The organism is Paenibacillus sp. FSL E2-8871 (assembly GCF_038000345.1).
Lineage (GTDB): Bacteria > Bacillota > Bacilli > Paenibacillales > Paenibacillaceae > Paenibacillus_AQ.
The window spans coordinates 403,699-519,041 of sequence record NZ_JBBOBV010000001.1 but is presented as its reverse complement, the minus strand read 5'-3'; the positions used below and the strand labels follow the sequence as shown (position 1 = coordinate 519,041).

Sequence of the window (115,343 nt, the reverse complement as noted above, 5' to 3'; positions counted from 1 at the left end):
AACAAATGGAACAACCTTCTTTGCGATACTGCTGTTCTTCATGCTTACTTTCATCATTCATCATCTCGCTTTCTAGTTGTAATTTGGAGACTTTGAAAACGAATCCAGTGTTATTATAATTTTCCGAAAACATAATAACAATAACCTAAAGAACCAGACGACAATGGATAAAAGACCCATGACAATTGAACGGATTAGTAGTTCTCCCCGCTAATAATGTCCCATCGAAGCGATTCATTCTACTCAAATAAAAAGCCAGCCACCGATAAATATATCGGTGGCTGGCTGCAAAAAAACAACTTGTTATGACTTCTGATTCATAAATGGGGTATAGTCCCAGTTACATATTTAAATCCTGCTTGTTAGCTTCTCCGCTCTGTTTAACCGTAAATGGCCACCAAGTTCCTCGGCCGAAGATCCGTACCATTACAGGGACAAAGAACGGCAGGAAGATTAAAGCATACAAGGCCAATCCTACGAGCACCACTGTAGCAATCTGCATCATCGACAATACCCCAGAAGGATACATCGAAGCGAAGGTACCACCCAGAATAACTACAGCTGAAAGGATAACTGTACCCATATTGCGCATAGCGTGTAGAATCGCTTCTTTTACGTCCCATGTTTTATTTTCGTTAAACCGGGCCATTAAGAAAATGCTATAATCCACACCTAGTGCAATCAGCATAACAAAACTAAAGAATGGCGTCGTCCAGGTGATCCCTTCATAGTGCAGAAGATTAACGAAAATTGCCTCTGTAACGCCCAACGCTGAAAAGTAAGTGATCAAAAGTGAAATGATAAGGTAAATCGGCATTACGATTGAACGAAGCAGCAACACTAATATGATGAAAATACCGCTCAGCATCAAGATTACTGTACGCGTATAGTCTTCATTGGAAATATTCCGCAAATCGCTTTGACTACTTGTAACCCCGCTAATAGCTGTTTCAGCATTTTCAAGCTTCGTGCCTTTAACTGCACGATCTACTGCTGCTTGAATATCACCCACACTATCTATAGCCTCTGAGCTGTAAGGATTCTCGGTGAATACCACGTCCAATGTCATCACCTTACGGTCATCAGATAAGTACGTGTCAAATACCTGCTTTATACCTTCAGCTTTAAGTGCCTCAGCCGGTACGAAGAATCCGCTCAGCTCTTCATCCTTAGCCGCTTGAATCTGATTCAAGTATTCTTGTGCCGAGCCCAGACCGCTTGTAATTTGCTTCAATCCATCAGCACTATCGCTCAGTCCAGTGGTTAAGGCTCCAATCTGACCTGTCAATTCACCAAAACCATCTGCAAGCTGCTTCTGTCCGCCTTGCAATTGATCAAGACCACTTGTGATAGATGGAATCTTTTCTACGATCTGTCCTTGACCTGCTGCCGCCTGATCGAGTCCAGATTGCAGTTGACCGATTCCAGCTACAAGCTTAGCTAAACCTTGCGCGAGCGCGGTTTGCCCAGCCGCAGCTTTGGCATAACCGGCATTCGCCTCATTTAAGCCAGTAGCTGCACCTTTAAGCTGTTCTGAAACCTGACCAAGTCCGGCTGCTAGTTGCGCTGCACCCGTACCACTTTGTGCTACTGTACCTTTGATCGTCAAATAATTTACATCCTGAACAATTTCCGGATAACTGCTCTCTAGGCCAGCGAAGGAACCGTCCAGTCCTTTTAATGCCTCTGCAACACCTTGTAGCTGCTTCGGAAGCTGCCCGAGTCCTTCTTTCAGTTGGGTTAAGCCTCCACCGATTTTTTTATAGCCCTCAAGTAACTTCGCATTTGCATCTGCTAACTGTTTAGCACTTGTTGCTGCCTGCTGAAGACCGGATTTGATCTCTCCTGCACCCGCTGAGCCACTCTTAATCCCGCTCTCAATCTGGGTGAGCCCAGCACCTAAAGCAACAATTCCGTCTTTGAGATCCGCTGTGCCCTCTGTCAGCTTAGCACTCCCTGCAACAGCTTCTGTAAGTTTAGGAGCATTATCGCTAAGCTGTTTACTAGCTTCAGACAAGCCGGTCTGAATCTTGGTCAGACCTTCGTTACTTTGGTCCAGTCCATCAGAAAGTGTACCGACCTGATTCGGAATCAAGAAATCGCTAATCAGCTCACCTGTAGGACGTGACATGCTGCGAACGGATTTTACGCTATCCACTTTTTCCAGCTCGCGGCTAATTTTCTCCGCAAGTCCCAGATATTCTGAATTGTCCATACGATCATCATTCTTGATAACGATCTTGCCAGGCATCGATTCACCTGGTCCGAAGCTCTCCGAAATAATATTAAAGCCTTTTACGGAAGCATATTCCGAGCCAATTTCCTCCAAGCTGTTAAAGGACAGCTTACCGCTATAGGTAACTAGGAATGGGGACACGATTACTGCAACGATTAGAAGTGCGGCCCACGGTCTTTTTAAAGAAAAAGAACCTGCCCATCCCCAAATACGGCTCTCACTATGCTCCAGCTTGCCACGGGAGGGCCAGAATAGCTTTTTGCCTAGAACAGCCATAAAGAATGGAACAATCGTCACAAGTGCCAAAAGCATAACTGCAATACCAACTGCAACAGCTACTGCTGAACGATAGAGAATAAATTTCGATAACCCAATCGCTACAAAACCTACAAACACCGCTAAGCCCGAATAGAACACCGTTCCTCCAGCTTTTCGATAAGTTGCAATGATTGCACTTTTAGTATTTTCTGCGGTCATCAATTCTTCTTTAAAGCGACTGATCAGCAGAATACAATAATCCGTACCGATCCCGAACATGACCGCAACCATAAAGATTTGAGTAAACGTTGATAAAGGAAAATCATAACGATCCACCAAAAAAGCCACGACAGATTGGGATACAATATAGCTGATACCCACGGTCAGCAGCGGTACAAAAGGCGCTACGAACGAACGAAACACGACGAATAGAATAAGTAGGATAAAGACAACTGTAATATACTCCGACTTCTTTAGCCCTGCTTCTGAGCTTGCAATCATATCCTCTGTAATCATACCTTCACTGGTCAAATAATGATCTGCTTTAACACCTGAGAGCATCTCATCCACTTTATCTGGCAGCGCAGTAACAGCCTCTCCTTCACCTTTTACGGACAACGCCACCATAATAGTCTTGCCATCTTTGGCAATCAGTGTATCTTTAAGCTCACTTTGTGAAAAAGGATCGGTGATGGAATCTAACTGCAAAGCTTCCTTATTCGCAGCCAGCTTCTCAACGCCTTGTTGAATACTTGCTGTTTCTTCCGCTCCGATTCCCTTCGGGTTATTGAACACAAGGGCTACTTGATGGAGTGATTCGCCTCCCTTGTCACTTGACGCTTCCTTCATGATTTCTGCTGCTCTTGATGAAGGGTATCCCTCTGGAACGGTAACCTGCCCCTTCTCACGGACAAGATCAGAGAAAGACGGGGCCGTCATCACTAGCACCACCGCTACAGCGAGCCAGATTGCGATAACCGCCCATCTTGCTTTTAGAATCGTCTTCATTGGCTCTTCCCTCCATTATCATTCTGAATTAGACTTGCCAGTTTCTCAAACATCATGATGAACGTCTCAATATCCTTCTTTTCAAAATGAAACAAATACGGGGCCACTACTTCATGTACTTGCGACTCAGCTGCTTCAAATACTCTTCTACCATGCTCTGACATCGATAAATACACCTGACGACGATCATTCTCGTCACGAGTGCGCTCAATAATGCCCGCTTGCACCAGTCTGTTGATTATTGCTGTAATGGAGCTTTTACCCACGCAAAAAGTTTCTGCTAGATATGTAGATGTACATTGTTCCTGAGCATTAATCAGACGCAGAATTTGATACTGATCATTCGTTGTATCTGCAGCAATGCTATCTTTAATTCTTGCGGCTACTTGTCGAGTCACCATCATATAAGCATCCATATAACGGTTAATCCAATGCTGAACTTCATCTTCCAAAGCTTCCTACCTCCAAATATAGTTCAACTGTAGAACAGTTTCATTGTCAAACTATAATCCCATTTATTTCAAAAGTCAACTTTACAATTCTAAGGAACAATTTAAGGTGACCCAACAAAAAAACAGGCCGAGATTTCATCTCGACCTGCCATTGTATGTCTTTTAAAAACTGTTTATTCCTCATCCTCGATCTCTTCTACTTCATAAACACATCTCAGCGTTTCAATGCCTGCTGCATTTTCGCCGAGGCTGTACACCATGAACCCAAGACTACGGTAGAAATCTGCAGCAATCTCATCCTCTGTTTCAGCTACCAGATAACGCGGCTGACGCGTAGTAAGCAGCTCCAGAATCATCCCCCGTGCATAGCCTTTTCCTCTGTTCTCTGGCAATACAGCAATATGCCGAATATCCAAGGAACCATCTTCTGTTTCTTCAAATCCTACAAGACCAAGCAGTAATTCTTCCTCTTCCCAGCCATATAACTTTAGCCCGGCTTGTTCGCTATACTCAGACGAAGTCTGCTGTAGAGCATTCGGATCATCTATGACCGCATAGGTCAGCAGCTCATTCACCTCAGATGTACCAATGAGGGGTTTAAGATCAATCAACATTCTTCACATTTCTCCTTCTTTGTTCCTTTTACAGCTAATCACTCGAAACAATCCGTAGCCTGTCCACACACCCAGCATGTTTAATAGTAAATCATCAATATCGAAGCTTCCCACATGCAGCAGCATTTGCAAGCACTCCAAAAGCAGAATACAAGGGACAGCATATAGCGAGATTCTAAGCCAAGAAACAGGACGTATCTTTACTATTGGCGAAAGAAAACCAAATGGAATAAAAACTACAACATTTCCTAGCAGATTTACTAGCCGATTGATAAGTGATAAACCATTATCCAAGTTGAAATAAAGTGACACCGTGCGAAATGGAACCAGATTATACTGAAGAGGACCTCCGGTATGTACCTCACGTCCAAATCCGATAAACATCCAATAGATAACAGTAGCACTATACAGAGTTAGCACTACCCGTGTCAATCCTTTTAGCGGCCATGAACGGTAAGTTTCTTTATGTCTGCGGTTAATCAATTCTTAGGTTGAGCTTCAATAATTTCGATAGTTCCATCAAGTTTACCTACGATCGCCATCGCTGCAATCCCAATAAATAGGCCGTGATCTACAACACCCGGGATGTTTTGGATGGTCAGTGCAAGCTTCGGTGCAGCTTCTATCGCTTCAAATCGGCAGTCCGCAATGTAATTGCCATTATCCGTCTTGTACAGCTCTTCTCCGCTGCGACGCAATTCAGGCTGGCAACCCAGTTTGGCAAGCTCTGCCACAGTCCATTCCCACGCGAAAGGAACGATTTCCACCGGCAACGGAAATTTGCCTAGCGTGTTTACAACTTTACCTTCATCGGCAATCACAATCATTCGGGTACTATTACTAGCTACAATCTTCTCACGAAGCAAAGCGCCGCCGCCGCCTTTAATTAGTTGCAGACTGCTGTCTAGCTCGTCCGCTCCGTCAATGGTTAAGTCCAGACTATCAATATCACCAAAAGCTACTAGTGGAATTCCCAGCTCTCGTGCTTGCTCTTCGGAAGCGCGTGAAGTAGCTACTGCGGTAATTTTCAAGCCTTCACTGACGCGTTCACCGAGCTTGCGGATTGCCCAGTAGGCAGTTGATCCCGTACCCAGACCTACCTTCATTCCATCTTCTACATATTCCACTGCTTTTTCAGCTGCTAGTTGTTTAACGTTGATACTCATTTTAATACCCCCATGTTATCCATTATAAAAAATGTATATTAATCTTGAATTCACCTATTAATCAGGAGGACTCCGATAGAACATCGACATCCAAGTTTTTGCCGTAACAGAGACTATCCGGATCACCTATGTAGGGTCCAAATAAATCAATCGGTTGGTAGCCATGCTTGACGTAAAGCGCAATCGCTTCTGGCTGCTTAATTCCGGTCTCCAATCGGATCTCCTTAAACCCCGCCGCTAATGCTTGTTCTTCAAGGAATAACAGCATATTTGTAGCTATGCCCATTTTACGATAACTAGAATCTACATAAAAGCGCTTCAACTCCATCGTTACGATCTCTATTCCGAGATAATCCAGTGGACGAAGCCCACCACAGCCCACTGGTTTTCCGTTTAAGTAGGCTACTACGAAAGTCATTTCTTTTACTTTGGGATCCTCGAAATCAACAACATAGATCGTCTCATGCGGATAACGCATCTTCAGTTCTTCATCCAGAAACGTAATAAGTTCTCTTAAATCAGCGTTCTCTGGATCAACTACTTCAAAATTCACTTCTGTTCCGGGCGACACTCTATTTCCCTCTTTTCTTGTATCCAAATTCGTATTATCCTTCTTGCAGCCAAAAAAATCAATATTCTTCATTCTGTCTTATGTATATTGTAATTTCACTACATCCTCTAAGTTTAGGATCATCTCTTTTTCAGCGTGGTTAGCAGCCCTATGTAAGTAAGCTTTATGCTCAATGAAAGCATCTGAGGGGGCTGCCAATTTAATGTGCTCCAGCACACTGCGTTCGACATCAGCGAGAACTAGATTTCCTCTACCCGCACTTACTCTACATAGATTAATGATTGCTAAAGGCTTATTCACAACTGCCTGACCGCTGGACTCCACAAAAACTGTGTATTGAACTAAAGGTATTACGTCTGGATCTTCCACGCTAGCAGCGCAAGATTGGTCAAAGATAGAATACATTAGTGAAGGATTGCGTGATAAAGTCCCTAATTTTTTCTGATTAGATACCAATTTGCTGTTCTGGTAGGCCAAGAATCCGGCAACTGACAACACGAGTACAAGCAAAATAACTAATATCGAGTACATTTCATCACGTCCCACCCAATACTCCATAATAACAATACCGATTATATATTATCATGGATAACTGCATAGACCAATCCTATATTATCAACACTATAACAAGTGTAAGCGATATTCAATCTATAAAGTTATTTTGAAATATTCAAAATAACAGTTGAAACTTCGTTTGACATGTCTCATAATGAAAATATGAATATTGTTTGTCAATCCATATGGAAATCAAGGGAGGAAACTTAAAATGAAGTTTTTCTTGGACACCGGAAATATTGAAGAGATCAAACGTATTACTCGCCTCGGATTAGTGGATGGCGTAACGACTAACCCTTCGCTCATCGCTAAAGAAGGAAGATTGTTTAAAGATGTTATCAAAGAAATCGTAGCAATCGTTCCAGGTCCTGTAAGCGCAGAAGTAATCGGACTTACAGCAGAAGAAATGCTTAAAGAAGCATACGAAATTGCTGAATGGGCTCCAAACGTTGTCATTAAACTCCCTATGACTGAAGATGGCTTGGAAGCTTGTTATGAGCTTACTAAAAAAGGTATCAAAACTAACGTAACGCTTGTCTTCTCTGCGGCTCAAGGCTTGATGGCTGCAAAAGCAGGTGCAACTTATATTTCTCCTTTCGTAGGACGTCTGGATGATATCGGTGTTGACGGAATGAAGCTGATCAAGGATCTGAAGACCATCCTAACTAACTACGGTATGACTTCCGAAATTATTGCAGCATCCATCCGTAACATTGCGCATGTTGAGCAAGCCGCTCTTGCTGGTGCTCACATTGCTACCATCCCAGGTTCGCTCCTGCCTACCCTCTGGAAGCATCCGCTGACAGATAACGGTATCGAACGCTTCCTGAAGGATTGGGAATCCGTACCACAAGCATAATATTGTCTTTCATTCTTTTATCAAAGGGCTATCCCGCAAGCTACGGCAACGCAGCTTAAGGATAGCTCTTTTTTCCATCTAAAGTCCTTGCAGAAGTCTGACGAACACGCTTTGATAAGAGGCGCGGATTTACCTGCTCCGTTTCTTTCACACCAGATTCTCCCTTGCTCCCCTTGCTTGGCGTTACTGCAAATAAGGTCAGCAATCCACCAATTGCGCCGACTGTAGCCATCAAAGCGAATAATACCCAATGACCACTGCTTAACAGCAGCGATACCACTGGCGGCCCTGCGGCTACCCCAATAAACCTCATACTGCTATAGAGAGCGGTTATCGTGCCGCTATTCTCTTTCTCAATTCCCTCCGTGATTAATGCATCCATACAAGGAAGCACAATCCCGATTCCAACACAACCTAAGCCCATAAACCCGACTAAGAAATAAATACCTTTATTGAACCCCGCAAAGATCATTGCTGCAGTTAGTAACACCATACCTCCAAAGCCCAGCCATTTCATTAGCGTTTTGTTCTGACCAATGATCTTTCCTGTTCCATATGAAGACAGACATAACAAGGCTAATGGTATTGCCAGCACAAACCCCTTCATTGCCCCATGCATATTAAATTTAGATTCCAGCATTTCCGATAAATAGAATTGAACGCCAAAGGTTACAAACATACAGATACCGCCTATGGCAAAAATAGCATACAACCATCGTCCCTTTTCTCGCAAAATGCTCACAATTCCGGATAAAAATTCTCTTATACCCTGTTTCTCAGGTTGTTCCTTCGCTTCCGGCTTTCGAACCAGAAAAAGAACTAAAGCAAATGAAATTAGACATAGAACAGGAATAGCGATAAAAGGTGCAAACCAAAGCCATATTCCAAGATAAGCTCCAAGAATCGGACTGAGTACTTTACCAAAGGTATTTGAGGTTTCAATAATTCCCAGACTTTTGCTTACATCCTCTTCTTCCTTGAATAAATCACCAACGAAGGGCAGCACAATAGGAAAAGCACCAGCCGCACCTATCCCTTGTAATAAACGTCCGGCCAGAATGACCCAATAGGCGCTAACGCCCTTCATAAACCAAGCCGCCACCACGCAGACAGCTCCACCAATAGCAGCAATGATCAGACTCGGAAGAATCACCTTTTTACGTCCATAAGCATCAGACAGGTACCCTGCAATTGGGATCATCACGATAGCCATCAATCCATAAACAGTAATCAGCATACTCACCTGAAAAGAGCTAATGCCTAGTTCTTTAGAAATCTGCGGCAAAATAGGGAGCAGCATGGAGTTACCGAGGGTCATAATTAGTGGAATGGATGCCAGTGCAAGCAGATCCCATTTTCTTTCCTTCATGAACTGACCACCTTTGTCATTGTTTGCGACGACTCTCTATATTGTGGTTTGTTCATCCCTCTTTATTCATACATATAAAAAGACCGTCCCCCCGCCAATGCGAAAGGACGATCTTATGATCAGAAGATGGGGCTTTACAGCGAATTTGTAATCATGGTCTTCGCTTTTACAGAAGGAAGAAACCGGTTTGGTTCTCCTAGGCTAAAAATATGCAGCAAGTGCATCGCTCGAGTGCAAGCTGTATAAAACAATTTACGCTCACTTTCTCTGCCATATCGTTCAGCTGAACCATCGTATATGATGACAGCATCAAACTCCACACCTTTAGCTAAGTAAGCAGGTAACACCAATGTTCCCTTCTGGAAATTCGGCGTTTCTTTCGTAACGAGCCTTACTGGCAGCCTACTATGTAGTTCATCATGAACTCTTGCGCTTTCTTCTGCTGTTTTACAAATGACAGCCACATAATGATACCCCTTGGATTGCAAATTCCGGATATCCATTTCAACAGCATTCAGAAGCTCATCCTCGCTAGACACCACACTTAGCTGAGGTTCTTCTCCTCGTCGATTAAACGGAACAATTCTTTCCCCTCCAGGAATCATTGAACGCGTAAATTCTACAATTTCAAAAGTGGAGCGATAGCTTCGGGTTAACGAGATCACTTCTGTATTCTCTTCCCCATAAATGCTTACCAAACTAGACAAATCACCGAGCACCTCACCTTGTGCATAGATCGCCTGATTCAAATCACCCAATACGGTCATTTTCGCCCTTGGAAACAAACGGCGCATGAACTCTAATTGGAAAGGTGAGTAGTCTTGTACTTCATCCACAATCACATGACGAATCAGCGTATTGGTACGGAAGCCTTGGCTTAACTCCTTCAAATAAAGGAATGGTGTAGCATCTTCGTAGGCAAGTTCGTTCACTGCGATAGATTTTAGTGTTTGTTCACAGATCTCATCCCAGATTTCCGGCAGAGAATTAACACCATTTAGGCGTTCCATAAGCTCACGATCCGTAAACAGCGTACTGTACAACCCCTTAACATCCACAAAACGACCTCGTTTAGTCCATCCGCGCAGTGGTTTTAAGCGTTGGCTGACTACATACCGGGATAACACTTCTTTTTCAGTATCAAAATCATCAAAACTATCCTGTGTAGCTTTCTTCTTACGTCGTAACATCTGATATGCACGATGGTAATCACTGGAGTCCAATAGCTCAATTTGATCTTCAACCCATGAAGCATTTCTTTCCTCATGGCTAAAATCAGCGATCTTCTTCAGTAACCAGCGTGTCATTAAGTCTACACGGTTCGCAAGCTTAATGGCGGGATCATAGGCATAGAAATGACGTTCCATTTCTTCTTTACTGACTACCGCTCTACCTTGAAACATTAAAGGCTTGAACAGCATGCCCTCATGTTCCAGCATCGTAGCATACCGACGAATCACATCGAGAAAAGGTACGGATGATTTATAAGCGATGCCTTCTCTGCGTATACCCACTTCAGGGCCATCAGGGGCATTCAATAGGTTTTCCGTCTGACTAAAGACATCTTCCAGCTGGAATTCATGTCCTAAACGATGCTCAAGATACATCTGAAAAGTGGTTTGTTGCATATTTTCTTCACCTAGCTCTGGGAGCACAGTTGAAACATAGCTATTAAACAGCGGGTTCGGCGAGAACAACAACATCTGGTCTGCTTGCAGAACTTCACGGTATTTATACAAAAGATAAGCTACTCGCTGCAATGCTGCAGAGGTTTTCCCGCTTCCTGCGGCACCCTGAACAACCAGCATTCGGCTTTTGTCGTTGCGGATAATCGCATTTTGCTCTTTCTGGATGGTAGCTACAATACTCTTCATTCGATCATCGGCACTATGGCTAAGCACTTGCTGCAAAAGCTCGTCGCCGATCGTTACCCCAGTATCAAACATAACTTCAATAACACCATCAGAAATCACAAACTGACGTTTAAGATTCATTGTACCGGAAACAAGTCCACCAGGTGTCTCATAAGCTGTTGGGCCAGGAGCTCCGTCATAATATAAGCTCGATATAGGCGCCCGCCAGTCATAGATCAAGAAGTTGCCATCATCCTCCATCAAGGATCCAATCCCCAGATAAATCTTTTCCGTTTCTCCATTTGGTGCTTCTGTAAAGTCAATACGCCCAAAGTAAGGAGAGACGAGTAGCTTTTTATATTTTTTTAGAGCCTTGCTCGACTGTAAATGATGGCGTTCACGTTCATTCAAGATTTGGGATTGTTGGCGCAGACTTGTTGAAGTTTCCCCTAAATCATCTGGACTACTGAAGTTTACCGTTACCTCTTCCCAGAAGTCTTTCCGCATATCCACTACATCACTGCGATGGAGTCCGAGCTCCTCAGATAATCGCCGGATATGGGCAGACAAAAGCTTAGTCACTCCGTCAACCCGCTGCTGTTCCTCTTTCCATTCAGTTTCATGATTCTCCACTACATTTCATCCCCTTTTGGGTTTCACCCTGAACATAATCCTTAAGCTTATATGTTGCACATCACAAGGTTATGTTTAAGCTTCGCGATCCGTTTCTTTTTCCTCAGTCGCTATACGGTTCATCTGATCTGCCACTTTATCAAGCCGTTCTAATTGATATCCGTAATCGTAAATAGCTGCGGCTACAACATACAATCGTAGTTGACCTATTTTCTCCGCATTATACCCCAGGATCGTTGAATTCAAAAATCCATCATTCTCGTCTCCCAAGGGTTCCGATTCATTAGTGTTTGGTTTTAGTTTATCTTCAAATTTCAGCAAGATCAGTTGATGATATTTGATTAACTGCTCCAAATGACTGTCAAACAATGCATCTGTCTCTTCACTTCGATCCGCTTGAAAATAATGCCGGTCCACAGCCTCAAGAACATCGAAGCCCTTTTGCAAAGAAGATAACAGGTTCTTATAGACAACCATTTGTCTAGTCTGACTGTACTTCGCCCTCTTTAGCTGTTTCTGCTCTTCCTCAAACAAAGCGTACTTATCCGCTAAAGATTTAATAGATGACTCCAGTGCAAGTTTTTCATCACGAAACACACTTTCCTTCATCTCATGAGATACAGCCGTTCTTAGCAGCAAGGAAAGACTGGCAAAGACGTTCTCGATTTGCTTGATGTACTGTTTCCGTGGTTTCGGAGGAACTACTATAATATTGATTAGAAATGCAGAAACAATCCCTGTCAATGTTAATAAGAAACGATTCAGCGCAAACTGCCATTCACCAGAAGCCTCCATCACTGTTATAACGGTGACGAGTGTCAGGCTAATAGTATCCGCTCGGTTAATTTTCATACTGATCATAATGACAAGAATGCAGACCAACCCAACCGCAATTGGACTATTGGATAACAGCATTCCTCCCAGAAGAGCGAGTACCGCGCCCATTGTAGTCGTTGTCAGCTGATCAAGAAAATAACGCCAAGAGCGATAAATAGATGGCTGCATCGCGAAAATTGCTGCAATCGCAGCGCCCACAGAAGATGGAAAATGTAGCAGTTCGGCTAAATACAAGGCAAGCGTGACTGCCATTCCTGTTTTAAATATGCGAGCTCCAAAAGCCAAAAATATCCCCCCTAAAAATTGGCCCACTCTGCAATATGGACATCTACGAATCCCTCATTCCTCTAATTACCCAAGCCTAGAGTTGATGAATTTTATGATCATTTAAGCTCTCACTTATGATTCTTTCAGCTTTCAGGGAATACTAATTCAAGTAAGTACCTATCACATATAACATACGAGGTGAGTGAATGAATAACAACATCAAAAAATTAGTGACCATCACAGCTGTTCTTTTCCTCAGTCTGTCTCCAGCACTTGCTCCTACTCGGAGCGTGTCAGCTGAGAATGTAACTTCCACTGTACCTGATTCTGGGCCTTCGGAAAAAGGTCATAGACCCCCACCAGGGAAAGATGGGAAATTCAGAGCCGGCGGACATTTTATTATTTTCGAAACAGCCAAGCTGCTTGAGATGGATCGTACGGAGCTAATCAATAGCCTTAAAACAGGCAAAACCCTCCCCGAGCTTGCCCTTGAAAAGAAAGGCTGGACAGAAGATCAATATATTCAAAAGCTCAGCGAATCCGCAAGTAAGCGGCTGGATCAAGCCATCAGCGAGGGACGTCTAACAAAAGACGAAGCTCAAAAGCTAAAGGCTGGACTTCCTTCTATGCTGAAGAAAAAAATAAGTAAAATGGGTCATTTCCAAGATCATAAATCTTCGGAACATCATGTGATGAACCCTCAAGCAAAAACGCCTTCGGTGTCCTATTTAGGACGGTAAGCGTTTATGCGAGAAATATAAGGATAATGTATAGCGTGAAACATATATAATCTTATATTTTAAAATATCCCCACAAAAACGGATATCTTCATTTCTTATGAGGATATCCGTTTTTTATAGGCTTCAAATAGACTGATGGATAACATCAGCCACGCGCCACTTGCAGCATAACCACCAATTACGTCGCTAGGATAATGAACTCCCAGGTAAATACGACTCCAGCCAATGCCCACAGTCATGAATACCGCAAACATTATTAACAGGATCCTTTCACTTCTTCGCGGTAAATGACGCCACAGTAAATAGGCAATTACCCCATAGAGGGAGAAGGCTGCCATTGAATGTCCACTTGGGAAACTATAACCTAGCTCTTGGACAATACGATTGAAATTTGGACGCTCCCTTTGAAACCATAACTTCATAAGTGTATTCAATAGCTGTGAGCCTAGTCCAACCCATAGGAACAGAATTAGCTCAAGCCGATGTTTCAGCAGAAAATACAGCAGTGCCATCGTGCCGATCGATATGCCAATCGCTACCTTGGAGGAACCAATCAGAGATAGTCCTTTGGCGAATGTGGTCAGTCCAGGTGATTCAGCGGATTGAACAAAATGAATCATATAATTATCAAATGATGATACCTTGTTCATATGAACTAGGATCGCAATAACGACGAAACAAGCAGCAAACCCTATAAAATAACGAAAACCTCTAGACCAGTTCTGATAATAAAGCATAAATACCTCCGTGTCTAATTTTGTGCCTGTCGATCACATTTCCTGAGAAGCTATAACCCGTGCTATAATTATAGAGAAATAAATATACAAAAAGATGGAGTGCTGCCAAAGTGGAGAGTCTAAAATTGCAGGAACGTTTGTTGAATCAGTTTATTTCCACAAAGGTGCCCGTGACGATTTTTACAACAAATGGTGTAAAAATGCAAGGCGTCGTAACCTCGTATGATGCATTCACAATCACTTTACAGGGTCAAGGTGATGGCAGACAGAATGTGCTCTTCAAATCTGCAGTATCCACTATTGTACCTCTTAAGCCCGTCTCACTCAAATAGTTCACACATTCATTAAACTTCTTCATCCTATTTTCAATAATAAAGGGAACACCGGACTACATCTCCGGTGTTCCCTTTATTATTTTCTTAAATTGTCTTATTCACTCTTCAAAACGAGTTTCTTTTATAATGGGAAAATCACAGGCTTCACACACACCGGCTTGGATACCTCGGCAGTATTTCCAGTAAAGACGAGACGACCACTGGTCTCTTCAATAGAGAACACAACCAGGTTATTAGCATCACGATTTGCAACAATAAGATAAGCCCCATCCGGAGTTAATGAGAAGTGTCGTGGATGCCCTCCACGAGTAGATACATATTCAATTAGTGTAAGCTTGGCAGTAGCGTTATCCACTGCAAACACTGCGATGTTATCCGCTCCACGATTAGAAGCGTAAAGATATCTTCCATCTACTGAAGTGGAAATTTCAGCGCAAGTATTCTCTTCCTTAAAATCCTCAGGCAAAGTTGAAACTGTATCTACCGTGTGAAGTGTCCCTGTAGCACTGTCATATGTAAACGATGTTATCGTGGAATCCACCTCGTTTATAACATAAGCAGACTTTCCATCTGGATGAAAAGTAAAATGACGAGGTCCCGCCCCTGGATGAAGCGCAGTATCTCCGTGAACTTCTAGTTTGTTCAAGTCTCTATTGATTCTATAGGACCGAATAATATCAAGCCCAAGATCAGAAACAAACAGATACTGTCCGTCCGGACTGAAAATAGCCGAATGGGGATGCGGGCGATCCTGTCGTTCAGGATGGTGACCATGACCGGAATGAATCGCGACATCCGCCAGTTGATTAGCAACTTTTTCTTCATCTAATGTGATCAAGCCTACACTGCCACCATGATAACTACATACAACAATGTATTCATCGCTTAGATCTCTTGAAATATGGCATGTGGTCGTTTGACCATTACCTGAAGCAGGCATTGAGGCTATACGGTTCAATTCGCTCAATTTCCCACGCTTAGCATCGATAGCAAAGGTAACGACTGCTCCCTCTTTTCCACCTTCACCATTTGGCTTTTCTCCTATGGCATATAAACGCAGGGCTGAAGCATCTACATTAACAAAGGTGGGGTTAGTTAGACCCTGAACCGAGTCGATTAATTTTAACGTACCTCCTGCTTCGCCATCGAATTCAAATACCTGCACACCGCTTTCCGTGGCACTTGCATAGGAACCCGTAAACAGCAATAACTTAGTCTGCTTTTCCATCTCTACATCCTCCTCCAAAGTATTGCTATTATATAATTTACAATTTTTAAACGTTAAAGACAAACTATAAAGTAAAAAGTGTGACAAATAGTTCAAAAATAAGGCTTTCCAATGAATAGGGTTTGTGCTATAATGAAAGCGCTAACATTAGTCTTTTATTAAGTATAAAGGGGGAACATGAATGAGTAGCATCCTGCTGGAAGCCAGAAATGTATACGAGGACTTCGAGGTGGAAACAGACATTCTGTTCTTTAAGGTCGGGGACCATGATTTGGTCATTTTTCACGGCAGAAACTACAACATAAAAAAGAGAATGACTGCCGAGCAATTAAAACGATTGTTATCCAATTCTACTTACTATCATGTGTACGGTGGCTGTTATGTCAATCTAAACAAGATCAGTTCTATCGAAGACGACTGCATTTATTTCGGAGAAAAGGGCCTATTCGCTAAAAACGTACGGGTCCCAAGACGGAAACAAGAAAGTATTCGTCATCTATTGAAAGGACTGAAGTAAACATCTTATTCCCATAAGCCGGAAGGGCATGTTACCGATGCCATTTCCGGCTTTTTGCTTTTTATTAATAGAAACTTAAAAAGATCCTATCTTTTTTTATACTTTCTTAAGGTTTAGGATCTGGATTTCTGTTAAAGTTGTAAATAGACAAGCAACACCTATATTGAAGGGAGTCATTACTAATAATGGACAAAAAAGATCTGAATGGAAATGAGAACTTAGAAAACAACGGTACTCCGGAAGAAGAATTGAACACTACCGAGAGTACCAATGAAGTAAATGAAGTGGAGGTCGTAGCTGCTGAAGAACCTGTGAATACAACAAAAGAGGAAGGTATTCCAGTAATGAACAAAGTCGGCAGTAACAATAATACGACACCACCTGCTCCACCAGTTTCTCCTAAAGGGAATAAGGGCTGGATGATTGCCTCTGTGGTTCTGGCTGCGGCACTCATCATTGTACTGATAAAGCCTCCATTCCAAAGTGGCGGCGACAACACAGCTGTTGCAAGCGTTAACGGAACTAACATTACTAAAGAACAACTTTATGATAAATTGATCGAAGCAGGCGGAGAAAGCACGCTGCAAGCTATGATTACTACTGAACTCGTTGATCAAGAAGCTAAAAAAGCTAACGTAACTGTTACTGATGAAGACATTAATGCTGAATTAGAAGACCTAAAAGCACAATTCGGCGGAGAAACTGCATTTAATACTGCATTGCAACAAAGCTCAATGACCGTTGATGATTTGAAGAAGCAAATGCCGCTGCAAGTAAAAATGCGTAAGATTCTTGAGCCGCAAGTAACTGTAACGGATCAAGAAATTAAAGACTACTATGAAGCAAATAAAGCTACTTTCAATGAAGAAGAACAAGTTCGTGCTTCCCACATTCTCGTTGAGACTAAAGAAGAAGCGGATGCAATTCTGAAGCAATTGAAAGATGGAGCAGATTTCGCTGAACTAGCAAAAGAAAAATCTTCAGACACTGGTTCCAAAGCTAATGGCGGAGATCTAGACTTCTTCAAACGTGGAGATATGGTAGCTGAATTCTCCGATGTAGCCTTTAAACTTAAAGTTGGGGAAACAAGCGGTGCTGTGAAATCCGATTACGGTTATCACATCATTAAAGTAACCGACCACAAAGACGCTAAAAACTACACCTTGGAAGAAAAGAAAGATGAAATCAAAAAGACGCTTGTGTCTCAAAAGGTTTCCACTCTTTCCACTACTTGGTTGTCAGATACAACTGCAAAAGCAAAAATCACAAATTCACTTACGGATGCCAAAAAAGAAGCAACAGCTTCTCCTGAGCCATCTGCAAGCGCAGAAGCAGGAACTGAATCTGCTAAATAATATGACTGCAAAAAGCAGGACAAGCGTTAAGAGACGCTGTCCTGCTTTTTTTGTACCTCTATTTTCGAACTTTTAATTAATGTCCTTTTTTACGGACCTGCTTATCACGATTCTCTCCCCACTCTTTCGCTTGTGCGGTAGCAATAGAGATCGCCCTTCCCTCTTCATATCCTTCTTCTAGCAGTGCATTAGCAATATCAATTGCCTTATTACGAACAGGTGCTGTGAAGTTTTTCAGTGAATCAGGATAATCGTCTTTATTCCACGGCATACAAAAACCTCCTTGACCAGACTATATAATTAATTAGCCTGGTCTAGGAGGTTTCAAACACTCTCTTAAGCTTATTTAAAGACTTTAACGCGATCTTCAACCGGTTGGAATTGTTTCTCACCTGCTGGAGTTACTGTCTTACCAAATGGCAATTGAGCAATTAGTTTCCAGTCTTGCGGGATGCCCCAAGCTTCTTTCACTTCGTCATCAATCAGTGGGTTATAGTGCTGCAAGGATGCACCTAAACCTGCTTCAGAAAGTGCAGTCCATACTACGAATTGCAGAATGCCTGAAGATTGGTTAGACCAAACTGGGAAGTTCTCGGCATACAAGGCGAAGTTTTCTTGAAGGTTCTTCACTACCGCTTGATCTTCAAAGAACAATACGGAACCGTATCCTGCTTTGAAAGATGCTAATTTTTGAGCTGTTCCTTCAAATTGTTCAGCTGGAACGATTTTGCGCAAAGTTTCTGTCGTGATATCCCATAATTTATCATGCTGTTCACCTAAAAGAACAACCGCTCTAGAGCTTTGGGAGTTGAATGAGGTTGGGCTATGCAAAACCGCTTGCTCAACGATTTCAATAATTTGAGCATCGGCTACAGTGGATTCTTTACTGATGGCATAGATGGAACGTCTTCCTTTAACTGCTTCAAGAAAATTGTTAGACATAAAATAACTACCTCCATTTATTTAAGTAACTTACTTTTGTACATCTTATCACCTTTTTTCTAAAAATACAACATCTATTCACAACTTATTTTGTCGGATATACAATTAGCCTCGATTAGTAACATCTCCCCTTCACTTTTCCGATATACATTTCGGCTAAAAATAAGCTACAATAGTGCAGCAAAAGTGCAGAAGGAAGGTTATATAAATGAATTTTTCAACAGATAAAGTTCTTATTCTACATAAAAAAACAGTCATATTCTCTTGTGTAGTGCTCTTTTTCCTTAGCTTGGCACTTACTGGCTGTAAAGACACAAAATCGTCTAATTTAAACGCTATGGAACTTGATCAAGCTGAGCTTAAACCTGTATCTTTCTGGGTCGCCACAGACACTCACTTTTTGGATAAAGATCTTCAGGATGGTGGGCAGGCTTTTCAGACCTATGTCACTGGAGGCGATGGAAAAATGTTGCCCTACAGTGATGAAATGGCTGAAGCTTTGGTCTATGACGCTGAACAGAAAAAACCTGCGTTTATCATCCTCAGTGGCGATTTAACTAATAATGGAGAACGCAGCAGCCATCAAAAGTTAACCGAAAATTTAAAACGAATCGAACAACAAGGAACCTCTGTTTATGTCATTCCAGGCAATCACGACTTATTTAATCCTTGGGCTAGATCCTTCAGTGGCGATAAACAGCTCCTTACGGATTCAATTACAGATAAGGATTTCGTCAAAATGTATGCGGATTTCGGCTACAAAGAAGCTGCATCACGTGATAAGGAATCACTAAGCTATATCGTCAAGGCTGCCCCCAACTTATGGATTCTGATGATAGACAGTAGCCAATACCTTAATAATAAAAAATACGGTTTCCCTCAGACCGATGGGCGTATTGCTTCTTCTACGCTTTCATGGATCGATGAATCCGTTAAGCTTGCAGCCAAAGAGCATGCTTCTGTGATCACGGTGATGCATCATAATTTATTAAATCACACTTCTATGTCTGTTTCAGGCTTCAAGCTTAATAACAGCCAGGAAGCTATAAAATCCTTACGAAAGAATGGACTTAATCTAGTTCTCTCAGGACATATTCATATGCAGGACATTCAAGTAGATCCAGCAGACGCGAATCAAGATACAGTATCCTCTGAACCAATGCCAATCTATGATATCGCTACGAGTGCGATGGCCGTCAATCCGCATCAATATGGAGCCATGACCTTCGATCCCGTCTCGCGAACCGTAAATTATAAAGCAACGTCTTTGAACGTAGAAGGTTGGGCTGAAGCTAACCAGATTACAGATCACAATCTCTTAAACTTCAAGGCTTATGCCGAAGAAGCCTTTGCTACTAACTCCTATGACAAAGCTATGGATAGTCTTAAGGAAAGTCCTTTAACGGAGTCTGAAAAAGAATCCATGGCGAAGGTAATGTCCAAGCTGAATGTACGATACTTCGCAGGAACTGCGGGTACTTTTGCTAAGGATATTAAATCGTTGCCTGGCTACAAGCTTTGGGAGGAACAGCAGGACGGTTTCTTAGGAGGCTATGTCCAAAGTATGGCTGAAGAAAAAGCGCTAAGTAACGTCGACCTGGAGGTGGTTTTAACGAAGCAATAAAAAGATGATATATTTCATATAAAAAACCCAGCTCCACCCGCAATACTGCGAAGTTAGAAGCTGGGTTTATTTGTGTTATTTAGCCAATGAGGATCGAACTAACTATTTACGTGTAATAGTAATCCAACCATCTTCATCTACATACACAGTAGCATGAAGTGCTTCAGCAAGCAGACGCAGCGATACATAGGCATCACCATATTCGTCAACAAATACAGGCTCTGCAAGCTTCACTTTTTCACCGTTAATCACTGCTTCGGAAGAACCGATTTTGAATACCAGTTTATCACCGTACACACCATCAGTTACGATAATAGCACGATTGACTGTATCCCATTCCACAATAGCATCTAAATCTTCTGCAAAATACCGCAGAGGAATGTACGTCGTATTATTGTCAACGATCGGATAATAATATTCGTCGTCTGGTTCGATGACAATCGTTCTCTTGGTGATACCAAGATCATCTTTCAATATACGATATACGTTAGAATTTGGATCAAAATTGTTCAAAGTCTCTCCAGGAGTCAGGTCACCGGAAGAAACATCAAGTGCTCCTTCAGTACTGATTGGATCTGCCGTTACAGCACCACCAATGTTCCAAATCTGACTGGAAGCCTTAAGAGAGAAGCTCTTTAATGGCATATCTTCAGTACCTGGAAGCGCCACTTTCAGATCAACATTCTGTTTACGAACATGTAGTCCACTGTCTACAAAAATGTCGACAGCAAGCTTCGTATCCTTACTCAGAACCGTCTTAAGCTCAGGGGTAGCTTTGTAAAGACTGTCTAGTTGATTGTCATAAACCAGCAGTAACGCATCCACAGCCAATTTTGCTGCATCATGCAGTACAGTTACTACAGCTTCTTTATCACCCAGAGGAATTACTCCAATACCTGGAATTTCATAATCACCGGAGGCTTTTTCGTCCATTTCTTTGATCACAGGATATAGATAGTCATATAGACCACCAACCAATTCTGTAAAGCCTTCCGTATCTTTAGAGATCGATTTCAGGAATCCTTTTAACAATGCCGGAAGCTCATCACCCGTCACTTCGGTATGTAACTTCGTCATATTCACCTGCTGGCCATACACAGCCTCACTAACGGGTGTTACGCTAATTGCGCTTGGATTAGGAAGATTCTTCACCACAAACTTCGTTAGCAGCTTACTAAGATCTTCAGCTTTAGTCAGATCCAATCCAACTTCAGCAAAGACCTCATCATAGCCTTGAACCGGGAAGTAAAACGGTTGTTTTGCTCCTTCAACCGTAAAGACTAAAGTTTTTTTGTCCATAAACAATGAGAATGGAATATTCAATTGTTTATAGCCGATCGTTCCATTGGCAGATACATTACCATTCTCTTGTAACTTTGCATTGCTAATACTCAGGGAAAAAGAATTTATGAGATCGACCATTTCCTTATCTTCTGCGCTAATTCCTTCTGAAGGTTCAGCGTTCATAGAAAAAGTCATACTGGATTCTGATGATTTAACATCGACATCCCCGATCAATGCCTTATTAACATCGAAACCTCCAACCGATTGACAACCGGCCAGAACAAGCAGCAGTGCGACAAAAGGAATAAACCATTTTGCCCTAGCTTTCATTCTCCTCATAGCAAGTCTCCTTTTTTTAAGATTTTTTGAAATCAATCCATTATCTCAGCAAAGGCAACATTTGTAAATCAAAGTATTACTTATTGTAAAAATACTATAGATTCAACAAAGTTCGCCATTCGATAGAAACCCATTCATTGTATATTACGCCTTTAAATAACGCTAAAATCAGTAGATGCGCAGGATAAAAAGACCACCACACCCAGCGTGGTACCCGGTGACGCTCTAAATATCCCCAAAGTGCAGGCGCCAAAGCAATCAACAGCGTTGGTAAAATACTAAGCATTTGCACAACCCAATAATTATAAAACATGTAGAACAGATTAAGTGCCAAATGTGCTACAACAAGCCAATATGACTTCGTATAACGGAATATCAATACTAGCAGCAGGCCGTACGCATTATAATCTATCGGGAAATAATCCATTAACGTGATAGCTGCAATGACGACTGGTATTCCAAGCCATGGAGTAGGCAGTTTATCTAAAATAACCAATACGGTTGCGGATAACAAAAGCGTAAACACCACGTTCCATCCACCAGGATTAATCGCTAAATTGTATGGGATCTGAGCAATAATAGCGATAATGAGCAGTCGGAACAAGTATTTCGGTCTGGATGATGTATGGATATGCCCCTGCACAAGCCCGTAACAGTAGATTGGAAAGGCTATTCTTCCTACATATCTCCAAGCAATATCCTCTGGAAAAAAGATATAGCCAATATGGTCGATTAGCATCGTCAGCATGGCGAGAATCTGCATATCAAACCTCCTTAAAATAAGTTGATATCATACATTCGCCAATGAGTACTTCATCTCCTTCGCCTGTACACAAATGATGACTGCAATAAAAGAGAACTGAATTTCTGATTTCTTGCCTCTTGACTTTATGGGGTGCAATTGAGTACTATGAACGAGCAACATCATATGGCAATGATCAAAGACATGATTTCCTATACGAACTGTCCAGAGAGAGAGGTCTAGGCTGAAAGCTTCTCCAGTACACGATTGTGAAGTTACCCCTTTGTAGCCGTGACGCTGAATCCGCAGATCTAAATTTTGCGGTAGTATGTGGCACCGACTTATCCACGTTAAAGGATACCAATGAGGTCCTATCCTTGTGATAGGTCGAATTAGGGTGGAACCACGAGCTGAACGCACTCGTCCCTTTCTGGGAGAGATGCGTTTTTTTGCGTTCACCACTAACAATTTTTGAGAAATGGAGGCTAACAATCATGGAGATCAAGGTAACACTGCAAAACGGAACAATTAGAGAGGTACTGCAAGGAACGACGATTAAAGAAGCAGCAGGTGCCATAAGTACCAGTCTGAAAAAAAATGCTGTAGCTGGAATAATCGATGGAAGATCCGTTGATCTAAACCAAACGATCGAACATGATTGCCAGCTCGAAATTGTTACGTTGGATAGCAAAGAAGGCCTGGAAATTTATAGACACAGTACAGCACATATCATGGCGCAGGCCATAAAACGTATATATGGAGATAAGGGTGTCCAGCTCGGCATAGGTCCAGTAATCGAAGATGGCTTCTATTACGACATTGATATTGAGACACCTCTATCCACGGCTGATCTTGTAGCAATCGAACAAGAGATGGCGAGAATTATTCAAGAGAATCACCCGATTGTCCGCCGTGTCGTTCCCCGCGCTGAAGCAATCAAGCTTTTTGAAGCGATGAATGAGCCCTTAAAGCTGGAGCTTATCCGTGATCTACCGGAAGACACAGTATTATCTATTTATGATGAAGGGGAATTCTCGGATCTCTGTCGAGGCCCACATCTTCCCTCAACTGGCTTGGTCAAGGCTTTTAAGCTGTTGAATGTAGCAGGTGCCTACTGGCGTGGAGATTCGAATAATAAAATGCTGCAACGTATTTACGGAACTGCTTTTCCTAAGAAAGCTCAACTTGAAGAGCACTTACTCTTTCTTGAAGAAGCTAAAAAACGTGATCACCGTAAGCTCGGCAAGGAACTGGAATTGTTTATGTTCTCTGAAGAAGCTCCAGGTATGCCCTTCTATCTTCCCAAGGGGATGACTATCCGCACAGAGCTTGAGAATTTCGCACGTGAATTACAAAGACAGAGAGATTACGATGAAGTTCGTACACCACTGATGATGAACAATCGGCTTTGGGAGCAATCCGGACACTGGGATCACTACAAAGACAATATGTATTTCACCAATGTAGACGAAACAAAATTCGCACTCAAACCGATGAACTGCCCAGGTCATATGATGATCTACAAAAATAATCTACATTCTTACCGAGAGTTGCCTATCCGAATTGCCGAATTTGGTCAAGTACATCGCCATGAGTTCTCTGGGGCACTTAACGGGATGATGCGTGTTCGTACTTTTTGTCAGGATGATGCCCATCTCTTCGTATTACCAGAGCAGATTGAGGATGAAATAAGCCGGGTAATCTCACTGATTGACCATATTTATCAAGTGTTTGGCTTTGAGTACAAGATTGAATTATCTACTCGCCCGGCAGATTATATGGGATCAGAAGAACTATGGGATCTAGCTGAACAATCATTACAAAGTGTATTAGACAATCTCGGGATCGAGTATCGTGTGAATGAAGGTGATGGCGCATTCTACGGACCAAAGATTGATTTCCATATTTTAGATGCGCTAAAACGAAGCTGGCAATGTGGAACCATCCAACTAGATTGGCAAATGCCAGAGAAATTCGATCTTACTTATATCGGGGAAGATAACCTTAAGCACCGCCCGGTCGTAATCCATCGCGCTGTTTATGGGTCGATTGATCGTTTTATGGGGATTATTACGGAGCATTATGCCGGAGCATTCCCGCTATGGCTAGCACCCGTTCAAGCGAAGTTATTGCCCGTCTCTGAGAACTACGTTGCTTATGCATTTCAGGTGAAACAATCCTTAGAACAAGCTGGCATTCGTGTCGAGGTTGATATCCGAAATGAGAAGCTAGGTTACAAAATTCGTGAAGCCCAACTTGAAAAATCACCTTACATGCTCGTTCTCGGTGAGAATGAGAAAAACTCTGGCAGTGTTTCTGTAAGAAAACGTGGTGAGGGTGATCTTGGTTCAAAGAGTATCCAAGAGATTATTGAGCAGATTAGTGAAGAAATAGTTAGTAAAAAATAAAGTTCTGCTTCAAATTAAACGTTAAAGGGCTGTCTATCGTAGAAATCTACGAACAAGACAGCCCTTTCTTTGATCACATATTAATATTCACAGGACACTATTTCACGTACAGACGACTGCTTTCATCCCAATACTCGCCTGGTTTGAGACTGAATAAGCCGATCTCATCTGCTGGCAGATCTACAATTGGTGCATTAACCAAGTTGATTTGCGGCTCTGGGCAGAAGAACTGCTCAGAAGCACCATTATTCCAGATCATCCACTGCTTGTATGAAGTCCCAACGTCATAAACTAAAGTGACTCCAGCTTTGCTGTCGGTAAGCTCCATCCGGTTACGTCCATTCTGAGCTACAGCTGTGTAATGGTTGTCCATCGAAGCGAAATAAGGATTCACACCTTCATCACGAAGCTGTGCTTCACCTGGCTCCAGCTCTTGGAATTTACCAGTCGGGAGCATACGGTCATTCAATTCCCAGCGATTACCAATGGTCGCTTTTACAAGGTAGTCTTGTGGTGTGCTACCTGGTGCGAATGGTGCATTAATCGCGGTATGGAATGCCAACAAGCAAGGCATCTCTTCATCACCATCATTATGGACTTGTACCTGTTGAGATAAGCCACCTTCACCAAGGGTATAACGTAGTTTCATTGTGTATTTAAACGGCAAGTATTGATAAGAAGGATGGTTCTCATCCACTTTGATGAATATGGTTACGAAGCTTTCGGTCTTACCGCTACCGAACTCTTCCACTTCCCAAGCTGCCGTATGTAAAAATCCATGTAAATGGTTGCCTGTTGCGACTTCATTTACTGGGAGTTGATAAGTTTGACCATTCCAAGGAAATTTGCCATCTTCATAACGATTCGGAGGAAATAATACAGGAATACCATGGATGCCTGGACTTGCTTTGAAAGCTTCCATTTCCTCAGCTCCCGGTTCATGCAAGAAACGGTAACCGTTTTCGGTATCACGGAAACAGATCAAGTTGCCACCGATGCCTGGTAAGATAGCTGCCTCATAACGGCCAGCTTTCAACCAGATGGCTGCTTCTCCTTCATATTGTCCTTCATAGGCTGTGATAGACATAATAATGTGTTCTCCCTTCCAGTGTCTGATAATTGTCTCTACTTGATAGATTACCACATCTGGTCATGACGTGACATGCCCTTTTTTAGAGCTGTTCCACTTCAACGCTCATGACATGATCAATTTTCTTCACATCATAATAGATCTCTGTAGCGTAATCTTTATCCGGCGCTGAGATCACCATATCGATCATTTGTCTTCCATCTTCCAAATCCTTAATTTTCATTCTGCGGATCGCCCGGGATGGACTTCTAGTACTTCGTTGGGTACTAACCTGAGGTCTCTCAATTTTTTGGATCACTTCAGTAAGGACAAAATTAGCTTCCATGATGATTCTCACCGAAACTTCATGCTTGTTAAGCACTTCAGGACCAATCGAACGAATTAAATGAGGAACTAAATTCACCGCAAACATTAGAAGAATAACCGCATATGCTGCTTCAATATAGAATCCTGCTCCCACAGCTATACCAATCCCCGAAGCTGTCCAGATGAGTGCTGCCGAGGTCAAACCTGATATCGCATCACCGCCTCTACGCAGGATAACACCAGCCCCCAAGAAGCCTATCCCACTGACAATTTGAGCAGCGAGGCGCATCGGATCCATATTTGGATGCTCAGGACCTGCAAACTTATCAAAGGCATGAATAGACACTACAGTTACAAGACAAGAGGCAATACTAATGACCATACTGGTCCGAATCCCCAGCGGTTTCTGCTTGATCTGTCGGTCAATCCCGATGAACAGCCCGAACAGCATGGCCACTAGCAGCTTAATTAATGATTCAATATGAAAATCCATAGTTCATTCTCCTTTCTCCACAGATACTCCATTATAACGGAAAACGGAGATTATGATTAGCTTTATTTTACAGCAAAAAAACGGCACTCCTATCCTCCATGTATATGCGCAGACAGCTTATATAATCCGCATAACGAAGAGGATAGAATCCGTTTTGGTGAAAGATTATCTAACCATGGAGCAACGATTCTGCACCGTCACAATAAATCTCAGTTCCTGTAATATGATCGGAATCCTCGGAGGCCAGAAAAAGTGCCAGCTTTGCAACTTGATCAGGACGCCCAGGACCTTCCTCTAGCGGTTGATCCCCTTCCGGAAATTCGACAGGGATCTTTACCTCTTTGAGATCCTCGGATGGAAAAGTGTTGTCATCTATATTGGTCTTAATAGCCCCAGGACAGATTGCATTTACGCGAATTTGAAATTGAGCCAGTTCTAATGCTGCCATTTTCATAAAAGCAACCTGACCTGCCTTTGTCGTACTGTAAGCAGAAAAACCGATGTTAGAAAATACACGATTTCCGTTAATGGAGCTGTTAATCAGGATGCTGCCACCGCTTTCTTTTAGATGCGGTATCGCATATTTAACAGTCGCGAAGGTTCCACGAAGGTTGATGTGAATCGTCTGGTCCCAAGACTCAATATCCATCGTTTCAATGGGCGTCATGGCTCCATTAATCCCTGCGTTTGCAAAAACAACATCAAGACGACCCCATTTCGCGGCCGCCTTGTTTATGGCAGCTTCCACTTGTGGGGGTTCAGCAACATCGCATTCAATTACGAGAGCTTCTCCGCCTTCTTTCTCCACTTGTTTTCTAACCTTTTCTGCGTTCTCAACAGTTCTATCCAGCAACACAACTTTGGCTCCGTTACGAGCGAACTCAAGCACAGTTGCTCTTCCAATGCCGGAACCACCTCCTGTTACAATCGCTACCTTACCTTCCAGCTTCTTATCTGCCATGTTTAAGTATCCTCCTTCTTGTCATGCATGCCTTCCAGTTAAGTTCTTTCCTTAACCTTAACCTCGCATACAGAAGTTGAATCGATAGATCTTTAATACCCCAAAGGATTATTTTTATTCACCCTGCCGAAGATGGATAATGAGATCATTTAAACCGGCTTCACGGATGCCCTCTACAATAAGATCAGCAAGCAGACGTGCTCCTAAAATCTGAAAATGTGTATTGTCTTGTACGCCAACTGGATGCAAGATATATTCTCCCGGATAGGACCACATGAACAGATCCTTCGTTCCTTCCACACCATAGGCTTCAAAAAGCTTACGACTCTTCTCCGCCAAATCGATTAGGGGGATCTGCTCAGTCTCAGCCAACTCTTTCATTGCCGTTAAATACTCTCCATGACTGTCTACTATAGCTTCTGCAGGATCAAATCTCCGCCTATGTACAGCGGTCACCAGTACCGGGTAGGCTCCTGCTTTCCTAGCAACTGTAATCATCCGCAGCAAATATTCTTTATATGTAGTGAAAGGTTCGGTGTGTCTATGTTCATCCCCTTTTGAATCGTTATGACCAAACTGTATGAACATATAATCTCTGGGACGAAGCACAGTAGAAATATTGTCCAAATGCCCTTCCTCAATAAAGCTCTTGGAGCTACGTCCTGAAATGGCTCGATTATCCACTACAAGACCTGTTTTGAAGCAGCGAGGCAGCAACTGGCCCCAACCAGCATAGGGATAACCAGCTTCTCCTTGATCGGTCACCGTAGAATCACCAGCCAAATATAAGACGAGCGCTTCGTTGTCAGGCTCAATGTCGAGAGCATTTATTCGAGGCGCAATACCTGAGAAGGAGAGCTTTAGCTGACCACCCATGATTCGCATCGCAAATGATTCTCGTATATACTGACCTGCCGGGACGTTCAATGTATCTAATACGTACTTACCATCACCTGCTCGAATTATTGTACTCGTATCTGCTAAGGAGTCACCAAGTAACAAAGAAATCCGGTAAATCCCATCAGGAATATCTAACAGGAAGACTGCCTTCTGCGGAATGCAGAAATCACTTCTTAATGTATCTTCTCCTCCCCTGGAACGCCCGAATACTGTCGAGTCTGAAGTAAAACCAAATCGCTCATCCGGAGAGTATCGTGAGTCCGGCCGAATTTTGGTGTAGCCGGACGCTGTATCTTTAATCCCAAAGTCAAAATGATAGCTATCCAAATTCAGCCGCACCTTTCTTCATTAGATATTTTATCCTTTCAAACCACTGGTGCTGATTCCTTCCACAATCTGCTTTTGAAAGATAAAGAAAATAATCATGACGGGTGCCAAGCTAAGAACGGACATGGCGAACATGGGTCCCCAGTTGGACACGGACTCACTGTCGAGGAACATTTTCAGCCCCATAGAAACTGTATATTTAGATGGAGAGTTCAGGTACAACACTGGCCCAAGCAGGTCTTCCCAGCGCCAATAGAAGGAAAAGATCGCTGCAGTAGCCATAGATGGACGGATGAGTGGGAGAATGATTCTGAAGTACAGACCAAATTTCCCGCACCCATCAATCGTAGCCGCTTCGTCAAGTTCAACAGGTATTGTCCGAATAAACTGCAGCATTAGGAAAATAAAGAACGGAACACCGAAGAACTGTGGAACCACGATCGGCTTGATACTATCGAGCCATTCCAATTTCGCATAGATGATATATTGCGGGACTAGCACTACATCTGAAGGAAGCATAAGCGTCATCATCATGATACCGAACCATAAGCCATGCCCTACAAACTTATTACGTGCAAATCCGAAGGCTACCAGTGAAGAAGAAACCACCGCTCCTAGAGTGGCTACAACGACAATAATTAATGAATTCTTTATGAAGACACCAAAGGAATATCCGGCAATCCCTTCCCAGCCTTTAGCATAATTCCCCCATACCCATGGATCGGGAAGAAGCTGCTGAGCGGTAACGAATACAAGCCGGCTCTCTTTAAAAGAGCTCATGATCATCCACAAAATCGGATACAGCATAATGATAGCGAGGCCACCGATAAGAATGTGATACAGCGGCCATTTCAGTTTCATTTTCGCCATGGATTATTTTCCTCCTTCCGATTCGTAGAAGACCCACGATTTGGATGTCTTGAACAAAATTCCGGTCATGATGCCGACTAGCAACAACATCACCCACGCCATAGCTGAAGCGTAACCCATGTTATTAAACATAAAGGCCTGACGGAATAGATATAGAGAATACAACATCGTACCGTCCATTGGTCCGCCTTCACCTTTAGAGATAATATAAGCTGGAACAAAGGTCATAAATGCACTGATCGTCTGCATGACTAGATTGAACAGAATAACTGAGCTTAGGAGGGGCATTGTAATCTTAAAGAACTTTCTGAAAAAGCCTGCTCCATCTACACTAGCTGCCTCGTACATTTCACCAGGAATATTCTTTAGACCTGCCAGAAAGATCAACATGGATGAACCAAATTGCCACACGGATAAAGTGATCAACATAATAAGCGCAGCGCTCGGATTACCAAACCAACTTACTGGACCAAGGCCTAAAAAACCGAGCATGCCATTAATAATTCCAGTATCACTAAAAATATTACGCCACATGATGGATACCGCCACACTGCCACCTATAATAGAAGGTAAATAATAAGTTGTACGATAGGCTCCGATCATGCGCGATTTAGTATTTAGAATCATAGCCACAAATAATGCAAAGGTGAGACGTAAAGGCACACCAATAAATACGTAAAGCAGCGTCACCTTTAGTGAATGTAAATATTTCGGGTCATTCGAGAACATTTTGATGTAATTATCAAATCCGATCCATTTAGGTGGAGCGAACAAATTGTATTTGGTAAAAGAAAGATAAAGAGAAATGATCATCGGGATCAACGTGAAGCAAAGGAAGCCAATGACGAATGGACTGATAAAGGCATATCCTGTAAGGTTGCTTCGTAAACTCCGGCCTGTTAGCTTCTTTTTCTTAAAAGCCAGCGGATTCGAAGGAAGGGGATTCGTGGATGCCAAGGGTCTCCAACTCCTTTTTATGTGAATAATAAGGGAAACGGACTGCCGCCTAACCAAATGGCATGCCGTTTCCCATGTTAGACGCAGTATAGTTATCTGTTACCTTCTATTACCGGCTGGAGAGAATAGCGTTCGCTTCTTTTCGGAACTGTGCGGCGGCGGCGGCTGGGTCAATCTTGCCGAAGTTCATTTGTTCAGCAAGGTCTGTAAGGAGTGCTACTACCTCTGGCGATCCAACTGGCGGACTCATTGGAGAAGTAGTAGGCTCCATGTCAGCTACGAATTTAAATACTTGCTTACCGGAATCCGTTAATTGTGAAGCTACAGATTCTTTGATTTTGCTTGAAATTGGCACACCACGTTCGCCTTTGATTAAATTGTTGGCTTCGGGATCATTAATCCAGAAATCAACGAACTTCGCTGCTTCTTCCTTCACTTTTGAGTTAGAAGTAACCGACCAATACATACTTGGCTGCATGTAGAGTCCTTTTTCCATATCCGGACCAGGCATTTGTGCCAGTGCCATAGGGCGATTTACAGCGATTTGCAAAGCAACATATTGGTTCGACCATTGCCATACGCCGATGCCTGTTCCTTTAACAATATCAGACTCTTCGATAACGCCTTTGTTTTGGCTCAGTTTGTCTTGGGATGGAACCGCTCCATCTTTAATTAAACCAGACAACATTCCGAAAAAGTCAGTGAACAAGGCATCATCCTCATATCCAAGCGCTGAACCATCATTGTTATAAAGTGCCAGCCCTTTTGTACGCAGATAATAGTTGAAGAATACGTCAGCTGCCATAGAACCGTCGATATACAGTCCAGCTGATTTAGCTTTCGCAGCAATTTCTTTGTATTGATCCCAAGTCCAGTTCTCAGGAATGGAATCCACCCCTGCCTTCTTTAGCAATTCTGGGTCATATTGAAAACCAAGTACGTTAACGCCTAATGGAATTCCGAATTGCTTCTCATTGATTACCCCAGTACTAAGGACGTTCTCATTCACATCGCCGACTTGTATCTGAGAGTTCAAATAAGGCTTCAAATCTTCGAGCTGTCCGTTAGACCCATATTGATTAATATAAGAAATATCCATTTGAACGATATCAGGAAGTCGATTCGCTGCTGCTTGAGGGGCAAGCTTCTTCCAATAATCATCGAATGAAGCATATTCAGGTTCAATCGTTACATTCGGGTATTTGGCTTCATACATATCAATCACTTGTTGTGTATAAGAATGCCGTGTATCTCCACCCCACCAAGCTATACGCAGAGTTACGGGTTCTGCTGAAGTTGTAGCTGCGGGTTTCGTTTCTGAAGGCGTGTTTGTAGCGGAATCCGTAGCGGCAGCACTATTATTGTTATTACCTCCACCACAACCAGCTAACATCGATGACAACAACAATGGTACGGCTAGTAAAGCGAATCTCTTTTTCAAATTCATGTCCCCTTTTCCTATAATAGTATAAAGGCTCTGATCCCTTTAGGTAGCGCTTTCATGTATAAATCTTCTCAAATATTCAGTAATTGTTGAATACAAAAAACCGTCTTGTTTGTTCAATAATCAGTTCCCTTGAGAGGGTTTCATAAATTCTGTGGGTGTCTGCCCAGTTACTTTTTTGAACACTTGACTAAAATACTGTGCATTCCCACCGAAGCCGAACATTTCAGCGAGCTCAAATACTCTTACATCACCACTATGCATAATGTGTTCTGATGCTTTAGTAATCCGGTAATTGGTAACGTAATTAGAGAATTTCTCCCCCGTGATTTTCTTGAATATTTTCCCGAGATAATCAGGATTCATATATAACATCTCAGCAGCGACTGAGCTAAGTGACAGTTCCGCATTCTTATAATCATCCGCAATAATTTTGAACATTTTATCTACGATTAAGGATTGGCGACAGCGAAAATGACGATCATACATCGCTGTCAAACGAGCAGCAGCATCTTTTACATAGGCTTTAAGACCACTTAAAGTCCTGATCTCAGCCAGTTCCACCATACTTGAAGTAAAGGTATTTCTTTCATCAGGGACGGCTAGACGTATCATCGCAGAATACAATTGTAAAACATAAGATCGCGTTACATTAATATCCACACGCTGTTCAGCTAGCAGATTAAATAACCGCTCTAATTCAAATTCTACTGCACTTTGTTCGCCCGCCTTAATCAGCAGACAGATTTGCTCTTCATCTAGTTCAATGTCATTTCTTCCGCTTAGTTCATCACTAGGAATATCACTTCCTGTGATCAAACCTCCCTCTTCCATATAAAAACAGTGGTTAAGGCATTGCAGAGTCTGACGATACAATCTCCGTGAATGTATCATGAAGTCCGCATCACTAATCGCAATGGTTACATCCACTTTATAAAATTTGTAGAACATTTTCCTTACATCAGAAATTCGTTCAAGCAGTGTACTATTCAGCGCAGCCTCTCCTTCGACTTCCATTAGTGTCAGAATAAATCCGCCTATCCTTGTACTAAGCAGCGTTTCTTGCAGCATATCCTGTGCAATATTTTGCAAAGCAAATAGTTGCTCATATTCATAAGAACCTTCCAGTCTGAACAAGATCAAACGCACCACTTTGTCATTTAATTCGATGCCTAGCAGCTCCTGATAATACTCTAAATCTTGACTCCCGTACGTTTTGTTAGAGATCCATTCCTTCAAAAATTGTTCCTTTACATGCGGTAGAACTTTAGTAAAACGTTGCTTCATATCATTTACAAATTCCATCCGGCCCTTAAGTTCATCGAGCTCTGCTACCAGTTCAACTAACGCATCATGAATTTGATTCTCGTTGCACGGCTTAAGCAGATAATGTTTCACTCCATGCTGCATAGCGATACAGGCGTAGTCAAAATCCTTATACCCCGTCAACATAACGAACTTTACCTCAGGAAACCGTTCACTGCATTTCTGCACCAAGCCTAGTCCATCCAATCCGGGCATGGAAATATCAGTAATCACTATTTCAGGGCGAAGCTCCTCTATTTTCTCTAAGGCTTCTATCCCGTTTCGCGCAGTACCCACAAGTTCCGTTCCTGCCTGTGCCCAGTCCACTACCTGAGATATGCCTTCTAGTATCAACCGTTCATCATCAACCAGCAGTAACTTATACATTCTCTTGCACTCCTTTTAAATAAGGTATACGTACATGTATTGTCGTTCCTTGACCTGGCTCACTTTCAATCACTGTACCCCATTCTGGGCCAAATACGATTTGAATACGCTCTGCGATGTTCGCTAACCCAATGCCTTCGCCACGTGTCTTAACTCTTCCCTGCTGTAAATCTTTGATGAACTCGGCACTCATCCCCGGCCCATTATCACTAACAAGAATATCAAGGCCCTGTTCTTCCTCACTTACGGTTATAGAAATCGTGCAAGGCTCGATATTAGGCTCCAATGCATATCGGATCGCATTCTCGATCAACGGCTGAAGCGTCAGCTTCGGAATTAAAGCGTCATGCAAATGCTCTGGAAAATCCATGCGGAAATCAAGTCTCTCGTCAAATCGTGTCTTCTGGATAATGACATAATTGCGCACAATGGTGAGCTCTTTTTCAATCGTAATCAACGGGTCTTTAAGACCAATCGAACTGCGAAACAAATAGCCAAGCGCTTCTACCATTTCAGAGATTTTAGCTTGCTTGTTCATCTTCGCTAACCAATTGATCGATTCAAGTGTATTGTACAAAAAATGCGGATTGATCTGTGCCTGCAGTGCTTTAAGCTCGGTCTCTCTAATAATGAGCTGCTTCGCATAATTCTCATCGATAAGTTCTCTGATTCTGCGGATCATCATTTTAAAGGTTCTGTTAAGCTGACTTACCTCGTCCTGCGCAGTTTGTGAAACGACACCTAGCGACTGTTCCTCCAGATTATCCAGATCTCCCTTTTCGATTTGTTTCATTTTTTTGGTCAGCTTTGAAATCGGGCGTACAATACTTCGGGCTAATCGATAGCCTAAGAGCAATCCAATTAGTAATATGAGCGCGAATATGATGACGACCAATTTTTTTACAAAAGTAATATGTTTGAACATCTCATTGAAGGGGGTCGCATTGATATACATCCATTCCATATAAGATGATTTAGTCTTCGTTATAAAATATGTTCCTTCTTCATACTTAGCCGTACGATAAAGTTCGGAACGTTCCGTTTCCGCTTTAAGCTCATTTGGCAGCAACATTGGAGTTTGGGGATAAACCGCTAGCCCTGAAGCCGCATCTGCAACAATCAACTGATCGCCATCCGAAGTGTTACTAGTGCTATCTGCAATAATACGATCAATCCGAATTCGAATGACTAACGTTCCTAAATCGTCCAGCGTAAAGGTTGATCCGGTGTAAGATTTAATCTGCCGAACAGCCAGGAGTGAATTCTTATTCCCTTGGGGATACCACACAATACTACCGCTAGCTTCCTTAGCCAGAGGCTTTAATTGATCCTGGAGATCCTGTGATACACCTTCCCGATTACCCGCAGTCATAGCGCCGCCATTCGTATCCAACAACATCATGGAATAAACGTATTTCTCTGCTCCTGCAAAGGCAACTAACCTGTTAATGATTTTATTATGTAGGACCTGCCGCTCATATGGTTGAGGATCATCCTGCAACTGGCGAAGACATTCCTGAATTTGCTCATCAGAGACCACTGTAAAAGAAAGTTGTTCCAGCTCTCTCAAAGTACTCTCTATACTGATAGATGACATTCCCAGCACTTCAGATGCCTTTTCATAGATTTGCTTGTCATAAATTCGATAAACATACTGCAGGACGGTTAAAGAGAACAGAAAGGACAGCAGCAGCAAAAATGAAATGATCAATATCATTTTATTAAAAATTCCTGAACTCCTGTAAGCGCTAACATTCTTCCAAAACATAAGCATCCTCCAATTCACTCCAAACCCTTATTATGGGAAGTAATATTTATCATCACTATATCCTATCATAAATGATATTGAAGCATTTGGGAAAACTTACAACAAAAAGGACTTAAAGCGAAATCCAGAGTCAGAATTCACTTTAAGCCCCTATCCTGAGCCTAAGATACTCCTATAAAAGACTAACCAAGCATCATTCGATCATCCGCCAGTTTATGACCACTGATGGTCTCAAATTCTCCCAGCAGGCGTTCTACCGTAAGATCCTTTTTCCTTGTTTCATCAATATCAAGGATAATACGGCCTTTATCCATCATGATAAGACGATTGCCAAGACGTATAGCCTGCTCCATGTTATGGGTAACCATAAGCGTAGTCAGCTTCATCTCACGGACGATAGACTCTGTCAGTTTAGTAATCAGCTCCGCTCGTGAAGGATCAAGTGCCGCTGTATGTTCGTCTAATAACAAGATTTGCGGCTGGGTAAAGGTTGCCATTAGCAAACTCAGTGCTTGTCTCTCCCCACCAGATAATAACCCTACCTTTGCTCGCAGACGATTCTCCAATCCAATCCCGAGACGACTTAACTCCTCACGAAACATCGTCCGTCTCGCTGCATTTACACCAAACGATAGTCCTCTACTCTTCCCTCTTTTGTAAGCCATCGCTAAATTTTCTTCAATCGTCATCCGTGGAGCCGTACCTGCCATCGGGTCCTGAAAAACCCGTCCGATCCAGCGACTGCGCTGATATTCTGCTAAATGGCTGATCGAATTCCCTTCAATACTTGCTGAACCAAGATCCGGCTTCATCACACCAGAAATAATGTTCATTAGCGTTGATTTACCAGCACCGTTGCTTCCAATAATGGTAACAAAGTCACCGGGAAGAAGCTCCAAATCAATGCCAAGTAGCGCGATCTTCTCATCCGGTGTTCCAGGATTAAACAGCTTAGATACGTTATCCAGTTTAAGCATCGATGGTGCCTCCTCTCTTGCTGCTAAACGCTTGTTCAGCTAATTCAAGCGAACGTTTACGCGCCATATTCTTCTGCTTCAAGAAACGCTGAATCGATGGGAATACAAGTGCGAAAATAACGATAATCGCCGTAATCAGCTTAAGATCCGAAGGTCTCAACCATGGTACATACAAGGCTAGTGCAACTACGATTCGGTAAACAATAGATCCCAGAACAACTGCCAACGTCGCACGGAATACATTTCCAGCACCGAAAATGGCTTCACCAATGATTACCGAAGCTAATCCGATAACAATCATCCCTATTCCCATTGAGGAATCCGCAAAAGTGGAATACTGAGTGATCAATGCACCTGAAAGTGCCACCATTCCGTTGGATAAACTGACTCCGAGAATTGTCGTATTATCTGTGTTTACACCCAGACTACGGATCATTCTTGCATTATCTCCGGTAGCCCTTAAAGCAAGCCCAAGATCAGTACGCAAGAATAAATCCATTAGAATTTTCACGAATAAAACAATAAAAGGAAGAACAAGAAGTGGATTGATGGACGAGAACAACGTGGTATCACCCATTAGTGACCAGTTAGGTTTACCGCCAAAAATTCTCAGATTGATGGAATAAAGTGCGATCATCATTAGAATCCCGGATAACAATCCATTAATCTTGCCCTTCGTATGTAGTAGACCCGTACACATTCCTGCCAGCATCCCACCTGCAATAGCAGCAAGCGTGGCTAACCAGGGTGCATAACCATTGGTAATCATAACGGCAGCAATAGCGCCGCCAGTAGTAAAGCTTCCATCTACAGTCAAATCAGGAAAATCCAAAATGCGAAAAGTAATATACACCCCTAAAGCCATAAATGCATAGAGCAACCCCATTTCCACAGCCCCGAGCATTGAATCATACATAGAAGTCTTCTCCTTTCAAGCATCAAGGGGCGCCCTCATGGAATCGCCCCTATAGAATGTCTTATTGAATAATATTGTTAGCTTGATCGGTAACTTCTTTTTTCATCGCATCCGTCACTTCTATACCTTGTGCGGCAGCGGCTTTAAGGTTAAGGATAAGATCGAGCTTTTCTTGCATCGTTACTTTCATATCTGCTGGCTTTTTACCATTCTTCAGAATGTCCACTGCCATTTGTCCAACTTGGTAACCATGGTCGAAATATTTGAAGCCAACGGTTGCAAATGCGCCTTTTTCAACGGTATCCCGGTCGCTGGAGAAGAACGGAATTTTCTTATCATTAGCTGTTTGAATAATCGTATCAACAGCACTCACTACTGTGTTATCCAAAGTAATGTAGAATGCATCTACACGACCAGCGAGTGATTCAGCAGCTTGCTTCACTTCAGAAGTATTTGTGATGGCTGCCTTCACAAGCTCAATGCCATGTTTATCCAGCTCTTTCTTAGCAATATCCGCCATAATTACAGCATTTGGTTCACCCTCATTGATAACAATGCCCAGCTTCTTCACATTAGGAAATTGAGTAGCAATGAATTGCATTAATCTATTAATAGCTTCAGGATTCGTATCTGATACACCAGAAACATTTCCACCTGGGTGCTCCAGATCAGTTACGATCTTTGCATCGAGTGGATCAGTCACTGCTGCGAACAGTATCGGAGTGTCCTTACTTGATTTACTAAGCGCTTGAACAACCGATTGAGCAGAAGGTGTCGCAATAGCCAATACCAAATCATTAGTGTCAGCAGCAATCTTCTGAGCAATGGTCAAGTTATTCGCAGGGTCAGCTTGAGCATTCTCAAGGTCAACCTTCAGGTTCTCTCCTTCAACAAGCCCGGCATCCTTCAAAGCAGCAAGAATACCTTCGCGTGTAGCATCAAGTGATGGATGTTCAACGTATTGCGAAATTGCGATTTTGTACGTTTTGGAATCAGCGGTTCCGGCATTCGTTGGCGCATTACCAGTGTTTGTTGCGTTTCCTGAATTTACAGCGGCATTATTGTTGCCACAGCCAGCAGCTACTAGCATGAAGCATAAGCTTAAACCTGCAAAAATGTTTCTCTTTTTCATTAAAGTACCCCATTTCATTAGATTATTAACGCGTGCATCAAAGTGAGCGACTCAGCATTATCACTTTTATCGATAAAAGCATTAAAGCATAAGCTTACACGTACCTCACAATAATGATGGAAATCTATTAAACCTATATTATATGGAGGTTGTTTATCCGTCAATCACTTATCCTACTTCCATAGATTACAAATTTTATAGCGCATAACTCACCAATATAGGAAGGACTTGGTTATGTCTTACAGTGATTGCCTTCGGCCTCATTACATAAAAAAAAGCCCCCTGCACAAACTTAAACTACAGTTTGAACATGGAGCGTGTCATATGCCTAATAACCACAAAAAATTACTATCCACTGCTACTGTATTGCTCGCTGCCGTTTTATCAAGTACCGCATGCGGTTACTCTTCACAATCACAAAAACCCAAGGTAAACGCCGTAACTCCCGATGGCATGCAAGCCTCAAGTTATTATGAAAAGTCCGCCATCACCGATGCTCAAGGAAAGTACTGGATTCCACTCAAACCTGCGATTACTTCACTTGGCTATCGAATGAAAGATGATGCTACTCATGGTGGATACACCAAAATTGGCTACAGTGATGTTATGTATATGCTGCGCCCTGGCTCTACTCAAGTCTTCTCCCTAGGTGAGAAAATCACATTACCGCAGGCACCTAGACGACAAGAAGGTCAAATCTATATCACACCGCTAGCTCTATCCAAATTTCTTCAAACGGAGGTGGGTTGGAATCCTCAGTCTGGTGAAATCAACATAGCCACACCGACCGACCATGAAGCTATTATAAAAACACCATCTACTAAGTCATTAAATGAAGCTAAACCATTTCACATTCAAAGTATTTCTGAAGCAGACAAGAAGGAATTAGTTACTTATGCCAAAAAATTCTTAGGTGTGCCTTATGAATTCGGTACCGGGCCTTATGAAGAGACTAAGAAATTTGATTGCTCTTCTTTTACAAGGCATGTATTCAAACAATTCAGTGTAAACTTACCGCGTTTAGCCAAGGATCAAGATAATATAGGTTCTCGCGTGCAACGCAGTGCACTAGATGTCGGCGATCTTATATTCTTCACTGTCCCAGGTCGGTTTGAAAGTGACGCTATACCCGGGCATGTCGGTATTTACATTGGGGATGGAAAGTTCATTCACACCTGGGGTGATCCCGGGGTTCAGATCAGTGAGCTTGACTCAGGGTATTGGAGCAACGTAATCCTGCATATGCAGCGCATTCTGTAACCCACATTCACTGGCTAAAGGCACCTATTAAGAAAGCCTGAATCCTCCACTATGGAAGGGTTCAGGCTTCTTTGTTGCAGCATAAATTGGTATTCTTAATCCCAGTTCTTGCCCTTGCCACTTAAACGTACAAACAGCTTTACAAACTCTACAATCACTATAATCGCCAGTGCTGCAGCAATTACAATTCCCCACTGTAACCCGCTTAAATGTGAGACACCAAACCAGTCATTCAGTCCTGGGATGATGATCACCAGCACCAGCATAAGTGTAGAGATCAGTGATGCCCACAGCATATACCGGTTGCTGAACCAGCCAATCTGGAACAACGATTTCGTATTGGATCTGACGTTAAATGCATGAGAAATTTGCAGCAATCCTAATGTGGCGAATGCCATCGTAACCGCAATTCCCTCATTGTAATGGGTATGTGCCCACTGGTATACAAACAACGTAAGCGCCGCCTCTAATATCCCCTGGTAGATGATCCCGATTCCCACGCCACCAGCAAAGATACTGCTGCTGGCTTTGCGTGGTTTCTTCGACATCAAATCATCCCCCGCCTTCTCAAGCCCAAGAGCTAATGCCGGTAGGGTATCGGTAACAAGATTAATCCACAGAATATGAATTGGCTCGAGTATACGCCAGCCGATCATGGTTGCAATGAATAGCGTAAGCACTTCCCCAAGATTGGCTGAGAGTAGGAACTGGATGGCCTTACGGATATTGCTGTAAACCTTCCGTCCTTCTTCAACAGCAACAACTATGGTCGTAAAGTTATCATCAGCTAGCACCATATCTGAGACGCCCTTAGCTACATCCGTTCCTGTGATCCCCATCCCGACGCCGATATCTGATGATTTAAGCGCAGGAGCATCATTCACACCGTCACCAGTCATGGCAACAATCTTCCCTTTTTTCCTCCATGCCTTAACGATCCGAACTTTATGTTCAGGAGATACACGTGCATAAACCGAATAATTAGTGACTTTCTCAGCAAATTCCTCTTCACTGAATTTATCCAGCTCACTGCCGGTCAATACGCCCGTCTCATCTTCGATAATACCTAATCTTTTAGCAATGGCCGCTGCGGTATCTCGATGATCTCCTGTAATCATTACAGGTCTAATCCCTGCTTTACGGCAGATAGCTACCGCATCCCGTACTTCCTCTCGTGGAGGATCAATCATACCGACTAAACCGATAAATACAAGTTCTTTCTCCGTAGCTTCCGGGGAGAGGTTAGTCGGTAGCTGCTGTTCATCTCTGAAAGCAAATGCCAGCACCCTCAGTGCATCATTCGCAAGCATTGTATTACTTTCCATGATATGTCGTGAATGTTCATCATTAAAAGGAACGATCTCTCCATCCACGAAGATATGGCTGCATTTGGACAAAAGCACATCTGGTGCACCTTTCGTTAATACACGATAACGTCCGTTCTCAACTTCATGAATCGTCGTCATCAGCTTGCGATCGGAGTCAAATGGCAGTTCATTTTTACGTGGGAATTTCTTTTCTAAATCCCTTTTGTCAGTACCTATACTGAGCGCATAGTCCACTAACGCTGTTTCCGTAGGATCCCCGATAATCGCTTTACCACTCTTTGTTTGCGGGTCCTTAGCTCCTTCATTCCCTCCAGGTACTTCAGAGGAATTTCCTTCGTCAATGCTGGAATCATTACAAAGCGTCATAGCCTGAAGCAATAGTTCACCACCCGGTGTCCCTTCAACACCTTCAGCAGCTTCTTTCGTAGTTCCATTGACATGCACTTTTTCGACAGTCATCTTGTTTAGAGTCAAAGTACCTGTCTTGTCAGAGCAAATAATTTCGGTGCTTCCGAGCGTCTCTACAGCGGGGAGTTTGCGAATGATCGCTTTACGTTTAGCCATCCGCTGCACTCCGAGTGCCAAGATAATCGTCACAATTGCTGGCAGTCCTTCAGGAATCGCTGCTACTGCAAGTGAGATCGAGGTGAGAAGCATATCCAGCAGCTCTCTACCCTCAAATATACCGACGGCAAAAATGACTACACAGACACCAAGAATAATAAAGGTGAAATATTTTCCTAGTTCATCCAGTTTCTTTTGCAGCGGTGTTACATCATTCTCTTCCTCCGAGATAAACCCAGCAATCCTGCCGACTTCAGTCTGCATTCCTGTAGCTGTGACGACACCAACCGCTCTACCGTAAGTTACATTGCTGCTCATATATGCCATATTGGTGCGATCCCCGATAACAATATCGCTTCCTTCAAGCACACCTACCTTCTTTTCTGAAGGTAATGATTCTCCGGTTAATGCGGCTTCCTCTGTTTTCAAAGAAGCAGCTTCTAACAGTCTAATATCCGCCGGAACTACATTTCCAGCTTCCAGCAATACGATATCCCCTGGTACGAGATCTTCACTTTTAATCTCTGAGACCTGACCTCCACGTCGCACTCTGGCATGCGGAGAGGACATACTTTTCAGGGCATCTAGCGCCTGCTCTGCCTTATTTTCCTGAATAACGCCAAGTACCGCATTCAGGATGACTACCAACAAAATAATGACTGTATCTGTCCATTCTCCCAAAACCCCAGACAATACTGCCGCCACTAGCAAAATAAAGATCATTACATTTTTAAATTGTTCAATAAATTTTCCTAGCAGAGATTTGGTTTTTGCTTCTTGAAGTACGTTCTTCCCATACTGCTCCAGAAGTTTAGCGGCTTCACCGGAAGACAAACCATCTTTCCTTGTTTCCAGCCTTTTGAGCACTTCTTCCTCACTTAGTGTATGAAAAGGTACCTGCCCCTGCGATTTTGGATCATTTGAGTTCAAGACAATAGCCTCCTTCCGGGATTGAGATTCTGGTAAAACCTCTCATATGAGTCTTACCCAAAAAAGGCATGGTGATTCTAGAACGTTATGTACAATTTTAGAAATTAAGCTGTTCCGTCTGCTTGACTCGATCAAAGCTCTTGAATCTAGTCCCTTGATAAAGGAGTTCTCCTCGATCCCCTTCTACAATCAGACCAAAATCCTGATCTCGAACCTGCAATTCCAAGCGTCCACCATCCTCAAACTCAAACGTCACATAATAACTAGTATGTGCGCTCGATTCACCCGAACCCCCCCATACCTCAGTCCGTTTCGTCACAGCTTTAGAGCTAGCTTTTATCAAGGGGCTTGCGTTGTTGGCTATCCAGCTTCTCACTGATTTATAAATTATAAAAACGAAAACACCTAGAATAAACAAAGCAAATAATTTAAAAAATAGGGGCATCTCATGAATGAAACTTCCGAAAAAGCTTCGTTTATCAAAACCGTTAAAATCCTGCCATTCGCTCAAATTTATTCCTCCTGACTGATACAAGATAATAAAAGTCTTCTTTTCTACGAAATACGTCATTTTTCCCGTTCGGTTTCTTGTTTTCATCGTTTTCAAATGAATTTTTTTCACAAAACAATTTGGAAACAAATGAAAAGGTATGGTATGCTTTTTATACTACATACAGTTGGGAGGTGTTATTTCGGTGCAATATATAGCGCGCTTGTCACTACTTTGGTTTCTTCGTATAGTCCTAATTCTAGGAATGATGTTTTCTTTTCCACCGGTTTGGTCTGGCGGATTATTCACTACGGAGCAAGAATCAACGACAACCGAAATTGAACGCTACGAGCGAAAGTTTATAGCTCCCGTAAGGACGGTACCCCAAATAACTCCTCAAATAGGAGCCATCAAAATAATTGAACAGTGGGGAACTAAATCTGTTGCGGTAGCCGCGATACTCCCTGTGCTTTCTTTTGTATTCCGTCCTGTGATCTATAAATTCTTGCTTCGACTGCGACTGTACCTGTTAAAATTCACTTCTCACTTTCTAATATCACGCAATGCGAATTTCATCTCTACCTTAAATGATTGTTACTGAAGGTCATTTAGAACTTCCATTGATAAAAATTCGAAGAAAACGAAATAATTATAAGACACCTAAATGCAGGGTAGACTTTCGTGGATTATAGAGAATCGGATTTACCGGGAATCGGTAAAATTTGTTATGCAAACTTACTTCTAGCATAGGAATCAAAATGGATCTATAAACTATTGGATACAGTATATAAATTAAAGAAGTGACATGCTGCTAAAATTATCCCAAAAAGCTGTCGCTTCCTACGAAAATGAATAAAGTTGTTTCCCCTGCTAAAGGAGGAAAAACATTGCAGACTAAGACAACACAACATAAACAATTACGTAAAAATTCAGTATTACGAGTTCTAACCGTTATTGCAGGAGCACTACTTGCCGCAGTAGGATTAGAGTTATTTCTCATACCACATGGGCTTGTAGTTGGTGGAATCACAGGTTTATCGGCATTATTCGCTCATACCACTGAAATGCGGTTGGGATTGTTTCTTTTTCTATTCAATCTACCTTTTATATTCATGTCTCGAAAGCAAGTGAATCTTCGCTTTGCTCTGTATACCGTTCTAGGATTAGCTTGCTTGACCATCGCTTCTCTTGCTCTACACCGTTTTCCTGCAGTGATTAGTGATCCTTTACCTGCTGCTATGGCAGGTGGCATCTGTTTAGGACTCGGTATCGGTATATCTGTCCGATTTGGTGGTGTGAACAAACATGCAAGTGATCAAGGATATTCACTTCTGAGTGGTGGACCGCCAAAGTCAACCGAAGTCGTCATCATGATTCTGAACTGTGCTATTTTGCTTATAGCAGGCACACTATTTGGCTGGGAGCAAGCCATGTACTCCATTATTGCTTACTTATTGGCCTTCGAAGGTGTGAGATTCTCACTCCGAGGGTTATCCGATTCACGCGCTGCATGGATTACCAGCAATTGTTGCATGGATATCCAGGAAGCTCTCGAAAACTCATTAAATCGAGAAGTTGGGCTTGCTGAAGGCTCCGGGCAAAATGGAGAGCTGAGCACATTGTTTTGTCTCATCAACAAAATGGAAGAACATCAATTGCGGACCATCGTCCTTAATTGTGATCCTGACAGCCAAATTGTGCTCAAATCAGCTGCCAGTGATCAAAGATTGAGTAACCTGCCATCCTAACTAATAGGGCAGAATGATGAGCATGGTGAGTAGGATGATTACGTCTTCTTTGTTTGAAGGTACACTTTATTATTCCACGTAAGATAAATAGCGTTTCTCCCGTGTATGGGGGAGCGCTACTTTTGCGTTATCAACCGAGGTTCTTTCGCTGGAATTGCGAAATCCTGCAAAAATACATCTTTTTGCACAGATTTCCGCTCTATTAAGTCCAAATACTGCAAATGTACAGGAATATCCTCATTTATAGCTCAAAAGCTTCTTCTGACGCAAGAATTCCTGCTGATTTGCAGGAATCAATACTTTAACCCTCCTCGTATCATCTAAAGATGTACTATTGCAGGATTTTCGCCGGAAAATTATTGGTTAGTCTACATTCGTCAGTCGGCGTTCATTAATCAACGTTAATGAGCCAGTGTTTGTTTGTCTGCTTTTCCCTAGAATTCATCCTTGGTTCACACAAAAAAAAGCTGTCTCAAAAGCAGCATTCACTACTTTTGAGACAGCCTCTACTCCTTTAGCTAGCTGAGAATTAGACCTAAGATCTAGCCTATACTCGCTAGCAAACTTTCCTAACGGAACATTCCCCACAAACGGATCAAGTGGAAGGTGTTGTTTGGATCAATTTTCTGAGCGATAATAAATTTCACAATTTGGTCTTCCTGCGTCGAGGTCAGTTTCTCGTTCAGTACACCTGACGCATTCCGTACCAACCTGCGAACAACTGCCGTGTCCTGTAGCTCTTGTTTCGAGACGCCGTTAATCATATTTTTAATACGATCTTTGACAGTCGCGTTTTTCATCTTCAGCTTGATGCGTTCCACGAGCTGAGGGCTAATTCCGAATTGTTGATAACCCAAGTGTAGCACCTCCCGTCATATCCAATCTTTCACAGTATATGAGGCTTAGGAGCTAGATGTGCCTACTTAGTCAATTAATTCCCCTTGGAAAATTTGCTCGCCTTGTAAATAATGCCGAAGAGGTGCATATTCAGGAGATGTCCAGAACTTCTCATCCTTAAGCAGCTCTGCCACATCATCACGCGCCTGCTCCAGCACTTCAAAGTCAGCCGTCATATCCGCCAAGCGAAACTCCGGTAATCCACTCTGCTTGGTTCCAAAAAAATCACCTGGACCACGCAGCTCCAAATCTCTCCGCGAAATCTCAAATCCATCATCGGTGTCCGTCATAGCAGTCATTCGTTCACGCCCGATTTCAGATTTCGGATCAGCCACTAGTACACAATAAGAGGCATGCTGACCTCTACCAACCCGTCCACGAAGCTGGTGCAGCTGTGATAATCCGAACCGGTCTGCATCCATAATAATCATCAACGTGGCATTAGGAACGTCTACACCCACCTCTACAACCGTTGTGGATACTAAGAGTTGCAGTTCATTGTTGTAAAATGCTCGCATCACTTCATCTTTTTCAGCTGGAGACATCTTTCCATGCAAAAGCCCAACTTTATAGTTAGGAAAAGCTTGGCTCATCTGAATATGTAAATCTATAGCATTCTGTACATCCAGTTTCTCCGATTCTTCAATGAGCGGACAGATCAGATAAGCCTGACGTCCCAGCTCTATTTCACGCTTAATCAGATTCAGGACACGATCCATGAGATCATGCTTGACCCAATAACTAGTTATTGGCACTCGGCCTTTCGGTCTTTCCGACAGCGTGGATACATCCATATCTCCAAAAACAGAGATCGCAAGCGTACGTGGAATAGGCGTTGCAGTCATCGTAAGTACATCCGGATTATATCCTTTACGCCGCAATACACCTCGCTGGTTTACACCAAACCGATGCTGCTCGTCCGTAACTACAAGACCCAGATCACGGAAAAATACATCCTCCTGAATCAATGCATGCGTCCCTACAACAATATCGAGCATCCCCATTTGTAGTGAAGCTAACAATTCTTTACGTTTCCGTCCAGTTACGCTCCCTGTTAACAGACCAACCGTAATTCCAAACGGCTCAAACATCTTCGTAAGTGAACGCATATGCTGCTCTGCTAAAATCTCAGTGGGCACCATAAGCGCACCCTGAAAACCAGATCGCACGGTGGCAAAAAGCGCGACGGCAGCTAGTACCGTTTTGCCGGAACCCACATCACCTTGAAGCAGTCGATTCATGCAATATGGTGATCGCAGATCATGTAAGATCTCCAGCTCCACTCGTTTCTGAGCATCTGTAAGCTCAAAAGGTAAGCTGCGAACAAACTGGCGCACGGTTGCGTTATCTACAGTATGGACTACACCATCCATCCTACCGCGATTAAGTACCCGGAATGCCTGCATCTTCAACTGGAACAGAAACAACTCCTCATACACCATCCTGCGGCGTCCCTGCTGCCCTTCACGCGTATCCTCTGGCCTATGAATGGTAGCAATCGCCCGTTTACGGGGCATAAAATCATATTGCCGCATAATAGAATGTGGTAGTATCTCAGGAATTAGATCTCCATACTGCTGAAGCGCCTGATTAATACTTTTCCTGATCCACGACTGCGTGATCTTACCACCGACGGAATATACCGGCTGTAGGGTCCCTGTCTTCCCTTCCCCACGATCGGGGAATTCAAAATCCGTCACTGTAATTTGATTTCGCTTCTGATCCCATTTACCTGTGAGTACAATTTCTCTTCCCACAGTAAGTTGCTCACGCACGTAATGACGATTAAACCATGTAGCTGTGAACATCCAAGGCTCCGCAACCATTTTACAACTAAGTCGTGACTTGCCTCCAAAACGTTGCAGTACAGGGATACCGATCACTTTAGCCTCTGTAGTCACTTTATCCCCATGTTTGGTTTCACTCAGCGAGCGCGGGCGATAATCCTCATAACGGAACGGATAATACTCTAACAAATCCTTTACTGTAAAGACGCCAAAGGCGTGAAGCTCGCTTTGCTTTTGAGCACTCACGCCAGTTATGTTTTTTACTTCAATTTGATTTAATGACAGTGTCATATTCATCCCTCATTTTGCAGGCCAAATGAATACAGCTAACGTACCGTTTCCGACATGGCTGCCCACGACAGGGCCGACGTTCGTCAGCACTTTCTCTTCTAGTGTAAAATGTCCTGACAGCTCTTTCAGGAACTCTTCACCGGAAGCCGGTTCAGCCGTATGACCCACGGCCACATTGATTTTGTCTACACCTTGAATATCCTTCTTAAATAATTCAATCATACGGGCAATAGCCTTCTTACGGCCTCTAACTTTCTCTACCGCATATATTATTCCTTCTGCATCAATAGACAGGATCGGCTTAATATTAAGAAGCGTTCCCAGAATGGCCGAGGCCTTTCCGATTCTCCCGCCTTTTTGTAAATATTCAAGTGTATCTACCAAGAAGTAAAGCTTACGAGATTGGCGCAGACTTTCTACAGCTTCAAGAATCGCTTCGGGACTCTTATCTTCAGCAGCCAATCTGGCGGCTTCCACCACCATAAATCCAAAACCGTAAGAAGCGGAGAGAGAATCTACTACAGTGATCCCTTCTCCCTCTTCCTCCAACATCGATTTAGCCAATAGTGCTGATTGGTACGTACCGCTTAGTCCAGAAGAAATATGAAACGAAAGGATAGGACTTCCCGGGTAACGTTCCAAAATATCTCGATACACATTCATGTATTCAACCGGTGAGGGTTGAGAAGTAGTCGGCAACTGTGACGAGCGGGGAAGTCGCTCATAGAACTGCTCCGGCGTCATATCCAGATTGTCCCGGAAAGCCTCTTCGCCGAACATCAAGGTCAAAGGGACGACCTCAATGCCATACGCTTCCGCCATTGCTGGCGGGATATCAGATGTGCTGTCGGTGACGATAATGGTACGATTCATGGATTATCTCCCCCATACTATAATTTTGCCAACTACGTAATTAGCAAGTTGCTCCTGAATTGTTATAGAACCCTCAGCATCTACCTATGGCTCTACGGAGAAAAGATAATAATAAAGGGGTTGGCCACCCTCATGAATCTCTACTTCCACATTCGGGTAAGTCTCTTCCAGCCACTCGCTTAAGGAATCTGTGACCTCAGAATCAGTTTCTGCTCCAATAAGGATCGTAACGATTTCATCGCCATTCTCAAGCATGTTGGACAGCAACGCCTGACTTGCAGCTAACAGATCATCTGCGGCAGCGACAATTTTGGAGTTCGAAATTCCGATAAATTGCCCGGATTTAATCTCCAGATCATCAAAGCTTGTATCACGGACAGCATTTGTTACTTGTCCCGACTTGACCTGTGAGATTGCTTCTAGCATGTTCCCAGAATTAGTCTCCACAGAATCCTCTTCTTGGAACGCAAAGGCTGCAGCGATTCCTTGAGGAATGCTTTTGCTTGGAATAACCGTAATCTCACGTTCGCCTTCCAAGAGCTCCTTAGCTTGCTGAGCGGCAAGAACAATATTAGAGTTATTCGGCAGAATGTAAACATGCTTCGCAGAGATGGAAGAAATCGCGTTCACGAAATCCTCTGTGCTAGGGTTCATAGTCTGACCTCCAGCTAGGACTACGTCCACACCGAGGCTTTTGAAAATATCTGCAATCCCAGCGCCTGATGATACTGCGATGAAGCCGTAAGGTGCCAAATCATCTGCTGGTGGTTCGGCTGGAGCTGATTGTACCCGGCTCTGTTCATCCGGCATATCGGCGAAAACATCTGGCATAGGTGCAATATCCATCCCTGCAGTTAACAAGTCACGGTGTTGCTCACGCATATTGAGAATATGAATCTGCGTAATTTCCCCATAGAGAAGTGCCAGATTCAAAACTTCACCTGGAGCCTTGGAATGCACATGCACTTTAATGGTTTCATCATCCGAAATTACAATAATGGAATCACCATTTACTGACAACGCTTTCCTAAAGGTTTCCTCATCAAAATCCGTTCTCACGTTACCACCTAACTGGCGATTAATGAAGAACTCCATATCATATAGAAATTCTATGTCCTCTGTAGAAAGCTGTGATTGTGCAGAAGACTGTACAGAAGACAGTTCGCTTTCAGGTTTCTTTAACACCGGTACCGGTGTTGGCACGACTGGTGCCTGAGGTTGTCCTTTTACAGGTTCAGACACACCGGAGCTTCCGCTCGTCAGATGCTGGTGAAACCCTTCATAAATATAGACCAGTCCTTGACCGCCAGAGTCTACGACACCGACTTGCTTCAAGACAGGCAATTGTTCCGGTGTATAGGCTAAGGCTTCCTTTGCTTTGGCCAATACCTCTGTCATGAGCTCTGTAACATCTGTAGTTCGGCGAGCATAGTAGACAGCATGTCTTGCAGCCTCTTTAGCCACTGTAAGAATAGTTCCTTCTACAGGCTTTACAACTGCTTTATAGGCTGCGTCAACTCCGCTTTGCAATGCAGCAGCAAATTGCTGTGTGTTTAGCTCATCATGTTGAGCTGCAGATCTGCTAAAGCCTCTGAACAATTGAGATAAAATAACTCCGGAGTTCCCCCGTGCGCCCATTAACAAGCCCTTAGAGAGTACACCTGCACATTGACCGACAGACGTTGTATTATTTTTCTTCAATTCATTCGAACCTGCGGTCATCGTCAAATTCATGTTAGTTCCGGTATCTCCGTCTGGAACCGGAAAAACATTTAGGGAATTGACGTGTTCTGCATGCTGTTGCAGCTTATCCGCTCCAGCCAATACCATAGCGGTAAAATCTGTTCCGTTTATAGAACGCTTACTCAATTGAGAATTCCCCTTCCTAACTTCATGCCTAATCATTCTATGATTAACAGGACATAATGCACTAATTTACATTGTACTATAAGTATTAAAAGAAATAAATGTTTTTGAATCGGTTGACGTAGCAAAATTTGCTGTGATATTATAGATAAGTATTGTTTTATGCAGGTGTTAGGAATAAGGAGGTGTAATCTATGTCCCGCAAATGTGCAGTAACAGGCAAGAAACCGAGCAGCGGCAACCACGTGTCTCACGCCAATAACCGCAACCGTCGTTCTTGGGGAGTTAACGTTCAGAAGGTCCGTATCCTCGTGAACGGTAAACCAAAACGCGTGTACGTCAGCACCCGTGCTTTGAAAGCCGGTAAAGTTGAACGCGTTTAGTCTTTTGCAATTTTAAAGACCGAGCGATCACTCATATGAAGCAAAAAGCACCCTTTACATTTGTAAGGTGCTTTTTTTCATGTTTTCTTTTCTGTTCCAAGCCCAAGATCAACTCTTCTGAAATGTGTTCAAAATCGCTTTAACAAAACCTCCCAAAAACCTTGGCAGCTTAAACGTGTAAAATTTCATGGTTTACCCTCCCATCAATTCATGCCGTACGCAGGAGACTTTCTTCTTGTTCTAACGGTAACGTACTGCAGTCCTCCCTGCCAAAACAAAAAAGGCTACATGAGATTTCTGCTCATGTAACCATATTTATGCGTCGAGGACTTGGCCTATACCTTTAGTCGTAATAGCCTATTTTTTTAACGAAGTGCCGCTTCCGCTGCTTCTCGAATCTCAAGGATCGCTGCAGCACGATCACTCCGGCCAAAAACTGCATTTCCTGCAACCAAAACATCCGCTCCTGCACTGACAACCAATGGCGCTGTAGCTTCCGAAACACCACCATCGACTTCAATAAGTAGATCTGGATTGACTTCATTCGCCCATTCTCTAATTTGAGTAATTTTGCGCAACGTGTTAGGAATGAATGCTTGACCTCCAAAGCCAGGATTGACAGTCATCACGAGAATCATATCCACATCCTCAAGCACCTCACGCACCGCTGATGCCGGTGTGCCAGGATTAATAGCTACTCCTGCCTTAAGACCCAATTCCTTGATCTGATGCACCACACGGTGTAAATGAACGCAAGCCTCTGCGTGGACAGTAATCACACTAGCGCCTGCGGCAGCAAAATCAGAAATATAACGTTCTGGAGACTCAATCATTAAGTGAACGTCTAGTGGAAGCTTGGTATGTAACGAGACCGCTTTTACGATTGGTGGACCAAGCGTTATATTCGGCACAAAATGCCCGTCCATTACATCCACATGGATCCAATCCCCGCCACTGACCTCAGCTTCTGCAACCTCTGAACCTAAACTTGCGAAATCGGCAGACAATATAGATGGTGCAATTCGTATCATGACTTAGTACCTCCGCTTTTTATCTTTCATTTCATTAAAAAATAATTTGTAATGTTCATACCGGCTATCAGCGATATTCCCAGCTTTCCATGCCTCGATAACTCGGCAGCCTGGTTCATGCTGATGACTACAACCACGGAATTTACAATCCCCAGCATAGTTAGCAAATTCACGGAAACAAGTAGAGAGCTCTTCAACCCCAAGCTCAAGAAAATCAAGCTGACTAAAACCAGGGGTATCCGCTACAAATCCGCCCCCGCCAATATCCATCAATTCTACATGGCGGGTAGTATGACGACCACGGCCCAGACGTAAGCTGATCTCACCTGTCTCCAGTTTAAGTCCTGGCACAATACGATTCAATAAGGTCGACTTTCCTACCCCAGATTGTCCGGCAAATACACTAATACCACCAGTAAGCCGCTCTCTTAGTTCATCACTGCCAGCTCCTGTAATTGAGCTTGTAACCATCACTTCATAACCAATATCCTCATAGAGCTCTTTAACATACTTAGTGGCTTCACCATTATCATTAGCCAAATCCTGTTTGGTCAGAACGATTAAGGGTTCCAGTCCCGAGTGCTCAATATGAACTAGGAACTTGTCCAATAGATTCAGGTTCATATCAGGCTCCCGCACAGAAAATAATAGAACGGCAAGGCTTACATTCGCTACAGGTGGACGAATTAACTCAGATTCTCTAGGGAGAAGCTCATCCACCATCCCTTCACCATGCTCAGTCAGCATATAGATCACGCGGTCACCTACAAGAGGAGCGATCCCCTTTTTCTTAAGTATGCCTCGGCCTCTGCATTGAACTGAAACTTCCTCTGTTGCAATTAATCCTTCACGAAGCGGTTTTACGTAATAATATCCGCTTAACGCCTTTACTATTATTCCTTCAGGCATACATAGTGAGCCTTCCTCTCCTGATTTTGCGAAAATGACCCAAGTTTGAAAATCCCCGGGTCACTTCGCTGCCACAACTATTCAAGCACTTCTGCCCTGATTAGTTATCGCTTTTATCTTTAGATTTGTCTTTGTTTTTATTATTATGCTTGTCATCATTTTTATTACTGTTCTTGTTGTTACCACTATTGGTCGATTCATTATTCACCGAATTGTTAGTAAGGAATCCCGTCTGATTGACTGATCCAGTATTAGTAGACCCTTCGTTGTCTGAACTTGGAGGCAGGATCTCAGGCTCAATGGTTGGTTCAGCAGTAGGTGTAGGATCTATCGGTGTCTGAGTCGGCTGCGGAGTCGGAACCGTCGGTGGTTCAGGTTCTTGCACCGTGCCATTCTTGGCATCAATATATGGAATCACATAAGTGTCTAAAAGCACACCATCTCGGGTAACAATAACAGAGCCATCTTTATTCGGAGCAAGCACTAGATTAACGGACAGCACTTGGCTCTTTCCAATGGTACGCGTTCCCCAATCTTGTTTTTCACCATTATTGCGCGCATCAACGAATTCAATTCGAATCTTGCTCTTCTTTCCATCCTGTGCAGGAGCTACTGGTACATTAAAGGTATAATTCAGGGCTTCAGGTGGATAACCTGTACTTAAGTAAATCGTAATCGCTGTTCCAGGTGGAACAGAGGTACCTTTCTCATAAGCCCAAGTTTTCGTTACCTTACCTTCATCAACTGTGAAGCTGGATTCTTCCTTTACATCTCCGAGGACCAGTTTGGATTCTTCCAAAAGCGCCTTAGCTTCACTCTCCGTCTTACCGATGAGGTCTGGCATCGTGACACTTTCTTCTCCTTTGCTAACGTAGAGGGTGATTGAAACCGTCTCTGGATCAAACTCGCTGTCAATGGCTGGGTCTGATTTCACAACCTTACCCACCTCCATATTTTCATCGAAGAGAGGTTCATTCTTAATTTGATTCTGGGGTACACCCTTTGCTATTAGCGCTTTAACCGCTTCGTCAAAGCTTAAATTTGTAACATCTGGCATCTTAGTTAATGGTTTCGCCGTATTCACAGTTAGTATTAGGGAGGCTCCCTTTTTCACTTTGGCGTCCTTTTCCCTACTTTGCTTCATGACCACATTCTCTTCGAAATTCGGACTGTAGTCATACAGTATAGGATCAGCAACCTCAAGCCCCAAATCCTCAAGTTCAGTCTTCGCTTGTTCCAGCTGTTTACCGACCACGTAAGGAACCGATACCTCAGGAACAACTAATTGGGATTTAACGTACCACACGAGACTGGCCATAGCCAGCAGTAACACTAAAGTTAAGCCAATCCATAATGCAGGTTTAGTCCATTGTTTTTTACCTTTTTTCACAGGTACCGGATCGTCATCATCATCTTCATCATTATCCATCCGGTCGTGGCGATGATTACGAATTCCATTGCTTCTTTGGATCGGTTTAATCGCTGGTATGACCCGCGTTCGATCCTCGTCTTCCTCATCGTTAAAAAGAACTTTTGCTTCACTACGGCGTTCCGGCAACAAGCAGGTTTCTAAATCCTGCAGCATTTGCTTTGCAGACTGATAACGCTCTTCCGGATTTTTACGCATCGATCTTAGAATTACATTCTCAACGCTTTGCGGAATAAGTGGATTTATGAGCCTTGGCTCTTCAAACTCTTCTTGCAGATGCTTTAGAGCTACGCTAATCGGACTCTCCCCTAAGAATGGAAGACTTCCGGTAAGCATTTGATAGAGTACAATCCCTAATGAATACAGGTCGGATTTCTCTCCTGTTGATACACCTTTAGCATGCTCTGGTGAGAAATAATGAACGGAACCTACTACAGAGCCTGTCTGAGTAATGGTAGTAGATGTTACCGCACGAGCAATACCGAAATCTGTTACCTTCACCCGGCCATTGCGCCCGATCAATATATTATGTGGTTTAATATCCCGATGAATAATTTGATTCTGATGAGCGTGATCAAGTGCATCACAGATTTGTGAAGCGATCCTTACGGACTCGTCAACCTGTAATGGCGCTCGTTCTTTTATAATTTCATTAAGATTCTTGCCCTCAATATATTCCATGACAATATAATGAATTTCGTCTTCTTGTCCTACATCGTAAATACTAACCACATTCGGATGAGACAAAGATGCAGCTGATTGCGCCTCACGCCTAAAACGGCGGATAAATTCCTCGTCATGAACAAATTGATTACGCAATACTTTAATGGCGACGTTTCGGTTTAAAAGAATGTCATGTGCTCTATAGACGAGCGCCATTCCACCTCCGCCGATCCGTTCGATGACTTGGTAACGGCCGCCCAGTTCGTGACCGATCATCAATCCCACTCCTTTGTTTCGGGCACAGCGGCCTCTCCATGATGTTCTAACAAAGCGACGCTAATATTATCGCCGCCGCCAGCAAGCAGTGCCAACTGAAGTAAGCGGTCCGCTCTTTCCTCTAACGGTATCTCATGTATTCCCGCTACCTTGCCCAAATGCTCATTGTTAACAAAATTACTTAAACCATCACTGCAGAGAAGCAAAAGTTCCCCAGGTAGCAGGGTAACAGGGGCTAAATCAACCAGCACCTCAGCATCTGTTCCAAGTGCTCTCGTCAGCACATTCCGTCTCGGATGATTATCTAATTCCTCCACACTGATCTGACCGTTCTTGAACAGCTCATTGACTAGCGTGTGATCTTCGGTTAATTGAACTGCTGCACTGTCCTTTATTAAATAGGCTCTGCTGTCTCCGATATGGCCAATATATCCGTTTGAACCATTCATCAGGGCAGCAACGACAGTAGTACCCATATTGTGGTACTTCTCGTCGCTGGAAGCCTCCTTGAAGACAGTGCTGTTAGCTTCCAAAATAGCAGCTGATAACGCATCACGCAGTGCTTCGTCCTGAAGCTCAGGCAGGAGCCCGTCTAGGGTATTCCTCATCGTCTCCAAAGCAAGCCTGCTCGCGGTTTCACCAGCCTGATGTCCACCCATCCCATCGGCAATTATGCCGAGTGTATAACCGTGGCGCGTCGCGCCGATCCAGACCGAATCCTCATTGACAGAGCGCACTCGGCCAATATCGCTGGCATGAACTGTTCTGATCAAATATCCTCACCCCAACTCCATATGTTTGGCACGCAGCTGTCCGCATGCGGCCGCGATATCATGGCCTTGCTCACGGCGAATGGTAACATTCACGCCGTTGTCAGCCAAAATACGTTGAAACTCAAAGATATCATTGCGTGAAGTACGTACATATTTCCGCTCTGGCACGTGGTTTACTGGAATCAAATTGACGTGGCATAGCATGTTCTTAAGCACACCTGCTAATTCCTCAGCATGCTCCGGCTGATCATTCACCCCGCCGATCAATGCATACTCAAAGCTGACCCGTCGCCCCGTCTTAGCTTGATAATAACGTAAAGATTCAATCACATCATCAAACGGAAAGCGACGGTTAACTGGCATTAGCTTCGAACGCAGTTTGTCGTTAGGTGCATGAATCGAAATCGCCAAATTTATTTGTGTATCTTCTTCTGCAAATTTATAAATGCTCGGCACAATCCCGCTAGTGGAAACAGTAATATGCCGTTGTCCGATATTTAGACCTTTCTCATGAATCATAAGACGCAGGAATCTCATTGTTGCATCATAGTTCTCAAACGGCTCACCAGTACCCATGATAACAATACTGCTGACACGTTCACCCCGCTCATCCAAGATCTGTTGAGAGCGTACAACCTGAGCTACAATTTCACCCGCTGTCAAATCACGTTTCAATCCACCAAGCGTAGAGGCGCAGAAGGTACAGCCGATTCGGCAGCCTACTTGAGTTGTTACACAAACGCTATTTCCATAATTATGTTTCATGATAACTGTCTCGATCGCATGATCATCATGCAATCCAAACAGGAATTTTACTGTTCCATCTTTCGATTCCATTTTAGTAATCTCAGTGAGCGCTGCAATGGAGAATTGCTCGTTCAGTTTCTGACGAAGTCCTTTAGACAAATTGCTCATGGATTCGAAGTCACTTACACGTTTTACATACAACCAGTCAAAAATCTGTCCACCACGAAAAGCAGGCTCACCGTTATCTTTCGCCCACTGCTGTAACTCTTCTAAAGAAAAATCATATATTAAAGGTTTCATTATTATTAGCACCTGTTCTTTCATAAGGATATGCGTATTATTTCTCATTCTTCCTATTTTAACACAAATTTCAGAGACGGTAAAAGAAATAGCCCGCCGTACGTTAGCCCGGCGGGCGGAAGATACAACGATTGTCAGTAAATTTGCTATATTACAAGACTCTTTGAAGCTTGGAGATATAGAACCCATCACTGCCATAATGATGTGGCAATAACTGAATCCCCTCACCTACAGCCAGCGCAGTACCTTCCAATCTCCCCCACAGCGGGGAAGCAAATGTTATAGAAGTGAAATCAGGATTTTGCTCCAAAAAGGCAGCTACAACCTCACTATTTTCCGTTTGTTCAGTCGTACAGGTACTATAAACCAGAACACCACCCGGTTTCAACAGTTTAGAAACCGACTGCAGCAGCTGACCCTGCAGTGATGCTACACTTACAACATCCTCAGGCTGCTTACGCCATTTGAGATCTGGCTTACGGCGGATTACACCAAGCCCAGAGCAAGGCGCGTCCAAAAGAATTCTATCGAAGGAATGATGCTCTAAGGTAAGCTCCAGCTCCAGTGCATCTGTACTGCCTGTTACTACGCTTTCGAGACCTAACCGTGCAGCTTGATCCGAGATAAGCTTAGCTTTATGTGGATGCAGATCGTTAGCGAAAATAGATCCTTCATCTTTCATCAGCTCGCCCATATGGGCCGTTTTGCCCCCAGGCGCGGCGCAGCAATCAAGCACTCTCATTCCAGGCTCAGGTGCAACAGCTTCAGCTACAAGCATGGAGCTTTCATCCTGAACAGATAGATATCCATCCCGGTACCAGGATGAAAGAGCCAGATTACCGCCGCCTTTTATAACAATACCATAAGGACTTACTTCAGAAGCAGAAGCTTGCAGCCCTTGTTCAATCATCTGACTCAACAGGGCTTCACGGCTAATCATCGTAGTATTTACGCGTACACTTACAGCGGGTGGCTCATTGTTAGCAGCACAAATAGCTTCCGCAGTGTCAACACCATACTCCGTAATCCAGCGTTTCACTAACCATATAGGATGGGAATACTGAATAGATATCCGTTTCGCAGGACCCAATCCATCAGGTATTACCGGCAGATTTCCAGCGCGCAGCACACTACGAAGCACGCCATTAACCATACCCGAAATTCCTTGATGGCCCTTTTTCTTAGCTATATTAACAGCCTCATTTACAGCTGCATGAGATGGTATGCGATCCAGGTACATAATTTGATATAAGCTTAGACGCAGTAAATTACGCACCCAGGGCTGCAATTTAGCGATCCCTTTGCTAACAAATTCCTCGAGCACATAATCAAGTGTATTCATCCGAGAGATGGTACCATAGACAAGCTCTGTAACTAGTCCAGCATCTTCTCTGCTAAGTGCAGACTTCTGCAGACTGCTGTTCAGCAATAAGTTGCTGTAAGCCCCTTGTTGTTCGACCTTAACCAGGATATCGAGAGCGATATCGCGGGCAGAAGCTGTAGCAGCTTTACCTTTATTTCCGCTACCGCCCTTTTTACCACTCACTGCTTTATGATCTTTACTATTTTTATTGCCAGAGTTATGACTTACTCCTGATCGGCCCGCACCGTTACCGCCCGCGCTCAACCTAGCACCGTCCCTGGTTTCATGACACCGCCACGGCTAAAATCCGCAGCACTCATCGCTTTCTTACCAGCAGGTTGAACGGTAGTTAGCAGCAGACTTCCGTCCCCAGTCTTAACCTCGACACCATATTCAGTGACCGAAAGTACCGTTCCTGGCGCACTATCAGTTGATTTCTGCTCAGCAGGAATTTTTGAAGCCCATACTTTGAAGGTCTCTCCATTCCAAAGCGTAAACGCACCGGAAAAAGGTACTAATCCACGAATTCGATTATAGTTATCACGTGAGCCAGCGTTCCAATCCAAACGCTCATCCTCACGATTTAGGTTAGGAGCAAAGGTCGCTTGACTGTCGTCTTGCGGAGTCGCTTGAACAAGGCCGTTTACTAATCGCGGCATTTCAGACTTCAAAAGATCACGTCCAGCAAGGCTAAGCTTCTCGAACATCGTGCCGGAAGTATCCTCATCCTCGATAGCCACCTCGACGCGCGAGATCATATCTCCAGTGTCAAGTCCTTCAGCCATATACATCAAAGTAACGCCGGTAACCTTCTCACCGTTAATGATACTACGTTGAATCGGTGCGCCACCCCGGTATTTAGGAAGTAGTGAACCATGAACATTCACACAACCATTACGCGGCAAATCCAATACAGCTTTAGGCAAAATTTGACCATAAGCCGCTGTAACAATCAGGTCAGGCTCATATGCAGCTAGCTCTGCGACAGCCTCAGGTTTGCGCATCCGTTCAGGCTGGAGCACAGGTAAACCGAGAGATAATGCGGCTTCTTTAACTGGTGAAGGAGCCAAGATCTTTTTACGTCCTTGCGGTCGATCTGGTTGGGTGACGACTGCTACAACTTCATAGCCTTCATCCATCAGCATTTGCAAGCTTGGTACCGCAAAGGCTGGGGTTCCCATGAATACAATCTTCATATCCTCACTCCTCAGTCTCATTGCGTTCAGCTGTCATCTCGTATACTTTTTCAGCGATATCGGTAAACAGTACTCCGTTTAGATGGTCAATCTCATGTTGAAAAGCCCGAGCAAGTAAACCACTGCCGGTAATGGTAATTTCTTTTCCCTCACGGTTAAGACCACGTACGGTTACTGTCTCTGCACGGCGTACATCACCATTTAATCCGGGAATACTAAGACATCCTTCAGGTCCTAGCTGCTCCCCTTCTGTACCGATGATTTCCGGATTAATCATTTTGATCAGCCCGTGCTCTTCATCTGCATCCACCACAATTAGGCGCTTCAAAATGCCAACTTGTGGAGCTGCCAGCCCTACACCTTCAGCGTCATACATCGTATCAGCCATATCATCTAACAATTTTTTAACATTAGGTGTAACTACAGTTACTTCTTTTGCTATTTTGTGCAACACTTCATCCGGTTCCTTAACGATCATACGTATCGCCATTAAAAACACCTTCCCGTTCTGTACATCTCTATATTTAGAGTTTATTGATCTAGCTCTTTTTTTACATTGTAACATGATAACGATTTACATCAACATTTGCGGATCAACATCAATGCTGATCTGAAGCCCTGTATCCCGTACAGAATCCTCCAACTCCTCAGCCACTTGTCGAACAAGCCCTATCACATCGATGGCGCCGCGCCATTTTATCATACATTGGAATCTATATCTACCCTTTAAGCGAGGGATTGGAGAAGCTACGGGACCTAACAGATCTAGTACATCCGTGGTTAGCTTATCTAGACTCCCATACCATCTTAGATTTCTGGCCTTCCCCTGCAGATTCATAGCGTAATTCTCTGCCATCCGGAGTAGTAGCGGTAACTGCTCATGGGATAATGTAACGAGTATCAGTCTGCAATAAGGCGGATAATGTAGCCCTCTGCGATGCTTCAGCTCTTCCCTTACAAAAGAGAGATAGTCATGCCCGCTAGCATGAATAATAGAATAATGCTCTGGTGTATAGGACTGAACAACGACCTCACCCGGAAGCTGATGCCGACCTGCTCTTCCAGCAACTTGTGTAAGCAATTGGAAGGTCTTCTCCGCTGCACGAAAATCTGGCAAGTTCAACGCTGAATCTGCTGTAATTACGCCAACAAGAGTTACGTCAGGAAAATCCAAACCTTTTGCTACCATCTGAGTGCCTAGCAGTACATCCGCTTTTTTGTCTCTGAATTGATTCAGCAGCTTCTCATGCGAACCTTTTTCTGTCGTTGTATCCACGTCCATACGAATCACCCGTATCCCAGGGAACAACTTACCAAGCTCTTCTTCCACCCGCTGCGTCCCCGTTCCGAAGAACCGGATATGCTCACTTCCACACTCTGGACAAAGCTTAGGTGCCGGTTCAGCATGACCACAATAATGACAACGCAAATTGTCACTACGACTATGGTACGTTAATGAAATATCACACTCGGGGCAGCCTGCTACATATCCGCAACTCCGGCACATAACAAACGTCGAGAAACCTCTACGGTTAAGCAATAACACGGTCTGTTCTCCACGTTCCAGTCTTTCAGCCAATGCAGCATGAAGCTTTCGACTGAACATTGAGCGATTACCTTCTTTAAGCTCCTCCCGCATATCCACGACATTTACCTTCGGTAGTTCGTTACCAAGCGCGCGGGTAGGCATCTCTAGAAGGACTGGTGAAAAATGAATATCACTCTGCGCTCTAGCAGCATGATAGCTTTCTAACGAAGGCGTGGCGGAGCCTAAAATCACGGCTGCCCCACACTGTTCGGCTCTGCGAATCGCTGCATCACGGGCATGATATTTCGGATTTTCCTCCTGCTTATATGAGGTTTCATGCTCTTCATCCATAATAATCAAACCTAGGTTAGAGAACGGGGCAAACACCGCTGAACGGGCGCCAACGGCAACCGTAGCCTTTCCTTCACGGATTTTGCGCCACTCATCGTAACGTTCGCCAACAGATAATCGGCTGTGCATTACCGCGACACCACTTCCGAAGCGCCCTTTAAAGCGCTCCACCATCTGCGGCGTTAATGCGATTTCCGGGACGAGCACTACGGCCTGTCTACCCTGATCCAGACAACGTTTGATACATTGCAAATAGATTTCTGTCTTACCGCTCCCCGTAACGCCATGTAACAGAAAAACTTCATGGAGCTGTTCTTCTAGCGTTCGTGAAATACGTGTGTATACAATCTCTTGTTCTGCTGTAAGTGGCAGAGGCGTAGTAGGCTTAAAATCACGTCCTTGATAAGGGTCGCGATAGACTTCGATTTCACTGATTTCGATAAAGCCTTTTTCCTCTAAACCCTTCACGGTGCTTGCCGTCACTTGAAGTGCAGACAAGACTTCCTTAAGCGCCATTGGGAGTGTAGCTTCCCTTTCAATCAGAAAGCTAAGTACTTCCTTCTGTCGCGCGGACTTTTTGGGGAATTTATTCAACGCCTCACGAGCAGCGGTGATCCCTATCGCAAGATCTACTGCTTTCAGCTTCTTCTTGCCCATTTTATCTTTAATCGATTGGCTCTCTACAAGAACTCCACGTCTTAGCATGAACTTCACCGTCTCCGCAGCCTCCGGAAATGCACGGGTGAGCTGCTTCATGGAAACTTCGCCATTACGTCCGATAAACTCAGTAATTAGTCGTTCCTCATTCCCTGTATCTGCAAACATAGGGAATAATTCATCATCAGAAAATGCTGCTTCTTCTTCCACATCTCCTAGCGAAATCAGTCGTTCTGCCTTCCCTTTTAGAGCAGTGGGCAGCATCGCTTGCAGGGCTGAAATTCGTCTGCATGCATATCTTTTACTCATCCAGTCCGCTAGCTCAACTAATTCAGGAGATAAAGGTGGAAGCAAATCCAGCACCTCTTGAATAGCCTTAAGACCAGGATTCACTACTGTTTCACCTGACTCCAGAGAAACGACAAAGCCTTGCACCGTGCGGTGTCCAAACGGTACTGCTACTCGACTGCCCACTTCAATCCATAACTTTAGTGATTCTGGAATACTATAATCAAATGGCCGGTCAGTGCTGCGTACAGGCACATCCACAATGACCTTGGCAATATCCATTATAATGAAGCTCCAGTAATCCGCTCTGCCACGAGCGTCAGCAAGCGGCGAGCGACCTCATCCTTAGACAATTGTGGCAATTCGAGCACCAATCCATCTACATCATAAATCGATACAATATTCGTATCCGATCCGAATCCGGCTCCTGCAGCCGCTACATTGTTTGCAACAATGAGATCGCAGTTTTTGCGGACCAGCTTGTCCTTTGCATAAAATTCTGTGTTTCCCGTCTCCGCAGCAAAGCCGATCAAGAACTGCTTGTCTTTGTTCTTACCTAGCGTTTCCAGAATATCCGTTGTTTTTATAAGCTCAAGAGTCAGTGTATCTCCACTTTTTTTAATTTTGGATGGCTCACTTTGCTTAGGCCGGTAATCCGATACAGCAGCCGCCTTGATCATGATATCGCAGCTATCCCACTGCGCAGTAACCGCATCGTACATCTCTTGTGCAGATTGAACACGAATGACATTCATATCCGGGTCCTGCGGAGGCGCTTCATCTGTTCGCGCAGCAATCAAGGTAACCTCAGCACCCATTGCACGTGCAGCACGTGCCAATGCAAAACCCATCCTACCGGAGGAATCATTGGAGATATAGCGTACCGGATCAATCCGTTCTACTGTACCACCAGCTGTGATGACGATCTTTTTACCCTTGAGTGGACTAGACTTCACACTTTCTTGCAACGCAAAAAAATCCTCAACATTACTTACAATAGTCTCTGGTTCCTCTAAACGTCCTTTACCCACGTAACCACATGCCAGCAGACCTTCTCCAGGCTCAATAAACTGAATACCTCGTTTAGCGAGGGTATCCAAATTGCTAAGTACAGCGGGATGCTGATACATATGAACATTCATAGCCGGTGCCACCATTATAGGTGCAGTAGTAGCGAGTAACGTTGTGGATAACATATCATCCGCAATTCCGTGCGCCATTTTAGCAATAATATTTGCAGTTGCTGGTGCTACTATCACAAGGTCCGCCGAATCAGCCAAATCAATATGCGAGATGGAGGATGGGTCCCGTTCCTGGAATGTATCGCTATATACTCGTTGCTTCGACAGTGACTGTAGAGTTAATTCTGTAATGAACTGCTTTGCCGAAGCTGTCATAATGACATGAACCTCGGCTCCTTTTTGGACAAGCTTACTGGTCAGGGCTGCTGCTTTGTAAGCGGCAATTCCCCCTGTAATCCCAAGTAAAATAGTCTTCCCCTTCAAGCTCTTCAACATGATCTCCCCCCTGTTCCCTTCTCTTACAACGAATGATCTATTTCTTAAACTTCTTATATTTTGAGAAAAAAATAACAACCTTCCGGTTGTCAGAAACAGCCCGGTCTTGGGCTATCAGCATTCATTAAAGACCCATAATTGCTCCATAACCCAAGAAGAAACGGCATCGCCTAATAACAAATAGGCGGTATCCGTTTCTACAAAAGGTCATATCTAAATAGGCTTGAGACTACTCTTCACCACGGGTAAGCGTAATGCGATCTTCGTAAATTTCCTCAAGAGCAACACCGACGAATTTATGCGATCTAGGGTTCTTCACATCTGTCTTGCCACCCTCACGCAATTGTCTAGCACGACGTGCTGCGGCTACAACGAGCGAATACTTACTGTCAACCTTGGTCATCATTTCATCAATTGATGGATATAGCACAGGGACACCTCTTCATAGTTTACTGGTAATACCTTCAGCCTTGCAGCATTCATTATCTAACTTTACAATGTTCGGCGATAATAATGCTTTCTATTCTCTTACAGGCCAGATCAATCTCATCATTTACAACAGCATAATCATAATGCTGCATTAGATTAATCTCATCCTCCGCTACAGTCATGCGGTGATCGATCACATCTGGATGTTCCGTACCCCGTCCGCGTATGCGGTCCTTCAGCTCATCCATAGAAGGTGGAAGAAGGAACACAAAAATACCTTCAGGAAATTTTTCTTTAACTTTGAGAGCTCCCTGAACCTCAATTTCGAGAATAATATCTTTGCCGTTATTGAGAGTTCTCTCTACAAAATCACGTGGAGTACCGTAAAAATTACCTACGTACTCCGCATATTCAAGCAGTTGATCGGCTTCTATCATAGCCGAAAACTCCTCTTTGCTTTTGAAAAAATAATTCACGCCGTCTTCCTCACCCGCACGCGGACTGCGAGTAGTAGCAGAAACTGAGTAGACAAGTTCGGGCATCTTCGGTCGTAGCGCAGTACATACAGTACCTTTACCCACGCCGGAAGGTCCGGATAATATGATGAGCAATCCTTTTGACATAATACACTCCATTTAGTTGTTATTCGTCGTTGTCGTCATCTTTACTGGATAAGCGATGCGCTACAGTCTCCGGCTGTACAGCCGACAGAATGACATGATCACTATCTGTAATGATTACGGCACGAGTCCGTCGGCCATAGGTGGCGTCGATCAACATATGTCGATCTCGAGCCTCCTGGATAATACGTTTGATTGGTGCAGATTCCGGACTGACGATGGAAATAATGCGATTGGCGGACACAATATTCCCAAAGCCAATGTTGATAAGTTTGATTGCCATGTTCCGGTAGTTCCCCCCATAAAGTTCTATGCTATTGCCTGTTCCCGGTTACTCTATGTTTGCCGCTTGTTCACGAATCTTCTCCAGCTCAGCTTTCATGTCTAGCACAAGACCCACGAGTGTTAAATGATTACATTTCGATCCGATTGTATTCGTCTCCCGGTTCATCTCCTGAATGAGAAAATCCAGCTTGCGTCCTACCGGTCCTTTCCCCTTCAGGAGGGTTCTGCATTGTTCGAAATGACTATACAACCGGGTCAACTCTTCATCAATATTACAGCGATCTGCAAAAATAGCGATTTCCATCCCGAATTTATGCTCATCAAATGCGAACGTCCCATCATTTAACTCATTTAATCGATGACGAAGCTTGTCACGATATTCAATGATTACAACAGGTGCAAGTTCGACCATTTCAGCATGCATGGATTCTAGATGATTGAGACGCTGTTCAATATCAGCGGCTAGAAAACTGCCTTCACGGGCGCGCATCTCTAGCAGAGATTGCAAACTCTGCTCAAGTCCCGTCTCCAACATTTCAGAGTAGTCTTCTAAGGCCGCGGACACGGCACCCGCAGCCTCATCTTTGCTTTCCATAATACCGGGTATAGAAAGTATATCACGTAGAGTCAACTCACCGGACAAACCATACTCGTTCTTAAGCTGATCTGCTGCCTTAAGATAAGTCATGACAGTAGAGCGATTCAGAACCGGTCCGGAAGACGACTCATCGTGCTCTCTATTGATGGTAACATCTATCCTTCCCCGTTTGACGTGCTGCTGAACCTTTCTTCTCAGCACATCCTCATAACCCGTCCAATCCCGGGGCATCCGCAGTACAACTTCGCAGTACCGGTGATTCACCGATTTCACTTCGAACATAATCTTGTAGCCGCCGAATTGCAGGGACGATTGACCGTATCCGGTCATGCTAAATGACAACGGAATCACATCCATTACACTATTGTAATTGATTATTACTAGCGAAACAAGGGGGACAATTTACGTCCTGATTTCTCCCATACATACTCGATCAACTGTGTACTCATATCATAGAACATAAACGGTGTCATCAAATAGATCCCATTGAAATGGGCAGTTGCAACATCTAACAACTCTTTAGCGATGGCGACCCCTTCAGCTCTTCCTGCTTCTCCTTCAAGTCCCTTCATGCGATTCCGGACATCATCCGTAAGCTGGATTCCCGGAACCTCGTTATGCAGGAACTCTGCATTACGCCCACTAGCCAGTGGCATCACACCAATAAACACGGGAATATCCAGATGTGCAGTTGCCTCAGCGATCTTTACGATAAGCTGCTGATCATAGACAGGCTGAGTCATAATATAATCTGCACCAGAGGCAATTTTCTTCTCCAGTCGCTGTACGGCCTTATCTAAATGTTTCACATTCGGGTTAAAGGCAGCACCGATAACAAAATTTGCTTTCTGCTTCAAAGGTTTACCTGAGAAGGAAATGCCATCATTTAACTGCTTAATCATACGAATAATCTCAAAAGAGGTTAAGTCGTAAACCGAACTTGAGCCGGGAAGATCTCCGAATTTCGCTGGATCACCAGTCACCGCTAACACATGATCAATTCCTAGCGCATCAAAACCCATCAAATGTGATTGAGTACCAATCAGATTGCGATCGCGACAAGCAATATGCACTAGTGGACGAAGTCCAGTTTTAGCGTGCACTAAATGGCCCAAAGCCATATTGCTCATCCGTGTAACCGCCAGTGAGTTATCGGCGAGTGTCAACGCATCCGCACCCGCTCTTCTCAGTGCTTCCGCGCCCTGCATAAACTTGGCGATGTCCAAATCACGGGGTGGATCAAGCTCAACAATCACCGTATGGCGTTCCTTTACTAGATCAACCAGGTTCGGCTCTCTGCCATCTCTTCCCTCATCTTCGCCAAAATGCTCTTGCAGAGATACACGCTCCACAGTCGGAGGCGACGGTTCTGGAAGTGGTTGAGGTACGTAATCTTTCAATGCGGAAGAAATTTCAGCAATATGCTGCGGAGTAGTACCACAGCAGCCCCCAATAATTCTGCAACCCATTTCTGCAAAAGTAACTGCCATTTGTCCAAAATATTCCGGTGAGGCTCCATACCGATATTCTCCATCTACATAATCCGCAACGCCCGCATTCGGATAGACCGAGGTAGGCAGAATAAGATTGCCTTGTACCGCTTTTAGTGCTCTCTTAATCCCGTTTGGGCCAGTATTACAGTTAAATCCGATGATATCCGCTCCATCACCTTCTAAGATCCGGAAAGCCTCTGGTAACGTCAATCCATCTAATGTACGTGCCGATTCATCCACAGCAAATTGGCAAATGACTGGGAGAGTACTATGTTTACGTACTGTTCTTAGCGCAAGATGCAGTTCCTCGACATCGTAAAAGGTTTCTAGCATAACGCCGTCTACTTCTTCTTCTAACAAAGCTGTAATCTGCTGTGTAAAATACCTCTTCAACTCTGTCGATGAGAGATTTGCACGCTTACCGGCGCGAATAGAGCCTACAGCACCTAATACATAGCCTGTATCTCCAGCAGCTTTACGAGCGATTCTTACTCCGGCGCGATTAATTTCTTCAACCTTGGACTCCAAACCATATTTGGACAGCCTGTCAAAATTCGCTGAGAAGGTGTTGCTTTCTAGCAGCACTGCTCCTGCATCGATATAGCTGCGATGGACATCTTCGATAACCCCCGGAGAGGTCAAATTTAATTCTTCGTAGGAAATGCCGACAGGGAAACCCTTCTGATATAAATAGGTACCCATCGCTCCGTCTCCGACCAATACTTTGTTTCCCCATGCGGAACGTAAATCCGGCTTCACTGCAAGATCCTCCCCTGTCACATTAGGTTCTACTTTAGTTTCATACTAATGTAACATAAATCGCTATGGATGATAAGCTTTCATAAGAAAAGCAATCAACCCCCCAGTGGTATGAATGATCAAGTATTAAAAGCCTCATACTAACGTTAAAAACAATAAAAGGGGTATTTAAGTGAAGAAAAAAACAAGAAAGTTTCTGATCCGAAAATACACGGTAATTCTACTCTTATGCATTCTCTGCTTATTATTTCTGTATTTGGGAGATTGGATGTACGGATATGGTCTGGGCAATATCGGTTATATTCTAAATTACTTGCTATATACCCCCTCTGAGAAAGTCGCTGCTTGTATTTTATTGCTATGCCTGATTATTCCCGATATCCTAGCCTGGAAGACGGGGCATCAACCAGAACGAGGAGGGGAACTGTGACTTCTTATCGCTGTAATAATAATTAGGAGCAATGGAATCAACACCATAAAGAAGGGAAAGACCGTGTATAGCAGTTTCCCTCCCTCTTCAATATGTTCTGTGAAGCTTCGGGCATTCAGCATCGAACTGAACAGGATTATTAGAGCTACCGGATACACCATTCTTCGGTAAGGAATCTTGAACAATTCTGAAATCCCAATAAGTGCTGCTGCAAAAAAAACAGACAATTTGAAAAAAACACCGATTATTAGCACCATGACAATTAGAATATCTACACGTTGAATAAAATCGGAGATAGAGATCTTACTGATCGTAGGCATTAAGGGGAACGGAGAACGCCTGACAATATCTGTACCAAGCACCGATATATTTAAGGCCATGGTCATACTTAACAGTATACCTGATACAAATATGCCCGCTGCGATTACCCAAGGACCTTTTTTAACGTTATTCAGATAGGGCATAAGCATAGTAAAACAGATCATTTCACCAAAAGGGAAAATGTAGTTTTGATGTAAAACAGAAGAAACAATTGGCTTAATTCCATTCTCAAAAACAGGGAGCAAACGGTTCAAATTAATGGAGCCCGAGAACATTAACATGCTCGAACAAAATAAACCGATTAATATCACAATCACCGCAAACACCAACGAAGTTCGGGACAGCACTTCTACTCCTTTATGCAATACATAAGCACTAGATAATACCATTAACATCGCTACAATGAATAACGGCGTCCTGTGCATAGTAGCCATAACTAGCATAGAGCTACCATCTCGCAGATCACGACCAGCCAAATTAAGAAATATCACGATATAAGCTATGGATATCAACGAACCCACATATTTACCAAATAGTTGCCGGATATATGCCGTAAGGGGCAGATTCGGAAACTTTCTATAAAGATAGGCATATCCTGCAAAAACAATTAATCCTATCAAATTCCCCAGCAATATGGAAATCCAAGCATCCTTATCAGACTCCATTCCAAGATTCACTACCAGCGCCGTCCCTAGTTCAAACAACACTGTCAGGGTGAAAAATTGAAGTAGTCCTATTTTTATATTTCCCATAGCTGCCCTCCTAAATTATCATTTCTTTTTGGACTGAAAGGAATCACTCCGCATGTCGGTATGCCGAATAACTATATCCACATTAAACTTGATCTCACAGGTTGCAAATATGCTATCCCAATGATCTTTTACTTGCTTCCACCCCCGCGGATTCTCTCGTTCTACAACTTCACCAAATCCAAGATAATCGCTTTTTAACGAACGAGCTGCTGAGACAGCTGCATGTAACTTATCATTGATACTCTGTTCTAGAAGTTCCGAAAGATTATTTAAGACCTTGGGATCTGTCAAATCCAAAGCATTAGGCGATTCTTTTAAACCTGCCTGCTCAGTGATATTTATTGTGATTACCGGATGCTCCGCGTCCTTCGCATCAGCATGAATATGTACCTGAGATAAATACACGATGAACGCTACATATTCATCCTCACCAATCGAAACCACTACTGGAATTTGTGTAATTTTATTCTTTAGCAGGGCAGTGCCTATAGCTTCATCACCTCGTAGCCAGCCTTTCAGCTTGTCCTCTTTAAATGCAGCGAAGTCTGTAACTCTAAGAATGGCCTCAGGATCTATATTTTTCAAACTGTCGTTATTATCTTTTTTGTCCAATTCGCCTGTTACCATTACCCCATTGACGATAGGCCCACCACCTGGAATTTGAATACCACGAATTATATCGTCTACTTCCATCCGGTAATTATATCCATACTGTTTAGAGGTCGTCTGCAGCTTCTCCACTAGATCATTGGCGGGTATTTTGCCAAACGTAGTCATGGTCGTCATACTATCTACCGCCGGCTGTCCCTTTGATATAAAAATAAAACTGCTTAGCCTAGTTTCACTCTCTCTTTCTAGGACATCCATCATATCTTTGATACCTTCGCGAGCAAACTTCTCCGAAATAACGATCACTCGGATATGTCCTAAGGACAAGAAACGCGCAGTCTGACGCGAGGCATTAGCCAACGCTTCAAACATTGTACGTCCACTGCCTTTATATACTACGACTGGCGAAGTACCTCTGGCGTTCTCGCCAGAGATTTCGTCAGCAATTATAATCTGAAAAGATAATACATATTTTTCCTCATCTGTAGGACCTCTATCAATAGCCACTCCAGAAACGATTGCCCTTCTATTTAACTCCACACTGTCCCAGCAGCCTGTAAGACTGAGAAATATCAATAAACATAGCAGGACAACCCCAATAAAAATAGTGCGATTACTCTTCATCCTGCGCTCCTTTTTTTGGATGCTCTGCCCCAGTAGATTTTTCAAGGATTTTAGGAGAAACATTCTGTTCATGTCCTGTTGAGATCTTCTTTCCTTCCGAAATGCCTTCTTGCCTCTTTGTTGTAGAAACTCGCTCCGTTCTCAAAGCCCATAAGGGCAGTCTTAAGAACGCATCTTTTTGACCATGTGAGGATATAGGCACAATAGGGGATAGATAAGGGACACCGAATGAACGCAGACTATTCATATGTGCAAGCAAAACAATTAAGCCTAAAGTAATCCCATAAAAACCAAACATACCGGCCAGTACTAAAAATCCGAAACGGATAATTCTTCCTGATATCGCCATGTTATACGCAGGTATAGCAAAGCTCGCAATCCCTGTCAGCGCTACTACAATAACCATAACCGGTGTGATAATTCCTGCTTCCACTACTGCCTGACCCAAAATAAGCGCCCCTACAACGGATACAGTCTGTCCCACTGCACGCGGCATCCTTACTCCAGCTTCTCTAATGATCTCGAACGCTCCCTCCATCAGGAGTGCCTCCACAAAAGCAGGAAAAGGTACATTTTCACGTTGTGATAATAGATTGATTAACAGGGTTGTAGGAATCATCTCATAATGGTAAGTGGTTAACGCTATATAAACGGAAGGCCCAAGAATTAGTACAATAAAACTGATATATCGAACAAGACGCATGAGAATTGTAATATCGAACCTTTGAGCATAATCCGAGGCAGACTGAAAAAACAGTGTAAATACCGCAGGCAAAATCAATACAAACGGGGTGCCATCTATAATGATCACAACCCTACCCTCTAATAGGTTCGTCGCTGCAACGTCAGGCCGTTCACTATTATTAATGGTTGGAAAAGGTGTGAAGGTTTTATCCTGAATCAGCTCTTCGATATAACCTGATTCCATGATGGCATCGACATTAATCTGTTGTAGCCGATTTCTCACCTCTTCTACCAACTTCTCGTCTGCATTGTCTTTAATGTACATGAGGGCCACATCTGTGTGAGTTACCTTTCCGATCTTTAAATGTTCTAGTCTTAGCTTAGAAGACTTAATTCTTCTCCGAATCAAGGAAATGTTCGTAGCTACAGATTCAACAAAACTATCCTTTGGGCCTCGCACGACTAGCTGGGTGGATGGTTCGCTGACGGAGCGAGCTTCTCCTCCCTCGGTCTCACACACAATTGCACTGTCATAACCTTCAATCAGAATGACCGTTTTGCCAGAAAGGATCGCCAGTAGAACCTCATTCCACTCCTCTTGCAGCTGTGCTTGACCTATTTCCAAAGCACGGTTCAATACGAATTCCTTAAGATCATTTGTTGCAGAGATGTTCTCTTTGAGCATTTCGTCTGTGATTCCGAGTAACGAACCGATTACGAATTCATCGACCGTTTCCTTGTTGACAAGACCATTAAGATGAATCGCTGCTGCTTGAAAGGAGCTCTCACCTCCGATCTTTACCTGACGAATTTTGAGATCCGGACTATGACCCAACTCATTATCTATTTGGTCGAGCGTTTGGTCCAAATCATCGGTAAGCCTCGGAATTCGAGTATCTTCATGACCTGAGGCTCCTTGTTGTTCCTTAGCGGATTTGTTTCTTCTGTTTATCCCGTTTATGTTCAACAAGGTTCCCCCTTTTTTTCAATCTTAGGGGTATTATTCTCGGTTATCCCTTCCATTATTCGGCTACATAAAGTCGCAAGGATGTGGAAACACAAAAAGACAGCCCAAGAGATTACTCTTAGGCTGCCTTTTTAAGTGTTTTTCTAAATGTCTACACTGCCTGTGAATGCAACCTCGGCAGGACCTGTCATATACACATGATTATCCTCTTCGTTCCATTCAATATAGAGATCGCCACCCTTTAGACTAATCCAAGCCGCCCGGTCTGTCAGACCATTGAGCACAGAAGACACTAAAGTTGCGCAAGCTCCAGTCCCACAAGCAAGTGTTGGTCCAGCTCCGCGTTCCCATACCCGCATATCTACTCTGCCTCGATCCAGAACCGTCGCGAACTCGACGTTTACCTTTCTCGGGAACAATGGATGTACCTCTAGCTTAGGTCCCCATGTCGCAAGATCGAAAGAAACTGCATCTTCTACATAGATAACGCAATGAGGATTACCCATAGATACTGCAGTAAACTTAAATTCGGTTCCATCCGATTCAATCCGCTCTGAGAGCACGGGTTCTGCATCAATAGCTACCGGAATTTGAAGACCGGACAATACAGGTTCACCCATATCAACCGTTACAGTTTCCACTACACCGTCTTTTACATTCAAGGTAACCTTTTGTTCTCCGGCACCAATCGTTTCAATAACAATCTGCTCGGAGTTTACCAGGCCATGATCGTAGACATATTTGGATACACAGCGAATGGCATTTCCGCACTGCTCTGCTTCCGAGCCATCAGAATTCATAATGCGCATCATGTAATCGCCGCGTTCAGACGGAAGGATGTATACAAGTCCGTCCGCACCAATTCCGAAGAATCGATTGCATAACGTTACAGCAAGATCCGCTGCATTACTTGGTAGCTCTTGCTCGCCGAAAACTACGATGAAGTCATTGCCTAGGCCGTGCATTTTTGTGAATTCCATTGAAAGTCCACTCCTAAAGGTTATGTTAAGTTAGATACGAGCTGTTAACTGCAACAAGTATACCTTTAGGAATGGAGCGTTACTATTAACTTTATGCCGAAATTTTTGTACTTTTTATCATCGAATTACTACCACTACGACCACGATTACGTTTACCGCCCCAAACACTGCCAGCACCCATCAAGAAGGTCGGAATCCCCGCTGTTACAAATACTAGACACCATTCACGGAAATTAAGCGGGACTGTTTTGAAGACGGGCTGGAGAAATGGAATATACATAACAGCCAGCATCAAAATCACGGATGACAATACAGCAAGAACTAGGTACTTATTCTGGAATGGATTTCGATGGAACACCGAACGAGAACTGCGGCAATCAAAGACATGAATCAACTGAGCCATAACGAGTGTTGCAAAAGCTACAGATTGTGCTCGAATCAGCTGCGCTGGATTCTCTGGTGCTACACGTAAGGTTAGCCAAAATGCTCCTAACGTACATAAACCGATTAAAAATCCACGGCTTATGATCTTCCACCCTAAACGACGGGCAAAAATATTTTCCTTTGCACCACGCGGCTTATGCTCCATTAAGTCCTTCTCAGGCTGGTCAACACCAAGCGCCATCGCTGGCAGTCCGTCTGTCACCAAGTTGACCCATAAAATTTGAATAGGCACTAATGGCAGAGGCAGACCGAGCATCATGGCAAAGAACATGGTCAAGATTTCCCCTACATTTGATGCGAGCAGGTATCGAATGAATTTACGAATGTTCTCATAGATGTTTCTACCCTCTTCAATGGCAGCAACAATGGTTGAGAAGTTGTCATCCCCTAGCACTAATGAAGATGCTTCCTTGGTCACATCTGTTCCGGTGATCCCCATAGATATTCCTATATCTGCCGCTTTGATGGCTGGAGCATCATTGACTCCGTCTCCGGTCATAGCCACAACATGACCACGGCGCTGCAAAGACTTCACGATACGAAGCTTATGCTCTGGAGATACGCGGGCGAATACGTACACATTATCCGATACTTTATCCAGCTCATCATCATCCATCCGAGTCAGTTGAGCCCCTGTTAATACTGTGCCCCCACGTTGCAGAATTCCTAATTGGTGAGCAATGGCCTCTGCAGTCGTTCCGTGGTCCCCAGTAATCATCACAGTCTTAATTCCTGCTCGGCGTGTGACGCTAATGGCATCGCGAACTTCACGCCGTGGCGGATCAATCATTCCAGCCAATCCGATAAAGACAAGTTGGCACTCCGCATCCTTTTCACTATCCACATGTTCACTTGGACGCATATCACGATAAGCCATACCTAGGACACGAAGTGCACCTGAAGCCATTTGCTCATTGGCATCAAGTACTTTCTGCCGCAATGTTGGCGTTAAAGGCACGACACCGCCCTCCCAGAGCATATACGAACAGCGATTAAGCAGCACATCAGGCGCGCCTTTCGTACATACCATCCGTCCTCCGGGATGACCAATAATAACTGACATTAACTTCCGCTCGGAATCAAAAGGAAATTCCTTCTCACGGGAGTAGGTTACGGCTAGCGTCTGGGCGGTCAAACCCATCTTCCCTGAAAGCGCTACTAGAGCTCCTTCCGTTGGATCTCCTTTGAGTTCCCAGATCGATGAGCTGTCAGAAGATTTATCAACTACAATGCCCTTATCCTTCCCTTTACGCTTACCTCGCACTTCGGTCGGAAAGGTCTCAATAATCTCCGCATTACTGCACAAAGCACCCACCTGTAGCATCCGTCTTAAACTTTGATCATTTTTGAGATCTACCGGTTTACCTTTCTCCAGAACCTGTCCGTTCGGAGCATAACCTTCACCTGTTACTTCAAGGCCACGTCCGCCCGTCCATAATCTGGTCACCGTCATTTTATTCTGAGTCAATGTACCCGTCTTGTCCGAACAGATGACGGATGCGCAGCCCAAGGTTTCCACTGAAGGTAACTTACGAACGATAGCCTTTCGTTTGATCATCCTCTGCACGCCCAGCGCAAGTGCGATGGTTACAATGGCCGGAAGCCCTTCCGGAATCGCAGCGACCGCCAAGCTTACCCCGGCCAAGAACATTGCTGTGGCAGGCTGTCCATGTAAAATACCGGCTGCTACAACTACAATAGTTAAACCTAGTGATACATAGATCAAAATTTTTCCTAACTGCTCGAGACGATGCTGAAGGGGAGTCTCCTGAGATTCTGTATTCTGGATCAGGTCTGCAATCTTACCCATCTCTGTGTCCATACCCGTACGAATTACGATTGCTTTACCAGTACCCCTGGTTACCATTGTGCCCATGAACCCAAGATTCTTCTGATCGCCGAGCGGAATCTCCTCCGCGCGGATCACATCCGAATGCTTCGAGACAGGCAGTGATTCCCCAGTTAGCGCGGATTCCTCCACATATAGAGAACTGCAATCCAGCCATCGAATATCCGCGGGTATTCGATCACCACTCTCCAGCAAGACAATATCACCTGGTACTAACATCTTTGCTGGAATAACCTCGCTGTTCCCCCCACGCAGTACTTTGGCAGAAGGTGCGGAGAGCTGTTTTAAAGCTCTTAGCGAACGTTCGGCGCGGAACTCTTGAACAAACCCAAGGGCTCCGTTTAAAAGGATAATCGCGATGATCGTGATGGCATCCAAATATTCGCCAAGCAAACCGGATACGAGCGTCGCACCCATAAGCACAAGCACCATGAAATCCTTAAACTGGTTCAACAGCAGGGTAAACGGGGATACGGTCTTTCCTTCGGACAGCTCGTTATACCCATTTTGCTTCCGTCGCTCCGCGGCATCCTCTCCACTGAGGCCCGTCCTCGGATGGACATTGAACATTTTCTGCAGCTCTTCTGCACCGAGCCGGTGCCAACTGTTTTGTTCCATGACTTTTCTTTCCCTCCCGGTCGTTTCTTGACTTCCGGCGGCGCACAGCTTTTCCACCTGTTCATGACCAAGTGTATTCAAGGTCGTCCAATAATATCACCGCCTAACCAATTCCCCTTTTGCGCGAATGTCCCAAAGTATGGCATCATAGAGAGGTAAGCTTAAACGTCTTCGGTGTTCTTATAAGGGCGGTAAGCGTTTAAACAAGAAATATAAGATATAAAGTATGATGTGAAACTTATACTTTCTTATATTTTCAGAAATTCAATTCACGTCGACAGGAGAGCTTTATCATGGCATTAGACGGCATTGTTACCCGAGCTATCGTGCACGAACTGCAATCATTCATCGGTGCGCGTATAGGCAAAATATATCAACCGAGCAATCACGATCTTATCTTCAACCTGCGGGGTGCCGGTGGCGGCGGCAAGCTATTGCTCTCTGCTAATCCGACATATCCGCGTCTGCATCTTACAGAAAGAAGCAGCATAAACCCATCAGAAGCACCTATGTTCTGCATGCTCATGCGTAAGCATTGTGAAGGTGGGGCTATTGAGAGTATCACTCAGGTAGGCATGGAACGAATTATTCACATAAATGTTAAGACTAGAGATGAGCTTGGAGACGTTTCTGCCAAAAAGATCATCATAGAGCTCATGGGACGGCATAGTAATATCATCCTTACTGAGCTCAGCACAGGAACGATCATAGACGGCATTCATCATGTTACTCCATCAATCAGCAGCTACCGGATCGTAATGCCCGGTGTCGCTTACACAGAGCCTCCTCAGCAACACAAGCTGAACCCTCTGGAGATCGATAAAGAACGATTTCTCAATTTGATCTCAGCTGCTGAAGAATCCGCTCTACTGGAAGAAGATGAGAAGGAGGCCGAACCGGAAGAAATCATTGAAGGTGAGCTCGCCAACCTGATTACAAAAGAAGAGGTTGAACAGAAACCTGACGGCTCAGGCGGTCCTTCCCCATCAGCTGACCCGGTAGGCTGGATGGTGCATGCCTTCAGCGGAATGAGTCCACTTGTTGCCGGAGAGATTGCTCTTCGTCTCAGAAATGACCTTGCGATAGGTGATACACAGGGATCTGCACCAGAATTTCCAACAAAGTTATGGGACGCCTTCCAGTCTGTAATGGGACCTGTCCATAATTGCGAATTCTCTCCTATTTCAGGTGCGAATACGAAAGGGAAAATGATTTTTTCCGCGATTCCGTTATCTCTATTGGGTGAGAATGCGAAGCAATATAACACGATTAGTGAGTGCATGGAGGATTATTACGGGGATAAAGCTGAACGTGATACGGTGAAGCAACGGGTAAGTGATTTGATCCGTTTCCTGAGCAACGAACGTAGCAAAAACGTTAAGAAGCTTGCCAATCTACAGAAGGATCTAGACGAAGCGCAAGACGCAGATCGCTATCGTATTTGGGGTGAATTGCTATTCGCGTCCTTACATGCCGTGTCCAAAGGAGATAAAGAAGCCTCTTTGGTCAACTATTATGACGAAAATCAGGCAGAAATGGTCATCCCACTCGACCCTTTATTAAGCCCATCGGATAATGCACAACGTTATTTTAAAAAGTACAACAAATATAAAAACAGCCTCCTTGTCATTAATGAGCAGCTGATTAAGACCCATGAGGAAATATCCTACATGGAAAGTTTACTTCAACAGCTTGCCCATGCCTCATTGAATGACATTGAAGAGATCCGCGACGAGCTTGTAAGTCAAGGATATCTTCGCGACCGAAGCAAAAAAGGCAAGAAAAAGAAAAAAGCAACCAGACCTACATTGCAGGTCTTCACCTCGTCTGAAGGCATCGACATTTATGTCGGAAAAAATAATTTACAGAACGAATACGTCACTAATCGACTGGCTTCACCTAATGACACTTGGCTGCATACCAAGGATATTCCTGGTTCTCACGTTGTCATCCGTAGTGAGGAATTTGGAGATGCCACACTGGAAGAAGCCGCCCAGCTTGCCGCTTATTACAGTCAGGCGAAGCAGTCAAGCAGTGTGCCTGTAGACTGCACACTGATCCGCCATGTCCGCAAACCGAGTGGCTCGAAACCCGGATTTGTGATCTATGATCATCAGAAAACATTGTTTGTCACTCCAGATGAAAATCGCATTAAGAGTCTTCCAAATACGCTGAGAAGCTAAATAACAAAAAGAACCGGCTGTCGTCCATTTGTGGATGACAGCCGGTTTTCGTTTTTCAGTATATTATGTTCAACTGATTGAACTTAGTTTTGACGTAACATGCCAGCAACCTTCTTCAACTGTTCCAGAGCTTCAACAGAAACCGTAACACTACCGATATCTCCATGGAATACAACACCTTGGCGGGCACCATGAAAATCCGAGCCACCGGTTATAATTAAGCTGAATTCTTCAGCCATGGTTAGGTAACGCTCTGAATCAGCGGGTTCGTGATCCGAATGATAAACCTCAATCCCTTTAAAAGCCTCCCGCTCCATAATCCCTCGTACTAACTGGTCGTCACCATATAGGCCTGGATGTGCCAATACTGGAGACCCACCCGCCTCGATAATCCAATCACAGGCTTCCTCGGGCGTGATTCGTGGGGGTGACACGTAAGCCGCTGCACCTTCGGCTAAATACTTATTGAACGCATCTCTCATATCCGTAGCTGCTCCAAGACGAACCAGCTCATCAGCAATATGTGGTCGACCAATACTCTCATCAGGCTTCAGTTCCCGTCCAATTCCCGCGACAACTGCCTCAAGCGTAATTTCAATCCCAAGCCCACGTAATTTTGAGAGGATCGCATCATTCCTTAGTGCCCGGGTTTCTCTTAGCCCTTCCAAACGGGAAAGAAACAACTCATTTGCTGGATCTATGTAGTATCCAAGGACGTGAATATCTTTTCCTCCAGCACGAGTGCTGATCTCTACACCCGGTACAACAGTGATTCCGTACTTCTCTCCTGCTTCGAGAGCTTCCTTCACACCAGCCACAGTATCATGATCCGTAATGGCAACTGCGATTAGTCCCTTCTCTTTAGCGAGACGTACATTTTCCTCCGGTGGCTGCATGCCATCAGAGGCTTGAGTATGCGTGTGAAGATCGCATCGTGAGGCGTCAATATTCTCCGGTCTGTCGCCCTTCAGTTCATCCAGTCTAGTTTCATTCTCCATTTCTATCACCTCTATCGCTAGTTTCTAAGTTTCCTGCCTCTGGTCATATTGCTTTAGTTATCATTCGAATGCTCGCGCAAAAAAGTCAAGAACGTCACTGCAGAAATTGGCAGCAGTGTCGATTTTAGATGAATGGCGTAGAATTGTCTTTTAAATGAGGCATCCGAGATATTCACGATTTTCAGTAGTCCAAGCGCAACCTCATGTTTAACAGAAGAAGTCGAGATAATAGTAACCCCAAGACCCGCCTCCACTGCCGACTTCACAGCACCCGTACTACCAAGCTCCATCACTATTTTCATCGATCCCGGATCAAGCCCCTTCGAGAACAGCTGCTCTTCCATCACACGCCGCGTTCCTGAGCCCTGCTCACGCAGAACAAAAGGGTGCTGAAGCACCTCCTCCAAAGTGACCTCTTGCTGCTCTGCAAGCGGATGATCATAGGGCACAATCAACTTCAATTCATCCCCCATCACCGGCTCAATCACCATATCAGGATGTGTTACCGACGCTTCAATTAAACCAAAATTCAACTGATGTTTTAGGATTTCCTCCATAATTTGCGAGGTATTCATGACCTTCATCATGATTGAAATGTTCGGATATTGCTTTCCAAAAGGACCTAAGAGCCGTGGCAGCACATACTCCCCAATGGTAAGGCTTGCCCCAAGCTGCAAGCGCCCTTCCAACATATGCGTAAACGCCGACATCGCTTGATCCGTCTCCCGCATCAATTGGATACTGCGCAGCGCGTATGGCATTAACGTATGACCTGCTTCGGAGAGCATGATTTTTTTGGTAGAACGATTGAAGAGCTTGGTTCCAAAATAATCCTCTAGCGCCTGTACTTGCATGGTCACTGCTGGTTGAGTCATATGTAATGTCTGTGCCGCTGCCGAGAAGCTTCCTCGCTCTAAGACAGTATAAAAAATATGTAATTGATGAAAGTTCATGCTCTGCAACTCCTTGTGCTGTCTATAAAAGAAACTTAAGTAAGGGATTATGTACGATATGAAGCTTATATATTCTTATTTTCAAAAAGGACATGCAGCCACCGCCGCATGCCTCCTGTTCGTTCTTTATACACTATTTACGTTTACGCTTCTTCTTCGTTAGCTTAGTGCGGCGGGAATTGCGCAGCAGCGAAAAGTAAGTTTTTAAATCTCTCAACTGTGGAGTCGCAGAGATTCTACCAAGAAACGAAACGATGATCATAGAATATAATGGCTGACCTGAAATATCTTTTTCACCTATCAATTCCGTGAACTCAGCGATTACTACAGAGTCATCGTCAATTAAATACGCGTTAAAATCACTGTCTGAAAAGGGCTTGAGCCGATTCTGCATCAGGCACTGCCACATCCATGCGGCGACCTCTTCGTCATCGCTTACACCTTTACCGATCCGGTCCAAATAACGACTCTTCGCATGATTTGTTATAACGATGTCAGCGACCCTGTAGTCGTTCAGCATGATGTGGAAGGGCTCGTAAGAACTGGGCCAATCCGTCCCTTTGTTGCGCATCATCATCACACTCCACCATAAGGGTCTTTGTATGTACTTAATGTTGTCATCTTACCTCATTGCTGAAAGTTGTACAAGTTCCAGAGCACGGAAGAAACCGCGGTTACCCGAGAGCTGCGCATAAAAAAACAGGTGCTACTTAAGCACCTGTTCACCTCCAAGAATTACATACCGTAATTACGGGACTTGTCCGGCCCATTACTGGTATACTCTGTCTTAATTTCGTTTCGATAGGATCTTTCGATCTTACGAACGTAGGAGAGTCTGCGGACATTCTTCATAACTTCCTCGGCACGTTCTGCATTTACATACATCACTGCATAATGCATTTTCCGAGAAACATAATGTAATGTTCCGTATTTCTCAAGGTTACGTGCCGCTTTAACGTCACTTACCCAAATGATGTATCCTGTCCGTTCCGCAAACATAAGCTAAACCGCCTTTCTCTCTCTAAATCCTAAGGGAAGCTTATCCGCAGGAGCATTTTCCCCCGCTACCGCATCCACCTTTAGGGGAAGGATCATTGCTTGGTACTTTAATGCTATCCGATACTGAAAAAGCAATCGCTTCCGACATGGAATGCAGAATGTCATCAAGAGTCTTCTCCGCCTGCTTAAAACGAGCGACCTCTTCAAACTTCTCCAATTCCGCTTCTACTGCCGAAACCTCATCCTTCGCTGAATGATAGTTCGGATGAAAATGTCCGAATCGCTGTGTTTCTTCAAACAACTCCTTCTTGGCTTGAAGCTGTTTGACCATGGCCTGAATTTCTGGGTTCGAATCAACCCGTCCTTTCCAGTATAAGTAATCCGACACTTCGGCGGATTGATTAATCATATCGCCTAATTCATAGGCGTATGTCAGCACTTCAGCCATATCGACCGTATTTAATTCCGCTACGCTCATGAACTCAGCTCTTTTCTACGTTAATGTTCTACCGAATTCAGTAGACTTTTCTATCATACCATAATCACTCGCTTCAGCAGAAGAGGAATTTCTTCGCCTTTTGGGAATTACTAACTTCATTTCCTTCCAGTCTTCAGGGGTCAGCTCTATTTCCTCAACCGTTTCACCATCGTTATACAGCAGATGCCCTGCCACTTTCCAAGGATTCCCTTTTATTCTGGAGGGGATGAAATCTAACATTTGGTCCTTTAAGGAAAACCGCACCTTAATTCCCCATTTCAGCCCTTGTTCCATTACTTTCTGAGCGGTTGAGCTATGATAATGGCGCCATTCCTTGCTCCAGATCTGTGGCACATTTTCTCCACCTAATAAGATATCCTCCTCCTGCTCAGGAGAAATAACTGGTAGGTTTAAAAAGGGATTCCCTCTGTCGAGTAGCCTTAGTTCAGGATTTAGTACTGGAAGTGAATACAACGCTTGCCCGGTTTCGGCTTCTTGATGAAATGAAGTCCATTCAGCATCCACCTCTTCCTCACGTCCTCCAATCATCCTAGAAGGGGCCAATTCTGCTAAGAACAGCTCCTTACGCATCTGCTCCACAGACTCCGGAGATACAAGGAAATGAAGCGGTCCGATACGTTTAAGGCTCTCTTGCAGTCGCGGGTGGGCTGCAATAGCCGCTCCGTCCTCCTCCGTCTGACAAGTCAACAGAATCACTTCAGAGAGTGATGTTCGGCCAATGCTCTTTCCCCATTGCTCTAAAGACAGCTCCACCACAGATGGCAGACCACCCAGTGCATGATCTTTAATCCAAGCTATCGCTTCTTCTGGAGGCTTCCCTCGCTCTGATGCATGCACTAGCATCTCACGAGTCAGTCGGAAGCTCCACATCGTATCTGTTTGCAGAAGTTCAGCGCATTCAGCTAAAACCCAGCGCACAGTATAGAGAACATCCGGTGGAATCAGGACTTCAAAATCAGGCTGCACAATAAACTGGTCATTCGAATGCTCTGCCACAGAATCAGGGAAGGACTCACTACTGTACATCAGCTTCGGTTTTGCAGCAGTCCAGCGAAAGCACTGGATACCCTCAGGCGTGCTCCCCAGTTCACACCATCCAAAGCCTGTTAGACAACGAAGCCAGTTCAAGCTTGATTGTTCCAGCTCTTTCCGGGAAACTGTTCCAGTTAAATTCATATCTGCCATCCAGTCCAAAAGCTCAGGCAACGCTGTCCATTTCTCTGATACAAAAGCATTGCTGGATATTAAATAGCGAAAATGCTGATCGGCAGGCCCAATGCATCCAAAACGATGAATAACAATCCCATACAGGATGTCAGTCATTCTTGTCTCAGGAAGTTGCAACCAACGTCCCAGCATATCCTTGTCCAGTCTATAGCCCGTTTTCAGTCTGGTAATAAGCCCAAGACACAACATGATATCTACTACAAGAGCCGCTGACAGAGCATCCATTTCATTCGAAGGAGTGCCCATAGAGAGCCCCGCTAAATGCTTTTCCTGAAAAGAAAGCTGAGCCGCTAAGCGATTTAAATTTTTTTTATGAATAATTCCCTTTGCGGTCAAAGGCAAGCCTTCACGAGCCATGAACAGCAAGGCCCGAAACAGATCTACTGCCAGTCCAGCACCCGCCTCCATGGATAGATTCACTGAATAACCCTCAATAAACTTAGGCTGGTATGGGAAGAATTCTTGTTCTAGCACTAATAATTGTTCAACAGGAATCTGATACAGCTTCTCCCCCAATATTTTATGCCTCGCAGTTAACAACCCTGCTCGCCGCAGTTCATTCATTGCAAGCTTTTGCTCTGCCCGGCAGAGCGTTGAAGGACGCCAACGCTCTTCTTTTCCCTCGTCAAAGGGTTGGGCCGCGTAAGCAGCACATAATCGCTTTAAGACCTCTAATGCTTCCGCTGATAGCTGGTTCAATGGATCGTTCGCTCCTTTCCGTTCGGCACCATTTTAACGACATATTCATACCCCTGTTCTGTTAAAAACATCCGGCGGCGCATAGCGAATTCCTGCTCCCGGCTATCTTCAGATACCAGCGAATAGAAGTACGCTTTGTTCTCACCCGCCTTCGGACGCAAGATTCGACCCAAGCGCTGGGCCTCCTCCTGCCTGGATCCAAAAGCTCCTGAAACCTCAATAGCAATCGACGCATCTGGTAAATTCACCGCAAAATTCGCTACTTTAGAGACAACAAGCACCTGTATTATTCTCTCGTTAAAAGCTGCATACAACTCATCTCTTTCTCGCTGCTTCGTTTTACCCGTAATCAGAGGTGCACCGATCTTATCCGACAGTTCAATTAATTGGTCGAGATACTGTCCAATAACCAGAACCGATGATCCCTGGTGGGCTTTTAGAAGCTCGACTATAACCTCAGCTTTTGCAGGATTGCATGAGGCCATACGAAATTTCTCTTTCGCTTCCGCATACAAATACTTCTGTCTCAGCTCAGAGCTCATCGGTACGATCATCTCGACACATTCTACCTCTGCAATCCAGCCCTGCTGCTCCAGCTCCTTCCAAGGCATGTCGTAACGTTTAGGCCCAATCAATGAGAATACGTCCCCTTCCTTCCCGTCTTCTCTAACCAGAGTTGCAGTGAGACCTAGTCTTCTAGTAGCCTGAATATCTGCTGTAGCCCGGAATACTGGAGCTGGAAGCAGATGAACCTCATCATAAATAATCAAACCCCAGTTGCGTTCATTGAACAGCTTCATATGGAGAAATGGACCGCCTTTGGATTGACGGTGCGTTAATATCTGATAGGTAGCTATAGTAACAGGCCGCACTTCTCTTTTTTCACCGGAGTATTCGCCAATAGACTCATCAGCCAAATCCGTTCGCTCAAGCAGCTCATCTACCCATTGTTTTACCGAAGTTGTATTTGAAGTTAAGATCAGTGTTTCGCATTGTAGACTTTCAAGAACGGCCAAACCCACTACCGTCTTACCCGCTCCACAAGGCAACACAACTACCCCGCTGCCTCCCTGCCCTTCTATGCCTTGAAACATCTGGACAGCCTCCTGCTGATATTCACGCAGTCCAAAGGCTTCACCTTTCGCTCCATCCTTTGCGTGATTGTGAGACTCCTTCCAGGTCAAACTTAGAGCTTGTCCGACATGATAACCAGCATAATCCAGTACAGGGTAGCCTAGTCTCATCAGCTCTTGCTTTAAAAGCCCTCTGTTCTCCGCACGGCATGAGCTTTCTAGTGGATTTATTCTCTGCAAACCTAACTCCTTTAGACCTGATTCATTAACTAGTCCATTCAGAATCTCAGCTGTCTCAGCCCTGAGCGTAATGAGCTCATTCGAAGTCTCCTGACCGTGAAGGGTGAGCTTCCCATACCTAGAGAGAAGAGTTGCGATCTCATCCTCCAGCCCGGCAGGAACACCCCAGCGCGCGAGTTGATGCAGACTTGAAATAATCGTTTCAGCTGTATAATTAAGCGCTGCTGCATTCCATAATGATAATGGAGTGATTCTATAAGTGTGATAAGCCGGAGGACTCTTTACGAGCTCTGCAAAGGTTCCCAGTTCTTTCCTTGCCTTCTCAAAACCAGGATGTGCACATTCCAGTAGAATTGTCCGATCCCTTCGCACAATGCAAGCCCCTGTTTCATTCATAACGTTCCCTCCCCATTCATTAATTTTATTCAAGCCTGCGCTATGTAATCTGCTTACATTCATACAAGCAAAAACGCCTTCGGCATCCCAAAAGGGCGTTAAGCGGTTATGCGAGAAATATAAGGATAATGTATAGTGTGAAATCTATATTTTCTTATATTTGAACAGGAAAAAGCTCATCCCCGCATAACGGTCATGAGCTTCCCTATCAAACTATTTAATGTAAATGCTGCTGCGAAATATCATGAAGTGCTTCGCCAGCCTCGTCCGCAAAAATGTTGCGCACAGCCAAGTCACCGATGGACACTACACCAATCAGCTTCTGGCCACTAGTCACAGCCAATCTGCGAATTTGCCAGCTCGACATCAGTTCTGCAGCCTCATCTACAGATGTATTCTCTGAGACGGTCTGAATTTCTCTACTCATTACCTTTTCCACAGCTGTTGATCCAGGGTGTTTAGCCGCGTAACCTCTAATCACTAGATCACGATCTGTAATTACACCGAGTAATGTCTTATCATCTTCATTATCAATGACTGGTATAAATCCAGTGTCATGATCTCTCATTTTAACAGCGACTTCATACACATTATCCAGTAGTGTGACTGCTACAGGCTCCTTCGTCATAACCTCTTTCACTGTCTTCAAGAACGAACCCTCCTAATCATAATCTCCATGTTATGGAATAGGTTCTCCTCTATGAAACGAAATTATACGATTGTCTTCTCTTGCAAACAGGAATTCGCCATAGCGATCAATAATTTCATCCCATGCAACATAGCATCCTCGTCAAAATCAAACTTGCTATGATGATGCGGGTAAGCTGCATCTTTGTCTGGATTCCCAGCCCCTACGAACATAAAGCAGCCAGGAATTTCTTTTACATAGTAGGCAAAATCCTCAGCTGGCATCAGCTTTTCCATGCGAATCACTTGAACAGCTTCTCCTAGTGCTCCCGGTGCCACCTCGGAAAAACGCTGGTATTCCCCCTCGTGATTTACGAGTGGCGGATATCCCATAACATAGTCTATCTTAGCTTCTGCACCGTATGCGCCAGCTATTGAAACTGTCATTTCTTCGATTCTGCTGCGGATCAGATAACGGGTCTCCTCGTCGAACGCCCGTACGGTTCCTGTAATGCGACAACGCTCAGCTATGACGTTCTGGGCGAATCCCCCTTGAATGGTTCCTACACTGAGAACAGCGGGCTCCAGCGGGTTCACAGAGCGGCTTACGATGCTCTGAAGCTGAGTCACAAGCGCTGCCCCGGCTACAATACTGTCTATCGTGCGATTCGGCATACCGCCATGTCCGCCCCTGCCGATGATATCAATGAAAAATTCATCAGCAGATGCCATAAGAGGTCCTGGCGCACTGCCCACGGTCCCCATTGGAAGCGGAGTCCACAAATGCAAACCATACACCGCATCCGCGCCTTCCAGCACGCCTTCGGCAATCATCCCCTGTGCTCCACCCGGGCATACTTCCTCCGCAGGCTGAAAAAGAAAACGCAGCTCCCCTTCTAACTCTTCAAGGCGGCTGCTATAGTAAAAGGCTACACCCAGCAGTATTGAAGTGTGTCCATCATGCCCACAGGCATGCATAACCCCTTCATTTTGCGAAACGTAGTCATTCTTATTCTCCTCTTTAATAGGTAGTGCATCCATATCCGCGCGAAGGACTACCGTTTTCCCCGGCCGATGTCCTCGCAATATACCTGTTACACCATACCCGGACGTGCTTCTTCTAACTTCGATGCCGAATTCTGCTAACTTGTCTGCTATAAATGCTGACGTTTCCTTTTCATGAAAAGACAACTCCGGATGACGGTGTAAATGGCGTCTCCATTCCACGATCTCCGGCATGAGCGAATCAACCGCTAAGCTCTTCATACGTTCTCCATCCCCTTCTTCATAAACCCGCATCAATAGCATGCGACAGCAGTCCTGTACACTTTGTTCCAGCCGTATACGGCTATAATTCTTTTATTGTAGCAGAAACGCAAAAAACTGGGTATCGTTAGGAGGTGCCTACTCTTGCACAACGTTTAGAAACATACTATCATGAGGTAGAACATCAGCAAACGGATCATGAATTCATCATTATACTTCATAAGGGGGATATGCGTGCTATGATTTTTGAGAACACGGGCCTCGTAGGATTGAAGAGTGATCTTCTCTATCTGGACGAGAGTGCGACAAAGGCTGGCTTCATTCGCTGGCAATGGGAATACTATCGTGCCACTTACGACTGCAAAATTGAAGACCCACAGGATGGTGGCGAATACTTTCTACGCATCAACACTCGCGCTGTCGAGGGGAAGCTGGAGAAAGCTGATGCCGTACTTGCAATTGAAGCCGTATACTTAGGGAAAGCAACATTCCCCCATGGCCTGGAGTATGACTCCCCGGTACCTAAACCAGTATTGGACACTGCTGCTACTCGGATTCTCGAATTAAAGCAGATGTTGGAGGCTTGAGTAACAGAAAGGGAAAGACGAAACAAAATGTCAGCCTGCCCAAAAGAGGAACACCCGATTTCCAACTACTTATCTTAACACTACTACTTGTGGGTTTCGGTCTAGTCATGGTCTTCAGTGCTAGCTCCAGTTTGACCTTAGCAAGCTCGAAGTTCAGTAATGACCCTCTATTTTTCATGAAACGCCAGATGATATGGATCGTACTTGGAATCGTTGTTATGTTTACAGCCATGAACATTCACTACAGTAAATTCAAGAAGTGGTATGTGCCTATCTTTATCATCACCATAATTCTCCTGCTATTTGTAGCCTTTTCCGAAAGAATCAATGGCGCCAAGAGCTGGTTAAGTATCGGGACGCTAGGGATCCAACCTACCGAGCTGGCCAAAATATCAATTATCCTGTATCTCTCTGCACTAATTACCAAAAAAGGTGAACGGTTTAGAGATTTCCGTACAGGATATATCCCTGTAATGGTCATTGTGGGTATAGTTGCCGGACTTATTATGATGCAGCCAGATTTGGGCTCATGCCTTATTCTCGTGGCTACCAGTGGACTTGTCATTTATGCAGGCGGTGCCAGCATGAAGCATATCCTGGGCTCTATTGCACTCTTGGTGCTAGGGGTAGGAATTGTTATGGGGGCTAAAGCAGCGATTGATTCCCTTTCCCCCGCAACCGACAAAGTAGCCGCCAATCAAGACTATAAAAAAGGCCGTATTCAAGCTTTCATAGATCCCTATCAGGATCCTGAAGGCGAAGGATATAATATTATTCAGTCTTTGACCGCTCTCGGACAAGGTGGAGTCAGTGGCTCTGGCTTTGGCAAAAGCATTCAAAAGCTGGATTATCTTAAATACCCGTATACGGACTTTATTTTCCCCGTCATTGGTGAAGAATTCGGCTTTGTAGGAACGGCATTATTTCTGATGTTATATCTGTATTTTATCTGGCGAGGTATTTTAATCGCATTAAGGTGTAAGGATCCCTTTGGCACACTAGTGGGCATTGGTATTATGGGCCTCATTGCCATTCAGGCCTTTGTCAATATTGGTGGTGTAACGAAGACGATTCCGCTTACTGGTGTAACCTTGCCATTTATCAGCTACGGCGGTTCTTCACTTCTTGTGAGTATGCTGTCCATGGGAATTATGCTGAGCATTTCAAGAGAAACTAATCTTCCAGCTAAAGAGGAAGTCACGAAATCTGTAACTACGGTTAGACAAGTTCGTTCCCGGTAAGATTCATAAATCCGGATGTAATAGAATATATAAAAAAGCAGTCCAAGTTAAATATCTTGGACTGCTTTTTTATGTACAAGCTCTTTTGCATTAAGCAATTTCATCGTTCTTGAAGGCTACGCCTTCAACTTTGACATTCACTTCAACAATATGAAGTCCAGTCATGCTCTCCACAGCTTCGCGTACGTTCTGTTGAAGCATCCGGCACACTTCATGTATCGGAGTTTCATAGAGAACTATAATACGCAGGTCTACTGCTGCTTCTAGCTGTCCCACTTCAACGGTAACGCCCTTTTGGACGTTCTTACCACTAAGACGCTTTGCCCAGCCCTCTGATAGGCCACCTGACATGGCTGCAATACCTGGAGTCTCCAAGGCAGCCAATCCGGCAATTTTCGAGACGACGTCATTTGAAATTCGTATATTTCCCATTTCCAATTGAAGTTGTTCTGCCATGCCATATCCCCCCTTAACTCATTATCAATTATTGTAATTCCTAAACAGGCTAAAAAGCAAATCAGTTTCTCGCTTTCTCGTTTACACTTAGGAATAATTTGGGTATATTGATTATGAATTGATCCTGAATACATAGATTGGAGTGTACTTTACATTGAAAAAATGGATTTCACCAGCTTTGCTGGCAATCACCTTTATCCTTAGTGCCATAGGTCATTATGCAGATTGGGACCACACGCTTCAGTTCGTTCTCTCTGCAGTAGCCGTTGTGTTTGTGGCTGGCTTTCTGGGCCGCGCCACAGAAAGTGTAGCACATTATGCTGGACAGCGGTTAGGCGGCTTCCTAAACGCTACCTTCGGTAATGCCGCAGAGCTAATCATTGCCTTTTTCTTAGTGAAGGAAGGACTGTTCGACATGGTGAAAGCCAGTCTTACCGGTTCCATTATTGGCAATCTGCTGCTTGTCCTCGGTTTAAGTATTTTCGCTGGCGGAATGAAGTTCAAAGTACAGAACTTTAACGTAACCCTTGCCGGTATGAACGGTTCCCTTATGATCGTAGCGGTGATCGCTTTATTTGTACCGGCTATGTTCTTCAATACCCATTCCATAACTGAAAAAGATACAGACGTGCTGAGTTTAATCGTTGCTGGGCTGCTCATCGCTTCGTACATGGCCTGGCTGGTCTTCTCCATGATTACGCACAAGAAACATCTAGAGGACGTTACAGAAGCCGGTAAGGAAGAAATGGCTCATGAGCATGCGCCTAAGTGGTCCAGAAACAGATCCATCCTTTATCTACTTCTTGCTACCGTGATGGTAGCCTTTGTGAGTGAGTGGCTGGTAGGGACGCTTGAGACACTAACTGAGCGCTTTGGATTTAGTGAACTGTTTGTAGGCGCCTTCCTCGTGGCAATCATCGGTAATGCCGCAGAACATAGTGCAGCCATTATGCTAGCCATGAAGAACAAAATCGGTGCGGCAGTAGAAATCGCTGTCGGGAGCAGTCTTCAAATTGCACTATTTGTAGCGCCTGTACTTATCTTCGCCAGTTATTTCATGGGTGATACTATGGACATTGTGTTTACAACGATCGAAATTGTCGCCATTGGTGTCGCCGTCTTTATTGCCAAATCAATCACTCAGGATGGTTCGACCAACTGGTATGAGGGTCTCTTGCTATTAACGGTTTATCTAATTCTCGGAGTCTCCTTTTATCTAGTATAAATACTTCCCTATTCATTCTATAAATCTCAAAAAAAACGCACATGAGTGACGATCTGTCCTCATGTGCGTTTCTATGAATACTATAAATCAAAACTTATTCTTCTTTTGCTTTGTTATTCAATGCCTCATAGAGTACTGCTAAATTCCGCTCCAGCTTACTCAGCACCATTTTACCGGTAATCTCTGGCACCAAACCTGCTCTAACCGCAAAATCGACCTCTCTTGAGAAACCGTACATTTGGGTATCGAGCACTTCCTCATAGAGAGGGCAGTAGCGTGTTGCCAGATTTTCCATCTGCACTTCAATAAGTTGCTGAATTTTATCGGCATCTTCTTGTAGAAGATTGATCGCTTTAAGATTAAACTGTTCCTGTAATTCCGACGAAGTCATGCCTCTTCCCCCCCATGTCCAAAAGTTAAGCTGCTTTTACTATTTTACTTAATATTAGTCGAAATCGGATATCAATACAACAATTCTGTTTATACTAACCATTTATTTGAAAGAAGCAGCTATGTTGTTTATAAGGGCTGGCATTAATTCCTCATCTATTTCTAGAAAAAACGCCCCACCGTAAATCGGTAGGACGTCTTTACATACAACTATTACTCAGCTACAACTGTAAAGTTCAAACCGTGTTTAGCAAAAACTTCACTCATTGCCTTCTTAGCTTCTTCTGCATCTGTTCCGTGAACATGAAGCTCGTAGCTTTGGCTTGATACCAAAGTCGTGAACAAACCAAGGATACTCTTAACATCAATGTACTTGTTGTCCGCTTGAAGAACGATTGAAGAGTTGAACTGACCTGCCGTTTGAGCAATATCAACGATTGCCGCATTGTTACTGGACATAGAAATCCCTCCGCAACTTGATTATGAAACATAAGTCATTTGTAATCATTTCTTATGATACCTTGAATCCGCTTACTTGTGCAAGGTGTTTTCTTACTTTTACAGCTTATTTCAAGTTTTCAGGATTCAGACCTTCCAGTTCTGGTAACACGAAGATTCCATCCTTACGGATTAATACATCGTCAAAATAAATCTCCCCGCCGCCATAGTCTGGACGTTGGATTAATACAAGATCCCAGTGAATGGAGGACCGGTTTCCGTTATCTGTAACATCATATGCTTGTCCTGGTGTAAAGTGCAGGCTGCCTGCAATTTTCTCATCGAACAGAATGTCATTCATTGGGTGCAAAATGTAAGGGTTAAAGCCTATGGCAAATTCTCCAATGTGACGTGCGCCGTCATCTGAATTCAGGATTTCATTCAAGCGAGCGGAGTCATTGCTTGTTGCTTCAACAATTTTACCGTTCTCGAATTTGAATTTGATATTTTCAAAAGTCACTCCGTTATAAACGGATGGTGCATTATAGCTGATCGTTCCATTTACAGAATCACGAACAGGAGCGCTGTAAACCTCGCCATCCGGAATATTCTTTTGTCCAGAGCATTTCTCTGCACCGATTCCTTTGATGGAGAACTTAAGATCTGTTCCAGGACCTGAAATATGTACCTTATCTGTTCTGCGCATGAGATCAGCCAATGCATCCTGAGCCTTGTCCATTTTGGCGTAATCCAAATTACACACTTCGAAATAAAAGTCCTCAAATGCTTCTGTACTAATATTTGCAAGCTGAGCCATACTCGCATTGGGATAACGTAATACTACCCACTTCGTATGCTTCACGCGTTGTTCACTATGCACTGGATGGGAATACAAAGAATTATACAATTTCATATTTTCTTCTGGAACATCGGACAGGTCATTTACATTCTCACCTGCACGGATGCCGATATAGCAATCCATTTGCTTCATCCGGTTCAAGTCAATTTCAGCCCATGTCTGAAGACTCTCACGTGTTGCATATTTAAGCATGCTGCGTAGGACTGTACGATCTGTCAACTGAACAAAAGCATGACCGCCAGCTTTACCGATTTCCTCAACAACAGCTTTGATTAAATCTCTTTCATTGCCAATCATTTCTACAAGCACGTTCTCGCCTGGCTGAACATCTACGGAATAACCTACAAGATTTGCCGCCAGCTTTTGAATTCTGGGATCTTTCATTGTGTACTCTTCCTTCCTCTGTCTGAAAAATAAGCATGCTTTTCTATTGTAGCACGCCCTTTATGGAGCGCAAGACCTGCATAACCATGTAAAGATTAACGGTAGCCTGTGAAATCCACCTTAGATACATAAGTTTCATTTTCAGATTTATTCATCATTTCACCGGAATAGCTTACTTTTCGATTCAAGGTAAGCCTTCTGGGAAGATTATGCTTCTTATCAACCGTTAGGTGGTAGACCGTTTCTACATTAGCCTGTTTCAGCTTTTGCTGTAGCTCATTATTTTTCTTCTGCCACAGCTTCTCCAAAGCTTTCGTCACTGCCTGATCAGCCTCTGCGTTGTTCTCAGCGGATTCGGGGACTTTAGGACGAAGGTTCTGCATCTCTTTCTCCAATTCAGCTGACAGCTGCTTTCTAGCCTCTGAAGGCGTCAATTCGATTCGCAGCACACTTGTCCCTCTGCCAGCTCCAGCCTCTTCGGTTACACTCGTCTCCATGGACTCAAGCTCCTCAAGTTGCTTTAGCGGATTTAGCGCAGGTAATGGATTTCCCTCCTCCGAGGAATTTTCAGTAGTCTGAAGTTCCCATCTGCCCTCTTTTTTCTCTAACTGACTGTAATAAGGTTTCAGAGCATATGCGCTACTCTTTAAGTCTTTAACGCCATCAGCTGCTGTTTTTTTGGTCATAGATTTATCTGGAAGAAGCGTGTACAGCTTGACCTTTTTATGATCCTCCACTGTGCCTCCGTAGAACAATAAGGATTCAGGAACCGTTGTTCCCCCTCGTTTCAGCATATTCGCCCCTTCAAAAACAACCTCATCACTTCCAGCCATCCCTGCCAACGCCAAACTTAAATCTTCCTTCGCAGGTTTGTCTCTTATGACACTACATCCGCTACATAACAGGCAATACAGTGTCAGAACTAGAGGGACTCCTCCCTTAAGTAATAATAGCTTTCTCACGGACCTCAGGCCTTTCTCGGAGTATTTTACTTAAGTACAACCCACGTATAGGGTTCTCCCTTCCTGCAAGCCTTATACCGCAATTAGAGCCAGAATAACTGTGCATATAAAAAAAGAACCCATAAGGCTTACCTCATGGGTTCTTAATATTGCTATCCTTTTCTTTCGTATCAAAAACAACTTGGTTCCGGCCGTTATTCTTAGCTTTATACAGCGCCATATCCGCTCGATAAAATAATGACTCAACACTTACTCGATCGTCCATCCAGCTCCATTCCGCTATTCCGCAGGATACCGTTACACTAGGTTCGGTTTCTTCCATAACGCGTTTGCGTATACGCTCAGCTACATAACCCGCCTGCTGCATTCCCATTAACGGTAAATAAACGGAGAGCTCCTCCCCACCCCACCTCGCAGCAATGTCGCCTTGACGGATGGAAGATTTCACAATTTCACTAACCTCTTTTAGAATCTTATCGCCTTTTTGATGACCATAGGTATCATTCACGATTTTGAACTGATCAATATCCACAACAATTAAACAACCGCAGAAGTCCGTAGACTGTCTTTCTTTTATCTCTTCGTCCAAATAATGACGAGCATAGAGACCTGTTAGGCTATCTCTATTCGCAAGACGTCTGACTTCAGCATGTAGCCTGGCGTTACCTACTGCTAGACCAATATGTCCCGCCATCGCCTGCAATAGCCTGTAGTTGTCATAGGAAAAATAATGAGAATCTCGATGTGCCAGCATAATCGCACCTCGCACTTCTCCACCCACACTAAGAGGTGTGGCAATCAACGACTGCGAACCGGTAGCATTCATTAGTCGGGAAGTTGTCTTAGGATTATCTATGTAGTCAGACATGATCAGTGATTCACCTGTGGAATACACCTTTCCACCTAAACCTGCCCCTACTTCTAATACTTCATTTTGCAATGAGGGATGGTTGCAGGCAATAACTTCTAGGCCACCCTTTTCCTCATTCAAATGTAAGATACAGCAGTAATCTGCACCAAACATTTCAAGTAGCTCTTCAAACGCAAATTGAAAAATATCGCCTAAACGCAAGCTTTGATTCAAACGCTGGGTAAGCTCATTACTCATGCGAAGCTCACGGATTAGCTGATTGGAGCGCTCATAAAGCTTGGCGTTCTCAAAAGCAGTCCCTGCTGTATCGGCTACCATTGTGAGAAACCGTAAATCAACGTCAGGGAAGATTGGATTATCCATCACCATATGGAATACCCCATAAACCCCCTGCTTACCACCTAACGGAAGTCCTATTTCTACATTTCGGTGATTTTCATCACTAGTGTGCAGCGCAACACGTCCATCCTTGAACGCCCTGGCACAGACATCATCACTGGACATGTGGAAAGGTAACGGTTTGACCTGCGGATTAGTGCTTCGATGATCTTGTGACATATACAGATCGAGTCTGGCTCCAGGATACATCGCAGAGATGCTATCAATGACTTCCGAAAGTACAGCATCTACATCAATATTGTCATGCATCCGCTGAACAATCTGAAATAACAATGAACGACGATTGCTTTCACGTTCTGCATGAATATGGGTACTTGCAAGATCAGCTACAAATATATGTTCAAACTTATGATAAAAACAGGTGCGGTAATGCAGCGACATAGCTTCTGCAGTATCTCGTCCACCCATTTCATATTGTTGCGTAGGCATAGAACAGCCCAAAAATGCAAAAATTTTATTGTCGACGCGAGTGAATAGCGGTATGGTAAAAAAACTCAGATCCTTACCTTCTACGGTTAACGGAACGGCAGAGATTGTTTCTGAAATCAAGCTAGAAGCAGCCGCCTGTTCCCACTGCTGCCTCCATAGTTCTTGTTGATCCAAACTATTGTTTAAATATTTACCTTCAAAATTCAGCACACACCATTCCCATGATCTAGAGAATGGAAGGACATTGAGCCCACCAAACCATTCATTGAAACTGTCTGCAATCAAATTTGCTAGATAAGGGAAGTCATGCGTTACTATTTCCGTTTCCCTAAGCCAGGCGGTGGGATCTTCGGAATCTCTACTAGCGTGTAAGTTGTCCTGTAACAGCATACGGCTGTCTTTATGGACGTATGCTTTCTGCTCTGACATAACGAAGATCCCCTTTGCATCTTGATTAAGAAAACTATCTTCTCTAGTAACAACTAATTAACTATATTTTACTCCCTTTCTTTGTGCATTGCATTATATTTTCATCATTTCCGGGACTTTTTTTTAGGACCAAAGAACTATCGACAAAGATTGACAAAAACTCTTTTAATAAGCGCTTGACTTTATATACTGTATTCATATAATATTTATTGTTGAACAAGACTGTAACAAGTCTTACTTGGGCGTAACGTTGTGTCACCCTCACGCATTTCGTTACTGCCAGGGCAGCGGCTGAACTTCCCTGGCAGTGTGGAAGCCATTAATGCTAATCACGGATACGAAATGCGGCGCAAATAGGCCCTACCCTGAAATTTCAATTATAAAGGAGTCTACTATAACATGGCACGTTACACCGGACCTAAATTCAAACTCAGCCGCCGTCTGGGCATTTCCCTTAGCGGTACAGGAAAAGACTTGAAACGCCCTTTTCCACCAGGACAACACGGAGCTAACCAACGCAGAAAAGTAAGTAACTACGGAATGCAGCTTTTGGAAAAACAAAAACTGCGTCACATGTATGGTTTGGGAGAGAAACAATTCAAAACTCTCTTCACTAAAGCACAAAAGCTTCCAGGTCTTGCGGGCGAAAACTTCATGTTCTTGCTTGAAAGCCGCTTGGACAACCTAGTTTACCGTCTTGGATTTGCTAACTCCCGTGCTGGTGCACGTCAGTTGGTATCCCACGGACACGTAACTGTTAACGGCAAAAAAGTCGACATCGCTTCTTACCGTGTAAGCTTGGGCGACGTTATCGGTCTTCGCGAAAGAAGCCAAAGCATGGCTTCCATCAAAGAAGCTCTTGCTAACCGTTCCCACCTTCCAGCTTACCTGGAATCTGCTGAAGGATCTTTCGAAGGTAAATACATTCGTTTGCCAGAACGTTCCGAGCTTTCCCAGGATATCGATGAGAAACAAATCGTCGAGTTCTACAACCGTTAATATCTCGCTTATAGCGAGTATGACCAAAGCCTCCGGATTTATCCGGAGGCTTTTTGTTATTCTAATAGGTAATGAACACTCCGACTGCATTCAAAATCGCCAATTTGTGCTATAATAATTCCGTTAAAAGGAGGAATTATCGTCGATGGTTCAAGAGAACAAGAAAAAAAACGTAAAGAAGCCTTCACCCCGCAGATCTGGGCTTAGCAGGTTCGGTTCTGTAGTTAAGTGGATGTTTATTCTTGGCATAATAGGCATTCTGTTCGTCGGTGGTGCAGCAGCAGGATATGTCACTTCCATGGTGAAAGATGAACCTGTTCGCTCTGAGGAAATGATTCAACAACAAGTCGGACAAAATGCGATCACCGGATTCGCATACTTCCGTGATGGCGCACCGATCGGCCAGCTTCGTACAGAAGAAGATCGAAGGCTCATTCAATACAACGACATCCCCCAGATTATTATTGATGCAGTTCTCGCTATAGAGGACAATAATTTCAATGAGCATAATGGCGTGGATTTCAAAGGCACCTTACGTGCCGTCAAACAAAAGATATTAAATGAATCCGTTCAGACCGGAGGCAGTACACTTACTCAACAGCTCGCAAGACGTGTATTTCTCAATCTGGATCGAACAGAAGATCGTAAAGCAAAAGAAATTCTACTTTCACTTAGACTAGAACGCTTCTTGACCAAGCAAGAGATTTTAACGGCTTATCTGAACAAGGTTCCGTTCGGTAATGGCTCGAATGGCTATAACGTATTTGGGATTAAAGCTGCATCCAAAGGTATATTCGGTCTGGATGATCTAGACAAGTTGAATATTGCCCAAGCGGCGTATTTGGCCGGTCTTCCACAGCTCCCCTCCGCTTATTCAGCATTCAATGGTGTTGGAGAATTCAACGCAAAGGCGTTCAATAGAGCTATGGATCGTCAACAGCTTGTACTTCGTCGTATGCTAGAGGAGAACAAGATCACTACCTCCCAATATGATGAAGCACTCAAGTTTGATATTAAAAGCTCTCTCGCTCCTCACACTAAGAAAGCCTATGCTACATATCCATACCTAATGATGGAGACGGAGCGTAAAGCATCTGAGATTCTTTTGTCACTAAATGAAAAGAATAACAGTACAGCTGATACCACTAGCTCTAGTGATAATGCCGTACTTCTTGAGGAAGCAAGACAACAGTTAATGACCGGCGGTTACCGAGTCTATACCACGATTGATAAGAAAGTATACAGTGCAATGCACAGTATTTCCGAAGATAGTAGTAATTTCACCAAGGACAGCAAAACAAAAGGTGTTGAACAGACGGCTGGCATTTTGATCAACAACAAGACCGGAGCCATTCTCGGTATGATTGAGGGCCGCGATTTTAATATCGAGCAAATGAACTACGCAACCCAAATGGTCCGGCAACCCGGCTCAACGATGAAGCCGATTTCAGCATACTTACCTGCCTTAGATGCAGGACTGATTCAACCTGCTGGAATCTTAGATGATGCTCCAATCATTTTGAAGGATGGCGGGAAAGGCTTCCATATCCCTAAAAATGCTAACAATCGCTATCAGGGTTTAGTTACGGCTCGCTATGCACTTAATAAATCCCTCAACATACCGGCGCTTAAACTATTTAACGAGAAGGTCGGAATAGAGGATGCTTGGGCCTTTACTAAAAAGCTAGGGATCACTACACTCACCGAAGATGATTACAGAGCGCAGACTGGGGTTATAGGCGGTCTTCGATACGGTACATCCGTTGAGGAATTAACCAATGCCTATTCCGCCATTGGCAATAAGGGAGCATTTAATGATGCTTATATGATTGAGAAGATTGTGGATTCGGAAGGCAAGATCGTTTATCAGCACAAGGTTAACCCTGAACAAGTATTCTCTGAGCAAACTGCTTATCTAATGACCGATATGCTGCGTACAGTAATCACAGAAGGTACTGCAAGCACAGTAAGAAGAGATTATAAACACTTTAAAGACATTCCGATTGTAGGTAAGACTGGCTCCACTCAGAACTATGGAGATGTCTGGTTCATGGGCTACACCCCTGATGTCACACTTGGCATGTGGGTTGGTTATAAGGAACAAATTAATACCCTTACAGGAGATACACAAAAACGACAAGCACAGACCTTATGGGCTAAAGTCATGAATGCTGTTATTGATAAGCAGCCAGACTTGTTCGTTACAGACAAATTCACACAACCTGAAGGAATTACCAAAAAGACAGTTTCCGCGTACAGCGGTAAGCTGCCAACGGCTCTAACTGACAAATTCACAACAGATCTTTTCAATGCGAAATATGTACCTAAAGAGAGCGACGATGGGATTTCCAAAGCCAAGTATATTACTTACAATGGCGTCAACTATATCCCACTCGAAGGTACACCAGAGGATTTCCTGAAAGAAAAAATCGTCGTTAAACGTGAAAAGCCGATCCAGGAATTAGTTAAGGAACTCTTGGCAGCCTTCCCTAAGATGAAGGAGCATAAATCGCTGGAGTATTATATGCCAGCCGATGCTAAGACAGATTTCCCTACTGAAGTCGATCCACGCGTGGACGACGGTACTTCGCCTTCTGCTCCTGGAAATGTAAGTGTCTCATACAGCACTGGAAAAGCTGTGATCAGCTTCTCCCCAAGCGGCTCTCCAGATGTAGTAGGGTACCGCTTATACCGTTCTTTAAACGGCGGGTCTTTCCAGAAGCAAGCTGTAATTATGGCTGACGAGAGCAAGGTATTCTCGCCAGGAACTCCTGCGAGTGCCAATGCAACATTCTATGTCAGTGCTGTTGATGTCGCAGGTAATGAGACAGCTTCTGGTAGCGTTGCTGGAGGCACTACACCAACTCCGGAAGCAACACCAACTCCAGATCAGCAACCGGAGACAACGCCTTCCACAGGCTCTGAGAGTACACCAGGAGAGGATATCGAGATTCCTGGAACCATTCTACCTACGCCTACTTCAACGCCATCTGGCGAAGGTAGCAGTAACGGAAACAGTAATAGTGGTACAGCCGGCAATACGACTGGAAACCATTAACCGGTAGTCCGAAGAATAACTTCACACAACAAAACACCGTTCCCTTAAATTCATTAGGGAACGGTGTTTTTTTATGATCCATTCTAATCTTCTATCGTTGATAAATCGCCAGTTGGGAGATGAAGCTCCCAAGCCTTTAATACACGCCGCATGATTTTACCTGATCGTGTCTTAGGAAGTTTATCCTTAAATTCGATCTCTCTCGGCGCAGCATGCGCAGACAGTCCGGCTTTAACAAATGCCGCGATCTCCTCTTTGAGAGCAGCTGTAGGAGTATAGCCTTCTCTCAGCGAAATGAAAGCCTTGATAATTTCCCCACGCACCAGGTCTGGTTTACCAATTACACCCGCTTCTGCCACAGCAGGATGCTCTACCAATTTACTCTCCACTTCAAAAGGTCCTATACGCTCACCAGAAGAGTTGATAACGTCGTCAATCCGTCCTTGAAACCAGAAATATCCATCATCATCCATATAAGCAGAATCACCAGAAATATACCAACCAGGAATGCGGAAATACTCCTCATACTTCGCCTTATTGTTCCAGATCGAATTCATCATGGATGGCCAAGGCGTCCGTATTGCAAGATTCCCCATTGAGAATGGTGGGAGAACATTGCCTCGATCATCTAAAATCGCTGCTTCAATGCCTGGCAACGGACGGCCCATAGAACCTGGTTTGATATCCATTCCAGGATAATTACAGATCAGTTGCGCTCCCGTCTCTGTCATCCACCAGGTATCATGAATGCGCTGATTGTAGAACTTATCTCCCCACCGCACCACTTCAGGATTTAACGGTTCTCCAACAGACAGGACATGGCGCAGGCTGCTCAAATCAATTCCCTGAATTGAACTCTCTCCTGCCCCCATCAACATACGAAATGCTGTAGGTGCACTGTACCAAATACTAACCTTATTTCGTTCAATCGTCTTATACCAATCCTGAGGACTAAAGCGTCCCCCTCTCACGACATTCGTTACCCCATTTAACCAGGGAGAAAATATTCCGTAAGATGTTCCTGTCACCCAGCCTGGATCAGCTGTACACCAGTAAATATCATCTGGACGTAGATCCAGCACCACTCTACCTGTATAATAATGTTGAATCATTGCTCTTTGCACATGATAAACGCCTTTAGGTTTTCCTGTAGAACCAGATGTATAATGCATGATAAGGCCATCGTCCAGGTCAAGCCATTCCAATTCGAGCTCAGAAGACGCGTTATCCATCTCCTCAGTGAAACCTAAGTTACCTTGCTCGATATCAGTGGTACCGCCTACTAGAAAAATATGACGCAAATTCGGAAGCTCATCTCGCTTCACACGATGAAGTAGTTCAGGAGTAGTAACTAAAGCAACCGCACCACTATCCTCCAGCCGGTCCTTAACTGCTGTTTCCATAAAGGCTTCGAACAGAGGGCCCGCTATTGCCCCAATCTTCAGAATACCTAGTAAACTAAAATATAGTTCCGGTTGACGAGGCATAAAAATAAATACCCGATCTCCCTTACCGATACCATATTTACGCAATACATTTCCGAACCGATTCGACCGTTCCTGCAGATCGGCAAATGTATAGGATTCATCCCGCACCGCATCACTGTAGAGCAGGGCCGTTGCCGCTCCCCGTCCTTCTTGAACGTGGCGATCCACTGCTTCATGTGCCATATTAACCTTTCCAGTGTCATACCATGAGAAGTTACGTTCAACATCCTCCCACTTAAAATTGGCTACTGCCTGGGTGTAATCAGACATATTGGAGCTCTGCACACGGCCAGGCAAAATTTCGCTATGGACTTGACCCATCACTCTTGCCTCCCTCACTCGTTTGATTTAAGCTTTAAGGGTAAGACTCTTCTCTTAGATAATGATGTCAATGCAATGAATGTGAATTTTTTATGTCTGAATTAGTATAACATAGCAAACGTTTACATTCCATATTTTATCATCCGAAAGGAGCACGGCTATGGAGCATCGTAAAATCCCTGTTTCCCATACGCTTTCATATAAAGGTAGAACAATAACAATAAGTGGCCCCCGATCTCCAGAGGACCTTAAAGCCCTCCACATGCATCATGATCTTGATGCCTTCCGCAAACCGATGGAACAGCAAGAAGCTCTCATAGAGATTGCTAGCCTGCCAGAAGGACGTATAATTACAGCTGTAGAGGATGGCACTATAATAGGCTATGTAACCTTTCATTATCCGGATGAAATGGAGCTTTGGTCACAGGGTGGAATGATGGATCTAATTGAGCTTGGAGCTATTGAGGTGAGTAATGATTATAGGGGAGCCGGACTAGGCCGGCTGCTGATTTCCACTGCTTTTGAGCAAGAGCAATTGGAGAATTGTATCGTCTTTACAACAGAGTATTATTGGCACTGGGATTTAAAAGGGAGTGGACTTGATGTGTGGGCTTATCGTCAAATGATGGAGCGGCTAATGAAAACTGTAAATATGGTTTGGTATGCTACGGATGATCCTGAAATCTGTTCACATCCAGCAAACTGCCTAATGGTTCGTATTGGACAAGAGGTACCTATGTCCTCACAGGAGACTTTCGACAGGGTACGCTTTAGACAGCGCTTCATGTACTAAACGAGTATTAAAGATGCTGCAGCATATATTCTAATATAGAATGTGAGCGCCCTGAGGCTTCCACCGTGAACTCCTTAAAACTCACATTTGCTGACCCGTCAGACTTATCAGACATCGAACGAATAATAACAAAGGGAGTGGCGTTCATCACACACACTTGTGCAACCGCCGCCCCTTCCATCTCCACGCACGCTCCGTCCAATTCCTCTCTTAATTTGGCTACAATCTTCGCATTAGAAATGAATTGATCACCTGAAAGTACTTTGCCGACCAAGTACTTTTGGCCTAACTCGTTACACGCCCTCTCAGCAAGGAGTACCAATGAAGGGTCTGCCTGAAAGACAGAATTATCCTGATAAGGTATTTCACCTTTTGAAAAGCCAAGTGCTGTAGCATCCATATCATGCTGAACACAAGTAGATGATATTACAATATCTCCAATATTCAATTCAGGGTGTACAGCCCCAGCAACCCCAGTAAACAACATACGAGACACACCAAAGGAATCAATTAGAATTTGTGTCGTAACTGCTGCATTTACTTTACCAACCCCAGATTTACAGAGCACTACAGACTTTCCTAATATATTTCCTATGTAATAATGAATTCCTGCCTTGACCTTCGTCTCCTTATTCTCCATCCTTTCTAGTAATAGCTTAATCTCTTCATCCATCGCACCAATTAATCCGATTATTTCAGGCAAAGATAACGCCTCCTCCGATGATTTACTCTGTAAAAAACATAAAAAGCTCCAAAAGGAGCTTTTTACGGAAATACTGTTTAGTTCTTAAATTACTTATTCAGATGATTAACAGACAAGCGGAGAATCGTTTCATGAGGCAAGATAACCCGCGGATTCTCAACCGTCTCTTTCTTCATGAGTTTCGTCAAAAGTCTCATTGCTACCGCACCTAGGTCATACATAGGCTGGGCTACAGTTGTCAACAATGGACGAACCATCGAAGCCATACGGATGTTATCCACACTAATAATGGAGAAGTCATCCGGTACCTTCAGGCCTTCATCCTGAATACTGTGAATTGCACCAATAGCCATCTCGTCGGTTGCGGCAAAAATAGCGGTTGGCTTCTTCTTGAGTCCAAGGAAATACTTCATGGCTTCGACACCAGATTCATAGCGGTAGTTACCGATACGTACCAAGTCTTCTTGATACTCGATTCCAGCCTGTTCAAGTGCCTTCTTATAACCATGGAAACGTGCATATCCATTCGCAGGATCCTGGAGTGTACCACTGATCATTGCGATTTCTCGGTGACCGTGACGAATCAAAGTATTCACTGCATCAAAAGCAGCGGTTTCATGATCGATGTCAACGGAAGGATAAGTTCCCTTCTCATCCCGTGTAGCACATAGGACAATCGGAACTGCAGAAGTCTGGAAAGCTTGAATATGTTCTTCGGTTACCGTACCACCCATGAAGAGCAGACCATCGACCTGTTTCTCCAAAAGGGTATTGATGACACGGATTTCCTTTTCTTTACGCTTATCCGCGTTACACAATATGATATTGTAATGATACATGTTCGCGATATCTTCAATCCCGCGTGCAATTTCTGCAAAAATCGAGTTTGAAATATCAGGGATGACAACCCCAACGGTTGTCGTTTTCTTACTGGCAAGTCCTCTCGCCACGGCATTGGGACGATATCCCAAACGCTCAATCGCTTCAAAAACTTTCTTCCGGGTCTGCGGTTTCACGTTAGGGTTATTGTTCACAACCCGTGATACCGTAGCCATAGATACGCCTGCTTCTCGAGCTACATCGTAAATGGTTACCGTCAAATTACTCTCTCCATTGCGATAAATTTTATCGTTCGACTAATTAAAAATATGATACGACACTTTGTACAATTGTGCAATGATAACGCTTCATTTTCCTTTCAAAATTTCTTTCAAGGCTGAAGACGTAACCCCTAATTACAATTTTTGACTAGTGTAGGCTTCCCTATTCACGAGCACAATAATGTAACTTCTATCTATCGTAACAAAAAGTGAGTGAAAAATCCAACATTCCGTGAAAGTTTTTCATTATTTTCACAGAATGTTTTAATAATTTGCGTTTTTGGTCGTTTGGAACGTTAATTGAGACAGTCTTCGACTAGTTTCTTCCATCCAATTCTGGTCTTTAAGCCCCTCAGCTAGTCGGTATAGATCAAGTAACATATCCACTCTAGCCTGAATTGTCTCTCGGATAGCCAACTCTAATTCTTGAAATCCTCCGACAATAACCTCTGTCAAAGCTTCTTTTAGGACACTAGCTAATTCATTTCTTTGAGTAAACGAAAAATCTTGTCTTGGCACATCCGCGTTCAATTCTTTCACTAACTTTCCTAAATCTGCTTTAATAAACGACAAGGGCTCATAACTAGTACATTTCGGACAAGTATAGACAGGGACATGTGTAATCTTCACCCTCGTATTAAAAATCAATGAATGCATATGTAAGTTCATGAGGCCACCACAGCTACACAACTTCTCCATTAAGTTATCTGTATACATCTTCTACACCTCTTGCAAGAAATGAATTAAGTACAAAGTATGACTTTTCAATTTCTATATTCGACCTCCCTCGATTAAAACCCTCTTTAATTGCATATAATGATTAAATTGGCAATTCGTCTATAATTTACAACCCTTCAGATGACTTCGTATTTTAAATTTGATAGAATATGAAGGATCATGTGATACGAAAGGAGCTTAACAAAATGAGACTAGCTGGAAAAAAGGTCATAGCACTCGTAGACGATGAATTTGAAGATTTGGAGCTCTGGTATCCCGTGTACCGAGTAAGAGAAGAAGGCGCTGAGGTTCACTTGGCAGGTTTGGAAAAAGATAAAACATACATCGGCAAATATGGTGTGCCTGCAAAAGCAGAGTACTCCTGGGACGATCTTAATGCCGCAGATTATGACGGGATTTTAGTTCCTGGTGGCTGGGCCCCTGATAAAATCCGTAGATACAGTGCCGTACTAAAGCTAGTACAGGATTTCAATGCAGCTAAGAAACCTATTGGGCAGATTTGCCACGCAGGCTGGGTATTAATTTCCGCTAAAATTCTGGAAGGTGTAACCGTCACCTCCACACCCGGCATCCGTGATGACATGGAGAATGCCGGAGCGATATGGAAAGATGAAGCTGTGGTTACGGATGGACATATTATTTCTGCTCGTCGCCCGCCAGATCTGCCGCCCTATGGCAAAGCTTTTTGTGATGCGTTAGCTGGGGAATAAACAGTAGAATTAAAGTTTAAAATCAAACAAGCCCTGTCTCTCAATTTGAGGAACAGGGCTCTTGATTTGCTTCACTCGACTTTCGAGCTACTTACTTAATTCGAATGGACGCTTTCTCCTTGATTACGTTTGGATAAGAATTAAATTTGAAAGTCAAGGGTTGTGGTAGCTTTTCCTCCCCTATGTTAAAGAAAAAGGTTACTGTAGTTCCCCTACTATCTTCATTAAATTCTTTATATCGTGAGTAGCCATCTTTAACCCGTCCCAACCAATGCCCACTTCCAGTACTATCCACAAAATTATCGTCCAATGCAAAACCGCTATCAGCAAGCGCCTCCATATCATCTTTAGGAATAAAGTAATCCAATAACAGAATTCCCTGCTCTTCGTTCTCCATCCGCTTTGAAATCGTTAGATTGTTATCCGGTGCTTTTAGAATCTGCTGTGTTTCCGTGTTAATCACAAGCTCGGCCTTTGATTGATCTAGAGCAGAGATTCCTTCAACTTCTAGTTTGATTGGTTCAGCAAGTCTCATATTGTCATTGTGGAAGATATAAGTTTTCAAGCCCCCTACTACTGAAGAACCACCACTTACCCGCATTAACTCCTCTTGATGCTCCCCTTTCCCGATAACCAGCTTAGGTGAAAGCATATTAAAAATCCTCATTGTATTCTCTTTGTCAAAGGTTTCCCGTATGTAAATACCCGTAGGTCCAATATAGACATTATCCATTTTTATTTTCTGTCCACCAATAGACAGACTATCCTTCAGATCAACAAGTTCTCCCTTAAAATAGTTGTTATCGTCTTCCAGCGGAATTTTAACACTTAGCTTTTTAATATCCATGCTCGACCTAGAAGGGTCCTTGGATTCTGGATATAGAGATAATGTAATATTCAACTCATCTGTCAGATCCTCTCGATATTTATCCCAGACGATTTGTTCTAACATGCGGGTCGTCCCAGGTGAACCTGCCTCTTGTGCATTAGAATTGCTAAACCCGCTATATCCGGTGAGGTCGTAATTATTCTTTTGATTTTTTTTCAATGACAGGCCTATCATTTGCAACTTCTGATCTGTATTATTCTGGATTGTATAAAGCACAGCAATACCTCTATGATCTGCCATGATTCCGTTAACAGTCCATGTTATCCCATCTACCTCAGCAGAGGAGACATCTACCTCCTTCAACATACCTGCATCAAGTGCTGATTTAATCGACAGATTATTAGAAATAATGGGTCTAAATAACTCAAGCTTCCCCCAGCTTTTTGGTGGTAACTGCGCACGTACAGGATTGGTCATCTGATTTACCCATGGGACAATAATCAATAAGGCTATAGCTAGAACCGCCAACGTAATAACAGCGTATCTATTTCTAAAAGAGAACCCTCTTCGGATACCTAGCTGCATCCCCTTGCGAATCGCGGCGTCTAGTTTAACTTCCGGCATTTCCTCAGCCTCGACATTAATTTTATGAAAATATTCGTTAAGTAGCTTTTCTTCAGACTCAGCCATAAAATAGATCCCCCTTCCGTTTCATTCTGTCACGCAGTTGTTTCAGACCTTTGTTGAGCCATGTCTTTACCGTACCCTCCGGTTTATCGAGCACCTCTGCAATTTCTGCAAGGGTCATATCCTTGTAATATTTGAGTACAAGCACCTGGCGATACTTCGGCTTAACCCCATCCAGCGCTTGTTCCATGTCCAATCTGCGGTCGCTTTTCATCTCCATAATCCCTATATCACTTCGAGTAGCTTCTGTGACAACATTCCTCTTTCTGCGCTTCAACTCATCATTACAACAATTGATCAGAATGCGTGTTAACCAAGGAACAAACCTTTCGGAGTCCTTTAAGCTTTTACGTTTAATCCATGCACGACAGGTTGCCTCCTGCAGAACTTCTAACGAATCCGCCTCGTTTCGCAAATAGCTGTAAGCAATGCTGTAAAGCTTTCTTTTCTGTTCAGCTACCAGCTCGTAGAATGTATCTTCTTCCGTAGCAACTATTTCCATTTCGTCTTTAATAATGTGTTCCATCCTTGTTTTGTCCTCCCCCCTTGCCTTCACGCATAAATCATTCCTGTACAACACGCTCTATGTATAGACTGCGCCGAAGCGCAAACGGTTTTGTTTTTTTATAATAATCTAGTAAAAAAGAAAAAGGCCCGGCAAGAATGCCGAACCTTGATGTGGACTTGATGATGTAGCGCTTGATAACTATGAAGAAGCTTTCTCCTTTGTTTCCACGCTCGTTCCAAGCGTAATACCGCTTTTCTGAGCATAAGCACTTAGGATTTCTTCCGTTTCCGAGCTTGTACGATGATGGAAGCAAGCTTTGGCAACCCTTGTAGCGTCTATAGCCAGTGTATTCAGGGTACGGTGTTTAACCTTCAGCAGTGCCTGCGGCGACATGCTTAGATCACTAATCCCTAACTCCAGCCAAAGTGGCAAAGAACGCTCATCTGCCGCCATTTCACCACATACACTAATATCTATTTTTGCATTACGCGCTGCTTCTACAGTCATACGGATCATTCGCAGAACCGCTGGATGATATGGATGATACATATGCGCAATTTGTTCATTCATTCGGTCTACGGCTAGTACATATTGCACCAAATCGTTCGTACCGATACTAAAAAAATCAACTTCCTCCGCCAGTAAATCCGCAATCATAACCGCAGCTGGAACTTCAATCATAATACCGACTGGAATATTCCGATTAAACGGTATGCCCCGTAGCTCCAGTTCAGACTTCACTTCTTCCAGTACAGCTTTTGCTGCTTGTACTTCTTCTACGGAAGATATCATAGGGAACATTAGCTTTACATTCCCATACGCACTCGCCCGCAAAATGGCTGTTAGCTGAGTTTTGAACATATCCTGTCGATTTAAGCTGATTCGAATGGCACGATAGCCAAGGAACGGATTCTGTTCTTCTGGCAGCTGGAAGTAATCCAGATGCTTGTCCCCGCCTATATCCAGCGAACGGATCACAACCATATTGCTGCCTACCTTCTCGACAACCTGTTTGTACACTTCGAATTGTTCATCCTCGGTTGGGAAAGAACTGCGATCCATGTAAAGAAACTCTGTACGGAATAGACCTACACCCTCGGCTCCATACTTAAGCGCTAAATTCAGTTCTTTGACTGAGCTGATATTACCAGCCAATCGCAGGTTAACGCCATCTTTAGTGACGGCATCGACTGTAGCAAGCAATTCCAGTTGTTCTTTCTTTTTATGCTGCTTATTCCGAAGAGAAACATATTCATTGATCGTTACCTCATCAGGATGAATTTGCACTGATCCGGTGTCTCCATCTATCACGAGCATGTCTCCGGTCTGAATTGGGTTAGATAAATTATTCTCCAAACCTGCTACGAGCGGAATACCCAGCGCACGAGCCATAATGGAGGAATGTGAGGTTTTACCGCCCATCATAGTAACAATACCTAGAACATAAGTTGGGTTCAAGTGAGCTAACTGGGAAGGAGACAACTCCTTCGCTACGAGAATATACGGCTGTGTATCCGAAGGCAGCGTGACCTCAGGAGCACCTAAAAGATGCTTTAACAGACGGTTACCGACATCCTTGATATCCACCGCCCGCTCCTTCATGTATTCATCATCCAGCAGATCAAACATCGCTACAAAATGATCAATCGCTTCCTTAACAGCCACTTCCGCCGCCTTATATTGGCGTTCAATAATCCCCCGGATTTCGCTCATAAACACCGGATCATCCAAAATCGCCAGATGAGCATCAAAAATGCTAGATTCCTCCGGACCGACTACTTCTCTGAATTCTTTTTTGATGAATTCAATCTCGTCCTTAGAGGTACGGATACCTTCGTATAAACGCTCAAACTCCTTAGCTAGATCCACTGGGTTCACTTGTGTGTCTGGTAAGCTCCACTCCCAGTTCGGTAAGACAAAGGCCTTCCCGATAGCTACACCTGCTGCTGCGCCTATGCCTTGTATCATCCTTCTATCCCTCCAACGTTACTTTCATGTAAGACTACGGACATTACTGAAGATTGCCCCTTTTTAACATTTTTAAATGGAGCATAGCTCCATGATTTTACTCGATCAGGATTCGTAATCACCATTGGTGTAGCCAGTGAAGCTGCATGCTCACGCAAATAAGCGAGGTCGAATTTAACAAGCAATTGACCTGGTTCCACACTGTCGCCTTCTTTTACAACCGCCTCAAATGGCCCTTTAAGCTGCGAAGTGTCGATCCCTATATGCATAAGTACCTCCAGCCCTTCCGGCGTAGCAATACCAACGGCATGCATTGTAGGATAGACGTGCATAACCTTCCCGAATACAGGCGAAGTAAGCTCCCCTTTTTCCGGCAAAAATGCAACTCCATCACCCACTAGCTTCGCTGCAAAGATGTGATCCGGCACTTCCTCAATGGGCATCATTCTACCCTGCATCGGAGAACTGAACAACACCTGCGGCAAATCACGAAGCATTAGCTTATTAATCTCCTCGCGGATCAACTCTGAATACGTACCAAATACTACCTGGACATTCCCGCCACCGAGCTTGATAATCCCAGCGGAACCAAGACCTTTAAGCGCCCCTGTATCTATAAATCGATCATTATGGACGGTTAGCCTCAAACGAGTGATACAGGATTGTACTTGTACGATATTCTCCTTGCCACCAAGCGCCTCCAAGATCAATGGTGCCTGATAAGGGATATTGCCTGCCCAATCACCAAGTTCAGAACCTTCTTCACGCCCTGGTGTCGGGATCTGAAAACGGCGAATCGCCCAGCGGAACAAATTATAATACACAATCCCATAACCAATACCGATCGGAATCAAAAGCCAAGCCCTCTGTGACAGATGCAAATTCAAAAAGAAGTCAATCGCTCCTGCCGAATAAGAGAACCCGTGATGAATTCCCAGCATATAGGTCAGTACCATAGCGAGGCCAGACATTACAGTATGTATCGCGAATAAATACGGAGAAGCAAACAAAAACGCGAATTCAATCTGCTCCGAAACCCCGGTCAGAAAACAGACCAAAGCCGCTCGCATAAAAGTCTTTTTAATCTTAGGTTTCAAGTCCTCGCGCGCTTCCTGAATAATAGCAAAAGCAATGGCTGGCAGTGCGAACATCATAATCGGAAACAAACCCGCCATAAAAATGCCCGCCGTAGGATCGCCTGCAAAAAAACGTGGCAAATCCCCCTGAACGACAGTGCTACCATCAGGAGTTGTAAAGTTTCCAAACTGAAACCAAAACACATTGTTGAGAATATGGTGAAGACCGAAGGCTGTTAGTACTCTATATAGCACTCCATAAATAAAAACGCCAAAGCCGCCTGTCTGCAATATCCCTTGAAAAAGATCATCCAGTCCTCTTTGCAGCAGTGGAGAGATCCCTAACATCACCCATGCAAAGCCAGCCGAAAACAATCCCATGAACAGCAAAACAAAACGCGAACCTCCAAAAAACTGTATCGCCTCTGGAAGCTTGATATTTTTGAACCGGTTTTGAGCGATACCGGCAACTATACCCAGCAAAATTCCGATAAGTGTTGCAGGTTGTACAAGCCCGTCTCCCATATGGGTAACAATCCGGTCGTAAGTGAACATTCCAGCCAGTGCTGCAAGACCCGCCGTTCCAGCTTGATTGGATAATCCCCATGCTACACCCACAGCGAACAAATAAGGCATAAAATAAAAGATTCCTTGCCCAGCGTATGTAGCCACTTCGGATACCGAAGAAAGTCCCCATGCAGACCAAGGTAAGCTGCCCAAACTAAGCAAAATGGCTGCCGCCGGCAGTACCATGGTAGGAAGCATTATGGCTCTGCCCAATTGCTGCAATGATCCGAGCCAATTCAAGGCTACCCTCTCCTTTCTTTCTATATTGAATGGTAAGCGCTGCGGGGGTTTTTGTCAAAATAAACTGAAGGAAAAGATCAGGTTATATTTAAAACAAATACACACTCACTCCACAATAAAATCACCTAGAAACACCATTCTCTGGGCTCAGGATTCCAAAGCACTAAAGCAAACAATGCTAAAGTTGTTTAAAACCGATAAAAAGTTACTCCGAATGAATGTGCGTCTCTAATAATGCTTCAAGTGAATGAGTAATTTTTATTGAATAAAGTTTTGTCTGCTGACTGAGTCTCTTTCTTTTGCTACCGATGATAAAAGAAGAAGTTAATTGTACTTTGTACAACTATTTATATCCTAGAAAAACTGAAATCCATATAAGTGTACTTTGTGCAATTATTTTTAATAATTCCATCCTTTTTCTTACCTTTGGTGTGTAATAAGTGTACAAAGTACAACTAAACCACAATAGAATAGAGATATCTCCGATATAGTTGTATATAGTGCAATTATTCTACCACTCCTACCATATTTGATCTGGCCGCATAGCTTTCACCTCGTATTGTCGAACCCGTTCACCCGTAATTACAGGCTTTATTAGCCCCTTCTCACTCAACGAGTGCAACAATCTGCGCGCCGTTCGAAAGTTAATGCTGAAATGAGTGGTCACATCCTTTGGACGGATCGCCCTACCCAGTCGCCAAGCCAACCGCAGAACCTCCTTCTCCTCAGACAAAATATCCACGCCTGCAGATTTGCGCGCCAAATGAGGTGCCAGCACCAATTGCAAAAGCATCCGACACACCTCGGGGCGGTGCTGAAGATCATCAACAGAAAAATGAATCATTTTCCACCCCATTCCGGTCAGAAAAGTGTCCCGATTAACTGCGTAGTTGAATCTCTCGCGGTCCATGTCCTTCACATGACTTTGAAACCCGTCGCACTCAATCCCGAGACTGCCGCCGCTCTGCGGAAGAAAAGCGAAGTCCAGAAACTGAGATTTACGGTTCCAGTCGTACACTTCGTATTCTGGATGCAAATCATCAAGGCTCTCAAACAATGGCCACCATACATTCTGCAAGAACAACTTCTCCGCATAATTATGCCCTCTAACCAGCCTCCCCCTTCTTTCTCCTGATCTTTCAGTCAAGTGCTTGTTAATGAACATACCATGTGCTTCTTCAAATTCCATTATGGTATCCTCCCCTATAAAAATAAAAAAACGCCCTTAGCCGCAAATCATGCGGATAAAGGACGTTCTTCGTCTAACTTCAGTATAACAAGCTCAGTTAGTGATTTGCATTAGAAATTGCACAGTCTGTACAGCCAATCATAATCAAACGATGCTTTTGATCTTGGCTGTTCTTTAACATTAAATTTGCAACTACTTCAGCGCTAAAAAATTTAGTTCGCTGGTTTGTTAGTTTGTTCTTTTGTCTGTCGGCTCGCCGGTTCATTGTTCTCTCGGTTGGTTCGTTTGTCGGCTCGTAAGCTCGTCAGTTCATCGTTTGCCCGTTCGTCGGTTCGTTCGAAATCCCTTGATACACGCTCTGATCATCATTTTTTCAATAGTCAGATAAAGTGTTGAACTACCGAACCTTATGCCCGAGTACGCCCATGCATCGTGATCGCTTCTTCGACCTTGATACAACGGTCCATAATCGCCGTCATACCATGCTCAGCGGCGATTTCAGCGGCTTCCTGGCTGATTATACCCTGCTGAAGCCAGAGCACACGTGCGCCGATTTCAGCGGCCTCCTGTGCGACCTTTGCGCAGTATTCGCTTCGACGGAACACATTAACAATGTCCACCGGCTCTGGAATTTCCGCTAACGTATGATAGCACTTTTCTCCCAGTATTTCACCATCAACCAATGGGTTTACAGGAATGATCCGATATCCCCGACTTTGCATAGCACCCGCGACCATATAGGAGGTACGGTCTGTTTTGTCAGACAGGCCAACAACTGCAATATTACCAGCAGAAGCAAGGATATCTCCGATCTGTTCCCGACTTGGATTCTCAAAGCTCATACATAGTGCCCCTTTCCATAGTTACACTTTATGATCCTTATTTAACTGAAGCTAAATTCGCTAGCTCCCTTACTTCTATTGTACCCACTCCACATTCGCACCAAGCGCACGCAGGTGATCAAAGTATTGCGGATACGACTTAGCGACATGGTGAGCATCCTTGATCAATAGTGGTTTACGCGCTCGTAAACCTACTACTGACAGCGCCATAATTACACGGTGGTCGTAATGCGCGTTAATCGTCACACCACCTTCGACGCCTTCAGGCATGCCGTGAACGATAATTTCATCGCGGCGTTCCTCAACATTGGCTCCTGCACGAGTCAACTCTGCCAAGTAATCAGTTATACGATCACATTCCTTATACCGAAGGTTCTCAACGTTATAGAATCGTGAAGTGCCTTCAGCAAATACGGCAGCAGCTACCATAGCCAGCACCGCATCGGTTGCAGCATCTCCGTCGAATTCAACAGCTTTTAGAACGCCGTTCCCTTGTACGTGAACTGTTCCCTCTTTATGAGTAAGCGGTACTTCCATCATACGCAACACATCAACAATGGCTCTTTCTCCCTGCTTACTCTGTTCCACAAGTCGATGTACCTTAACATCTGACTTTGTAACCGCAGCTGCTGCTAGAATAGCCGCAGAGCCAGGATAGTCACCTTGAACGGTATACGTTTTTGCCGCATAGGCTTGACGACCTGGCACTTTAAAGGACATATAATCATCCGCCGCATGAACCACAATTCCAGCCTGCTCCAATACTTCTAGCGTCTGACCTACGACAACCTTTGATTTCAAATCATCAAGGACAATAATTTCACTATCTTCTTCAAGCAATGGTGTCAAGAATAATAGAGCACTTAGGAACTGGGAGCTGACAGCACCTGAAACTGTAATTCTACCCCCAACAGGTTTGCCACCGCGGATCGTGATCGGCAACTTACCTTCATTATGCTCTACCTTCACACCAAGCTGTTCTAGAGACACGATCAAGTCGTCATGTGGACGTTTGCCCAATGAGTCAGG

The 115,343-nt window shown here is 43.9% G+C and carries 102 protein-coding genes (2 of these 102 only partly in view); 20 read left to right on the top strand and 82 right to left on the bottom strand.

Going from position 1 to position 115,343, the window contains the following annotated elements:
• The 8 genes from NYE25_RS02385 to NYE25_RS02350 form a co-directional block, all read right to left on the bottom strand.
• Positions 1 to 57, bottom strand: the 5' portion of a protein-coding gene (locus NYE25_RS02385) for a lytic polysaccharide monooxygenase (RefSeq protein ID WP_341145003.1). The gene continues 1,347 nt to the left of window position 1, outside the view; the window shows 57 of its 1,404 coding nt (coding positions 1–57); it begins with the start codon at positions 55 to 57; the stop codon falls past the left edge of the window.
• A 283-nt stretch (positions 58 to 340) separates the two neighbouring features.
• Positions 341 to 3,502 carry an MMPL family transporter gene (locus NYE25_RS02380; protein WP_341145002.1) on the bottom strand — a complete coding sequence of 1,054 codons (3,162 nt, stop codon included), beginning with the start codon at positions 3,500 to 3,502 and terminating at the stop codon, positions 341 to 343.
• A complete protein-coding gene (locus NYE25_RS02375) occupies positions 3,499 to 3,954 on the bottom strand; it encodes a MarR family winged helix-turn-helix transcriptional regulator (protein WP_341054192.1) in 456 nt (151 codons plus the stop codon). The genes NYE25_RS02380 and NYE25_RS02375 overlap by 4 nt, the downstream gene beginning before the upstream one ends.
• A gap of 173 nt (positions 3,955 to 4,127) precedes the next feature.
• Positions 4,128 to 4,568 carry a GNAT family N-acetyltransferase gene (locus NYE25_RS02370; RefSeq protein WP_341054190.1) on the bottom strand — a complete coding sequence of 147 codons (441 nt, stop codon included), beginning with the start codon at positions 4,566 to 4,568 and terminating at the stop codon, positions 4,128 to 4,130.
• A 3-nt stretch (positions 4,569 to 4,571) separates the two neighbouring features.
• Positions 4,572 to 4,988 (bottom strand): VanZ family protein, encoded by a 417-nt coding sequence (locus tag NYE25_RS02365; RefSeq protein WP_341145001.1) that lies wholly within the window; start codon positions 4,986 to 4,988, stop codon positions 4,572 to 4,574.
• A gap of 59 nt (positions 4,989 to 5,047) precedes the next feature.
• Positions 5,048 to 5,728 carry a ribose-5-phosphate isomerase RpiA gene (gene rpiA / locus NYE25_RS02360; protein WP_143764014.1) on the bottom strand — a complete coding sequence of 227 codons (681 nt, stop codon included), beginning with the start codon at positions 5,726 to 5,728 and terminating at the stop codon, positions 5,048 to 5,050.
• 67 nt (positions 5,729 to 5,795) lie between these two features.
• Complete coding sequence (locus NYE25_RS02355; RefSeq protein WP_341054183.1) at positions 5,796 to 6,305, bottom strand: GNAT family N-acetyltransferase; 510 nt, start codon at positions 6,303 to 6,305, stop codon at positions 5,796 to 5,798.
• 78 nt (positions 6,306 to 6,383) lie between these two features.
• Positions 6,384 to 6,836, bottom strand: a complete 453-nt coding sequence (locus NYE25_RS02350) for a hypothetical protein (RefSeq protein ID WP_143759423.1) — start codon at positions 6,834 to 6,836, stop codon at positions 6,384 to 6,386.
• A 235-nt stretch (positions 6,837 to 7,071) separates the two neighbouring features.
• Between NYE25_RS02350 and fsa the strand changes: the two genes are divergently transcribed.
• Positions 7,072 to 7,719: a fructose-6-phosphate aldolase gene (fsa, locus tag NYE25_RS02345; protein WP_042126959.1), complete on the top strand. Its 648-nt coding sequence runs from the start codon at positions 7,072 to 7,074 to the stop codon at positions 7,717 to 7,719.
• Positions 7,720 to 7,774: 55 nt separating this feature from the next.
• On the opposite strand, the gene NYE25_RS02340 is transcribed toward fsa, so the two are convergent.
• From NYE25_RS02340 to NYE25_RS02330, 3 genes are all read right to left on the bottom strand, one after another.
• Complete coding sequence (locus tag NYE25_RS02340) at positions 7,775 to 9,088, bottom strand: MFS transporter (protein ID WP_341145000.1); 1,314 nt, start codon at positions 9,086 to 9,088, stop codon at positions 7,775 to 7,777.
• A gap of 134 nt (positions 9,089 to 9,222) precedes the next feature.
• On the bottom strand, positions 9,223 to 11,574 hold the full coding sequence (gene helD / locus NYE25_RS02335) for an RNA polymerase recycling motor HelD (protein WP_341144999.1): 2,352 nt from the start codon (positions 11,572 to 11,574) through the stop codon (positions 9,223 to 9,225).
• Positions 11,575 to 11,649: 75 nt separating this feature from the next.
• Complete coding sequence (locus NYE25_RS02330) at positions 11,650 to 12,696, bottom strand: FUSC family protein (protein WP_042187452.1); 1,047 nt, start codon at positions 12,694 to 12,696, stop codon at positions 11,650 to 11,652.
• A gap of 188 nt (positions 12,697 to 12,884) precedes the next feature.
• Between NYE25_RS02330 and NYE25_RS02325 the strand changes: the two genes are divergently transcribed.
• A complete protein-coding gene (locus NYE25_RS02325) occupies positions 12,885 to 13,418 on the top strand; it encodes a hypothetical protein (protein ID WP_341144998.1) in 534 nt (177 codons plus the stop codon).
• Positions 13,419 to 13,513: 95 nt separating this feature from the next.
• On the opposite strand, the gene NYE25_RS02320 is transcribed toward NYE25_RS02325, so the two are convergent.
• Positions 13,514 to 14,155, bottom strand: coding sequence for a phosphatase PAP2 family protein (locus NYE25_RS02320; RefSeq protein WP_341144997.1), 642 nt, complete (start codon positions 14,153 to 14,155; stop codon positions 13,514 to 13,516).
• Positions 14,156 to 14,265: 110 nt separating this feature from the next.
• Between NYE25_RS02320 and hfq the strand changes: the two genes are divergently transcribed.
• Positions 14,266 to 14,487 carry an RNA chaperone Hfq gene (hfq, locus tag NYE25_RS02315; protein ID WP_042126951.1) on the top strand — a complete coding sequence of 74 codons (222 nt, stop codon included), beginning with the start codon at positions 14,266 to 14,268 and terminating at the stop codon, positions 14,485 to 14,487.
• Positions 14,488 to 14,611: 124 nt separating this feature from the next.
• Here the strand turns inward: hfq and NYE25_RS02310 are convergent, their stop codons facing one another.
• On the bottom strand, positions 14,612 to 15,718 hold the full coding sequence (locus tag NYE25_RS02310) for a lactonase family protein (protein ID WP_341144996.1): 1,107 nt from the start codon (positions 15,716 to 15,718) through the stop codon (positions 14,612 to 14,614).
• 181 nt (positions 15,719 to 15,899) lie between these two features.
• Between NYE25_RS02310 and NYE25_RS02305 the strand changes: the two genes are divergently transcribed.
• Together NYE25_RS02305 and NYE25_RS02300 are read left to right on the top strand one after the other, a co-directional pair.
• Positions 15,900 to 16,235, top strand: coding sequence for a hypothetical protein (locus tag NYE25_RS02305; RefSeq protein WP_042126947.1), 336 nt, complete (start codon positions 15,900 to 15,902; stop codon positions 16,233 to 16,235).
• A gap of 185 nt (positions 16,236 to 16,420) precedes the next feature.
• Positions 16,421 to 17,590, top strand: coding sequence for a peptidylprolyl isomerase (locus NYE25_RS02300; RefSeq protein ID WP_341144995.1), 1,170 nt, complete (start codon positions 16,421 to 16,423; stop codon positions 17,588 to 17,590).
• A 76-nt stretch (positions 17,591 to 17,666) separates the two neighbouring features.
• Here the strand turns inward: NYE25_RS02300 and NYE25_RS02295 are convergent, their stop codons facing one another.
• Together NYE25_RS02295 and NYE25_RS02290 are read right to left on the bottom strand one after the other, a co-directional pair.
• Positions 17,667 to 17,861 carry a hypothetical protein gene (locus NYE25_RS02295; RefSeq protein ID WP_076282890.1) on the bottom strand — a complete coding sequence of 65 codons (195 nt, stop codon included), beginning with the start codon at positions 17,859 to 17,861 and terminating at the stop codon, positions 17,667 to 17,669.
• Between the two features lie 71 nt (positions 17,862 to 17,932).
• The gene (locus tag NYE25_RS02290; protein ID WP_042187439.1) at positions 17,933 to 18,532 is read right to left on the bottom strand and encodes a nitroreductase family protein; all 600 of its coding nucleotides are present in this window, start codon (positions 18,530 to 18,532) and stop codon (positions 17,933 to 17,935) included.
• Between the two features lie 208 nt (positions 18,533 to 18,740).
• On the opposite strand from NYE25_RS02290, the gene NYE25_RS02285 reads away from it, so the two are divergent.
• Positions 18,741 to 20,156, top strand: coding sequence for a metallophosphoesterase (locus NYE25_RS02285; protein WP_341144994.1), 1,416 nt, complete (start codon positions 18,741 to 18,743; stop codon positions 20,154 to 20,156).
• A gap of 102 nt (positions 20,157 to 20,258) precedes the next feature.
• Here NYE25_RS02285 and NYE25_RS02280 read toward each other — a convergent pair whose 3' ends face one another.
• Together NYE25_RS02280 and NYE25_RS02275 are read right to left on the bottom strand one after the other, a co-directional pair.
• Positions 20,259 to 21,779, bottom strand: a complete 1,521-nt coding sequence (locus NYE25_RS02280; protein WP_341054164.1) for a copper amine oxidase N-terminal domain-containing protein — start codon at positions 21,777 to 21,779, stop codon at positions 20,259 to 20,261.
• A gap of 94 nt (positions 21,780 to 21,873) precedes the next feature.
• Positions 21,874 to 22,542 carry a TraX family protein gene (locus NYE25_RS02275; protein ID WP_341144993.1) on the bottom strand — a complete coding sequence of 223 codons (669 nt, stop codon included), beginning with the start codon at positions 22,540 to 22,542 and terminating at the stop codon, positions 21,874 to 21,876.
• A 473-nt stretch (positions 22,543 to 23,015) separates the two neighbouring features.
• Between NYE25_RS02275 and thrS the strand changes: the two genes are divergently transcribed.
• Positions 23,016 to 24,929, top strand: coding sequence for a threonine--tRNA ligase (thrS, locus tag NYE25_RS02270; protein ID WP_341144992.1), 1,914 nt, complete (start codon positions 23,016 to 23,018; stop codon positions 24,927 to 24,929).
• Between the two features lie 97 nt (positions 24,930 to 25,026).
• Here the strand turns inward: thrS and NYE25_RS02265 are convergent, their stop codons facing one another.
• From NYE25_RS02265 to NYE25_RS02210, 12 genes are all read right to left on the bottom strand, one after another.
• The gene (locus NYE25_RS02265; RefSeq protein WP_341144991.1) at positions 25,027 to 26,016 is read right to left on the bottom strand and encodes an aldose 1-epimerase; all 990 of its coding nucleotides are present in this window, start codon (positions 26,014 to 26,016) and stop codon (positions 25,027 to 25,029) included.
• An 85-nt stretch (positions 26,017 to 26,101) separates the two neighbouring features.
• Positions 26,102 to 26,818, bottom strand: a complete 717-nt coding sequence (locus NYE25_RS02260) for an MgtC/SapB family protein (protein ID WP_042126933.1) — start codon at positions 26,816 to 26,818, stop codon at positions 26,102 to 26,104.
• A gap of 169 nt (positions 26,819 to 26,987) precedes the next feature.
• Entirely contained in the window at positions 26,988 to 27,779 is a 792-nt protein-coding gene (locus tag NYE25_RS02255) for an SDR family oxidoreductase (protein ID WP_042187431.1), read from the bottom strand.
• A gap of 114 nt (positions 27,780 to 27,893) precedes the next feature.
• Positions 27,894 to 29,006: a rhamnogalacturonan acetylesterase gene (locus tag NYE25_RS02250; protein ID WP_341060554.1), complete on the bottom strand. Its 1,113-nt coding sequence runs from the start codon at positions 29,004 to 29,006 to the stop codon at positions 27,894 to 27,896.
• Between the two features lie 30 nt (positions 29,007 to 29,036).
• Positions 29,037 to 29,876, bottom strand: a complete 840-nt coding sequence (locus tag NYE25_RS02245) for a carbohydrate ABC transporter permease (protein ID WP_042126927.1) — start codon at positions 29,874 to 29,876, stop codon at positions 29,037 to 29,039.
• Between the two features lie 3 nt (positions 29,877 to 29,879).
• Positions 29,880 to 30,800 carry a carbohydrate ABC transporter permease gene (locus tag NYE25_RS02240; RefSeq protein ID WP_341147667.1) on the bottom strand — a complete coding sequence of 307 codons (921 nt, stop codon included), beginning with the start codon at positions 30,798 to 30,800 and terminating at the stop codon, positions 29,880 to 29,882.
• Between the two features lie 142 nt (positions 30,801 to 30,942).
• Positions 30,943 to 32,280, bottom strand: a complete 1,338-nt coding sequence (locus tag NYE25_RS02235; protein WP_149644202.1) for an extracellular solute-binding protein — start codon at positions 32,278 to 32,280, stop codon at positions 30,943 to 30,945.
• A gap of 120 nt (positions 32,281 to 32,400) precedes the next feature.
• On the bottom strand, positions 32,401 to 33,969 hold the full coding sequence (locus NYE25_RS02230) for a response regulator transcription factor (RefSeq protein ID WP_076282897.1): 1,569 nt from the start codon (positions 33,967 to 33,969) through the stop codon (positions 32,401 to 32,403).
• A complete protein-coding gene (locus tag NYE25_RS02225) occupies positions 33,962 to 35,737 on the bottom strand; it encodes a sensor histidine kinase (protein ID WP_081382864.1) in 1,776 nt (591 codons plus the stop codon). Before NYE25_RS02225 ends, NYE25_RS02230 begins: the two co-directional genes overlap by 8 nt.
• 182 nt (positions 35,738 to 35,919) lie before the next feature.
• Positions 35,920 to 36,714 (bottom strand): ABC transporter ATP-binding protein, encoded by a 795-nt coding sequence (locus NYE25_RS02220; protein WP_076282899.1) that lies wholly within the window; start codon positions 36,712 to 36,714, stop codon positions 35,920 to 35,922.
• Entirely contained in the window at positions 36,707 to 37,630 is a 924-nt protein-coding gene (locus NYE25_RS02215) for an ABC transporter permease (protein WP_076282900.1), read from the bottom strand. The genes NYE25_RS02220 and NYE25_RS02215 overlap by 8 nt, the downstream gene beginning before the upstream one ends.
• 61 nt (positions 37,631 to 37,691) lie before the next feature.
• Positions 37,692 to 38,762, bottom strand: coding sequence for an ABC transporter substrate-binding protein (locus tag NYE25_RS02210; RefSeq protein WP_076282901.1), 1,071 nt, complete (start codon positions 38,760 to 38,762; stop codon positions 37,692 to 37,694).
• Positions 38,763 to 39,086: 324 nt separating this feature from the next.
• Here NYE25_RS02210 and NYE25_RS02205 point away from each other — a divergent pair, with 324 nt between their 5' ends.
• On the top strand, positions 39,087 to 40,022 hold the full coding sequence (locus NYE25_RS02205; protein ID WP_076299451.1) for a C40 family peptidase: 936 nt from the start codon (positions 39,087 to 39,089) through the stop codon (positions 40,020 to 40,022).
• Positions 40,023 to 40,117: 95 nt separating this feature from the next.
• Here the strand turns inward: NYE25_RS02205 and NYE25_RS02200 are convergent, their stop codons facing one another.
• Both NYE25_RS02200 and NYE25_RS02195 read right to left on the bottom strand, forming a co-directional pair.
• Positions 40,118 to 42,844: a calcium-translocating P-type ATPase, SERCA-type gene (locus tag NYE25_RS02200; RefSeq protein ID WP_076282903.1), complete on the bottom strand. Its 2,727-nt coding sequence runs from the start codon at positions 42,842 to 42,844 to the stop codon at positions 40,118 to 40,120.
• A 97-nt stretch (positions 42,845 to 42,941) separates the two neighbouring features.
• On the bottom strand, positions 42,942 to 43,355 hold the full coding sequence (locus tag NYE25_RS02195) for a DUF2500 domain-containing protein (RefSeq protein ID WP_231573434.1): 414 nt from the start codon (positions 43,353 to 43,355) through the stop codon (positions 42,942 to 42,944).
• A gap of 184 nt (positions 43,356 to 43,539) precedes the next feature.
• On the opposite strand from NYE25_RS02195, the gene NYE25_RS02190 reads away from it, so the two are divergent.
• Both NYE25_RS02190 and NYE25_RS02185 read left to right on the top strand, forming a co-directional pair.
• On the top strand, positions 43,540 to 43,935 hold the full coding sequence (locus tag NYE25_RS02190) for a hypothetical protein (RefSeq protein ID WP_076282905.1): 396 nt from the start codon (positions 43,540 to 43,542) through the stop codon (positions 43,933 to 43,935).
• A 286-nt stretch (positions 43,936 to 44,221) separates the two neighbouring features.
• Positions 44,222 to 45,082: a YitT family protein gene (locus tag NYE25_RS02185; protein ID WP_179085706.1), complete on the top strand. Its 861-nt coding sequence runs from the start codon at positions 44,222 to 44,224 to the stop codon at positions 45,080 to 45,082.
• Positions 45,083 to 45,651: 569 nt separating this feature from the next.
• On the opposite strand, the gene NYE25_RS02180 is transcribed toward NYE25_RS02185, so the two are convergent.
• The 4 genes from NYE25_RS02180 to NYE25_RS02165 all read right to left on the bottom strand — a co-directional run bounded on the left by NYE25_RS02180 (position 45,652) and on the right by NYE25_RS02165 (position 50,799).
• Positions 45,652 to 45,939, bottom strand: coding sequence for a stage VI sporulation protein F (locus NYE25_RS02180; protein WP_042187408.1), 288 nt, complete (start codon positions 45,937 to 45,939; stop codon positions 45,652 to 45,654).
• Between the two features lie 66 nt (positions 45,940 to 46,005).
• Complete coding sequence (recG, locus tag NYE25_RS02175) at positions 46,006 to 48,057, bottom strand: ATP-dependent DNA helicase RecG (protein ID WP_076282907.1); 2,052 nt, start codon at positions 48,055 to 48,057, stop codon at positions 46,006 to 46,008.
• A gap of 9 nt (positions 48,058 to 48,066) precedes the next feature.
• Complete coding sequence (locus NYE25_RS02170; RefSeq protein ID WP_076282908.1) at positions 48,067 to 48,930, bottom strand: DegV family protein; 864 nt, start codon at positions 48,928 to 48,930, stop codon at positions 48,067 to 48,069.
• An 84-nt stretch (positions 48,931 to 49,014) separates the two neighbouring features.
• Positions 49,015 to 50,799 carry a DAK2 domain-containing protein gene (locus tag NYE25_RS02165; protein ID WP_042187402.1) on the bottom strand — a complete coding sequence of 595 codons (1,785 nt, stop codon included), beginning with the start codon at positions 50,797 to 50,799 and terminating at the stop codon, positions 49,015 to 49,017.
• 191 nt (positions 50,800 to 50,990) lie between these two features.
• Between NYE25_RS02165 and rpmB the strand changes: the two genes are divergently transcribed.
• Entirely contained in the window at positions 50,991 to 51,179 is a 189-nt protein-coding gene (rpmB, locus tag NYE25_RS02160) for a 50S ribosomal protein L28 (protein WP_036686205.1), read from the top strand.
• A gap of 108 nt (positions 51,180 to 51,287) precedes the next feature.
• Here the strand turns inward: rpmB and spoVM are convergent, their stop codons facing one another.
• From spoVM to NYE25_RS02080, 16 genes are all read right to left on the bottom strand, one after another.
• Complete coding sequence (gene spoVM / locus NYE25_RS02155) at positions 51,288 to 51,368, bottom strand: stage V sporulation protein SpoVM (RefSeq protein WP_020431362.1); 81 nt, start codon at positions 51,366 to 51,368, stop codon at positions 51,288 to 51,290.
• 176 nt (positions 51,369 to 51,544) lie between these two features.
• On the bottom strand, positions 51,545 to 52,210 hold the full coding sequence (gene rpe, locus NYE25_RS02150; RefSeq protein ID WP_076282910.1) for a ribulose-phosphate 3-epimerase: 666 nt from the start codon (positions 52,208 to 52,210) through the stop codon (positions 51,545 to 51,547).
• 3 nt (positions 52,211 to 52,213) lie between these two features.
• Positions 52,214 to 53,119, bottom strand: coding sequence for a ribosome small subunit-dependent GTPase A (gene rsgA / locus NYE25_RS02145; RefSeq protein WP_042187397.1), 906 nt, complete (start codon positions 53,117 to 53,119; stop codon positions 52,214 to 52,216).
• Between the two features lie 100 nt (positions 53,120 to 53,219).
• Positions 53,220 to 55,487, bottom strand: a complete 2,268-nt coding sequence (pknB, locus tag NYE25_RS02140; protein ID WP_341144990.1) for a Stk1 family PASTA domain-containing Ser/Thr kinase — start codon at positions 55,485 to 55,487, stop codon at positions 53,220 to 53,222.
• On the bottom strand, positions 55,487 to 56,260 hold the full coding sequence (locus tag NYE25_RS02135) for a Stp1/IreP family PP2C-type Ser/Thr phosphatase (protein WP_076282912.1): 774 nt from the start codon (positions 56,258 to 56,260) through the stop codon (positions 55,487 to 55,489). The genes pknB and NYE25_RS02135 overlap by 1 nt, the downstream gene beginning before the upstream one ends.
• Before the next feature lie 6 nt (positions 56,261 to 56,266).
• Positions 56,267 to 57,307 carry a 23S rRNA (adenine(2503)-C(2))-methyltransferase RlmN gene (gene rlmN, locus NYE25_RS02130; protein ID WP_042187390.1) on the bottom strand — a complete coding sequence of 347 codons (1,041 nt, stop codon included), beginning with the start codon at positions 57,305 to 57,307 and terminating at the stop codon, positions 56,267 to 56,269.
• Positions 57,308 to 57,458: 151 nt separating this feature from the next.
• Positions 57,459 to 58,853, bottom strand: a complete 1,395-nt coding sequence (gene rsmB / locus NYE25_RS02125) for a 16S rRNA (cytosine(967)-C(5))-methyltransferase RsmB (RefSeq protein ID WP_143759440.1) — start codon at positions 58,851 to 58,853, stop codon at positions 57,459 to 57,461.
• A gap of 77 nt (positions 58,854 to 58,930) precedes the next feature.
• A complete protein-coding gene (gene fmt, locus NYE25_RS02120; protein WP_076282913.1) occupies positions 58,931 to 59,866 on the bottom strand; it encodes a methionyl-tRNA formyltransferase in 936 nt (311 codons plus the stop codon).
• 4 nt (positions 59,867 to 59,870) lie between these two features.
• On the bottom strand, positions 59,871 to 60,356 hold the full coding sequence (gene def / locus NYE25_RS02115) for a peptide deformylase (protein ID WP_042126884.1): 486 nt from the start codon (positions 60,354 to 60,356) through the stop codon (positions 59,871 to 59,873).
• 84 nt (positions 60,357 to 60,440) lie between these two features.
• Positions 60,441 to 62,972, bottom strand: coding sequence for a primosomal protein N' (gene priA / locus NYE25_RS02110; protein ID WP_076299453.1), 2,532 nt, complete (start codon positions 62,970 to 62,972; stop codon positions 60,441 to 60,443).
• On the bottom strand, positions 62,972 to 64,207 hold the full coding sequence (gene coaBC, locus NYE25_RS02105; protein WP_341144989.1) for a bifunctional phosphopantothenoylcysteine decarboxylase/phosphopantothenate--cysteine ligase CoaBC: 1,236 nt from the start codon (positions 64,205 to 64,207) through the stop codon (positions 62,972 to 62,974). Before coaBC ends, priA begins: the two co-directional genes overlap by 1 nt.
• A 229-nt stretch (positions 64,208 to 64,436) precedes the next feature.
• Positions 64,437 to 64,637: a DNA-directed RNA polymerase subunit omega gene (rpoZ, locus tag NYE25_RS02100; RefSeq protein ID WP_036686188.1), complete on the bottom strand. Its 201-nt coding sequence runs from the start codon at positions 64,635 to 64,637 to the stop codon at positions 64,437 to 64,439.
• Positions 64,638 to 64,689: 52 nt separating this feature from the next.
• Positions 64,690 to 65,259, bottom strand: coding sequence for a guanylate kinase (gmk, locus tag NYE25_RS02095; protein ID WP_076299454.1), 570 nt, complete (start codon positions 65,257 to 65,259; stop codon positions 64,690 to 64,692).
• Between the two features lie 19 nt (positions 65,260 to 65,278).
• Positions 65,279 to 65,539 (bottom strand): extracellular matrix/biofilm regulator RemA, encoded by a 261-nt coding sequence (gene remA / locus NYE25_RS02090; RefSeq protein ID WP_006209218.1) that lies wholly within the window; start codon positions 65,537 to 65,539, stop codon positions 65,279 to 65,281.
• Positions 65,540 to 65,587: 48 nt separating this feature from the next.
• Entirely contained in the window at positions 65,588 to 66,481 is an 894-nt protein-coding gene (locus tag NYE25_RS02085) for a YicC/YloC family endoribonuclease (protein ID WP_042187381.1), read from the bottom strand.
• A 38-nt stretch (positions 66,482 to 66,519) separates the two neighbouring features.
• A complete protein-coding gene (locus NYE25_RS02080; protein ID WP_076282918.1) occupies positions 66,520 to 68,391 on the bottom strand; it encodes a bifunctional homocysteine S-methyltransferase/methylenetetrahydrofolate reductase in 1,872 nt (623 codons plus the stop codon).
• A 172-nt stretch (positions 68,392 to 68,563) separates the two neighbouring features.
• Here NYE25_RS02080 and NYE25_RS02075 point away from each other — a divergent pair, with 172 nt between their 5' ends.
• A complete protein-coding gene (locus NYE25_RS02075; RefSeq protein ID WP_143759425.1) occupies positions 68,564 to 68,821 on the top strand; it encodes a hypothetical protein in 258 nt (85 codons plus the stop codon).
• Here NYE25_RS02075 and NYE25_RS02070 read toward each other — a convergent pair.
• The 5 genes from NYE25_RS02070 to NYE25_RS02050 all read right to left on the bottom strand — a co-directional run bounded on the left by NYE25_RS02070 (position 68,794) and on the right by NYE25_RS02050 (position 76,669).
• Positions 68,794 to 69,894: a GerAB/ArcD/ProY family transporter gene (locus NYE25_RS02070; protein WP_076299456.1), complete on the bottom strand. Its 1,101-nt coding sequence runs from the start codon at positions 69,892 to 69,894 to the stop codon at positions 68,794 to 68,796. The two genes, NYE25_RS02075 and NYE25_RS02070, sit on opposite strands and share 28 nt — an antisense overlap.
• Positions 69,895 to 69,912: 18 nt before the next feature.
• Positions 69,913 to 71,127: a Ger(x)C family spore germination protein gene (locus NYE25_RS02065; protein ID WP_076282920.1), complete on the bottom strand. Its 1,215-nt coding sequence runs from the start codon at positions 71,125 to 71,127 to the stop codon at positions 69,913 to 69,915.
• Positions 71,117 to 72,781 carry a spore germination protein gene (locus NYE25_RS02060; RefSeq protein ID WP_445667112.1) on the bottom strand — a complete coding sequence of 555 codons (1,665 nt, stop codon included), beginning with the start codon at positions 72,779 to 72,781 and terminating at the stop codon, positions 71,117 to 71,119. The genes NYE25_RS02065 and NYE25_RS02060 overlap by 11 nt, the downstream gene beginning before the upstream one ends.
• A gap of 140 nt (positions 72,782 to 72,921) precedes the next feature.
• On the bottom strand, positions 72,922 to 73,758 hold the full coding sequence (gene dapF / locus NYE25_RS02055) for a diaminopimelate epimerase (RefSeq protein ID WP_076282922.1): 837 nt from the start codon (positions 73,756 to 73,758) through the stop codon (positions 72,922 to 72,924).
• 91 nt (positions 73,759 to 73,849) lie between these two features.
• Positions 73,850 to 76,669, bottom strand: a complete 2,820-nt coding sequence (locus tag NYE25_RS02050) for a calcium-translocating P-type ATPase, SERCA-type (protein ID WP_076282923.1) — start codon at positions 76,667 to 76,669, stop codon at positions 73,850 to 73,852.
• 293 nt (positions 76,670 to 76,962) lie between these two features.
• On the opposite strand from NYE25_RS02050, the gene NYE25_RS02045 reads away from it, so the two are divergent.
• A complete protein-coding gene (locus NYE25_RS02045) occupies positions 76,963 to 78,852 on the top strand; it encodes an Rqc2 family fibronectin-binding protein (protein ID WP_076282924.1) in 1,890 nt (629 codons plus the stop codon).
• Positions 78,853 to 78,935: 83 nt separating this feature from the next.
• On the opposite strand, the gene NYE25_RS02040 is transcribed toward NYE25_RS02045, so the two are convergent.
• From NYE25_RS02040 to NYE25_RS02000, 9 genes are all read right to left on the bottom strand, one after another.
• A complete protein-coding gene (locus tag NYE25_RS02040) occupies positions 78,936 to 79,850 on the bottom strand; it encodes a PHP domain-containing protein (RefSeq protein ID WP_341144987.1) in 915 nt (304 codons plus the stop codon).
• Between the two features lie 53 nt (positions 79,851 to 79,903).
• Positions 79,904 to 80,803, bottom strand: coding sequence for a selenium metabolism-associated LysR family transcriptional regulator (locus tag NYE25_RS02035; protein WP_076282925.1), 900 nt, complete (start codon positions 80,801 to 80,803; stop codon positions 79,904 to 79,906).
• Positions 80,804 to 80,936: 133 nt separating this feature from the next.
• Positions 80,937 to 81,374, bottom strand: coding sequence for a hypothetical protein (locus tag NYE25_RS02030; protein ID WP_076283371.1), 438 nt, complete (start codon positions 81,372 to 81,374; stop codon positions 80,937 to 80,939).
• A 164-nt stretch (positions 81,375 to 81,538) separates the two neighbouring features.
• Entirely contained in the window at positions 81,539 to 81,802 is a 264-nt protein-coding gene (locus NYE25_RS02025) for a YlbG family protein (protein ID WP_042126853.1), read from the bottom strand.
• A gap of 40 nt (positions 81,803 to 81,842) precedes the next feature.
• Entirely contained in the window at positions 81,843 to 82,280 is a 438-nt protein-coding gene (locus NYE25_RS02020; protein WP_076282926.1) for a YlbF family regulator, read from the bottom strand.
• A 15-nt stretch (positions 82,281 to 82,295) separates the two neighbouring features.
• Positions 82,296 to 84,227: a helicase-associated domain-containing protein gene (locus NYE25_RS02015; RefSeq protein WP_341144986.1), complete on the bottom strand. Its 1,932-nt coding sequence runs from the start codon at positions 84,225 to 84,227 to the stop codon at positions 82,296 to 82,298.
• Positions 84,224 to 85,936, bottom strand: a complete 1,713-nt coding sequence (locus tag NYE25_RS02010) for a DNA repair helicase XPB (protein WP_341144985.1) — start codon at positions 85,934 to 85,936, stop codon at positions 84,224 to 84,226. The genes NYE25_RS02015 and NYE25_RS02010 overlap by 4 nt, the downstream gene beginning before the upstream one ends.
• 217 nt (positions 85,937 to 86,153) lie before the next feature.
• Positions 86,154 to 86,585, bottom strand: coding sequence for a CBS domain-containing protein (locus NYE25_RS02005; RefSeq protein WP_341060542.1), 432 nt, complete (start codon positions 86,583 to 86,585; stop codon positions 86,154 to 86,156).
• A 62-nt stretch (positions 86,586 to 86,647) separates the two neighbouring features.
• Positions 86,648 to 87,829 (bottom strand): M20 family metallopeptidase, encoded by a 1,182-nt coding sequence (locus NYE25_RS02000; RefSeq protein ID WP_076299508.1) that lies wholly within the window; start codon positions 87,827 to 87,829, stop codon positions 86,648 to 86,650.
• A 239-nt stretch (positions 87,830 to 88,068) separates the two neighbouring features.
• Here NYE25_RS02000 and NYE25_RS01995 point away from each other — a divergent pair, with 239 nt between their 5' ends.
• A complete protein-coding gene (locus NYE25_RS01995) occupies positions 88,069 to 88,416 on the top strand; it encodes a YugN family protein (protein WP_076282930.1) in 348 nt (115 codons plus the stop codon).
• Positions 88,413 to 89,657, top strand: a complete 1,245-nt coding sequence (ftsW, locus tag NYE25_RS01990) for a putative lipid II flippase FtsW (RefSeq protein WP_076282931.1) — start codon at positions 88,413 to 88,415, stop codon at positions 89,655 to 89,657. Before NYE25_RS01995 ends, ftsW begins: the two co-directional genes overlap by 4 nt.
• A 90-nt stretch (positions 89,658 to 89,747) precedes the next feature.
• Here the strand turns inward: ftsW and NYE25_RS01985 are convergent, their stop codons facing one another.
• Positions 89,748 to 90,113, bottom strand: a complete 366-nt coding sequence (locus NYE25_RS01985) for an Asp23/Gls24 family envelope stress response protein (RefSeq protein WP_042126837.1) — start codon at positions 90,111 to 90,113, stop codon at positions 89,748 to 89,750.
• A gap of 154 nt (positions 90,114 to 90,267) precedes the next feature.
• Between NYE25_RS01985 and cax the strand changes: the two genes are divergently transcribed.
• On the top strand, positions 90,268 to 91,338 hold the full coding sequence (gene cax / locus NYE25_RS01980) for a calcium/proton exchanger (RefSeq protein WP_042187348.1): 1,071 nt from the start codon (positions 90,268 to 90,270) through the stop codon (positions 91,336 to 91,338).
• A gap of 94 nt (positions 91,339 to 91,432) precedes the next feature.
• Here cax and NYE25_RS01975 read toward each other — a convergent pair whose 3' ends face one another.
• The 5 genes from NYE25_RS01975 to NYE25_RS01955 all read right to left on the bottom strand — a co-directional run bounded on the left by NYE25_RS01975 (position 91,433) and on the right by NYE25_RS01955 (position 96,499).
• Positions 91,433 to 91,729 (bottom strand): YlaN family protein, encoded by a 297-nt coding sequence (locus tag NYE25_RS01975; RefSeq protein WP_042126833.1) that lies wholly within the window; start codon positions 91,727 to 91,729, stop codon positions 91,433 to 91,435.
• 212 nt (positions 91,730 to 91,941) lie between these two features.
• Entirely contained in the window at positions 91,942 to 92,187 is a 246-nt protein-coding gene (locus NYE25_RS01970; RefSeq protein WP_042126831.1) for an HPr family phosphocarrier protein, read from the bottom strand.
• Positions 92,188 to 92,293: 106 nt separating this feature from the next.
• Positions 92,294 to 93,409 carry an aminopeptidase gene (locus tag NYE25_RS01965; RefSeq protein WP_076282932.1) on the bottom strand — a complete coding sequence of 372 codons (1,116 nt, stop codon included), beginning with the start codon at positions 93,407 to 93,409 and terminating at the stop codon, positions 92,294 to 92,296.
• Positions 93,410 to 93,504: 95 nt separating this feature from the next.
• Complete coding sequence (locus tag NYE25_RS01960) at positions 93,505 to 94,257, bottom strand: hypothetical protein (RefSeq protein WP_076299461.1); 753 nt, start codon at positions 94,255 to 94,257, stop codon at positions 93,505 to 93,507.
• A 247-nt stretch (positions 94,258 to 94,504) separates the two neighbouring features.
• Entirely contained in the window at positions 94,505 to 96,499 is a 1,995-nt protein-coding gene (locus tag NYE25_RS01955) for a sensor domain-containing diguanylate cyclase (RefSeq protein WP_341144984.1), read from the bottom strand.
• A 399-nt stretch (positions 96,500 to 96,898) separates the two neighbouring features.
• On the opposite strand from NYE25_RS01955, the gene rpsD reads away from it, so the two are divergent.
• Together rpsD and NYE25_RS01945 are read left to right on the top strand one after the other, a co-directional pair.
• Positions 96,899 to 97,498 carry a 30S ribosomal protein S4 gene (rpsD, locus tag NYE25_RS01950; protein WP_042187338.1) on the top strand — a complete coding sequence of 200 codons (600 nt, stop codon included), beginning with the start codon at positions 96,899 to 96,901 and terminating at the stop codon, positions 97,496 to 97,498.
• A gap of 145 nt (positions 97,499 to 97,643) precedes the next feature.
• A complete protein-coding gene (locus tag NYE25_RS01945; protein WP_076282935.1) occupies positions 97,644 to 100,556 on the top strand; it encodes a transglycosylase domain-containing protein in 2,913 nt (970 codons plus the stop codon).
• An 83-nt stretch (positions 100,557 to 100,639) separates the two neighbouring features.
• Here the strand turns inward: NYE25_RS01945 and acsA are convergent, their stop codons facing one another.
• On the bottom strand, positions 100,640 to 102,364 hold the full coding sequence (acsA, locus tag NYE25_RS01940) for an acetate--CoA ligase (RefSeq protein ID WP_076282936.1): 1,725 nt from the start codon (positions 102,362 to 102,364) through the stop codon (positions 100,640 to 100,642).
• A gap of 160 nt (positions 102,365 to 102,524) precedes the next feature.
• Here acsA and NYE25_RS01935 point away from each other — a divergent pair, with 160 nt between their 5' ends.
• Complete coding sequence (locus tag NYE25_RS01935; RefSeq protein ID WP_341144983.1) at positions 102,525 to 103,157, top strand: GNAT family N-acetyltransferase; 633 nt, start codon at positions 102,525 to 102,527, stop codon at positions 103,155 to 103,157.
• A 7-nt stretch (positions 103,158 to 103,164) separates the two neighbouring features.
• Here the strand turns inward: NYE25_RS01935 and NYE25_RS01930 are convergent, their stop codons facing one another.
• The 3 genes from NYE25_RS01930 to NYE25_RS01920 all read right to left on the bottom strand — a co-directional run bounded on the left by NYE25_RS01930 (position 103,165) and on the right by NYE25_RS01920 (position 105,629).
• Positions 103,165 to 103,860 carry a 5'-methylthioadenosine/adenosylhomocysteine nucleosidase gene (locus NYE25_RS01930; protein ID WP_341144982.1) on the bottom strand — a complete coding sequence of 232 codons (696 nt, stop codon included), beginning with the start codon at positions 103,858 to 103,860 and terminating at the stop codon, positions 103,165 to 103,167.
• Between the two features lie 89 nt (positions 103,861 to 103,949).
• Entirely contained in the window at positions 103,950 to 104,960 is a 1,011-nt protein-coding gene (gene ccpA / locus NYE25_RS01925) for a catabolite control protein A (RefSeq protein ID WP_042187330.1), read from the bottom strand.
• A gap of 264 nt (positions 104,961 to 105,224) precedes the next feature.
• On the bottom strand, positions 105,225 to 105,629 hold the full coding sequence (locus NYE25_RS01920; protein WP_341144981.1) for a hypothetical protein: 405 nt from the start codon (positions 105,627 to 105,629) through the stop codon (positions 105,225 to 105,227).
• 254 nt (positions 105,630 to 105,883) lie between these two features.
• Here NYE25_RS01920 and NYE25_RS01915 point away from each other — a divergent pair, with 254 nt between their 5' ends.
• Positions 105,884 to 106,408, top strand: a complete 525-nt coding sequence (locus NYE25_RS01915) for a type 1 glutamine amidotransferase domain-containing protein (RefSeq protein WP_042126813.1) — start codon at positions 105,884 to 105,886, stop codon at positions 106,406 to 106,408.
• Positions 106,409 to 106,499: 91 nt separating this feature from the next.
• On the opposite strand, the gene NYE25_RS01910 is transcribed toward NYE25_RS01915, so the two are convergent.
• The 7 genes from NYE25_RS01910 to aroA form a co-directional block, all read right to left on the bottom strand.
• The gene (locus NYE25_RS01910) at positions 106,500 to 107,927 is read right to left on the bottom strand and encodes a DUF4179 domain-containing protein (RefSeq protein WP_341144980.1); all 1,428 of its coding nucleotides are present in this window, start codon (positions 107,925 to 107,927) and stop codon (positions 106,500 to 106,502) included.
• Positions 107,920 to 108,450 (bottom strand): sigma-70 family RNA polymerase sigma factor, encoded by a 531-nt coding sequence (locus NYE25_RS01905; protein WP_341144979.1) that lies wholly within the window; start codon positions 108,448 to 108,450, stop codon positions 107,920 to 107,922. The genes NYE25_RS01910 and NYE25_RS01905 overlap by 8 nt, the downstream gene beginning before the upstream one ends.
• 180 nt (positions 108,451 to 108,630) lie before the next feature.
• A complete protein-coding gene (gene ptsP / locus NYE25_RS01900; protein WP_341060538.1) occupies positions 108,631 to 110,400 on the bottom strand; it encodes a phosphoenolpyruvate--protein phosphotransferase in 1,770 nt (589 codons plus the stop codon).
• Entirely contained in the window at positions 110,397 to 112,283 is a 1,887-nt protein-coding gene (locus tag NYE25_RS01895; RefSeq protein WP_076282943.1) for a glucose PTS transporter subunit IIA, read from the bottom strand. Before NYE25_RS01895 ends, ptsP begins: the two co-directional genes overlap by 4 nt.
• A 520-nt stretch (positions 112,284 to 112,803) precedes the next feature.
• The gene (locus tag NYE25_RS01890; protein WP_339247382.1) at positions 112,804 to 113,472 is read right to left on the bottom strand and encodes a hypothetical protein; all 669 of its coding nucleotides are present in this window, start codon (positions 113,470 to 113,472) and stop codon (positions 112,804 to 112,806) included.
• Positions 113,473 to 113,879: 407 nt separating this feature from the next.
• On the bottom strand, positions 113,880 to 114,314 hold the full coding sequence (locus NYE25_RS01885; RefSeq protein ID WP_076299469.1) for a CoA-binding protein: 435 nt from the start codon (positions 114,312 to 114,314) through the stop codon (positions 113,880 to 113,882).
• 75 nt (positions 114,315 to 114,389) lie between these two features.
• Positions 114,390 to 115,343: the 3' portion of a 3-phosphoshikimate 1-carboxyvinyltransferase gene (gene aroA / locus NYE25_RS01880; protein ID WP_042187311.1), read on the bottom strand. The gene runs 339 nt beyond the window's last position; only the last 954 of its 1,293 coding nucleotides appear in the window; the start codon falls outside the window, past its right edge; the stop codon is at positions 114,390 to 114,392.

Coding starts and splice junctions, on each gene's coding strand:
- rpsD (WP_042187338.1), top strand. CDS start 96,899: ATGGCACGTTACACCGGACCTAAATTCAAACTCAGCCGCCGTCTGGGC.
- coaBC (WP_341144989.1), bottom strand. CDS start 64,207: ATGTTGAAGAGCTTGAAGGGGAAGACTATTTTACTTGGGATTACAGGG.
- NYE25_RS02285 (WP_341144994.1), top strand. CDS start 18,741: ATGAATTTTTCAACAGATAAAGTTCTTATTCTACATAAAAAAACAGTC.
- priA (WP_076299453.1), bottom strand. CDS start 62,972: ATGGATATTGCCAAGGTCATTGTGGATGTGCCTGTACGCAGCACTGAC.
- NYE25_RS02245 (WP_042126927.1), bottom strand. CDS start 29,876: ATGGCGAAAATGAAACTGAAATGGCCGCTGTATCACATTCTTATCGGT.
- fsa (WP_042126959.1), top strand. CDS start 7,072: ATGAAGTTTTTCTTGGACACCGGAAATATTGAAGAGATCAAACGTATT.
- recG (WP_076282907.1), bottom strand. CDS start 48,057: ATGACACTGTCATTAAATCAAATTGAAGTAAAAAACATAACTGGCGTG.
- spoVM (WP_020431362.1), bottom strand. CDS start 51,368: ATGAAATTTTACACGTTTAAGCTGCCAAGGTTTTTGGGAGGTTTTGTT.
- NYE25_RS02000 (WP_076299508.1), bottom strand. CDS start 87,829: ATGAAGAGCTTAGCGGTTGATTCGCTCATGCCGGAGATCGTGGAATGG.
- NYE25_RS01995 (WP_076282930.1), top strand. CDS start 88,069: ATGATTTTTGAGAACACGGGCCTCGTAGGATTGAAGAGTGATCTTCTC.
- NYE25_RS02300 (WP_341144995.1), top strand. CDS start 16,421: ATGGACAAAAAAGATCTGAATGGAAATGAGAACTTAGAAAACAACGGT.
- NYE25_RS02220 (WP_076282899.1), bottom strand. CDS start 36,714: ATGCTTAAACTGGATAACGTATCTAAGCTGTTTAATCCTGGAACACCG.
- NYE25_RS02325 (WP_341144998.1), top strand. CDS start 12,885: ATGAATAACAACATCAAAAAATTAGTGACCATCACAGCTGTTCTTTTC.
- acsA (WP_076282936.1), bottom strand. CDS start 102,364: ATGGGTCAAGTCCATAGCGAAATTTTGCCTGGCCGTGTGCAGAGCTCC.
- NYE25_RS02010 (WP_341144985.1), bottom strand. CDS start 85,936: ATGAATGAAACAGGGGCTTGCATTGTGCGAAGGGATCGGACAATTCTA.
- NYE25_RS01890 (WP_339247382.1), bottom strand. CDS start 113,472: ATGGAATTTGAAGAAGCACATGGTATGTTCATTAACAAGCACTTGACT.
- NYE25_RS02350 (WP_143759423.1), bottom strand. CDS start 6,836: ATGTACTCGATATTAGTTATTTTGCTTGTACTCGTGTTGTCAGTTGCC.
- NYE25_RS02320 (WP_341144997.1), bottom strand. CDS start 14,155: ATGCTTTATTATCAGAACTGGTCTAGAGGTTTTCGTTATTTTATAGGG.
- rpmB (WP_036686205.1), top strand. CDS start 50,991: ATGTCCCGCAAATGTGCAGTAACAGGCAAGAAACCGAGCAGCGGCAAC.
- NYE25_RS02280 (WP_341054164.1), bottom strand. CDS start 21,779: ATGAGGAGAATGAAAGCTAGGGCAAAATGGTTTATTCCTTTTGTCGCA.
- NYE25_RS01920 (WP_341144981.1), bottom strand. CDS start 105,629: ATGAACTTACATATGCATTCATTGATTTTTAATACGAGGGTGAAGATT.
- NYE25_RS02230 (WP_076282897.1), bottom strand. CDS start 33,969: ATGTATAAGTTACTGCTGGTTGATGATGAACGGTTGATACTAGAAGGC.
- NYE25_RS02070 (WP_076299456.1), bottom strand. CDS start 69,894: ATGGGAAATATAAAAATAGGACTACTTCAATTTTTCACCCTGACAGTG.
- NYE25_RS02215 (WP_076282900.1), bottom strand. CDS start 37,630: ATGTATGATTCAATGCTCGGGGCTGTGGAAATGGGGTTGCTCTATGCA.
- rlmN (WP_042187390.1), bottom strand. CDS start 57,307: ATGAAACCTTTAATATATGATTTTTCTTTAGAAGAGTTACAGCAGTGG.
- NYE25_RS02265 (WP_341144991.1), bottom strand. CDS start 26,016: ATGTCTATCACAGCCTATGAAGGACAATATGAAGGAGAAGCAGCCATC.
- def (WP_042126884.1), bottom strand. CDS start 60,356: ATGGCGATACGTATGATCGTTAAGGAACCGGATGAAGTGTTGCACAAA.
- NYE25_RS01975 (WP_042126833.1), bottom strand. CDS start 91,729: ATGACTTCGTCGGAATTACAGGAACAGTTTAATCTTAAAGCGATCAAT.
- NYE25_RS02305 (WP_042126947.1), top strand. CDS start 15,900: ATGAGTAGCATCCTGCTGGAAGCCAGAAATGTATACGAGGACTTCGAG.
- NYE25_RS01915 (WP_042126813.1), top strand. CDS start 105,884: ATGAGACTAGCTGGAAAAAAGGTCATAGCACTCGTAGACGATGAATTT.
- NYE25_RS01885 (WP_076299469.1), bottom strand. CDS start 114,314: ATGAGCTTTGAGAATCCAAGTCGGGAACAGATCGGAGATATCCTTGCT.
- NYE25_RS01955 (WP_341144984.1), bottom strand. CDS start 96,499: ATGTCAGAGCAGAAAGCATACGTCCATAAAGACAGCCGTATGCTGTTA.
- NYE25_RS02255 (WP_042187431.1), bottom strand. CDS start 27,779: ATGGCAGATAAGAAGCTGGAAGGTAAGGTAGCGATTGTAACAGGAGGT.
- NYE25_RS01905 (WP_341144979.1), bottom strand. CDS start 108,450: ATGGAACACATTATTAAAGACGAAATGGAAATAGTTGCTACGGAAGAA.
- NYE25_RS02370 (WP_341054190.1), bottom strand. CDS start 4,568: ATGTTGATTGATCTTAAACCCCTCATTGGTACATCTGAGGTGAATGAG.
- NYE25_RS01970 (WP_042126831.1), bottom strand. CDS start 92,187: ATGTCCAGTAACAATGCGGCAATCGTTGATATTGCTCAAACGGCAGGT.
- NYE25_RS02045 (WP_076282924.1), top strand. CDS start 76,963: ATGGCATTAGACGGCATTGTTACCCGAGCTATCGTGCACGAACTGCAA.
- rpe (WP_076282910.1), bottom strand. CDS start 52,210: ATGATACGAATTGCACCATCTATATTGTCTGCCGATTTCGCAAGTTTA.
- NYE25_RS02170 (WP_076282908.1), bottom strand. CDS start 48,930: ATGAATCGTACCATTATCGTCACCGACAGCACATCTGATATCCCGCCA.
- NYE25_RS01965 (WP_076282932.1), bottom strand. CDS start 93,409: ATGAAAGATCCCAGAATTCAAAAGCTGGCGGCAAATCTTGTAGGTTAT.
- ptsP (WP_341060538.1), bottom strand. CDS start 110,400: ATGATACAAGGCATAGGCGCAGCAGCAGGTGTAGCTATCGGGAAGGCC.
- NYE25_RS02210 (WP_076282901.1), bottom strand. CDS start 38,762: ATGAAAAAGAGAAACATTTTTGCAGGTTTAAGCTTATGCTTCATGCTA.
- thrS (WP_341144992.1), top strand. CDS start 23,016: ATGGAGATCAAGGTAACACTGCAAAACGGAACAATTAGAGAGGTACTG.
- remA (WP_006209218.1), bottom strand. CDS start 65,539: ATGGCAATCAAACTTATCAACATTGGCTTTGGGAATATTGTGTCCGCC.
- NYE25_RS02235 (WP_149644202.1), bottom strand. CDS start 32,280: ATGAATTTGAAAAAGAGATTCGCTTTACTAGCCGTACCATTGTTGTTG.
- fmt (WP_076282913.1), bottom strand. CDS start 59,866: ATGAAGATTGTATTCATGGGAACCCCAGCCTTTGCGGTACCAAGCTTG.
- NYE25_RS02290 (WP_042187439.1), bottom strand. CDS start 18,532: ATGTCTAACAATTTTCTTGAAGCAGTTAAAGGAAGACGTTCCATCTAT.
- NYE25_RS01945 (WP_076282935.1), top strand. CDS start 97,644: ATGGTTCAAGAGAACAAGAAAAAAAACGTAAAGAAGCCTTCACCCCGC.
- pknB (WP_341144990.1), bottom strand. CDS start 55,487: ATGATCGGTCACGAACTGGGCGGCCGTTACCAAGTCATCGAACGGATC.
- NYE25_RS02020 (WP_076282926.1), bottom strand. CDS start 82,280: ATGAGCGTAGCGGAATTAAATACGGTCGATATGGCTGAAGTGCTGACA.
- rsgA (WP_042187397.1), bottom strand. CDS start 53,119: ATGCCTGAAGGAATAATAGTAAAGGCGTTAAGCGGATATTATTACGTA.
- NYE25_RS02030 (WP_076283371.1), bottom strand. CDS start 81,374: ATGCGCAACAAAGGGACGGATTGGCCCAGTTCTTACGAGCCCTTCCAC.
- NYE25_RS02050 (WP_076282923.1), bottom strand. CDS start 76,669: ATGGAACAAAACAGTTGGCACCGGCTCGGTGCAGAAGAGCTGCAGAAA.
- NYE25_RS02225 (WP_081382864.1), bottom strand. CDS start 35,737: ATGTTTTGGAAGAATGTTAGCGCTTACAGGAGTTCAGGAATTTTTAAT.
- NYE25_RS02380 (WP_341145002.1), bottom strand. CDS start 3,502: ATGAAGACGATTCTAAAAGCAAGATGGGCGGTTATCGCAATCTGGCTC.
- NYE25_RS01985 (WP_042126837.1), bottom strand. CDS start 90,113: ATGGCAGAACAACTTCAATTGGAAATGGGAAATATACGAATTTCAAAT.
- NYE25_RS01910 (WP_341144980.1), bottom strand. CDS start 107,927: ATGGCTGAGTCTGAAGAAAAGCTACTTAACGAATATTTTCATAAAATT.
- dapF (WP_076282922.1), bottom strand. CDS start 73,758: ATGGAATTCACAAAAATGCACGGCCTAGGCAATGACTTCATCGTAGTT.
- gmk (WP_076299454.1), bottom strand. CDS start 65,259: ATGTCAAAAGGATTGCTCATCATATTATCCGGACCTTCCGGCGTGGGT.
- NYE25_RS02275 (WP_341144993.1), bottom strand. CDS start 22,542: ATGCAGATTCTCGCCATGCTGACGATGCTAATCGACCATATTGGCTAT.
- NYE25_RS02035 (WP_076282925.1), bottom strand. CDS start 80,803: ATGAACTTTCATCAATTACATATTTTTTATACTGTCTTAGAGCGAGGA.
- NYE25_RS02065 (WP_076282920.1), bottom strand. CDS start 71,127: ATGAAGAGTAATCGCACTATTTTTATTGGGGTTGTCCTGCTATGTTTA.
- NYE25_RS02310 (WP_341144996.1), bottom strand. CDS start 15,718: ATGGAAAAGCAGACTAAGTTATTGCTGTTTACGGGTTCCTATGCAAGT.
- NYE25_RS02340 (WP_341145000.1), bottom strand. CDS start 9,088: ATGAAGGAAAGAAAATGGGATCTGCTTGCACTGGCATCCATTCCACTA.
- NYE25_RS02260 (WP_042126933.1), bottom strand. CDS start 26,818: ATGGATTTTCATATTGAATCATTAATTAAGCTGCTAGTGGCCATGCTG.
- NYE25_RS02295 (WP_076282890.1), bottom strand. CDS start 17,861: ATGCCGTGGAATAAAGACGATTATCCTGATTCACTGAAAAACTTCACA.
- NYE25_RS01935 (WP_341144983.1), top strand. CDS start 102,525: ATGGAGCATCGTAAAATCCCTGTTTCCCATACGCTTTCATATAAAGGT.
- NYE25_RS02025 (WP_042126853.1), bottom strand. CDS start 81,802: ATGTTTGCGGAACGGACAGGATACATCATTTGGGTAAGTGACGTTAAA.
- NYE25_RS02205 (WP_076299451.1), top strand. CDS start 39,087: ATGCCTAATAACCACAAAAAATTACTATCCACTGCTACTGTATTGCTC.
- NYE25_RS02040 (WP_341144987.1), bottom strand. CDS start 79,850: ATGGAGAATGAAACTAGACTGGATGAACTGAAGGGCGACAGACCGGAG.